We start from the raw sequence: 115,343 nt of genomic DNA, 5'->3' as shown, positions 1-115,343 counted from the left end.
TTGTTACACGACCATTAATGCAAGAAATGGTTTTTCCGGTATTAAGTTTTATTGGTGGCCCAGGCGAGATAGCTTATTGGGCTACATTAAAAGATGCCTTCCAATTATTTAATATGAAAATGCCGGTTATCACGCCGCGACTTAGTATATCTTTGGTCACTCCTAAGGTGCAATCGCTACTAGATAAGCTGGAATTCTCGATTCCTGATGTTTGGAGTGGAGAGGTTGAGCTTTCAAAAGCTAGGATGATTGAGCAAAATCAAAATAAGGATGTCTCCTTGTTCATCCAGTCAATTAAAGATGATTTAGCAAGTAAGTATGAAGAGCTTGATCAATTATTAAAACGAAACGATATTAAACTTACATCTTTAGTAGAAAAAAACTTGGATTTTCATGCGAAGCAGCTTACCTTCATGGAGAATGCAGTGGAGGATACTATTTTAACTAAGCTAGATTCTTCTATTTATCGATATGACCAATTAATGATTCAGCTTATGCCCAATGGTGGTCTGCAGGAAAGAACTTATTCTCCTATACAATTACTAAACGAAAAAGGACAGAACCTCCTTGAAGAATTACTTCAGGTTCCATATGAATTTAATGGTAAGCACCATGTAGTATCTATATAATGTATCTTGCTCCTCTCCCTTAATGGGAGAGGAGCTTTTCGTTTGTTTAGGAAATTATAAGTTTTGAACCTTTGGATCAATTGATGTCTAGCTCCACCGCCTTGCCCCTCGGGGTCAAATGGATAAAAGCTCCGGTGGCTGAAGAACTGCCTCCTCGCTTTTCTCCATTTGCCTGTCGGGGCAGGGATAGGCGGTTGTGCTTTTCTTGTTTTATTTATATTAGTTGAAATTGATGAAAGGGAAATAATTAAGTCGTTTTTTATAATCCATTGGATGTAAACTATGACTTGTATAATCATATTACAAATCGAAAAATAAGATATTTTAAGATGAATTTGTTTTTTTGTTAATTTTCTCTTCTTTAGAAATATTAAATGTTGTTTATCTATTACATAGTTTGTTAGTTAAATTTAATGTAAATTTAACGAATTATAGGTTTAAGCTTCTGAAAAATGGGTAGCTCTTTTTTCTCCTAAACCCTTGTCATATTTGCTCTAAATGTGTTTTAACAAGTACTAATTACGCATTTTCAAATTTTCTCCACTAATTTACGAAAAAATTGTGGAGGAAAGTGGGGGGATGTGGTATGTTATTGACATAAAGTGGGGTGAGTAGCATGTTCATGGGCGAATACCAGCATAACGTCGATCCTAAAGGGAGAATAATCATACCTTCTAAATTTAGAGAGCATTTGGAGGATTGTTTTGTTTTAACTCGTGGTCTTGATAGTTGCTTATTTGGTTATCCTATGAATGAATGGCGAAAGCTTGAAGAAAAATTAAAAGAACTACCTGTAACTAAAAAAGATGCACGAGCATTTACTCGTTTTTTCTTTTCTGGTGCTACAGAGGTAGAAATTGATAAGCAAGGCCGAATCAATATACCAAGTAATCTTAGAGCATATGCAAAAATGGACAAGGAGTGTATTGTTCTTGGGGTGTCCAACCGTCTGGAAATATGGGCGAAGGAAGCCTGGGAAACATACTTTGAAGACTCTGAGGATTCATTTAACGACATTGCGGAGAATATGATCGGCTTTGATATATAAGAAATGGAGGGAAGAGCTTGTTTCATCATACAACAGTACTACTCCACGAGACGGTAGATGGGCTAGCTATTCGTCCCGATGGAATTTATGTTGACTGCACACTAGGTGGTGCCGGTCACAGCGAATACTTAATCAAACAGCTTAATGAAAATGGTAGGTTAATCTGCTTCGATCAGGATATGACAGCTATCGAAAATGCAAAAGTTAAATTAGCTCCTTACTTGGATCAAGTGACTTTTGTTCACTCCAATTTTCGATATTTAAAAAAATCCTTAAATGATTTAGGTATTGAAAAGGTTGATGGGATTTTGTATGACTTAGGAGTTTCCTCACCTCAGCTAGATACCCCTGAGCGTGGTTTTAGCTATAACTACGATGCTCCTCTTGATATGCGGATGGATCAAACAAGTGAATTAACAGCTTTCCATGTCATCAATGAATGGCCTTATGAAAAATTAGTAAAAATCTTTTTCCGTTATGGAGAAGAGAAGTTTTCCAAGCAAATTGCAAGGAAAATAGAGCAGGCAAGGGAAACTGCACCTATCGAAACTACTTTCCAGTTAGTTGAGTTAATCAAAGCAGGAATTCCGGCTGCAGCAAGAAGGACGGGCGGGCACCCAGCCAAGCGTATTTTTCAAGCAGTCCGTATAGCAGTGAACGATGAGCTGGGAGCAGCTGAGGATTCACTCGAAGATGCAATACAGCTTATAAAGGTGGGAGGACGAGTTAGCGTTATTACTTTCCATTCTTTAGAAGATAGGCTGACAAAGACTATCTTTAAGGAGGCGTCCTCACTACCGGAGTTGCCACCAAACTTGCCAGTTATACCAGCTGGAATGGAACCTATGCTGAAGTTAATAACTAGAAAGCCAATATTACCTTCGAAAGAAGAGCTAGAAGTGAATAACCGTTCAAGATCTGCCAAGCTGCGCATTGTGGAAAAACTAATCGAAAAGGGAAGTGTTTAAATGGCTTTACGTAACTATCAGTCAGAAGAGACATACATAGCTAGGCCTTCTTTTCCAGAGCAACCACCACAGCCAAAGAAGCCGGCAAAAATAAAGAGTAAAATACTATCTAAAGGTGAAAAGTTTTTATTTGTAGGATTATTAATCGTTGTAACTGTGCTTTCGTTAATGATTGTTCAAACTCAAACAGACGTTAGAGCAACTACGAAAGAGATATCTTTACTTGAACAACAAATAGATACTACTTCAAAAGAAAATACTGACTTGTCCATACAAGTACGTGAATTATCTACCTATGATCGAATTTGGAAAAAGGCAGAGGAACTCGGCTTGAAACTAAATGAGCAAAACGTAAAGGTAGTACCAGGACAATGAATAAAAAATTTCGTTTTCAATGGGGAGCCTTTCTAATGTTTTTACTTTATGGAGGGCTCTTTTTTGTATTGCTAAGCCGCTTTGTATTTATTCAGGTTACAGGTACAGCAGAAGGGGAAGTTTTAGCTTCAAAAGCAGACGATAAGTATGGACGTGTTCAAGAAATACCAGCAAATCGAGGCAATATTGTAGATCGTAATGGCGAGATAATTGCAGAAGATACCTTAAGCTATAAGATGATTGCAATTACGAGAGCAGAGGTTTCAGGTAATAGTAAAGTCCCTCGACATGTTGTGGATCCAGAGGATACGGCTAGAATACTGGCAGAATATATTGATATGTCAGAGCAAGAAATTCTAGAGATATTAAATAAAGGTATTGAAAAGGACAAGTATCAAGTCGAGTTTGGCAAAGCTGGAAGAGATATTAGTCATAAAAAAATGTTAGAGATTAAGAGTTTAGAACTTCCTGGAATTCAGTTTAGCCAAGATTTAAAAAGGTTATATCCTAATGGGACATTTGCATCTCATTTAATTGGATTTGCTCTCAAGGAAGAGAACAAGGATGGGGAAGCCATTGCAGTGGGTAAAATGGGACTTGAGTATATTTATGATAAAAAGCTTACTGGTGTGCCAGGTAAAGTAGAATATCATAGTGATACAAAGGGCTTCTTACTTCCGAATGCAAGCAAGATGATCACAGAAGCACAAGATGGCTATGACATTCACCTGACGCTCGACAAAACAATAGAAAACTTTTTAGAAGATGCTATGAATAAAGCAGAAGAAAAGTATAATCCTGAAAAAATGACAGCCATTGTTGCGAATGCTAAAACTGGTGAGATATTAGCAATGTCTCAACGACCGACATTCGAACCGAATACGAGAGAAGGACTTTCGACCAATTGGTTGAATGAAGCCATTGAGCAAACGATAGAACCTGGTTCTACGATGAAAATCTTTACTTTAGCATCTGCTATTGAAGAGGGTGTTTGGAATCCAAATGATCAATTTAAATCAGGCTCCTACAAAGTTTATGATCGTACGATAAGAGATCATAATGTAGTTGGTTGGGGAACGATTTCTTACCTAGAAGGATTCCAAAGATCTTCTAACGTTTCCATGGCCTTTTTACTAAATAAAATAGGTGACGAAACCTTTATAGAATATATTCGTCGTTTTGGTTTTGGGCAGCCCACTGGTATAGACCTTCCAAATGAGGCAAGTGGTATCGTAAACGATAGATATCCTATTAACAGAGTTACTACGACTTATGGACAAGGGGTAACTGTCACACCTATTCAATTAGTTCAAGGAATGACAGCTATCGCAAATGAAGGAACTATGTACCAGCCTTATGTTATTGATAAAATCGTTAATCCTAATACAGGAGAGATTGTCGATGACAATGAACCAGTAGAAAAGAAATCTCCTATTTCAGCAAGCACTGCTAATCAGGTAAAGGAAATTCTGGCAAGCACTGTTACATCGGAGCATGGAACGGCCCAACGCTTTAAGTTGAATGGATATACTTCTGCAGGAAAGACTGGTACTGCTCAAATTCCAAAAGGGGATGGAAGCTACTTTTGGGGAAGACAGCTATTCCTATATTCCTTTTTAGGGATGGCTCCTGTAGAGGATCCTCAATTAATCGTGTATGTTGCTGTTCAGAAACCGAAGATTAAAGATACAGAAGTTGGTTCTCAACCAGTATCTGAAATATTTAATTCTGTTACTGAAAATAGCTTGAAATATTTAAATATAGAACCAGAAAACCTTGAATTATCTAAACCGATAAAAATGCCTGATTTAATTGGTAAAAATGTGTTAGACAGCCAAATGGCGTTAGAAACTCAAGGATTAAAAACTGTTATAATTGGACAGTTGGATCAGGTGTTAGAGCAATATCCTAAGGCTGGCACCTCTGTTATTTCTCAAGGAACTGCTTTTATAAAAGGGAGCGGGGAAATAGTACTTCCGAACTTTGCAGGATGGTCAAAAAGAAATCTTATGATTTATAAGTCACTTTCTGGGTTACCAATTGAAATAATAGGAGATGGCTTTGTGTCGAAGCAAAGTTTAACAGCTGGCTCAGTTGTGACTAGTGATTCACCGATTGTAGTTCAATTGTCCAGCCCAAAGGAAATTGCTGAAAACAGCGTAGAGGAAGAAGAATTGGAAGAACTACCGCAAGACTAGAAGAGTGCTAGAATAGTTAAGGACGTTTTCTCATAAGCTATCTAAAACGGACATAAAGGAGAAAACGTAATATCTAAACTTAAACAAGTAATTCGGCTACGGATGATATGGGTTATTACGCTGCTGTTGTTTCTGGCGGTAGCGGGAAAGCTTATTCAGCTTCAGTTTTTTCAGTTCAGTGAATTGACTACTAAAGCTAAGGAAAGCTGGGACCGAGAGCTGCCTTATGCTTCTGAAAGGGGCAATATTCTTGATCGAAATGGGGAGGTAATAGTTGGTAACAAACTATCTCCTACCCTTTTCTATATGCCTTCCCAAAATAAAGAACCAGAGAAGGTTGCAAAAGAAATTGCACCATTGTTAGAAGTGGAAGAGAGTAAGCTATACGAACAAATTAACAAGAGAGCTTATCTTGTTAAAATTGCTCCAGCAGGGAAGAACATTACGTCTGACTTAGCTATGCAGATTCAAGATAAAAATGTTAAGGGTCTGTATGCTGGTATTGACTATGTCAGAGATTACCCGCATGGTAAAATGCTTTCGAGATTGTTAGGCTTTACCGGATATGATGCCCAGGGGCTTGCTGGAATCGAATATCAATACGATTCTGTCTTGAAGGGCAAAGAATCAGCCATTCGAATGTTTACAGATGCTAAAGGAATTCCACTTCCACATGTTGATGACAGTTGGAAAAATGGACAAAATGGTAACCATGTCCAATTAACAATCGATATGAAAATTCAAACCGTAGTAGAGAGAGAATTGTCACAAGCAATGGATAAATATGAGGCAACGCAAGGCATTGCGATCGTAATGAATCCTAATAATGGAGAGATACTAGCATTAGCTTCGGCTCCAAATTTTGACCCTTCTTCTTATCAAGAAGTTGATTCTACTATTTACAATCGTAACTTACCAGTTTGGATGACATTCGAACCTGGATCCACGTTTAAAATTATTACGCTTAGCGCAGCACTCGAAGAAAATGTTGTTAACTTAGATAATGACCATTTTCATGATGCTGGGTACACAATTGTAGAAGGAGCAAGACTGCGATGCTGGAAACGACAAGGGCATGGTAGCCAAACGTTTCTGGAAGTTGTAGAAAATTCCTGTAACCCGGGATTTATAGAATTAGGCAGGAGAGTTGGACCTGACAAACTTTCAGAGTACATAAAGAAGTTTGGATTTGGTCAATCCACAGGTTCTGGAATGGCTGGAGAATCTTCGGGCATTCTATTTAGTAAAGATGCTTATGGACCAGTTGAACATGCAACCACTTCATTTGGCCAAGGTATTTCTGTCACACCGATTCAACAAGTTCAAGCAGTAGCAGCGGCTATTAACGGCGGCTATTTGTATAAGCCTTATATTGTAAAGAACATTGTGGACGGAGAAACAAATAAAATTCTATCTACAGCAGAACCAGAAATGAAAACGCAAGTAGTATCAGAAGAAACTTCTCAAAAAGTACGTGAGGCACTTGAACACGTGGTTGCTCATGGCTCCGGTAGAAACGCCTATAGAGACCAATTACGGATAGGTGGAAAAACTGGGACTGCACAAAAGGTTCAGAACGGCCGATATATGGATGGAGAGTACATTGTTTCTTTCATCGGCTTTGCTCCTGCGGATAAACCAGAACTTATAGTATATGTAGCAATTGATAATCCAAAGCATAGTACTCAGTTTGGTGGAGTAATTGCCGCACCGATAGTAGGTCAAATTATTGAAGATTCACTTGAGGTTACAGGTGGAGGTAAACAATTAGAGAAAGATTATAGATGGGGAGATGTTCAAACCGTCCGCGTCCCAAATCTTGTAGGAACTAAAAGAAAAGAAATTACATCGTACATGTATCCGTTTCAAATTGTTTGGCACGGCGATGGAGATGAAATCTTAACTCAATTACCGAAAGAAAACAGTCTTATTCCGTTAGATGGGACTATACATGTTTACACAAAATAAAAATAACTATAGTACATTCATGATTAGTTGTGCGTATTTAAGGAGATTTTTTTATGACATTGTCTACAACGTTAATTACACTTATTGCTAGTTTTTTAGTATCTGTTATACTTGCCCCGATTATTATCCCCTATTTAAGAAGGATGAAATTTGGGCAAAGTATAAGAGAAGAGGGGCCAGAATCCCATCAGAAAAAAGCTGGAACACCTACCATGGGTGGTTTAATATTTTTAACCTCAATCATTGTGACAACACTTGCTATTTCGTTTATATTTGACAAGCTTACGACACAGTCAATCGTATTGTTGTTAGTATTAGTGGGCTTTGGGTTAATTGGGTTCTTGGATGATTTTATAAAAGTAGTTTTAAAGAGAAATCTAGGCTTAACTTCTCTACAAAAACTAATCGGACAAATAATTATTGCGATTATTGCCTTTTTCTTGTTAAAGCTAGGTCCATTTGATACTTCAATCTCCATTCCATGGACTGAAATTACGCTTTCTCTAGGTCAGTTCTATGTTGCCTTTTTAGTGTTTTGGCTAGTTGGCTTCTCCAATGCAGTAAACCTATCAGATGGGTTAGATGGTCTTGTATCTGGTACAGCATCAGTATCCTTCGCTACTTTTGGAGTGCTTGCTTTAATATACGAACAAACGGATATTGCAATTTTTGCCTTTAGTGTTGCTGGAGCCTTGTTAGGTTTTCTATTGTTCAATAAAAATCCCGCTCAAGTTTTTATGGGAGACACTGGATCACTAGCTTTAGGTGGAGCACTAGCTATGGTTTCAATTCTTGTTCAACAAGAAGTGCTTCTATTGATCGTTGGGATTATCTTTGTAATAGAAACATTATCGGTTATATTACAGGTCATTAGCTTTAAAACTACTGGTAAGAGAATATTTAAAATGAGTCCGATTCACCATCATTTTGAACTTTCTGGCTGGAGTGAACGTAAAGTTGTCACCGTATTTTGGGCTATTAACTTTGCGGCTGCAATGTTTGTAGTGATTATGGAGGTTATGTAAATTGAAACAGCTACCTTTTGTATATCATAAAAAAATACTTGTTTTAGGCTTAGCCAAAAGCGGTACAGTTGCTGCTGAGCTCTTGCATGACTTAGGAGCATTTGTCACAGTTAATGATTCCAAGCCATTTGAGCAAAATGAAAATGCTCAATATCTTTTGACCAAAGGATTGACAGTCATTTGCGGTAGTCATCCAGAAGACTTGTTGGATGAAGGGTTTAATTTAATCGTAAAAAATCCTGGAATTCCTTATACGAATAGTGTAGTTGCAGAAGCTATTAAAAGAGGTATTCCTGTATGGACAGAAGTAGAGCTTGCGTATCGTATTAGTGATGCTCCCATGATTGGAATTACGGGGTCAAATGGTAAAACTACTACAACGACCCTTATATACGAAATGTTGAATCATGCTTCTAAGCAACCATTGATTGCGGGTAATATAGGAACTGTTGCCTCTGGGGTCGCAGAAAAGGCGACTGCAGACAATACAATTGTTATGGAGTTGTCCTCCTTTCAGTTGATGGGAACTGAACAATTAAAACCTAAAATTTCAGTTTTAATGAATTTATATGAGGCTCACTTGGACTATCATAAGGATTATCAAGAATATACAGACGCAAAATTTAATATTACCAAAATGCAGGATGAAAATGATTGGTTTGTCTATAATGCAGAGCAACAGTTAGTTCAAGATTATGCTGATAAAAGCCAAGCACAAAAGGTTCCTTTTTATGTCAGCAAAAAGACAGCCAACGGTATAAGTGCCGACGATCAATTTGTATATTGGAATGGTGAACAACTTTTTGAACGCTCCATTATTGCACTACGAGGTAAGCATAACTTGGAAAATGTATTAGCTGCAACTGCTGTAGCTATTTTGTCAGACTGCTCGCTAGAAAGTATTAAATTTGTATTACAAACCTTCCAAGGTGTAAGGCATCGCACACAGTTTGTGTTAGAGTCAGATGGACGTAAGTTCTACAATGATTCTAAAGCTACGAATACGCTGGCTACCAAAAGTGCGTTAGAAGGGTTTACTGAGCCTGTCGTGTGGATAGCGGGTGGAGTCGATCGAGGGCATTCGTTTGATCAGCTTATTCCTTATTTACCTAATGTGAGAGCACTTGTACACTATGGTGAAACAGCGGAAAGACTTCAGAAATTTGGAGAAGAGAACCATATACCCTTCGTGAAAAGAGTCTCTAATTTAGAGGAAGCCACCCGTTTAGCTGTGGAGGTATCAGAAAAAGGAGACATTATTCTTCTTTCTCCCGCTTGTGCAAGCTGGGATCAATATGAGAGCTTTGAAATTCGAGGGGATGAATTCATCAAGGTTGTTGAATCTTTAACGAATAATTGAAAGGATGAAATAATCGAAAGATAAACGTAAGTTACTATTCTTATCGTCTGTATTATTTTTATCAATTATTGGGATTTTGTTTGTGCATTCAGCCGGATCGTATTGGAGCGAGGTTCATTATCAAGGGCAAACGCCCTTCGCTTTGAAACAGAGCTTGTATTTAATAGTTGGGGTGGCAGGAGCATTTTTTATACAAAATAAATCATTTCTCCGCCTTCCCACATTTTGGCACGTTTTATATATCATATCGGTGGTATTGCTTATAGGGGTATTGATTCCTGGTATCGGTGTCGTACGGAATGGTTCACAGAGTTGGATATCTCTTGGTTTTACCAACTTTCAGCCTGCAGAGCTGTCTAAAATTGCTGTATTAGGCGTGTTGGCTTTAGCTTTGGCAAAGGAACCAAAAAACAAAGGTAAACTATATATGCGTAGCGCACTTCTACTCTTGCTGCCAATAGGGTTAATAATGGTTCAACCAGATTTTGGATCTGCTTTTGTATTAGTTGTAGCAGTATTTATGCTGTTATTTGCTGCAGGACTTCCTTTAAAGTTTTTTTTCGCCATTGGATTATCTGGGGTAATAGGTTTAGCAGCACTAATCATTTCTGCTCCGTATAGGTTAGTTAGGATCCAAGCTTTCTTGGACCCTTGGAAAGACCCTTTAGGTTCTGGATTCCAAGCAATTCAATCACTATTAGCCATTGGTCCAGCTGGTCTATTCGGTTTCGGCTATGGAAATAGTCGCCAAAAGTTTTTATATTTGCCAGAGCCACAGAATGATTTTATCTTCTCCATTTTATTGGAGGAAACGGGATTTATCGGTGGGATAGTTGTAATTTCTGCCTTTGTTGTTTTTTTCACTACTAGCTATATGATGGCTTCCCGTGCGAAGACAAGAGAGGCCCAATTAATGATAGTAGCCTTAACCTCCTTACTTGTTGTACAAACGTTTTTAAATATGGGAGTGGTAACTGGCTTGTTACCTGTCACAGGGGTAACCTTACCATTTATCAGCTATGGCGGGTCATCCTTAGTAATGACCTGGGGGATTATCGGAATCATTTTAAACTTGGCTAATACATCTAGTACAGAAGGGAGGCGGTAGAATGGAAAAAGTCATCGATATCGAAGATCGAATACCTACCTTAAAAGAAAAAAGAAGACGTAGAACAAACAAAAAATTTTCCATTCTACTTTTTCTCTTTGTCTTTACTCTATTGGTCTTGCTTTATTTTCAATCGTCTTATAGTCAGGTACAAAAAATAGAGCTAGATGGGGCTAAGCTTTTCTCCGTGAATCATTACATTGAACAAAGTGGTCTAAAAATTGGAGATTCCATGTGGAGCTTTAAGGAAAAAGACATAGAAAATTCATTGGAGAAAAGCGATTGGGTAGAATCAGTTCAAGTTAAAAGAAAATGGCTATCCAGTGTTCATATCGAAGTTAAAGAATTTAAACAGGTTGGATATGTAGAAAAGGAAAATGCACTTCAAATAATTTTGGAAAATGGTAAGACCATAATTCCAGAAGATGAGATTGTGCCTGTCGAAGGGCCAATCATCGCAGATTTTGAAGATGAAAAAATTCGATTGCGTCTTATAAAAGAACTTAAAAAGTTGAATAGTGAAGTGTTATTAACTATCTCTCAAATAAACTACGTCCCTACAGAGAATGATATATACTCCATTCAAGTTTTTATGAATGATGGTAATGAGGTACAAGCTCTAATCCCGTCATTTTCAAGTAAAATGAATTATTATCCGTCGATTATTTCACAAATAAACCCAGATCAAAAAGGGGTAATCGATATGGAGGTAGGGTCATATTTTGAACCCTATCAAAAGGTTTTAAATGAAACTGAGGGTGAGGAGGCCATTGAGGATGAAGAAGAGGAGTCGTCTTAATGTTCCTTTTCGTGGACGTATTCTTATCTCGCTGGTTAGTTTAGTATTAGGGTTCATTTTAGCTTATTCCTATAGCATGGCATCTGCAGATAAAGAAATAGAGGGTAGTAATAGCTATTCGTTGGAAATACAAAAGTACAGAGAGCAGCTAATAGAACAAAAGGAAATGAATAAGGAATTAACAGAAGAGATAAATAAAAAACAACAGGCTATTAGAGTTTTTGAAAAGTCATTTGTGGATAGCGAAGAAAGTGTTGAAGAGTTAGTAAAGGAAGCCGAAATGCTTCGGTTACTAATGGGAGACATTCCATCTGAGGGGAAGGGCATTTCAATAGCTTTGCAGGATGGTGAGTATAATCCTTCTCAGGAAAACCCGAATGATTACATTGTTCACGAAAGTCATGTATTTAAAGTGATAAATGAGCTAAAAATATCTGGAGCAGAAGCAATTACTATTAATGGACAAAGGCTTCATGCCCAATCTTACATATCGTGTACTGGCCCAGTGATAACAGTCGATGGACGAGCTTTTCCCGCGCCTTTCACAGTTGAAGCCGTAGGTGATCCAAAGGTATTACTAGCATCGGTTAACTTAGGTGGCGGTATTGTAGATCAGCTAACAAACGATAATATCGTAGTCACCGTTGAAGAAAAGAGTAACATTATGATGCCTGCCTTGCGTAGTGACCAAAATTAACAAAGGCAAAGGAGGGCCGAATACATGAAAAAAACCGTCTATATTCGGTTTACTATAATTTTGTTGATCGTTGGTTTCATGATTGCCATTCAATACAATACAGTAAAACAACCAGAAACTCGCGATACGCGTGATGTATGGGAGATTCGCCAAGAGCTTGCCACGGAAACACAGCTACATTCTGAATTGTTGTCGGAAGTACGCCTGTTAGAGGAGACAGTTGGCAAGTATGACAATATGGTCAATGAAAGTCCTGAAATAGCTTTAAATGAAACCGTTAAACAATTAAAACAGGATATTGGAATTGCGGATTTTAAAGGTCCAGGACTAACCATAACAATTGAACCCTCTATAGAGAGTATGATGGTGGGGGAGCAAATAGAAGAAATATCTCCTGATTTATTAATTCGATTAATCAATGAGATTAATCGCTTTAAAGCGGAGGCAGTAGAAGTGGATGGCAAACGGATTGTATATTCCTCTGCTATACGTGATGTAAACGGAAGGACTACGGTTAATAACCTGACAATAAAAAAGGCCCCCTTCACTATTAAAATTGGCACATTAACACTAGAAGACGCTAAGAAAATGTATAACCAGCTACAAGCATCTCCTATTGGAGATAATTTCTACATTGATAATCTAAGACTAACTATAGGTGAACCGGAAGATGAGGTTACAATACAGGCCTTTGATCAATCAGTAAATATGGAATTTTTACAAGAAGTGCCAGGGGGAGAATAGTTATGTGGTTGCCGTTTTTAGGATTAATACTTGGAATATCACTTGGCTTAATGACTGATATTCAAATTCCAGAGGTTTATGAAAGCTATTTATCCATTGCTGTTTTAGCTGCATTAGATACTTTGTTTGGAGGAATTAGGGCACAACTTCAACAAGTTTATGATGATAAAGTATTCGTTTCCGGTTTCTTCTTTAATATTGCTTTAGCTGCTGGTCTCGCCTTTCTGGGGGTCCATTTAGGGGTAGATTTATATCTAGCAGCCATCTTTGCTTTCGGTGTTCGACTTTTTCAAAATATAGCTGTGATTCGTCGAATAATATTAACAAAATGGCCTGAGAGAACAAAAAGATAATGTTTTGTGCTATAATTTACTATTTCTTTAGAAAATTTTAGACTTTATAGGTTTTTTACAATAGAATAATAAATAAAGAGTTATTAGGAGGTGCCACGGGTGAATCAATCAGAAATGTACGTATCATTAGATATTGGGTCGTCTTCCATTAAAGTATTAATAGGTGAAATGAGTGATGACTCGCTGCATGTAATAGGAGTAGGAAATGTTAAATCAAACGGTATTAGAAAAGGCACCATTGTTGATATAGATGCAACTGTTCAATCGATCAAAAAAGCCGTTGGTGAGGCTGAAAGAATGATAGGAATGTCTATACATGAAATAGTGTTAGGTATACCCGCTAATTTAGCGAATATACAAAACGTTAAAGGTGTTGTCGCTGTCAATCGAGAGGATAGAGAAATAACAGACGCAGATTTGGACCGTGTTTTAGAGTCTGCTCAAGTAATGTCTATTCCTCCTGAAAGAGAGCTAATTAACATTGCTCCCAAACAATTCATCGTGGATCATTTAGAAGAGATTAAAGATCCTCGAGGCATGATTGGAACTCGTCTAGAATTAGATGGTTTAATGATGACGACATCCAAAACGATTTTACATAACGTGTTACGATGTGTGGAAAGAGCAGGCCTTCAAATTAGAGAAATATATTTGCAACCATTGGCGGCAGGACATTTTGCCTTAACTGAGGATGAAAAAAATCATGGTACTGCCTATATAGACATTGGTGGAGGCTCTACAACCATTGCAATATTCAGAGAAGGTCATTTAGTCAATACTGCTGTTATTCCTGTAGGTGGAGATCATATAACTAAAGATTTATCTATCGTTTTAAAAACCCCTACAGAACAAGCGGAAATGATAAAATTAAAATATGGACATGCCTTTTACGATGACGCCTCAGATGATGAGTTATTCGAAGTACCAGTAATTGGTGCTGATATGAAAGAGCAATATTCTCAACGATATATAGCAGAGATTATTGGGGTACGTCTAGAAGAACTATTTGAGTTAATTCTAGAGGAATTTTACCGAATGGGATTACAAGATCTCCCAGGTGGAGTAGTAATTACAGGTGGAGTTGCTAAACTTGAGGGTATCGGACAATTGGCGAGACATATATTACAATCGCGTGTTCGACTGTACACACCAGATTATATCGGCGTTAGAGAACCACAATATACAACAGCTGTTGGCCTTATAAGATATGCCTATAAAGAAGATCTTTTCTATGGTAAAATTGGCAATAGCCATGCATTATCTCAAATGGCACACAATGAAGTAGTAGCAAGCACTAAAAAACAAAAACAACCACAAAAAAATTCAAACAATGAAAACAAAGAGAGTGCAATGAGTAAGGCGAAGAAACTTTTTGACAAGTTCTTTGAATGAGAAAACTTTATCATAGTTGAAAGAATATAGGAGGCAATAGCATGTTAGAATTTGAAACAAACGAAGATCAATTAGCAATTATTAAAGTTATTGGAGTCGGTGGCGGCGGAAATAACGCAGTAAATCGTATGATTGAACATGGTGTCCAAGGGGTAGACTTTATCGCTGTAAATACAGATGCACAAGCCCTTAACATGTCAAAAGCTGAAGTAAAACTTCAAATTGGTGGTAAACTAACTCGCGGTTTAGGAGCAGGAGCTAACCCAGAGGTAGGTAAAAAAGCAGCGGAAGAAAGTAAAGAGTTAATAGAAGAAGCACTAAGAGGTGCAGACATGGTTTTCGTAACAGCGGGAATGGGTGGCGGAACTGGTACAGGAGCAGCTCCTGTAATAGCTCAAATCGCTCGTGACTTAGGTGCTTTGACTGTCGGAGTAGTAACACGTCCATTTACATTTGAAGGCCGCAAGCGCTCTACACAGGCTGTAGGCGGGATTGGCATGATGAAGGAAGCCGTTGATACACTAATTGTCATTCCTAATGATCGCCTATTGGAGATTGTAGACAAAAATACTCCAATGCTAGAAGCATTTAGAGAAGCTGATAACGTTCTTCGTCAAGGTGTTCAAGGTATCTCAGATTTAATCGCAGTTCCTGGTCTTATTAACTTAGACTTTGCCGATGTTAAGACAATTATGTCTAACAAAGGAGCAGCACTAATGGGGATTGGTATTTCTGCAGGAGAAAATCGAGCAGCAGAAGCAGCTAAAAAGGCTATTTCTAGTCCGTTACTTGAAACTTCTATTGATGGAGCGACAGGTGTATTAATGAATATCACTGGCGGCTCAAATCTTTCCTTATTTGAAGTACAAGAAGCTGCAGACATCGTAGCATCTGCTTCAGATGAAGAAGTTAACATGATCTTTGGTTCGGTTATCAATGATAACTTGAAAGATGAGATTGTAGTAACAGTAATTGCAACCGGTTTTAATGAAGAAGTAATTATGCAAAAACAACCTAGAGGGACAGGCTTTGGAACTGCACGTGCACAGCAAGCAGCTACTACACAGCGTGAAACTAGAAAAGAAGAGCCACAGTCTCAACCGCAGCCTTCTTATCAGCAGGAACGTCCTGCTCCAACTCATAACCACCAAGATGATGCTTTAGATATACCAACATTCTTAAGAAATCGTAATCGCAGAAACTAATAGGTTAATAGATAAAAAGTAATCAGGTTAATAGCGATTGCTCAGGCTATAGACTTTCAAAGAAATTTGAAATGTCTATAGTCTTTTTTTATGGCTATGTTAATGGTTGGGGTGATTTCGAAAAAAACTCATACCATAAATCTTTCTATAATTTTGTCGTTTAAAAAATTTACTTTTGAACGTTCCTTTGACAAATTTCTTATAAATCGGATGTTAAGCTTTTATCAAAAGGAGGAGAGCTATGTACGCAGAAGTTATGATTGCAACAAACACCTTTTTCAACTATACCGTTTTAGCGTTTGCAAACAGAATTGGTTGGATTGAAAACAAAAAAAGATACCTGCTTCTGTCTGCATTTGTTGCGGGATTGATAACCGTCGTTTTTTCTAATCATTTCATTACGCTATTTTTGACTTTCTTTCTCATGATTGGAATAGCGTTTTGGAAAAAAAGGACACAAATCGTCAAAGCCATTTCATTAACATTGCTAGCAAGCATCTTTGCTGGCGGACTACTTACAGCAATTGCCCCAATGTACCATAATGCGAGTAATTCATTCATGATTATCAATTATGCATTAATTGCTACTGGTGGTTTATACCTCCTCACGAAACACGTACTAAGTCTGCATATATCACAATCGGAAAGAGAACTTATTTATCCTTCTAGCATTAAATTATTCAATCAAACAAAGGAACTTACACTATTTATTGATTCTGGGAACGTCTGTACAGAACCACTTTCTAATGATCCTGTACACTTTATAGCAGCAGAAGCTCTTCGCCCCATTCTTCCAGAACTTCTTTATGATGTTATAAATAGCTGGGATAGCTCACATTATAAAGGTTTGGATATGCTTCCAAAAGAGTATGCGAGTAAGGTTCGTCTAATACCAATTGCAACCATTCAAAAGGAAAAGTCATGGGTAATTGGCATTAAATTCGATGAATGGGTCGTAAATGATCAACCTTTACCAAAAGGTTACATCGTACTAACGAGAGGTAAGGACAAATTTCCACACGAGGCAGACGGTATCTTACATAGTTCCTCGTACTATCATTTGAAAAAAAGGAGTGCTAAATAATGATATTAAATATGCTACGTCGATTTTATTATTGGATTCTTTCATTTAGAAGAAAAGGAGTCCATTATATTGGTGGAAGTGAATCATTACCAAAACCATTGACGAGAGATGAGGAACGAGAAATGCTACTAGCTTTTATGGATGGAGATGAGTACGCAAGAGATGTGTTAATCGAAAGAAATTTAAGACTTGTAGTATACATTGCTAGAAGATTCGATCAAACGAATACAAACATAGAAGATTTGATTAGTATTGGATCCATCGGACTTATAAAAGCGGTAGAAACGTTCAATTTAGATAAAGGCATTAAGTTAGCAACCTATGCTTCAAGATGTATTGAAAACGAAATTCTTATGCATTTGAGAAAAACGAACCGCATGAAATCAGAAGTTTCATTTGATGAGCCTTTAAATTCTGATTCAGATGGTAATGAATTACTACTTTCCGATATTCTGGGTACAAGTGAAGACCTAATAATAGAGGATGTCGAAAAAAAGCTAGAACGTCAGCATGTTTTTGAAGCTATAAATTTATTGGGAAATAGAGAAAAATATATTATGCAATGTCGTTTTGGGCTCAACGGACAAGAGGAAATGACTCAAAAAGAGGTAGCTGATCATCTTGGAATTTCCCAATCTTATATCTCAAGATTAGAGAAAAAAATAATTTTAGATTTAAAAGAAGTACTGAATGAACCGATTGCCTAATGGGTGAAATTGGATAGCTATGCTCCGAATAATCTTTTAACCGGCGGATAAACTGACTAAGAACTATTAAAAAGTCCGGAGGAAGATCTATGACGAGAACAAAAGTTGAATTATGCGGCATTGACACATCAAAGCTTCCTTTACTAACCCACGAAGAAATGAAAGCATTATTTATTCGCTTACAAGCTGGCGAAGATTCGGTTAAAGATGAATTGGTAATGGGTAATTTAAGATTAGTTTTAAGTCTAGTACAGCGCTTCGCTTATAGAGGCGAGCAAGCAGATGACTTATTCCAGGTAGGTTGCATAGGGCTTATAAAGTCCATTGAAAATTTTGATTTAAAACATAATGTGCGTTTTTCCACATATGCAGTGCCTATGATCATTGGTGAGATAAAAAGACATTTGCGTGACCACCATTCTGTAAGGGTTTCTAGATCACTAAGAGATATTGCTTATAAGGCTATGAAAGCCAAGGAACAATATATTAACGAACATTTGGAAGAACCGACATTAGAGGATTTGTCTAAAATACTTGAGATACCAGTAGAAGATATATTACTATCGCTAGATGCAATTCAAGATCCTGTCTCTCTTCAAGAACCAATTTTCAGTGATGGAGGAGATGCTATTTATATGATGGATCAATTATGTGATAATGATGTATCAGAAGATCAATGGGTTACTTATTTTACGGTAAAAGAGAGCTTTCAAAACTTAGACTCGCGACAAAAGAAAATATTAACGAAAAGAATATACTTTGGTGCGACACAAACAGAAATAGCTACCGACCTGGGTCTCTCGCAGGCTCAAATCTCAAGACTAGAGAAAAGTGCTTTATCTACTATTCAAAATCAGTTAAATCCTAAATAACAATCCTAAACGCTTTTTCTCGTCAGAAAAAGCGTTTTTTTCTATTTTCATGAATATACTATAAAAAAGGAGGGGAACTGTTGAAGTTTTCAGATGCGCAACAAAAAGAAGTCATTGAGGCTAATTCTGGGCAATTATTGGGCTTTATAGTGGATGCAGAAATAGATAAAGAAACAGGTCATATCATTTCCTTTATTGTAGAAACTAATGGGGCATACCCCACATTTTTCAATAAAAAAAGGGAAACGAAAAAAATTAGCGTACAAAATATAGCTGTTATTGGAAAAGATGTAATAATTGTTGCCAAAAACAGAGAATAGGTACTGTTCTTTATTGATAAAACGCCATTTCATTGATACAATGAACAAAACACTAGATGAAGAGTTGGTTTAAAATGTCAAATGTTCATAATAATTTAATTAATATTCAAAAGCATATTGAAGAAGCCTGTGTACGCTCTAATCGAAATTTTGACGATGTAACACTTATTGCTGTTACAAAGGAAGTTTCAGTAGAACGTACGGAGGAAGTTATTCAAAATGAAATATTGCATCTTGGAGAAAACAGACCTGAAGGACTTAAAAGAAAATTAGAAGCTATTTCAGCTAACGTAAAATGGCACTACATAGGCTCATTGCAAACTAGGAAAGTAAAATCGGTAATCAATGAGATAGATTATCTGCACTCCTTAGATCGTAAAAGCTTGGCCGAGGAAATTGAAAAAAGAGCAGACAATGTTAAAAATTGCTTTGTTCAAGTGAATGTTTCTGAGGAACAATCCAAGCATGGTCTATCTATGGAAGAAGCTGAATTGTTTATTGACACTCTTAAAGATTATTCACATATACGTGTAGTCGGTCTAATGACAATGGCACCGAATACGGAAGATAAGGCTTTAATACGAAAAGTTTTCCGTAGCTTAAAAGAGCTTCAACTAAGAATTGCTGCAAAACAACTTCCACACGCCCCGTGTAAGGAGCTATCCATGGGTATGTCCGGAGATTACGAAATAGCTATTGAAGAGGGAGCTACATTTATACGAATAGGAACAGCATTAGTCGGCAAAGACAAGGAGGATGAATGAGTATGAAGAATTGGGTAAAAAACTTCTTCTATTTAGAAGAGGATGAAGATACTACAACACCTCAGCAACCTAGAACACAAAATCGTGCAGTAGAACCAGAACAAGTACGACAACAGCCAGTAAAATCATCATATCCTAAAGAACGCAAATTTAATGCTGCTCCTAAGGAAACTGCTGCTACGAATCTTGTTAGTATTCAAAATATGCAAAAGTCCTCAAAGGTAATTTTAATTGAACCAAGAGTCTATGCTGAGGCACAAGACATTTCAGAGCATTTAAAGAACAAAAAAGCAGTTATAGTTAATTTACAACGTATTGACAAGGAACAAGGAATTAGAATAATCGACTTTTTAAGTGGAACAGTATATGCTTTAGGTGGAGATATTCAAAGAATAGGAACAGATATATTCTTATGTGCCCCTGATTCGGTAGAAGTAGCGGGCTCAATATCGGATTACTACTACAACGATCTAGATTAATAGAGGAGTTATTATAATGGATTTGATTTTATATTTATTGGCACAATTAGTACAAATTTACTCATTTGCGTTGATTATTTATATCTTTATGTCATGGGTACCTAATGTGAAAGAATCTGCGGTAGGACAATTTTTAGGGAGAATATGTGAGCCCTACTTAGAGCCCTTTCGTAAGATTATCCCACCAATAGGTATGATTGATATTTCACCGATTGTTGCTATATTTGTTCTTAATATAGCTATGAGAGGGATTATATCTCTAGGTCATTACATTTAACCTCACATTTGTGAGGTTTTTTTAAAATATATTATTTATTCTTGCCCCCCTCGGGTTAAACAAAGACAAGCAATTTAACTAAACTAAAAGGCTATGTTAAAGGTTATGGTTGATTTATGATGCAAAGAAATCTTAGATCAGAGAGTAGAATTGATTTGTCGCCCCAGCCGGACGCTTTCCGCGGGGTGAGCGATAAGCCATCACCCAACGCTTGCGCGCGTGGTTGTGATGTCTTATTTGTCTCACTCATCCCACCGGAGTCGCCGTCTGGTGCTCCAATCAATAAATGGTAACAGCTTTAGCATCGATAAACCGCTAATCAATTTACTCGCATAAACAAAGCTGAAAAACTGTCACCAACCCCATTTACATCATCTATTTATGTTCTTAATAGCCATTTGAAAGTTCCTTTTTTAATGTTTATAGTCACTATAAAAAAGAATTGTTGGTCAAAATCAACCAATAACTTTAACAAAGCTAACTAAAAAAAGTTTTTCTGTGCTTTTTCCCATTTGCCTGTCGGGGCAGAGACAGGAGATTGTGCTTTTCTAATTATAAATTTCAGTGAGGTCTTGATTATATGGAACATTTATTACAGCATTTTAGGAAAGAAGAGCAACCTTTTATCGAGCAAACGGTTAGTATGATGAGAGAGGTTGAGGATCGTTATGCGCCAAAGCTAACGGATTTCTTAGACCCGAGACAACAATTTATCGTGGAGTCTATACGTGGGCAATATGAAATAATTGAGTCTAGCTCTGCTGGTGCTTTAGAGGACGCGGAGAGAAAAAGGATACTACTTTATCCCTCATATTTCGAACCGGCGGAATCTGATTATAATATGACCGTAGTGGAAGTAAAGTATCCGCAAAAATTTGTAACATTAAAGCATCAAGATGTACTCGGTTCGATGATGTCCTTAGGGATTGATCGAAGTAAGTTTGGTGATATTCGTGTGGAGGAAGGATCTATTCAGTTTGTAGTTGCTACAGAGGTTCTTGACTACGTTAGAGCAAATTTCGTCAGTATTGGTAAGGTTAAAGTTCATATGGAAGTAGTAGAAGATCCGGCTAACTATTTTAGACAGCAAGAAATATGGACTTCTGAAAATCATACGGTTAGCTCTTTAAGGCTGGATACAGTTATCTCATCTATTTTCAATATTTCTCGGCAAAAGTCTGCTTCTATCATTCAAGGTGGAAAAGTAAAGGTCAATTTCACTGTAAAAGAACAAACATCCCTAGAGTTACAGGAGTTAGATCTAATTTCTGTAAGAGGATTTGGTCGATTAAAGTTATTGATGATTGAAGGAAGAACAAAAAAAGACAAAATTAGACTGCAAATTGGTAGATTAGAGCCAAAAAAGTGATTTCCTTAAATTAAATTTGAAATTTAGATGTTTTCAACCTGCCGGAAATGTATAATAGAGGGAAGAAGATTAGTATGTAAAGGAGATGGATAGGATGCCACTAACACCACTTGATATACATAACAAAGAGTTCAGTAAAGGATTCAGAGGTTATAACGAAGATGAAGTAAACGAATTTCTGGATCAAATCATGAAAGACTTAGAGATACTCATCAAAGAAAAAAAAGAGTTAGAGCTTAAATTGAAGTCATCTAGTGAAAAGGTTGGCCATTTCACCACTATAGAAGAAACCTTACATAAATCCATAGTTGTTGCCCAAGAGGCTGCTGAGGAAGTAAGACGAAACTCTCAAAAAGAAGCAAAGCTTATTGTAAAAGAGGCAGAAAAAAATGCAGACCGTATTGTCAATGAAGCTCTATCTAAAGCTCGGAGAATTGCTTTAGAAATAGAGGAATTGAAGAAACAGTCTAAAGTGTTTAGAAATCGCTTTAAAATGCTAGTAGAGGCTCAATTAGATCTTATTAATACAGACGATTGGAATCATTTGATGGAGTATGATGTAGATTCTACTGCTGTCGACCGTATTTCTGCTACAGAGGATTAAGAGATTTCTTGACTGCTGGCCGTACATTTCCTATAATAATTTCATATCATATATACATGCATTGAAAAAGACGTCTAAAAATGATTTCAGTCAAGCGACTTGGGGATGGTGGAAGCTCAAGCAATGAAGCGTTTTAGAAAATCACTTTGGAGCAAGGACACTGAATTTTTAAGTGTCTTCGGATATGTCCCGTTATGACATACTAAGCGGCGATTACTTTTGGTAATCGCAAGTAGGGTGGTACCGCGAGCATAACTTCTCGTCCCTTTTTGGGATGAGGGGTTTTTTTATTTGTAAATATACCATTACCTGCGAAAAATGAAGGAGGAAGAACAAATGGAGTACAAAGACACATTATTAATGCCAAAAACAGATTTTCCTATGCGAGGAAACCTACCGGTCAAAGAAGTAGATATCCAAGCAAAATGGGAAGAACAGGACATCTACAAGAAGGTTTTAGAAAGAACGAAAGATCGTCCATTTTTCGTCCTGCATGATGGTCCTCCATATGCAAATGGTGATATTCATATTGGGCATGCTTTAAACAAAGTTCTAAAAGATATGATTGTTCGTCACAAATCAATGACTGGCTATCATGCTCCTTATGTGCCAGGCTGGGATACTCACGGGCTTCCAATTGAACAGGCTTTAACAAACAAAGGTGTTAAGCGTAAAGAATTATCATTGGCTGAATTTAGAAAGCTATGTGAGGATTATGCCTATCAACAAATTGACAACCAACGTACTCAGTTTAAACGTTTAGGTGTGCGTGGAGATTGGGAAAATCCTTATGTGACATTAAAGCCTGAATTTGAATCTCGCCAAATCGAGGTATTTGGGGCGATGGCTAAAAAAGGTTACATTTATAAAGGATTAAAGCCTGTTTACTGGTCACCTTCAAGTGAATCAGCGTTAGCAGAGGCTGAAATTGAATATCAAGATAAAAAATCTCCATCCATTTATGTAAGCTTTGCTGTTACAGATGGTAAAGGGGTATTAGAAGAAGGTACAAAGTTTATTATTTGGACGACAACACCATGGACAATTCCAGCCAACCTTGCTATTTCATTGCATCCACGAGTGGAGTATGTCGTTGTGCAAGCAAATGAAAATAAATATGTTGTAGCGAAAGACTTGGTAGAAGCAGTGGCAGCTGAGCTGGGCTGGGAAGAGTATTCTATTGAACGTACAATCCTTGGTCAAGAAATGGACCGTCTAGTTGCTAAACATCCATTGTATGACCGTGATTCTTTAATAATCCTAGGTGAACACGTAACTACTGAATCTGGTACTGGTTGTGTTCATACAGCACCAGGACACGGGGAAGATGACTTTTACGTAGGGAAAGCTTATGGTCTAGATGTGCTTTGTCCAGTAGATGAGCGTGGAGTAATGACAGCGGAAGCACCAGGCTTCGAAGGGTTATTCTATGACACAGCCAACAAAGCGATTACAGAAGCATTAGAAGAAGCAGGAGCATTAGAGAAGCTTACATTCTTTACTCACTCATATCCACATGACTGGCGTACGAAAAAGCCTGTAATCTATCGTGCAACACCACAATGGTTTGCTTCAATTGAGGCTTTTAGAGATGAGCTATTACAATCTATACGTAACACTAAATTTACACCAGCATGGGGCGAAACGCGTTTATATAATATGATTCGTGACCGTGGAGATTGGTGTATATCTCGTCAGCGTGTATGGGGTGTGCCAATTCCAGTGTTTTACGCAGAGGATGGAGAACCGATTTTAACAGAAGAAACAATTGCTCATGTATCAAATCTTTTCCGTGAGCATGGTTCGAATATTTGGTTTGAAAGAGAAGCAAAAGATTTACTTCCTGAAGGATTCACACATCCACATAGTCCAAATGGTATCTTTACAAAAGAGACAGATATTATGGACGTTTGGTTTGACTCAGGGTCTTCCTACCATGGTGTTTTAGAAGAACGTGATGATTTGGTATTCCCAGCAGACTTATATCTAGAAGGTTCTGACCAATATCGAGGATGGTTTAACTCTTCTTTAATCACAAGTACAGCTATGCATGGTCATGCACCATATAAAGGGCTACTAAGTCACGGATTTATTTTAGACGGAAATGGTCGTAAAATGAGTAAATCACTAGGAAATGTAATTGTTCCTGCAAAAGTAATGAACCAGTTAGGTGCTGACATTTTACGACTATGGGTTGCTTCAGTAGACTATACTGCTGACGTTCGAGTTTCAGATGCAATTATTAAGCAAGTGACAGAGGTATATCGTAAAATCCGTAATACACTTCGCTTCTTACATGGGAACATCAGTGATTTCAATCCAGCAAGCAATCGTGTAGCATTTGAAGATTTACGTGAAGTAGATCAATACATGTACATGAAATTACAAGAAGTTATTAAGACTGTTAGAGCAGCTTATGAGCGCTATGATTTTGCGACCGTTTATCACACAGTAAATAACTTCGTATCTGGAGAATTAAGCTCGTTCTATTTAGATATTGCAAAAGATGTTGTATATATTTATGGAGCAGATGACAAAGATCGTCGTGCAATGCAATCCGTAATGTATGATACACTTTCAGCTTTATTGAAACTGTTAACTCCAATTCTTCCACATACAACAGATGAGCTTTGGGCTTATTTGGAGCATGAGAAGGAAGAAAGTGTCCAATTAACTGACATGCCAGATGCTGTTGAATACCCAGCTTTCGAAGCTCTTGCTCCTAAGTGGGAAAAAATCATGGAGCTACGTGATGATGTTCTTAAAGCACTTGAGGAATCTCGTAATGCGAAGACAATTGGTAAATCATTAGAAGCAAAAGTTACGTTATATGTTAGTGATGAATATAAAGTATTGTTCGATACTGATGCAATTGACTTTGCACAACTATTTATCGTATCTAAGTTTGTTCTGGGAGGCTCCCAATCTGAAGCTCCAGAAAACAGTTTAGTGCTTGAGCATTCGTCCGTTGTAATAGAAAAAGCAGATGGTGAAAAATGTGAACGCTGCTGGACTATTGCTGAAACAGTAGGAGAAAGCGAAGCTCATCCGACTTTATGTACTCGTTGTGCAGAAGTTGTAGAAAAACATTACGTATAATAAATTTATAGATGCCCTATATGTAAATTCAAGGGCATTAAAACAACAGTCAAAAAGAATAAAAGCGAGTACGTGAACGATTACAGTTTACGTACTCGCTTTTTTATAATGAGAGTGATTATATAGCGAACCTGTTAATTAGGGCACTTTTTATAGGAGTTAGTATAGTATTTGCATAAACAGCAAAGTATTATATAACATAGAGTTTCCCAGGACGTTAAAGAGAAGCCTAACTTTTCTTTGTATAATCTATAGATGCTCTTTTACGTGAGATAGGTTTCTATGGTAAACTATTGTAGATTGTTTAATATTATTCAGCAAAAATCTTTTTAATAATTATTAGTTGGATGTAATATTCATTACTACAGACGAGAGAGGTCGTTAAGGCTTATTTGATTATCGGGGGAATTAATGTGTGGAAATTTTATGGACTAGCAGTATTTGTTATTGCCTTAGATCAATGGACAAAATGGCTTGTTGTTAAAAATATGACGCTTGGTGAGCAAATTATGATTTGGGACCCTTACTTTGCACTGCTTTCACATCGTAACCGTGGTGCCGCTTGGGGTATGCTCCAAGGACAAATAGGATTTTTTGCGGTAGTTACTATAATTGTAATCGCTGCAATTATTTATTACTTCCATAAGGAAGCAAAAGGGAAACCTGTTTTTCAAGTAGGATTAATGCTTTTACTAGGTGGAGCAATTGGTAACTTTATAGATCGACTTTGGAAAGGCGAAGTAGTTGATTTTGTAGATGTGCTCATTCCAATTGTTAACTATGATTTTCCGATTTTTAATATTGCAGATGCTGCCCTGACTATAGGAGTTGTAGTAGTAATTATCTTTATACTACAAGAAGAACGAGCTGAAAAGAAAAAGGTGAAATAATGGAAGAATTAACGTTTATTATTGAAAAGGAACAAGAAAAAGAGAGAATTGATAAAGCAATTGCTTCTTTTGATACAGACTGGTCTCGTACACAAATTCAAAATTTTATAAAAGATGGTAGTGTATTAGTTAATAACGAGCCTGCCAAAACAAGCTACAAGGTAAAAGAAGGCGATGTTATCATTGTCACACCTCCTGAAGTAGTTGAGCTAGACATAGTGGCAGAAAACTTAAACCTTGAAATCGTTTATGAGGACGAGGATGTATTAGTAGTGTATAAGCCAAGAGGTATGGTAGTTCATCCGGCTCCCGGACATCTTAGCGGTACGCTTGTTAATGGTCTTATGCATCAAATTAAGGACCTTTCTGGTATTAACGGAGTACTACGTCCGGGAATTGTCCACCGTATTGACAAGGATACGACAGGTCTTCTAATGGTAGCTAAAAACGACGTTGCCCATGTTTCTTTAGTAGACCAACTTGTAAAGAAAACTGTTACTCGTAAATATACAGCACTTGTTCATGGCCACATAGCTCATGACAAAGGAACAATTGATGCACCGATTGGCCGAGACAAAAAAGAACGTCAAAACATGGCAGTCGTTGATAATGGTAAGCATGCTGTAACTCATTTCCGTGTATTAGAACGCTTTAACAAATATACTTTAGTGGAATGTCAGTTAGAAACTGGTAGAACACACCAAATCCGTGTTCATATGAAGTATATTGGTTATCCTTTAGCTGGAGATCCAAAATATGGTCCAAAGAAAACACTAAACTTTAATGGACAGGTTTTACATGCGGGAGTTCTTGGTTTTATACAGCCTAGAACTGGGGAATACTTAGAATTCTCATACCCACTACCAGAGGATTTCACGGATTTATTGCAAGATTTAAGAAAAACAGCATTGCCAAAAGAAGAATAGTCAGATATACTGATTACAATAAATTGAATAGTTTCACCTTTAATAACAGTCCAGAGAGGCTGAGAAGGTACATGTGAAAGTGACTCACTATTATTCTGCGGATTAATAGGATCACTATATTTTAAACGCGCACATACAACCTCTTGGGCTCTTCTAGCTCAAGAGGTTTTTTACATTTCCGAATAGGAGGAGATAATTTATGGAAGAAAAAGCAAGTATTCTGGATGAACAAGCCATTAACAGGGCACTTACTCGAATTGCACATGAAATAATTGAACGGAACAAAGGAATTGAAGAATGTATATTAGTAGGCATAAAAACTAGAGGTACATATCTAGCACAAAGACTGGCTGAGAGAATCGAAAAAATTGAAGGCAAACCAATCAAAACGGGTGAATTGGATATTACATTATATCGAGACGATTTATCAATCAAAAGCGCTTCTAATGAGCCTTTAGTACAGCAAGTAGATATTTCTCATGATGTAACGAACAAAAAAGTAATTTTAGTAGATGATGTGCTATTTACAGGAAGAACAGTTCGAGCGGCAATGGACGCAGTAATGGATATAGGTCGACCCTCTCAAATACAGCTGGCTGTTTTGATCGATAGAGGACATAGAGAGCTACCAATTCGAGCGGATTACGTTGGCAAGAACATTCCTACCTCTAGCAGTGAAAAAATAGTAGTTAAAGTTACAGAGACAGACAAAATAGATGCTGTAACAATCTTTGAATAAACCAAAAAAGGTGGCGACTTAAATGTCAAAGGCAATATTAGATGTAAATGACAAGCCTACAGGTGGACAGCTGATTACTTTAAGCTTTCAGCACATGTTTGCAATGTTTGGCTCAACAATATTAGTACCTCAGCTTGTAGGGTTAAGTCCCGCTATCGCATTGCTAACCAGTGGTATAGCAACTATCATTTTTTTAATGATAACCAGATTTCAAGTACCAGCGTATCTTGGTTCCTCCTTTGCTTTTATAGCGCCTATACTAGTTGCTTCAAATGGATTAAATGAATCAACAGGTAAAGCTATAGACCCGGGAAATGCCATGATTGGAGCAGTATTCGTCGGTTTGGTATATGGTGTAGTGTCACTGATCATTTGGAAGAGTGGCTATAAGTGGATTATGAAGCTATTACCACCAATCGTTGTTGGTCCGGTAATTATGGTTATTGGTCTTGGATTAGCAGGAGTAGCAGTGGACATGGCCATGAATATTACAAATGTAGAAACTGGTTTAAAAGAATATAGCTTTTTACATTTTTCAGCTGCGCTAGTGACATTATTTACAGCAATCATTTGTACAATCTTTTTTAAAAATATTATTAGTACAATGCCAATTTTAATAGGCTTGGTAGTTGGATATCTCTACTCTATCCTCATTGGTATTGTAGATTTTACACCGGTTAAAGAGGCTAGCTTGCTAGCGTTACCTGATTTCTTAATACCAGGTGTTCATTATGACTTTGAAGTTACTTCTAGAATCTTGCTCATTATGGTACCAATTGTCATTGTTACTATTTCGGAACATATTGGCCACCAATTAGTATTAGGGAAGGTAGTTAATAGAGACTACATTAAAGAACCAGGTTTACATCGATCACTTCTAGGGGATGGTCTTGGAACATTTGCTAGTGCCTTAATCGGCGGACCTCCAAAGACAACCTATGGTGAAAATATTGGAGTATTGGCAATTACTCGCGTATATAGTGTTTATGTAATAATGGGAGCAGCTGTGATCGCCATATTACTTTCTTTCTTTGGTAAAGGCATGGCTCTAATTACAACGATACCTACTGCAGTACTCGGTGGAGTATCTATCCTTCTTTTCGGAATTATCGCTTCTAGCGGATTGCGAATGCTAGTAGAAGCAAATATTGATTTTGGGAATAGCCGAAATCTAGTCATTGCATCGGTAATCCTTGTAATTGGTATAGGTGGAGCTAAATTTATAGTTACAGAGGCTTTGAGTGTGGAAGGTATGGCACTAGCAGCAATCGTTGGTGTAGTTTTAAACTGGATACTACCAGGTAAAAAAGAAGCACAAGCATCAGGTAACGAGACAAAAGAATAATAACCTTTTAAAAAGTTGAACAGAGAGTCAACGAAGGGTTCAGATTGAAAAGAGAATTTTAGTAAAAAATCTCTTCTTTGATCATGCTTTAACGAACCCTCTTGAGCTTTTTCAAGAGGTTTTTTTTATAGAAAGGCGGATATTCATGAAAAATTTAGTCTCAATGAAGGAATTATCTGTAGAACAAATAATTGCAATATTAGAACAAGCCGAAGCATTCCGAACAGGCGCAGCCTCTACTTTAATAAGTAAATATACAATGGCAAACCTCTTTTTTGAGCCGAGCACTAGAACTAAGATGAGCTTTGAAATGGCAGAAAGAAGGCTCCCAATAGATGTGCTACCGTTTGAAGCTGGATTTTCAAGCACGTTAAAAGGTGAAACATTATATGACACAGTAAAGGTACTGGAAGCTATAGGACTTGATGCACTAGTTATAAGACATGAGCAAAACAACTATTTTGAAGAGCTGATAGGTAATGTAAAGCCTGCAATCATTAACGGCGGAGATGGCACTGGAAATCATCCCACTCAAAGTCTGTTAGATATTTTTACGATCTGGCAGGAGTTTGGTACTTTAGAGGATAAAATTGTCACGATAGTAGGGGACATAGTGCATAGCAGGGTGGCAAGGTCTAATGCTCAAGCTCTTACTAGACTAGGAGCTACCGTTCAATTTGTCTGTCCTCCTGAATGGCAAGGAGAATTTGAAACTATTAATAGTTTTGAGGAAGCGATAGAAACAAGTGATGTATTAATGATGCTTCGCGTACAACATGAACGTCACGATGGTTTGGCTTCTTTTTCAAAGGAAGCGTACAACAAGTCTTATGGCCTTACAGTAGATCGGGAACGAAGGATGAAAGATGGAGCAATCATTATGCACCCTGCCCCTTTTAACCGTGACGTGGAAATAGCTAGTGAATTAGTAGAGTGTGAACGTTCTAGAATTTTTAAGCAAATGGAAAATGGTGTTTATATCCGAATGGCTGTTATCGAGATGATCTTAAAAGGGAGAGAATAACATGACAAAAATTATTCAAAACGTCCAACTAGTAAACAAATCAGGTGAATTAGAAACTACCTCAGTTGTAGTAAAAGACGGGAAAATAGCTGAAATTACTCCTACTCCTACTTTAGATGATGCGCAAGTAATTGATGGTAAAGGAATGTTACTATCCGCTGGCTTTATCGATGTGCACGTTCATTTACGTGAGCCAGGTGGAGAGCATAAAGAAACAATAGAAACAGGAACTAAGGCTGCTGCAAAAGGGGGATATACTACGATTTGTGCGATGCCAAATACTCGTCCAGTTCCAGATACAGTGGAAAACTTCTCTCATGTATTAGATTTAGTAGATAAAAATGCACTAGTTCGAGTACTTCCTTATGCTTCTATCACCATACGTCAAGCAGGTAAAGAACGTACAGATATAGCTGCACTAAAAGGACTTGGTGCATTTGCTTTAACAGATGATGGAGTCGGTGTACAAACAGCTGGAACTATGCTGGAAGCAATGCAAGAGGCAGCAAAACATACTATTCCTGTTGTAGCTCACTGTGAGGAGAATTCCCTTTTGTACGGTGGGGTAATGCATAAAGGAAAGCGAAATGAAGAGCTTGGATTAAAAGGAATCCATTCCGTTTCAGAATCGGTACATATAGCGAGAGATATATTATTAGCTGAAGCAGCAGGAGCACATTATCATGTTTGCCATGTAAGTACAAAGGAATCTGTTCGAGTGATTCGAGACGCTAAGAAAGCCGGCATCCATGTTACTGCAGAAGTAAGTCCACATCATTTATTACTTTGCGAGGAGGATATTCCAGCAAATGATGCAATTTGGAAGATGAATCCTCCGCTAAGAGGTAGAGACGACATGATGGCTTTACGTGAGGGATTGTTAGATGGAACTTTAGATTTTATAGCAACAGACCATGCCCCTCATACAGATGAAGAAAAAGCACATGGTTTCGAAAAGGCTCCCTTTGGAATAGTTGGATTAGAGACAGCATTTCCATTACTGTATACTCATTTCGTAAAAACGGGGGAGTGGTCATTAAAGCAACTGCTAGATTATTTGACCATCAAGCCAGCGAACGTATTTGGGTTTGAATTTGGCAAGCTAGAAGTAGGAGCTCCAGCTGATTTAGTATTAGTAGATTTAAATAAAGAACAAAAAATAGATAAAGAAGCATTCCTTTCTAAAGGAACAAATACTCCGTTTGATGGATGGGTTTGTACAGGTTGGCCACAAGTAACAATCTATAACGGAGAAATCGTATGGCAGGAGGAACAAGCATGAAAACAAGATATTTAATATTAGAAGACGGTACTGTTTTTAAAGGAAATGCATTTGGTAGTGAATCAGGGACTATTGGAGAAGTTATTTTTACAACTGCTATGACCGGTTACCAGGAATCTATATCAGATCCATCCAATTGCAGTCAAATACTAACTTTTACGTATCCGATGGTAGGTAATTATGGTATTAATCCAGATGATTTTGAAGCAATAGAGATTGCCTTGTCAGGAGTTGTAGTTCGGGAGCTAGCAGAGAACCCATCTAACTTCCGTAACCAAAGTACATTGAATGAATTTTTAACTTTAAAAAATATTCCAGGAATTGAAGGAATAGATACTCGAAAGCTAACACGCATAATTCGTAAGCACGGATCTCTAAAAGGAACGCTAACAGCTGCTGGAGAAGAAGTGAATGTGGAAGAAACAGTGGCAACGTTAAAATCTACTGATATTCCTAAAAACGTAGTGGAGCAGGTTTCTATTACCAGACCTTATCCAAGTCCAGGGCGAGGTAAACGAGTTGTATTAGTAGATTTCGGTATGAAACATGGAATACTAAGAGAATTAAACAAACGTGACTGTGACGTTATCGTAGTACCTTTTAATACATCAGCTAAAGAAATTTTAGCAATGCGTCCTGATGGAGTAATGCTATCTAATGGTCCTGGGGATCCGACGGATATACCAGAGTCTATTGAAATGGTAAAAGGTCTAATAGGAAATGTTCCAATCTTCGGAGTTTGCCTAGGTCATCAGTTAATTTCACTAGCAAGTGGTGCAACGTCCTTTAAACTAAAATTTGGTCATCGTGGTGGAAATCATCCAGTAAAAGATTTAACTACTGGAAGAACAGAGCTAACTTCACAAAATCATGGCTATGCGATTGATGCAGATTCAATCTCTAACACGGATTTAGAAATTACTCATCTAGCATTAAATGATGGAACAATTGAAGGTGTAAGACATAAAAAATATCCCGTGTTTTGTGTACAGTTTCATCCAGAAGGGTCATGCGGTCCAGAGGACTCAACCCACTTATTTGATCAATTTATTGAACTAATGAATAAAGAAAGCAAAAAGGAGACTTCACATGCCTAAACGTAAAGATATAGAAACTATTTTAGTAATCGGATCTGGTCCAATTGTAATCGGTCAAGCTGCAGAGTTTGACTATGCGGGGACACAAGCATGTATTTCCCTTAAAGAAGAAGGCTACAAAGTAATATTAGTAAACTCAAATCCAGCAACTATTATGACAGATACAGAAATTGCAGACAAAGTATATATTGAACCTATTACTCTTCCATTTGTGAGTAAGATCATCCGCAAAGAGCGTCCAGATGCAATCCTTCCAACTTTAGGAGGACAGACAGGTTTGAACATGGCGATTCAATTAGATGAATCAGGCATATTGGATGAGTTAGGAATTGAAATTCTTGGTACAAAACTAGAGGCGATTCATAAAGCAGAGGATCGTGACTTATTCCGTACGTTAATGAATGAATTGAACGAACCAGTACCGGAAAGTGATATTATCCACAACCTCGAGGAAGCAAAGGCGTTTGTAGAGCGAATCGGATACCCAGTAATCGTAAGACCAGCCTTTACCTTAGGAGGAACTGGGGGAGGTATTTGTCACAATGATACAGATTTAGTGGAAATCGTAACTAGTGGTTTAAAGTATAGCCCTGTGACTCAATGTCTACTAGAAAAATCGATTGCTGGCTTCAAAGAGATTGAATATGAAGTAATGCGAGATTCAGCTGATAATGCAATCGTTGTTTGTAATATGGAAAATGTTGACCCAGTAGGCATTCATACGGGAGACTCGATTGTAGTAGCTCCGACACAAACATTGTCGGACCGTGAAAACCAAATGCTTCGAAATGTTTCCTTAAAGATTATCCGTGCGCTGAAAATCGAAGGTGGATGTAATGTGCAGCTTGCTTTAGATCCATATAGCTTCCAGTACTATATTATTGAAGTTAACCCACGTGTAAGTCGTTCATCAGCACTTGCATCAAAGGCAACTGGCTATCCAATCGCGAAGCTTGCAGCAAAAATTGCAGTAGGACTTACACTAGATGAAATGATGAATCCGGTAACTGGAAAGACATATGCTTGCTTCGAGCCAGCTTTAGACTATATTGTTGCAAAAATTCCTAGATGGCCTTTCGATAAATTTGAATCAGCAAAACGTAACCTTGGAACACAGATGAAAGCAACCGGAGAAGTAATGTCGTTAGGACGTACATTTGAAGAGGCAATCTTAAAATCTGTCCGTTCCTTAGAAACAGGTCACTTCCATTTGGAAATGAAGAACAGCGAATCCATTACAGACGAATGGATTGCCAAAAGAATTCGTCGCGCAGGAGATGAGCGCTTATTCTTTATAGGAGAGGCACTTCGCCGTGGTGTGAGCATCGAGCAAATACATGAATGGTCTCAAATAGATCTGTTTTTCTTAAACAAGTTACAGAACATCGTGCAATATGAAAAGGTAATACAGGAGAATCCTTTTAATCAAGAAATTCTATATAAAGCAAAAAGAATGGGCTTTGCTGATAAGACAATAGCAAAGTATTGGAACGTGAAAGAAATAGAAGTATATAACTTTAAAAAGGAACATGGAATTACACCAGTTTACAAAATGGTAGATACTTGTGCAGGAGAGTTTGAATCAGAAACTCCTTATTTCTACGGGACATATGAAGAGGAAAACGAATCCATTAAAACGGATAAAGAAAGTGTCATCGTACTTGGTTCTGGTCCAATTAGAATCGGGCAAGGAGTTGAATTTGATTATGCAACAGTTCACTCTGTATGGGCCATCAAAGAAGCAGGCTATGAAGCGATTATTATTAATAATAATCCAGAAACAGTTTCTACCGATTTCTCCATCTCAGATAAATTATACTTTGAGCCTTTAACGGTAGAAGACGTCATGCACATCGTGGACCTTGAAAAGCCAAAAGGAGTAGTTGTACAGTTTGGCGGTCAAACAGCGATCAACCTAGCGGAAGCGTTAGAAGAACGAGGCGTAAAAATATTAGGCACTACTCTAGAAGATATCGATCGAGCAGAAAATCGAAATAAATTTGAAGCTGCTCTTCACGAAATAGGAATTCCTCAGCCGCTAGGTAAGACAGCGGTATCTGTAGAGGAAGCTATTGAAATAGCTAATGAAATTAGTTATCCGGTATTAGTTAGACCTTCTTATGTTTTAGGTGGTCGAGCAATGCAAATCGTTTACAATGAAGATGAAATTAAACACTATATGGAAAACGCGGTTGAAGCTAGCCCGGAAAAGCCCGTTTTAATTGACCGTTACTTAACTGGTACAGAGGTCGAAGTCGATGCAATCTGTGATGGAGAGAATGTTCTAATACCAGGTATCATGGAGCATATTGAGCGAGCAGGAGTGCACTCAGGTGATTCAATCGCTGTATATCCACCACAAAAGCTATCACAAAAACATATAGACACATTGGTAGATTATACAACAAGACTGGCAAGAGGTTTAAAAATAGTAGGTCTAATGAATATTCAATATGTTATTTCCAAAGACGAGGTTTATGTAATTGAAGTAAACCCACGCTCAAGCCGTACGGTACCTTTCTTAAGTAAAATTACATCGATTCCAATGGCAAACATTGCAACAAAGGCAATTTTAGGAAAGTCCATTGTAGAACAAGGATTTAAAACAGGGCTTGCACCAAATAGTTCAGGAGTATATGTAAAGGTTCCTGTATTCAGCTTTGCTAAGCTGCGCCGTGTAGATATTACCCTAGGGCCAGAGATGAAATCCACTGGAGAGGTTATGGGTAAAGATATAACATTAGAAAAAGCCCTATATAAAGGCCTAGTAGCTGCAGGAATGGAAATTAAGGATCATGGCTCAGTGCTAATGACGATTTCTGATAAAGACAAAGAAGAAGCAACAGATATCGCTAAGCGTTTCCACGCAATTGGCTTCCGCATAATTGCAACAGAGGGTACCGCTAAAGCAATACAAGAGGCAGGTATTCCAGTAGATATTGTAGACAAAATTGGTTCTAAGGGAACTACTTTACTTGATGTTATTCAAAAAGGGGAAGCGCAATTTGTTATTAATACTTTAACAAAAGGCATGCAGCCCGAGCGTGACGGCTTCCGAATTCGTAGGGAGTCTGTTGAAAATGGAATTCCTTGCTTAACTTCTCTAGATACGGCAGAGGCAATGGTTCGTGTAATTGAATCGATGAGCTTCTCTACGGATACGATGAAGCTACAGGAGGTCCGTGCATGATTAAACAGGAGCAGATGATTGTTGTATCTCAACATAAAATTGCGACGAACATTTTTAGGCTTACGTTAAAGGGACAGCTCGTACAGGAGATGAAACAACCTGGCCAATTTGTTCATGTACGTGTGGCAAATCAAATGGAGCCACTACTACGAAGACCGATTAGTATTTGTTCTATAAATAGAGAGGCATCGGAATTTACGATGATCTACCGTGCTGAGGGCAGAGGAACTGTGCTACTTTCAGAGAAAAGACCAGGGGATTATATAGATATACTTGGTCCCCTAGGTCAAGGGTTTCCAATAGAAAAAGTCTCTTCAGGTGATAAGGCATTACTTGTGGGGGGAGGAATTGGAGTCCCTCCTCTCTATGAATTATCTAAAAGACTAGTTGAAAAAGGTGTGGAGCCAATCCATGTATTAGGCTTTCAATCCGAGAATGTTGTTTTCTACGAGGAGCTATTTAACCAGCTTGGCGAAACACATATAGTTACAGCAGATGGAAGCTATGGTCATAAGGGGTTTGTAACAAATGTATTAGAGACTATGAATGACGACTTTGCTGTGTACTATAGTTGTGGTCCAACGCCTATGCTTGCTGCTATGGAAAAAATGTATCCGCATAAAGAAGGTTACCTCTCTTTTGAACAACGAATGGGCTGTGGGATCGGTGCATGTTTTGCATGTGTATGTGAGTCAACGGAAAAAATGGAAGTTGACTATCTGAAAGTTTGTTCAGATGGTCCAGTCTTCCAGTCAGGAGTGATTCGAGTATGAATAGATTAGCTGTCGAATTACCAGGACTGTCATTAAAGAACCCAATTATGCCTGCTTCTGGGTGTTTTGGGTTTGGGAAGGAATATGCTCAACTCTATGATCTATCCAAATTAGGAGCTATCATGATTAAAGCAACTACCTTAGAAACACGACTAGGTAACCCAACTCCTCGAGTAGCTGAAACGCCTGCAGGGATGCTGAATGCGATTGGACTGCAAAATCCAGGACTAGCTAAGGTCATGACAAACGAGCTTCCTTGGCTAGAGCAATATGACGTGCCCATCATAGCAAACGTAGCTGGGACATTAACAGAGGACTATGTTGGTGTTGCTGAGGCTATTTCAAAGGCACCTAACGTATACGCTCTAGAGCTAAATATTTCGTGTCCAAACGTTAAACAAGGTGGAATTACGTTTGGAACAGATCCCCTAATAGCAGAAGAATTAACAAGAGCCGTCAAGGAAGTTTCAAGCGTTCCTGTCTATGTAAAGTTGTCGCCTAATGTTACGAATGTAGGGGAGATAGCTAAAGCAGTGGAAGCTGGCGGCGCCGATGGAATAACGATGATTAATACATTACTCGGTTTACGCTTGGATACTCGAACTGGCCGTCCTGTCATTGCAAATGTAACAGGTGGCTTATCGGGTCCAGCTATTAAGCCAGTTGCACTTCGTATGGTATATGATGTGGCTAAACAAGTCTCCCTACCTATTATAGGGATGGGCGGAGTTTCAAATATAGACGATGTCATTGATTTCTTATCAGCCGGGGCAAGTGCAGTTGCTGTTGGAACTGCTAACTTTGTCGATCCATTCATTTGTCCGACACTGATTGATCAGTTACCAGAAAAGTTAGATGAGCTTGGATATCAAACAGTAAACGATTTAGTTGGAAGGAGCCATCGATTATGAAAAACAGCCCCATTATCGCATTAGACTTTTCTTCAGCAGAAGAAGTTTACCGTTTTTTAACACCTTTTGAGGAACCTCTTTTTGTGAAGGTTGGAATGGAACTATTTATGCAGGAAGGTCCAGCCATCGTTTATAAGCTTAAGGAAAAAGGACATGATGTCTTTCTAGATTTGAAGCTACATGATATTCCAAATACAGTCGGACAGGCGATGAAAGGATTAGCACGTTTAGGAGTAGATCTGATCAATGTCCACGCTGCTGGAGGAGAGACTATGATGTCAAAAGCTCGTGAAGGCTTAGAGGCCGGAACTTCGGCCGGTAATGTAAGACCTGCTATTATAGGCGTTACTCAATTAACTTCCACTTCTGAGAAGCAAATGCAAGAGGAACAGCTGATTAAACAAACTCTAGAGGAATCTGTTCTTCATTATGCTAGGCTTTCCCAAAAAGCAGGATTAGATGGGGTAGTATGCTCCGTACTAGAGGCAAAGAAAATAGCAGAAGCGTGTGGGGAAGACTTTTTAAGAGTTACTCCAGGTATACGATTATCTACGGGAGAAGCACACGACCAAGTTCGAGTAGCGACTCCTTCTAATGCGAGGAAGCTAGGCTCTTCTCACATTGTTGTTGGACGTGCAATCACAGAAGCAGAAAATCCCGTAGAGGCTTATAAAACTATTCTAAAAATGTGGGAGGAACAAGCATGACACTTGAACATAGAATTGCAAAAGCACTTCTTGAAATAGGAGCAGTAGAACTAAAACCAAACGATCCTTTCACGTGGGCATCAGGAATTGAATCACCAATTTATTGTGATAATCGTATAACGATGTCTTCTCCGGTCATTCGCAAGGAGATTGCAAAAGGTCTTGCTGAAGCAATTAATGAGAGTTTCCCAGGAACAGAAGCAGTTGCAGGAACGGCAACTGCAGGTATTCCTCATGCGGCATGGGTAAGTGATGTATTAGAGCTTCCGATGATGTATGTACGCTCAAAAGCAAAAGAGCACGGTCGAGGAAACCAAATCGAAGGAAAAGTAGTGACAGGTCAGAAGGTAGTAGTGGTCGAAGATCTAATTTCCACTGGAGGAAGTAGCTTAACAGCTGTTGAAGCGCTTCAAAAAGCTGGGTTAGAAGTACTTGGAGTAGTAAGTATTTTTACATATGGACTTCCTAAAGCAGAGGAGTCTTTTAAAGAAGCAGAGATAAACTTTGTCAGCCTAACTAACTTTGAGACTTTGGTTAATGCAGCGCAGGAAGTAGGGACTATTACAGAAGCGGATATTCCGATGCTTACTAAGTGGCACAATGATTTGAAGCAAGGGTTATTAAAATAAGGAAGTGATCGCCTTCTCATTTTAATTGAGAGGCGATTTTTTTTATGGATGAATCAATTTCATAATCATTTGCCTCGGTTTGTGATATTTTGTTTGCCTCACTTATCCTAGTTGAGCTACCCTTGAATCAAAGCAACCCCTAAAGATGCTTACAGATTTTTGCATAGTAAAAGAGAAAGAAGTGAGTTTACTTCTTTCCCTGTTTATTCAAAGAAAGCTAGATTCATTAGTCTACTGTTACAGCAAGCTCTTTTACTAATATAGAGGGTGAACCATAGCCTCCAGGTTGAAAGGTAAGATCTGATGCAATGGCATCTATGTTTTTCATAAGGTGATAGAAGTTTCCAGCAATAGTCATTTGGTTTATAGGTGATGCGATATTCCCGTCTTTAATATGATATCCTGTTGCCTCCACAGAAAAGTCACCTGAAATAGTATTTGTTCCAGAGTGTAGCCCAGATAAATTAGTTATATAAATGCCATTTGGAAGATTACCTAATAACTGATCTCTGTTTTGCTCTCCAGGAGCAATATATAAATTTTGCGGTGCTATAGTTAAAGTACCTTTGTAAGAGGACTTAAATGCATTTCCAGTGGACTCGCAGCCATCAATCTTAGCAGTCTTCCGATTGTGTAGAATAGTTTCTAATGTTCCATTAGAAATAATTGTTCGTTTTTTGGTAGCAACTCCTTCGCCATCAAACGAAGATCCAGAAAAAGCATCAGGGTGGAAAGGGTCATCTACAAGAGTCAGTATATCTGATCCTATTTTCTCTCCAACTTTACCTTTTAAAAGTGATTGGTCCTTTTGAGTATTTTCAGCCGAGAAAATTTCAGAAAAGGTTGCTAGGAGAGAGGCAGCGGAATCATGTCTGAATAATACTGGGTATTTTCCGCTCGGGATGGTTTTACCCCCCAAGTAAGATAATGCTTCTTTTGCTAGCTCAGTAGCAATTTCATCAGCATTCAAAGTATGAAAATCACGTGTCATTTTAATAACGTGTCCAGTTTTCATTTCATTATCAGCTTTTACAACTGCAGATACAAAAATATAAAGTCCGTTTCTTTCATCCTGCAAAGAGAGTCCTTTATTATTAATCATTAATCGTTCGGAATTAAAATCTTCTAGCATGCAATAATTTAAAGTAGTTATTCTTGGGTCGTATGCCAATACTTTTTGTTCAATGGCTTTTATAAGCTCAATCTTCTCAGGAATTCCTATCTTCCTTAATTCGGGACTATAAAAGCTATGTTGGACATATTCTTTACTTCCCTCGAAAATAGAAGAGTTATCACTTTCATCCAAGATATCAGCATTATTCTTAGCGTTTTCTACCAAGAAGGCAATCGAGCTCTCATCTATTTTTTCTGTATAAGCATAGCCCATGTTTCCGTTATAAAGACCTCTAAATCCTATGCCAGCTTCTTCAGAGGTTTCATAACTATCTACTTCTCCATTAAAAATCATACATTTAAACGAATCTGATCTTTCGTAGTAAGCTTCTGCTTCAGAAAATCCAGTGGCTTTTGCTTGTGTAAGCAGCTCTTTTTGAAAGTCTGTTGTATTCATCATTATTCCCCCTTTGTTCCTCCAACAGTGATTTCACTTACACGAATCATGGGCTGTCCTACGTTAACTGGAAGGCTTCCACTAATGGAACCGCACATTCCAGCACCGTGAGCTAGATTATTTCCGACACGATCTACTAGTTGTAACGTCTTTGCACCATTTCCAATTAGCGTAGCACCACGGATTGGTTGAGCTATTTCTCCATTCTTAACTATATAACCTTCCATAACTGCGAAGTTGTAGTCTCCAGTGGCAGGGTTAACTTGCCCTCCACCCATATATTTAGCATAGATTCCGTATTCTGTAGAAGCTATTATTTCTTCCGGAGTAGAAGACCCAGGTGCAATAAATGTGTTAGTCATTCGTGACGTAGGGTTGTATCTATATGATTCTCGACGTGAAGAACCTGTTGGCTTTGCATTCATTCTTCTAGCATTAAATTTATCAATCAGATAGCCCTTTAAAATACCATTTTCAATTAATACGTTCTTTTGAGTTTTTTCACCTTCATCATCAATATTTAATGAACCCCATTCGTTAGGTAATGTCCCATCATCAATATAGGATACAATGTCAGGAGCAACTTTTTCACCTATTCGATTAGCAAAAACAGAATTGTTTTTGGCAACCGATGTAGCCTCTAGGCCATGACCGCATGCCTCATGAAAAATAACTCCTCCAAATTCGTTGTCAATAATAACTGGGAACTTTCCGCTAGGACATTCCTCAGCACCAAGCATATTTACTGCGATACGAGCAGCCTCTCCGGCATAATGTTCTAAGTTAAGATTTTCTATAAATTCGAAACCAGCATGAGCACCTGGCCCATAAAAGCCAGTCTGCATTTCAATACCATCAGAAGCAGTGGCTTGAATAGATAGTCGGCTATATACACGAGTATCTTCTACAAACTTTCCTTCTGAATTTGCGATTAAAACATTCTGTTCCTCGTCTATATAGCGTATTCCTACCTGTTTAATACGAGGATCAAAGCCTCTTGCAATATCATTTGCCTGTCTCATTACAGATACTTTTCTAAGATTTTCTACACTACGAGGCTTTAAAGCAATAGTATGTAGTGGCTGAATAATTTCTTTTTGAAGTGGATGAATGATTCCAGCAGAACCGCCTTGGATGGCATGGGCTGCTCGCTTGGCTGCTTGTATTAAACCTTCTTCTGAAAAATCAGTAGTATACGTATAAATACTCTGTAACCCTAAAAATATACGAATACCAATACCAAAATCTCTACCCGAATTACTTTTTTCTACTTTGTTGCTTTGTAGTACTAATTGATTGACGTATTTATCTTCTACAAAAATCTCTGAAAAATCTCCTCCGGTAGAAAGTGCTGCTTCCAATACGTTTTCTATAATGGACTGTTTCAACATATAATTCCCCCCTTAATAGAATTATATAGTAATAAACTATGACTTAATACTTTTTATTTTGATAATTTAGTAAATTTAAAAATGTTTTTAGGGGGTAATATTTACGCAATAATAAGTGTGTTAGAGTTGGGCATTATAGATGGGTGATGGATTATCGCTCACCCCGCGAAAAAGCGTCCGGTTGGCGCGGAAATCAATTCTACTTGCCGATTTAGAACACATCGTAAATCAACCCTAGCCTTTAACATAGCCAATACTAAATATCTGTATTGGATTAAATGGGTAATAAATCATAAGAAAGTTAAGACATCCCTCTCTGGTTATGTTATATTCATAATAATTATAAAAAAATGAAGATAGAGGATGTAGAGAATATGTCAAATTCAAAAATATTGAAATGGGTTACAGGAGGATTAGAGGCTGTACTAGGTATACCAGTTCTTGGAGGAATCATAATTCTTAGTTTGGCCTGGGTTCCTTTGCTAATTATGCTGGCACTGCATATAGTTACTCTAGTGATTACAAAAAAAGAAGGCGGAGGAACTACAACAGGGAGTATACTAGGAATAGTAACCTCTTGCATTGGTTTCATACCTCTTGTAGGAATGATTATGCATATCATTACTGCTGTTATTTTAATGATAGAAGCTTCTAAGCCAGAGATTCCAAAAGACGTCTTTAATGAAGAGTTTTAAATAGATTTAAAGAATCAAAAACTGCACTTAGCAGAGACATTAGCTAAGTACAGTTTTTTCTCAATTCGCTGTAACCGAAAATAACTTCAGATAATTGAAAGAAGCCTTGAAAATTTTACATCCGTAGAATTTTCAAGGCTTCTTATTTTGAGGAGAGTTATGTACCCGCCTCGTTTATTAATTTTTTCTTATTTTGTGTAGTTATCAAAGTATCCTTGAATATAAATCATTGGTGTACCTTTGTCTCCACTACCGGAAGTAAGATCTGACAGAGAACCAATAAGATCAGTTAATCTACGTGGAGTTGTACCTTGAGCTTCCATTGCTCCAACTAGATTGTCTTCTTTGTTATTAATATGCTCAGTAATTGCTTGCTTTAATTCTTCTCCTCTTAAGTGAGCGAAGTTATTATCTGCGAGATATTTTAATTTTACTTCATTTGGAGTTCCAGCTAATCCAGATGTGAAGGCTGGTGAAACGACGGGGTCAGCTAGCTCCCAAATATGTCCTACAGGATCTTTAAATGCTCCATCTCCATATACCATTACTTCCACATTTTTTCCTGTTTTTTCTTTTATAATTTCTTGAATGTTATCAACGATTGGTTGGCAATCGCGAGGGAAAAGCTTCACCGTGTCTTCTGTAGATTTGTTCGATCCAAGTAAACCATATTCCTCGTTAAAACCACTTCCATCAATGGACTCCGATAATATGTTGTCTAGACTGTAAATTTTTTCGCCACCATTTGCTTTTAAGATTTTCTTCGTTCTAAATCTTGAGTGAATATCACAAGCAAGTACGTTTTTTGTATAGTCTAGAATAGATTTTGGGTTGTTAGAGAAAATGACTTCACATTCCACTCCGTATTCTTCTATTAACGATTTATAGTATGCAATGTAGTCTACTCCAGTAAAAGGATGCAGTTTATATCCAAAGTAGTCGCGGAACTGTTTCTCTGTAAGGACATCTGTCCAAGGGTTTACGCCTTTATCATCTAATTCGTCAATTTCTACAAGATGATTGCCGACTTCATCAGAAGGATAGCTTAGCATTAAGACTATTTTCTTTGCACCTTTTGCTATTCCACGTAGTACTACTGCAAATCTATTACGACTTAGGATTGGAAAAATTACACCTAGTGTGTCATCTCCAAATTTCGAATGAACGTCAGTGGCAATCTGGTCTATACTGGCGTAGTTTCCTTGAGCGCGGGCAACGATAGATTCAGTTACTGTCACAATGTCCTGATCGTTGATAGAAAAGCCTTCCACTTCTGATGCTTTTAATACACTATTTACTACTATTTCTTCAATATTATCACCATTATTTATAATTGGGCCACGAAGACCTCTTACAACTGTTCCCACTACTCTTTCCAAATTGAACGCTCCTTCAACTATTATAAATATATTCTATTATTACCACTTGTAATTCTACGTAATACAGTGATATAAGTAAAATTAATATATATTATAATAGATATAAGAGGTGCTTATATGTCAGGGAAATTGGATTTATATAAAATATTTTGCATGGTAAGTAAAAATAATAGCTTTTCGAAGGCTGCAAAAGATCTCTTTATGAGTCAATCCGCAGTTAGTCAGGCCATAATGCAACTGGAGAAAGAACTAGATACCAGATTATTCTACAGAACGACAAAAGGAGTTACTTTAACAACAGAAGGCTCTGTGCTTTTTGAATATGCTAGCTCTGCTTTAAAGCTCATTGATACTGGTGAAGAGAAAATTTTAGAATTTAAAAACCTTACTGCAGGGGAACTTAAAATTGGAGTGGGAGATACAATTTCAAGATTTTTCTTGCTCCCTTATTTAGAGGAGTTCCATAATAAATATCCCAGTATTAAATTCACCATTGTAAATGGTACGACCATAGAGCTTTGCAATATTTTAAAGAGTGGAGGCGTAGACATTGCTCTTTGTAATTTTCCGATAGATGATGATAGCTTGGGACAACGGCCTTGTTTAGAGGTACAAGACATTTTTGTATATGGGGAAAAGTTTGATAAAGTCTTGTCAAAGCCAATTAGTTTGGACAAGCTTGTAAAATTTCCATTAATATTCCTTGAACAAAAATCAGTATCGAGAAGATATGTGGAAGAATATATGCTTTCAAAGGGTGTAAAAATATCACCTGAATTTGAGTTAGGTTCTCATGATTTACTATTGGAGTTCGCAAAAATTAACTTAGGTATTGCTTGTGTTACTAAGCAATTTGCGGGAGATTATTTAAGAAAAGGGATGCTCAAAGAGGTGAAGTTAAAAGAAAGTATACCGCCAAGAAATATAGGAGTGTGCTTTCTAAAAAGGGTTCCATTATCAACTGCCGCCACTAAATTTGTAGAATTAATCGAGTAAAGGTTTGATTATCCACAACTATTTCTAAGAAGTGCTGCGCTTTGTCATATTTGGGTAGCGCTTCTATTTTCTTTCAAAATACAGTATGTAGGGATACATAGTATGATTTTAAAAAATATTCCGAAATTTCATTGTAGACATGTTAGGTAACCTTACATTATAATAATGTATTATAAAAAAGGGGGAATTGAATGGTTAAATTTACAGCTGTGTTATCGATCATCCCAAAAGCCTTGCAAATGTTTTTAAACCTCTGCTTAGTCTTCTTGGCCTTTATACTGGCCTTTTTGTTAGTGAAGGAGCTGACGATTTTTATAAAGGTGTTGCTCACGGTAGGTCCGAGCGATTATAAAATGTTCCTTGCTAACATCCTCATATTCTTTTTGTATTTTGAATTCATCACTATGATCGTGAAGTACTTCAAAGAAGACTACCACTTTCCGCTTAGATATTTTTTATATGTAGGCATCACAGCAATGATCCGTCTAATCATCGTAGAGCATGACCATCCAATTGATACTCTTTTTTACTCACTCGTTATTCTAATTTTAATTGTTGGTTATTTTATTATGAATATTACACCACTTGAAAGACCTAGTAACCCATGGTTTATAAAAGGAAGGGAAAGAGAAAATCCATCAAACTTGGGAGAAACGAATGCATGAAAAATACCTATTTAAGTCGTAAAATTATTACTAAAAAAATAAATAAAACCTCTATAAATGTTGCAAAGAGGATGGTTGTGAATAAACCACAACCATCCTCTTTATTTATATATAGAAAAGCGCAAGCCCCTGTGTTTGCCCCGACAGGCAAATGGAAAAAGCGAGGAGGCAGCCTCACAGCCACCGGAGCTTTTATCCATTTGACCCCGAGGGGCAAGAGGCTGAAGCTAGCCAAATAGAAAAGCTCAAGCCCCTGTGCTTGCCCCGACAGGCAAATGGAAAAAGCGAGGAGGCAGCCTCACAGCCACCGGAGCTTTTATCCATTTGACCCCGAGGGGCAAGGGGCTGAAGCTAGCCAAATAGAAAAGCGCAAGCCCCTGTGCTTGCCCCGACATGCAAATGGAAAAAGCGACGTCACAGCCAACGGAGATTTTTTCCAGCCCTCCTACTCAATTTAATATACTAAACCAATGCGAGTATGCGTTTTTTGAAAATCTTCTTCCTCAGGGTCAAAATAATCTTCACTAAAACTAGCTATAAATTCCTTGTTGTCATTTAGGTAGCCTGCACCCCATGTAGGATCCATTGTGACCCAACGATTATCGACCTTCGCTTCTACCCATGCATGTCTATCTGTAGTGAAACCTTCTACAAAACGGGCTTCGATATTGCTTGCACGTAAGAGTGCAATAGTAAGGTAGGCGTAGTCCTGACATACCCCCGTTTGAGAATTTAAAGTTTTTAAGGCACTGTCATCCCATTTAAAGTCGTCATTTTGGAATTTAACTACGTCATAAGAGATGGTGTTAGCTACAAAGTCATAAATAGCTTTTGACTTTTCTAATTCGGAAGTTTTTCCTTTTGTAAGACTGTTTGCTAGGTCAATAATTTGTGGTGCATCAGATTCAATTCCTCTTGAAGGAAGAATATCTCGTTTATCCTGTTCAGCTGTAGAAATTATATCGAACTTAGCAACCTCATAATATCTAAAGAAGTCATTTTTAGTTTCAGTTATCTCAGGGACGCTAATAGATACTTCATATTCTCCAGGGCCAAATCTCAAATGAAAATAATCGTTAAATGTAAAGTCTTGGATGGGAATGACCTCTAGGGCTTGATCTTCACCTTTTTGAGTTTGCACATAGAGATGGGTAGTTTGTTTTGATAGTGTAGCTTCTGGATCAATAAAACCATTAATGTGAAACGTGTGTCCTGTTGTCTTTTCTCCACTGACAGGCTCAACCAGATTTATTCCGCGTTCAGCATATAGGGAAGAATAAGAGATTGGTTCCAATATCTCTAACGATGTATTTTCTATAAGCAAATCTGTTGCAGTCTTGTAAAAGTTATCTTTCTCTAAATCGGGAATCATAACTTCTAGCGTATGCAAGCCTTTTCCAAACAAAAGCGGAATATTGGAAGTAAATTGACCTTTTTGTATTGGAATTACATTACTCCACGTTTGACCGTCTTTTGATAGCCGAACCATAATATCCTCGTATAATTCACCATTCTGTAAGCTCCCCTTCAATGTATAAATACCGTCTTCTTCTACATAGCCGACCTCTGTATTAAGGATAAGACCGGCTTCTAAACCAATAGGTGTATAGGCAACATCTCTAATTCTATTTGGGTTTACATTTAGAACTTCAAAGTTTGCTGTATCATAGTAATGGTTTTCTCGTTCTGTGCTCGGTATTTGTACTTTAATCTTATACGTTCCTTCACCGTTAAAAAAATGAACGGTTTTCTTAAATTTACCATCACTAATTGGAACAAAATAATCCTGTTCCTGAATATAACTATTTTCTTTTTCTGTTTGGACATTAATCCATATGTAGTTGGATTTTAGTTCGTCAGTCTTTTTTATCTCACCTGCAATAGTAACTTCACCGTTAGCAGAAAACTTCTCATATTTTGGTTCATAAAAGGTGAGCCCTAGTTCACTTGCATAAGAGGAAGTGAAATCCAGTGGAGTAAGGTTTAAACTTTTATTTTTTTCCTGAACTAAAATTTCATAAGGATCAGCTTCAACTTTTTCTATCGGAACAGGAATGTTAAGTTCTGTTGGTATTGGATTATTCAATGTTTCGGAATCATTACCACATGCAGAGAGAAGACATAAAAAACAAAACATAGGGAGCCCACGTTTAAATAACTCCATTGAACATCCTCCTTTTTATATATATAACACTCTTCTATTTATTCTCTCATAAATTTGGAAAAATAGTGGATTATTTTTTACATGTATTGATATCAGTAGCAGGTGTCTCCAGTAGGATAAGTGAGCTATATAAGAGATGACAGCGCGAACGTTTACTATAAGGGATAGCTTAGAGATTAACCCGACCAACTGCCATCTGCTTAATAACTTTAAACAAAATTAAATTATATATAAATAATAAAAAAATGACAAAATTATGAACAATTGATTAATTATTTATGAACTAATAGTGAAAAAAAGAATAATAGTATAACAAAAAAATACAAAAGAGTTATACTTACGTTATTGTGAAATTATTCACAATTAATAATATTAAACCTATTCTTTTAAATGAAACAGCATCAAAAATCCTGCAATTCATGAAATTTTGCTTGGGAATATCAGGTATAAAAAGGTTTTTTTATTACAAGATAATTTAGAAACTTGTATGAAAAAATTATTAATGACTTAAAAGTGAAGTCCAAGTAAGAGAGTAATTAATAGAAAGAGGCGATTTCCAAAACTGAAAAGTTAAAATAACGTGCACGAGAATTGAAGAAGCTGGAATGATTAATAAGGATAAAATAGGACAAAATACAGCAGATAAGTCTTCAGAGTGCTTTATAAAAGTGAGTTTACCTATTGTTTTATCGACAAGTATGTTTAATCGCAAAGTATGAATTCATACTTAGTTAGTCTATTTGTAAATTTATAGAAGTAGAGGAGAAGAAAAGATGAAAAAAAATAAAATGTTATTTGTTCTTCTGGCTTTTGCAGTATTTCTTATCATTATTTTGTTACCAAATCCTGAAGGACTTCCTGTTGCTGGGCAGAGAGCTCTGGCAATACTTGCGTTAGCAGTAATTCTGTGGGTTACAGAGGCTGTATCGTTTCCTGTAAGTGCCTCCATAATAATTGTGCTCATTTCAGTATTTATAGGTCTTGCTCCAACTATTGATGATCCTACAGTAGATTACACGACATCAGGTGCATTAAAGCTTGCGTTAGGTGGGTTTAGTTCTTCTGCAGTCGGATTAGTAGCCGGTGCTACATTTATCGCAGCAGCGATGGAGCTTACGGGATTACACAAAAGGTTAGCCCTTTTCATCATGTCCAAAGTTGGTACAAAAACAAAGAGCTTAGTTTTTGGGACAATCGTTGTAAGTATTGTATTAGCTCTATTTGTTCCTAGTGCTACAGCCCGCGCGGGTACAATTCTTCCTATTCTTTTAGGAATAGTAGCTGCTTTTAATTTACCTAAAACAAGTAGGCTTTCCGCTTTATTAATAGTTACGGCAGTGCAGTCTATATCTATTTGGAATGTTGGTATTAAAACAGCTGCAGCCCAAAATATGGTTGCTCTTGGATTTATTGAAGAGACTTTTGGCATTAACATTACCTGGGGGCAATGGTTTATATATGCAGGTCCCTGGTCCATACTGATGTCTGTCTTACTATTTTTTCTAATGAATAAGCTTATCAAACCAGAGCTATCGGAATTAGAAAACGGTGACGTAGTTATTAAAGATCAATTAAGAGATTTGGGTCCTATAACAGGGAAAGAAAAAAGATTGATCATTATTTCCGTCGCATTGCTAATTCTTTGGGCAACAGAAGGTATACTTCACCCACTAGATTCAACGACAGTGACTTTTATAGCGGTCATGGTTATGCTCTTGCCTGGAATTGGAATTTTTTCATGGAAAGAAGTGCAAAATAAGATTCCATGGGGAACTCTTGTAGTATTTGCAGTTGGGATATCAATGGGTACAGTGCTTTTACAAACACAAGGAGCTGCTTGGTTATCGCAAAATAGTTTAGAAGCAGTCGGTTTGACAGAAATGCCTCTTATTTTTATTATCATGGTGCTTTCGTTATTTAATATTTTGATTCACTTAGGTTTTGCAAGTGCTACCAGCTTGGCTTCTGCTTTTATACCTATCGTTATCGCTTTAGTGGTCTCCATGCAGCCAACTTCATTTAACGGTCCTGGTCTTGTATTAATCCAACAGTTTGTTGTTTGCTTCGGTTTCTTGCTACCTGTAAGCGCACCGCAGAATATGCTTGCATATGGTACCGGTGCTTTTACAACCAAGGATCTTTTGAAATCTGGTCTTCCAATAACTATAGTAGGATACTTATTAATCATTGTCTTCAGCATGACATATTGGCAATGGGTTGGGCTTCTTTAGGACAAGTAGGATTAGATATAAAATTATAAGGATGTGTAATAATGAATAACAATTATCCATGGAATCAATTTCAAGGACCCAATTTAGCGTACCTGTTAGAGCAATACGATTTATATGTACAATCACCTGATGACGTAGAAGAAGAAATAGGAGCGTTGTTTCAACAATATGGTTCTCCAGTCGATTTTTTGGGTCAACGTGAGACTATATCGATCTCAGGTAATGCAGACAACAACTTAGATAAAATTCTTCGAGCTATTCGGCTCGCAGATGCTATTCGTACACATGGACACCAAAATGCTAATATCTACCCACTTAACAATGGGATACAGGATCCGTCAAAAATTAGTATGGAATTCTATGGCCTTTCTGAACAGGACTTAGTAGATGTACCGGCAGCTCTTATAATTACTAATCCTCCTAAAGAAATACGTAATGGTCTTGAGGCTATCAATTTTCTAAGGTCTGTTTACACAGAAAGTATTGCTTTTGAAATTACACATATCGCTGACTCCAAGGAGAGACAGTGGCTTCAAGATAAAATTGAAGGAAATGCTTTAAATCAAAGCCATTCATTAGAAGAAAAGAAAGAGTTACTAGAACGTTTAACTAAAATTGAAGGATTTGAAAAATTCATTCATCGTACGTTTGTAGGAGCCAAGCGTTTTTCTATAGAAGGGCTTGATGCATTAGTTGTTTTAATCGATGAATTAGTTAATCAGGCTGGGATAACAAAAACTAAACAGGTGAATATCGGAATGGCCCACCGTGGCCGATTAAACGTCTTAACGCATGTTTTGAAAAAACCGTATGAGATGATGTTTGCTGAGTTCGCTCATGTACCGTCTAAGGCATTCTTACCTAAGGATGGATCTTTAGAGATTGCAGAAGGCTGGTTTGGTGATGTGAAATATCATAAAGGGGCTACCTATCGTTCAAATAATGGCGTCACAGTACAGCTGGCCTATAATCCATCCCATCTTGAGGTAGTGAGCCCTGTAGTTACTGGTCAAACTAGAGCTGCACAAGAGGTAAAAGATATACCTGGTTATCCGAGGCAGGATAAGAATGCAGCATTTGCAATTTTAGTTCATGGAGATGCTGCTTTTCCAGGGCAAGGTGTAGTAACAGAGGTATTAAACTACAGCCGAGTACGTGGTTTCCAAACAGGAGGATCAATTCATATTATTGCTAACAATATGATTGGATTCACTACAGAGCAATTTGACTCTCGGTCTACGCATTATTCCTCTGATCCTGCAAAAGGGTTTGAGGTACCAGTTATCCACGTAAATGCTGACAAGCCGGAAGCTGTGTTAGAAGTAGCAAGGCTTGCTTTTGAATATCGTCGACAATTTAGTAAGGATATAGTTATTGATCTTATTGGTTACCGTCGATATGGTCATAATGAAATGGACGAACCATCCATTACTAATCCATTGATGTATCACATTGTCCATAAACACCCAACTGTAAGGCAAATTTATGGTGATCAACTTGTAGAAGAAAAGGTACTTAATCAGTCCCAAGTTGAGACGTTAGATGAGACAATATTAAAGGAAATGCAGGAGGCATATGACAGGGTCAAAGAACTTCCGCAGACAACTGCAAACGAGGTAGTGATTCCGCAGGTCGTATTAGACGGGTATCCAGATATACCGACTGGTGTTGAGGGAGAAAAGCTAAGCAAGGCTAACGCAGAACTTTTGACTTGGGCCAAGGAGTTCACTCCATTCAAAAAATTAGAGAAGATACTTAGACGTAGGGAAGAGCCTTTTACCGGAAGCGGAAAGATAGACTGGGGACACGCCGAAACACTTGCGTTTGCAACTATTTTGCAAGACGGACATTCGATACGCCTAAGTGGACAGGATGCCCAACGTGGGACGTTCTCTCACAGACATTTAGTATTACATGATGAGAAAACAGGAGAAGAACTTATACCAATGCATTTTATTAGCGATTCAGCTGCTTCTTTTGTTGTTCATAATAGCCCATTAACGGAAGCTGCTATTTTAGGCTATGAATTCGGATATACACTAGAGGATAAGAATACGTTAACGATTTGGGAAGCGCAGTATGGGGATTTTGCTAACATGGCACAGGTAATGTTTGATAACTTTATTAGTTCTGCTCGAGCGAAATGGGGATTGAAGTCAGGTCTAGTAATGCTGCTTCCACACGGGGCGGAGGGGCAGGGCCCAGAGCACACAAGTGCTAGATTAGAGAGGTACCTACAGCTTTCAGCAGAAAATAACTGGACTGTAGCTAATCTTTCAAGCGCAGCAAATTACTTCCATATTTTACGCAGACAAGCAAAATCTTTGAATGAAGAATTTGTGCGTCCGCTATTAATCGTCTCTCCTAAATCACTTTTACGCAATCCTTTGGTCGGTGCTGATGTTTCTGATTTGCTGGATGGTAAATTCCAAGCAGTGATTGAACAACCGAATCTTGGTGGCCAACCAGAGGAGGTAAAGAAAATTGTTTTTGCTAGTGGGAAAATGGCAATTGATTTAGCGGAAAAAGTAAAAAACGGAACTGATTTTAATTATTTGCATATCATTCGTGTGGAACAGCTTTATCCATTCCCTAAGGATGAAATTTTGGATATATTAGGACATTACCCAAACGTAGAGTTATTGATATGGGCTCAAGAAGAACCTCAAAATATGGGTTCTTGGAATTATGCTCTCCCGTATTTATTAGAGATGGCAGATGGAAGAAGCATTGCTTATACAGGACGAGTGCATCGCTCAAGTCCGGCTGAAGGCGACGCAGATACTTATAAAGTAGAACAAGCAAGAATTATTGAAGAAGCATTAAAAAGTTTGTGAGCATTAGAACTAAAAGGAGGAAGTTTAAGTGGCAGAAATTATAGTTCCGGAATTGGCAGAGTCTATTACAGAAGGCACGATCGCCCAGTGGTTAAAAAAACCAGGTGATACCATTGAAAAAGGCGAGTTTATAGTGGAGCTCGAAACAGATAAAGTAAACGTTGAAGTTATATCCGAGGAAGCGGGAGTAGTTAGTGAACTGTTATTTGGTGAAGGAGATACAGTTCAGGTAGGAGAGGTTATTGCAATCGTTGGTGCAGGATCTGGAACTCCTGCTGCCCAACCTCAGGCAGAAGAAGTAAAGGTTGAGGAAAAAGCTCCAGATATACCAAAGGCAGTAAATGCACCAATTACAAAGGTTGAAACTACCTCAGACGCAAGTAGACCTATTGCTAGCCCTGCTGCTCGTAAGCTTGCAAGGGAAAAAGGTATCGATTTAAATGAAGTGTCACCTGTTGATCCAATGGGAAGAGTTCGTGTTCAAGATGTATCAGCCCATGGCTCTAAACAAAAAGCAGAACCAGCTAAAATTGTCTCTGCTCCAACAGAAGATGGTCGCACGACTCGCGAAAAAATGTCTCGTAGACGACAAACAATCGCTTCACGCTTATTAGAGGTTAAACAAAGCACTGCAATGTTAACGACGTTTAATGAGATAGATATGACGAATGTGATGGCATTGCGTTCTCGTAAAAAAGATAAATTTTTCGAAGACAACCAGGTACGTCTAGGTTTTATGTCGTTCTTCACTAAGGCAGTCGTAGCTGCTTTGAAAAAATATCCTTATGTTAATTCACAGCTGGATGGAGAATATATTGTTAAAAATAACTTCTTTGATATCGGTATTGCTGTATCAACAGAAGGTGGTCTAGTAGTGCCGATTGTTCGTGATGCGGACCGCAAAAACTTTGCAGAAATTGAAGGGGATATTGGAGAACTTGCTAAAAAGGCGCGTGATAACAAGCTAGCTCTTTCGGATATGACTGGTGGTTCCTTCACTATTACAAACGGAGGTGTTTTTGGTTCCTTAATGTCTACCCCGATATTAAATGGGACACAAGTTGGTATCCTTGGAATGCATACCATTCAAAAAAGACCGATAGCGGTTGGAAGTGAAATTCAAATAAGACCTATGATGTATGTAGCTCTTTCTTATGATCACCGTGTAATAGACGGAAAAGATTCAGTAGGCTTTCTGAAAATGGTAAAAGAACTGCTCGAAAATCCAGAGGATCTTATGCTGGAATCTTAAGAGAGTTCAGGTGAAGTATTAATATTTACATTTTATGTTCTGTTAGAGGCTTATTGGATTAATCCAGTAAGTCTTTTTATATTCTTAATTATTTTCTGGGAAATACTATTAGCAGGAACTCTTATATGAAAGGCGAATTACTAGTTATTATATTAGAATGGGAGTGGCGCTATTATGGTAAAAAATATGACTTCTGAAGATTCTATTAAGAGGTGGGACAAATTTGCTGAAAAATATGCAGCCAATCATCTGGAGCATGGAGATCCACATAAAGAGGTATATTTAAATCCAACCTTGTTTAGTCTTATGGGAAATTTAAACAACAAAAAAGTACTAGATGCTGGTTGTGGAGAAGGGTATTTAAGTAGACTGATGGAGAAAGCAGGAGCAGCTGTAACAGCTATTGACTATTCATCAAAGATGATTGAAATAGCAAAAAGTAGAACGACATCAGAACTCAATATAGAATTTAAACAATCTAACTGTGAAAATTTACATTTTATAATGGAAGGAACTTATGACGTAGTTGTTTCTAATATGGTGATTCAGGATTTAGAAGGTTATCAGCAAGCATTTAAAGAAACTTACCGTGTTCTTCGAGAGGGTGGGGTTTTTATCTTTTCTATTTTACATCCTTGTTTTCAAACTCCAGAAAGTGGATGGGAGAAAGGGCATGACGGTAAAAAATTATATTGGAAAGTAGATAACTATTTTTATGAGGGAGCCTATGAGCAAAGAGGAATGGACCAGGTAATCTTCTATCACCGCACATTAACAAGTTATGTAAAAGCCATCTGTGAATCTGGATTTCTAATAGAAGAGATAGTAGAGCCTACCCCATCTGAGAAAATGTTGAAGAAGTACCCATCATTTCGTGAGGATTTTAGAAGTCCCGACTTCATTGTTTTTCGACTGAAAAAGTGATGTTAATTAAGTAGAATAGATTTTTCACAACTAAGCTAGAACAGTTTAACAAGTTGTATAGTGGGGAGACTGTCACTGGACATAGTGTTAAATAATAATCCCTCTAAATTATTTTTTCTTATATTAAGTTTTTTCTAAACTAATGATTAAACCTAATTTATATACTCTAAAAAAGGGCAATCTCTCATGAGATTACCCTTTTTTCGTGTTAATCACCTATAAAAACTAGATACACAATTTTCTTACGATACACCAATTTTACTAATTTTACTCAAACCTTTCTTTTGGCTATACATATGATAGCAATGTACGAAAATCTATTAAAGGTGTGAAAGTTATGACAAAAGAAAATGATGAAAAACATTTTAATAGACTTGGGGAACATGAACATCACTCAAATAAAAATAGGTATAAACTAACTTCGCAACAATTTCCTATTAGAAGCTCCAGAACAGAATCCGCAAATATAATGCCGAGTGCTTCTGTTAATCGGAACTCTCCTTCTGGATCCACTGGAAATAACAATGTTCGTTATCGAACTTTTAATGGTAAACAAATTAGTCAGTTTTGTAACTATAACCCCAGAAGAGATTTCGGACGTTGCCTTGAATATAACCGCGACGCGATTCCATCTGTTTGGACAAGGAGCCAAGCAGAACAAATTCGAATTAATTCTACTAACGTTGCACCTCTAATTGAAGCCCCATTCCCTCGTATATCAGCCGATTTATGGATATGGGATATGTGGCCGTTAATAGAAAAAGACGGTTCAATCGCAGTGTTACCTGGTGGTTGGCGAGTGTTATTTGCTTTATCTGTCCCTCGTAGTGTTCTACCAGGAAAAAGACACGATGTTGCAAGAATCAGTTACTTTTATTCGAGAAATGGACTTGATTGGATTCAGGGAGGCTATGTCTTTGAAGAAGGCACAGCTTTAGGGTCTAGACAGTGGGCAGGCTCAGCAATGCTTGATGATGATGGTAGTATTTATTACTTCTATACAGCTACTGGTAGAAGAGGTGAAGCTCAAATCACTTACGAGCAGCGAATTGCCTTATCGAGCAGTGATTATATTTCTAACTTAGATGGTGTGCAATTAGTAAACTTTGCACCTCATCAAGTAATCCTAGAACCAGACGGTATTCTCTACCAGACAGAAGAACAATCTAGTGGAGGAATAATTTATGCCTTCCGTGATCCCTTCTTCTTCAAAGACCCTGCGACGGGGTGTGAATATTTATTGTTTGAAGGAAATATAGCTGGTACATCAGCAGATGTAGACTGTGGACCTGGAGTTCCAGCAGACGCTGCAGAATATACAGGCAATATCGGAATAGCGTTACTTCGTAATAACAGCTTTTCCAGTTGGGAACTACTCCCTGCACTTTTAGAAGCAGGATGTACGAACCAACAAACTGAACGTCCTCACATAGTAGTGAGTGACGGACTGTACTATCTGTTCACTGATACTCATGCTTCAACATTTGCACCAGGTCTTGTTGGGCCAGACGGGTTGTACGGTTTTGTAGCAGGTTCCCTGCGTGGAAATTACGTACCGCTAAATGGAAGTGGTCTAGTAGTTTCTAATCCTCCTTCTGAACCATTCCAGGCCTATTCTTGGCTTGTTTTACCCGACTTTTCAGTCCTAAGCTTTATAGATAATTTTGATTTACAAGGTATACCAATAGAAGAGGTTGGATTTTTGCCAGAACAATTCCAATTTGAGCATTTTGGTGGGACATTAGCTCAAACATTGCAGCTAGCTGTAAGAGGCAGAAATACGGAGATTATAGATGTTTATGAGTATGGACTAATGATGGTATCAGAAACAGAAAGTCCTAAATGCAGAGAATGTAATGATGATTATTCTTCTGAGAATCATCACAGACGTTAAGTAAGAAAAATTATAAATAACATTTGATTATATGAGTGGTCAATTTTTCAAATTAGATTATATTAGATTTTCGTACAAACCATTCATTTGATTGAATTGAAAATAAGAAAAGGTGAAAATATATGTCAAAAAAAAGAGATATGGGTCAGAGAGTTCCAATCGCTGGGTCAGGTAATGAAATGCTATCTCCAATAAGTGGAGGTTCATCTAATAGAAATTTCCCAAGTGCTGCAACTCATTCTGGAACTACTCAGTACAGATCATTTAACAACAATGATATTAAAAGATTTTGTGATTACAACCCACAAAGAGATTTTAAAAGATGCTTAAACCAAAGTATTGACGCGGTTCCTTCGGCTTGGACGAGGGCGCAAGCAGAGCAAATTAGAATTACTGCTTCTAATAGCGCTCCTGTTATACAAGAACCATTCCCTCGAATCTCAGATGATTTGTGGATATGGGATATGTGGCCACTTCAAGAAAAAGATGGTTCTATAGCTGTACTTCCTGGTGGATGGAGAGTCCTGTTTGCCTTATCAGCACCTAGAAGTGTATTACCAGATAACAGACATGATGTAGCGAGAATCGCATACTTCTATTCTAGAGATGGCTTAAATTGGATACAAGGTGGACTAGTTTTTGAAGAGGGTACTGCTTTTGGATCAAGACAATGGGCAGGATCTGCAATCATCGACGGAGGAAGAATCTATTACTTCTATACAGCCTCCGGTAGACGTGGCGAAGCTCAAGTAACTTTTGAACAGCGCATTGCATTAACAAGCAGTAACTTTAGATCCAATTTAGATGGTGTCGAGCTAGTTAACTTCGCACCACATGAAATAATTTTAGAGCCAGACGGAGTACTTTATCAAACACAAGAACAATCTGAAGCGGGCGGAAGTAGTATTATCTACGCTTTCCGTGATCCTTGGTTCTTTAAAGATCCAGCAACAGGCTGCGAGTATTTATTGTTTGAAGGTAATATCGCAGGAAACAATTTAGACATTGATTGTGGACCTGGGGTGCCAGAGGAAGCAAGACTTTACACTGGAAATATTGGAATTGCCCTACTTCGAAACAATGATTACACTTCTTGGCAATTACTTCCGGCTCTCTTAGAGGCGGGTTGTACAAATCAGCAGACAGAACGTCCACACCTTATTGTAAGGAACGGTTTGTACTATTTATTTACAGATAGTCATAGATTTACGTTTGCTCCTGGTTTAACTAATGGACCTGGACCAGATGGTTTATATGGTTTTGTTGCAGGGTCATTAAGAGGGAATTATCAACCATTAAACTCTGGTGGTTTAGTTATAGCAAATCCAGTTACTGAACCGAACCAGGCCTATTCTTGGTTAGTGTTACCTGACTTCTCGGTACTAAGCTTCATCGATACATTCGATTTACAGGGAATAACGACAGAGGAGCTTGCTAATTTACCTGAATCTTTCCGAAGATCTCATTTTGGTGGAACTCTTGCGCCTACTCTTCAATTAAGAGTTTCAGGTAGAACAACAGAAATTGTAGCTGAATACGAGTACGGATTGGTTATGGTATCTGAAACTGAAAGTCCAAAATGCTGTAGAAATGGTGCAGAAAACGGTAATGGTGGAAGCAACCATGAACATGAATGCCATTGTAAAGACCGTGGTAGCCATAATTGTAGACATCATCGCAATAGAGATAAAGACCGTGATGATTGTGAATGTAACTATCATCACGATAGAGGCAGAGATCATGATGATTGCAGCTATGATAGAAATGATGATTGTGAATATGATAATTATGATTCTAATGGACAATGTTATAGATGTGGAAAAAATCATAGTAACCCGTCCTATCCAAGAAGTCATAAGTCTTGGAAGGAAGATAACTATTGGAAGGATTCCAAGCATAAACACAATGATGACTGCGACTCAGTAGATGATTGTGCATGCAAGGACAAGAATCATCAGCATGATGATTATGACTGCATCAGCTTCCCTAAGCCAGATAGAAAAAGATTTTACAATGATCCCAACTGTGGATGTAGAAATAGATAAATAAAATTTAGCAATACATCGGCTCCTTTGTGGAGTCGGTTTTTTTAGTTAAGATATATTTTTAAACAATAGGATGTAAAGATTCTGTGAGATACTTTGTTTTCCCAGACAGAAGTTCAGATTGGAAAAGAGATGGGATTACTAGGAAGACTTAAAGTTAGTACAAGCCTTTATAAAAACATGTAAGCTATCCATGATCTCAAAAAGTACCACGGATTAATAATTGTATCTGCTAAACCCGTTTTTAGCATTAAACACAATCATGTAATAAAAATTAACATAAAATAAAATAAATTCAGAAAAATGTATTGACATTCAATTCGAATTAAGTAAAATAAGGATATAAATAAATGATGTCATATTTCCTTACATTAAGAGTGAGAAAATGTGACATATCAAGAAAGAGGAGGGGTCAAAATGGAAGATGTAATGTATTTAATGAACAGCTTATGGACCATGGTTGCTGCAATTTTAGTTATTTTTATGATTGGTGGATTTATACTTTTAGAGGCTGGTTCAACCAGAATGAAGAATGCTGGACACGTTGCCGGTAAAACCATTTTTACTTTCGGGTTGGCATCATTAGTATTTTGGGCAATAGGATATGGTTTTATATTTGGAGGAAATGCTAACTTCTTCGTCGGAATGACAGATTTCTTCTATGCTGGTGGAGGAGAGGATGGAGCGAGTGTTTCTCCTACCGTATTTTTTGTTTTCCAATTAGCGTTTGCTGGTATTGCAATAACGATCGCTCTTGGCGGGTTTGCTGAACGTGCAAAATTGTCTGCTTACGTAATTTTCACTATTCTTTTCGGCATAATCGTTTATCCTGTAATCGCTCATTGGGTGTGGGGAGGCGGTTGGTTAGCTGAACATGGAAAACAAGATTTTGCAGGGTCTACAGTGGTACATTTAACTGGTGCAGCTGCAGCTCTTGCGGCAACGATGATACTAAAACCTAGAATTGGGAAATTTAACAAAGATGGTTCTTCTAATAACTTAGCGGGTCATAACCAAGTTTATACTGCATTAGGTGTACTAATTTTGTGGGTTGGTTGGTTTGGGTTTAACGCGGGTAGTACGGTTTCCGTAGATGCAGCATTCTTTGGGTATGTAGCATTAAATACAGCTTTAGCAGCAGGAGCAGGAGCGGTTGCGGCAACATTTATCTCCTGGGTAGCTTTAGGTAAATCAGATATTCCTACTATTTTAAATGGAGCGTTAGCTGGTTTAGTTGCTATCACGGCGTCGTGTGCATTTGTAGACGTATGGGCTTCAGTTGTGATTGGTTTAATAGCTGGGGTACTTGTATTTTATAGTGCACGATTCTTTGAAAAGAGAAAAATTGATGATCCAATTTATGCACTTTCTGTTCATGGAACTGCTGGTATTTGGGGTACTTTATCTACCGGCTTCTTTGCTACAACCGAGCTTGCGACGACAGGTAAACCAGGTTTGTTTTACGGCGGTGGCGTAGATCAGCTGTTAGTACAATTAATGGGAGTGGCAGCTTGCGGAGCATTCGCTTTCGCCGTATCATATGCTATTCTGTTTATAATGAAGAAAGTCATGGGTGGCATTCGAGTAACAGAAGAAGAGGAAATAATGGGTCTGGATATGAGCGAACACGGGAATTATGGTTATCCAGAACAAATGGTTTTAGAGGAAGCGAAAGGTACTAACTAAAACAAATAAATAAACGTCAAAAAGCCTCTGCTGCAGAGGCTTTTTGTATAAAAGGGAGTGTGGTCATGGAAACCTATGAATCCTTAAGAGAATGGAAGGACCAAAATATCATGTCCTATTTGAAAGATACCATCTCTCTCAACGATTTTCATGATCAAGTCATGCAACATGTGATGCATATTGCTAAAAGTAAACTAAAAGAGGAACCGCCATGTAACTTCACATGGTTTATAACGGGTAGTGGAGGTAGAAGAGAGCAAGGTTTAATCAGTGATCAGGACCATGGAATTGTATATGAAAAGTCGAACAAAGAATATGAGGGATATTTTAAGGCGCTGGGAGAGGAGCTAGCATTCGGGTTGCATGCTGTAGGGTATCCATATTGTCAAGGGAACGTGATGAGTTCTAACCCATTATGGTGCAAGTCTGCGGAGTGCTGGAAAAGTCAGCTGGAGGAATGGATGAGAGAGGAAAGCTGGGAAGCGATTAGACATCTTCAGATTTTTTTTGATGCTCGTAGCTTATGTGGAAATCAACGAGCTATTGATGAATTAAAACTATTTATCTATGAATTCCAATTGGATCATCCTTCTGTATTACAACGGTTTTCTGCCAATATTAAACACGTGAAAAATGTTATTGGTCCCCTAGGTCAAATTTTAGTAGAGCAGCACGGTTTTTATCAGGGGAGTGTCAACTTAAAATATGCAGCCTTTTTGCCTTATGTAAATGCAGTGCGTCTATTATCTATAAAAGAAGGCATCTATGAGACTTCTACATTAGAGAGGATGAATCAATTAATCTGTATAAAAAAATACGAAAAAATACTACAAAACTGCGAGAGAAATTTCTTGGATTTATTAAAGTACCGTACCTCATTAATTCAAATAGAGAATTATACGGACACGCATTACCTAAGGGTTCATAATTTGTCTAAGGAAGAGCGCAAAGAGATTAAGCGAATACTGAAGGATGGAAAAAGGCTTCATGAAGAAGTAATTGCTTTAACTAGTTAAAAAAAGGGTGTTGGCGATGGCATTTGAACCATTTATGCAAATATTAAGAGGACTACAAGGAAAACGTAACAATGTTGGAATTGGTGATATTCAAAATGCTCAGCAAATGGCCTATTTACGTAACTTGGAAAAGGAAATGAATCAACAGTATGTACTTGATATTCCACTTATGGATCTGAAAATAGTCGTTTTCGACATCGAAACGACGGGTTTTTCCCCTGAAAAAGGAGATACCATTATTTCTATAGGGGCAATTAAGGTGCGGGGAGAGCAAATAATCGAGGACGAAGTGTTTTATTCGCTCATCCATACAGAGCAAAAAATACCCGCTACGATTATTGACTTGACGGGAATTACAAATGAACAAGTAAGTAATGCCTCGCCACTTGCAGATGTTTTCATTAAATTTCTTGAGTTTAAACAGGATTATACGCTAGTAGCACATCACGCTACCCATGAACGAAATTTTATGGAGCATACAAGCTCAACCTTGTTTCGTAAGCCTTTCAAGCACCGGATTGTAGATACTTCTTTCCTTTTAAAGGTGATAGATCCTAATTTGAATCTAGTGACGCTAGAAGACCTATGTGTTCATAATGATATACCCATTGTCGGTCGGCACCATGCTCTAGGGGATGCCAAAATGACAGCTAAGCTATGGAGTATTTATGTAAAAAAAGCTAAAGAAAGCGGCTGCGAAACGTTAAGTGACGTCTATCACCGCTTAGCTACACTCTAAAAGTGGTATTTAGTAAGCCTGACAGTCCATTAACTGTCAGGCTTATTTTTATTATATGAGAAAAGGGTATTTACATAGGTAAATCGAATATATAGTAGTGGGTAGGGGGATTGTTTAGTGGAAAATATACTATTATCGGATGGTTGTAATACGATTAATTACTATGAAGTCGGTGATCGACGAAATCCCTTAATTGTTTGTTTACATGGTCTAGCTGGAAATGCACCATATACATTTGATCAACTTTCTACATTATTGGAGAAGGATTTTCATTTAATTATGGTCGACCAACCTGGGCATGGACTTACAAGTCCGCTAAGTAGGGAAAGTGACTATTTATTCTCATCATTGGCTCAGTGGCTTCAAAAATTAATTAGACAAGTAACTGATAAGCCTTTTTATATACTGGGACATTCCTGGGGAGCTGATATTGCACTGCACTACAGTAAGTTTTTCCCAGAGAGTATATTAGGTGTAATATTGTTGGATGGAGGATATACCTTTCCTGTCAATCAACCAGAGATGACATTTGAAGTTGCACTTTCCGGTTGGAATACATATATGGATCAATCTACTCTAGTAGAATGGGAAACAGTTTTAAAAGAATATAAGGAGTACACAAGCAAATGGGATGACCGAAAAGAAAAATATGTTCGGACGCTATTTTATGAGGAGAACAACCTTTACACTTTAATTCCCTCTAAGTTTACTATTCTTTCTATTATTAAAGCCTTTTTCTCTGAGCCTTTCACAAGTGCCTACCCATACATTCAAGTGCCACTTTTACTCTTGCATGCAACATTGCCGAGAACTCTTGATAAAGCCCGAGGTGTTGGATTTAAGCAGTTAGAAGAATCAATGAGTGAATTGGCAATAATAGCTATGGAAAACGCTGGACATATGATTCAATGGGATCAACCAGAACAAACAGCTTTAGAAATTAAAAAATGGGTTATGCAACAAAAAATGAAGAAAAATGAAGAGGAGTTATTAGGATGACAAAGACTACTTTTGCACTAATCGGAACGGGGATAGTTGGAGAACGTATCATTAACCAAATAAAAACTAATCCTAATTGTGAAATTTTATCTGTTTTTGATGAAAATAAAAAAAGGCTGAGAGAAGTTGCTGAAAAGTATACGCTACCGGAAGCCTCTACGCTAGAAGAACTACTAGAAACAAAGCCAGATTGGATTTATATAGGAACACCCCCAGTTAGCCACGCACCGATCACAGAAAAGGCAGCAGCCTATGGATTAAATATTCTTTCTGAAAAGCCACTAGCACACGATGCACAAGATGGAGAAAGAATGGTTAAAGCCGTGACCAAGGCAAGCGTACATACAGCTATGCATTTTCCTTTAATGTACAGTCCAGTTATACATAGTCTACAACAATCGATTTCAGATGGTTCGTTAGGGGATATCCTTAAAATTGAGCTACATACATACTTCCCTCATTGGCCTAGAAAGTGGCAACAAAATGCATGGATCGCATCTCGTGCACAAGGTGGTTTTATAAGAGAGGTATTTCCACATTATTTCCAACTATTATATCGTTTATTTGGGAACTTCGAGATAACTGCACATCATACGACATATCCTCAGGATATAGAGTTATGCGAGTATGGTGTCTCTGCTTTGGCAAAAACGGATAGTGACATTCCTATTGTTTTAAACGGCCTATCCGGGATAGGGCAGGAAGAACGATTAGAGTTTAAAGTATTTGGAACGAAAAAGGTTATCACGATTAGAAACTGGTCCGAGTTATGGGAAAGTGAATTGGATAAAGAGGCAGTACAAATCACTCCATCTACAGTGCCTGATGGATTAATTGAAGCATGTCATCAATGGAAGGTCGGTGAAAATTCTGCATTAGTTTCCTTTGAAGAGGGTTTGAAGGTACAGGGATGGATTGATGAATTATTAAAGTGAACGCCTAATTGTTATTCCTATTAAAATACACGTACATCATCTAGAAAATAACGAAGTTTGTATGCCTTTCCGTCTAGTCAGATGACGGTGCAATTTACAAACATTGTTTAAACTTATAGGTTCCTTTTCTAACTACTAACCTCCTCTACTAAGTTCTGTAGAGGAGGTTTAAGGTGCTCATCACAAATATAAAGCAGCAAGAAAAATGCCTAATGCATCTTCGTAAATTTCATCAAATTGGGTTAGTGGTAGGGGGTTTGTTCCAATGCCTAGCTCGATAGTAAAACCAGGTCTTCTCCAGTCTTGGATAAACCAGTCCTTATATCCTGCGTAGCTATTGGTGGTTTCTATTGGAATATAGCCGCTCGCTTCACCGAATTGTATAGCTAGAACTTCATTTTCGGGAGGCTGAAGATTTTCAAATCCCCAGTAAATGACTTGCCCCTGTGTATGAAAAGGGAGTACTCGAGCGAAATCTCTTCTTCTCGTTAAATCTGCCATTGCGATAGCTTCGGGTTGTGTTAATGGAGCTTCCCCGCCATAATCTCTTGGTCCTGGAGATTTAGGATTCCGATCTCTTTCTAGCTCCCATAACGCAGGAAATTGATCATTTAAATCTACGCCGTTTATATTGGCCTTCCAGCCTGAGAAGTTTGTACTTCCCTTATTCCATTCAATCACATTACTTCGATAAGGCTCGTCGGATGGTGGACCATTAATTACTAAATCCACTCCGTCTGGATTAACCATGGGCACTATGGAAAGAAAAGATTGCTCATACAAAGATGTAGTTTGAATTCCTCTAATGGTGTCCCCATTAGTCAGTGAAAGTAAATAGTCATCTAAGAAGGTCATGATGATAGGAGTTGTAATCCATTCGTTGGCATGAAAGGAACCATCAAAATGGACGCGCTTGTTTCCATTCCCAACTACTATTTCCTGGAGGTCTTTGCCCATAACAGAGCTGCCAATAGAAGAAATTTTTAAAAATGGATAGACGGTTTGAAGGCGTCGAATATCAATGACTAAGGAATTGTAATCATAATTTCTTTTACCGGTGACTACTCTCCAAGTAATTCGCAAAGGGATTTTAATCGTTTGTCCGACTTGTAAAGAGGTTGGGGTAATATTTGGGTTAGCTAAAAGAATGGCCTCTACTGAAATTTTTCTACTCTGTGCAATAGCCCAAAGTGATTCTCCTCTTCTAATTTGATAAGCTAATCCTACATACCCTGGTATTTGAATTTGTTGTCCAATGGAAAGGTCTTGGGGGGATATATTCTGGTTGGAATCGAGAATTAGATGTAGGGGAATATCAAACAACTGACTAAAGTAATAGAGGGAATCTCCTTGTCTTACAAAAACATCCATGCACTTCCTCCACTTCTTTCGATTCATCATAAAATTATATGTAATAGAAAAGGAAAGATATGACTTCAAAAGAAAAACGTGCGAATTTAATTTCGCACGCAAAATTTTAGTCTACCAATTTTCTTTTTGCAATTACTATTCCGTCTTCGTCTGCATATAAATAATTTCCTGGATGCCAATCGATGCCTAAGAAAAACAGTGGTATATCCACTTCACCTGTTCCTTCTTTTTTACTTTTTAAAGGATTACTTCCGAGGGCTAGAATGGCTATGTTAAGCTCAGTCAGTTCATTTGAATCTCTCACGCATCCATTAATCACAATCCCGGAAAGGTTTCTATTCTCGGCTATTCCAGCTAAACGGTCTCCCATTAAGGCGCACTTTTTAGAGCCTCCACCGTCCACGACTAGAACGCTTCCCACTGGAATGTCTTCTAATGCTTGATTTATTAATATATTATCTTCAAAAACTTTAACAGTACAAATGGGACCAGAAAAGCTAGTTTTTTTACCGTAGGATTTAAATTCAGAACCTAGGACTTGGATCTCGTCTGAATATTCATCACATAAATCTGCTGTGCTAAATGTCATTCATTTAACCTCCTGGTTTTAAAAAATATATTTCTACCAATTTACTACTTATTTAAAATATTTGCAAAAATTTAAAAGGAATAAGAAATAGTATTAAGTTTAAAAAAGTGATTGGTAGGATTATCCTACCAATCACTTCATGTTATTTTTTCATATGTCTAATTTTTTCTTCATCTGGTGTAACGAACAAAGTAGTTTGTTCGAAGTAAATGACAAAGCCAGGCTTCGATCCATTTGGCTTTTTCACTTGTTTGACTACTGTATAGTCAACTGGCACCGAAGAAGATTCACGGGCTTTACTAAAATAAGCTGCCAGGTTTGCTGCTTCTGATAGGGCTGTTTCAGATGGGTTATCTGAATGTATAACAACATGGGAACCAGGTATATCCTTCGTATGCAGCCAAGTATCCGTTTTCTTCGCTAGCTTAAATGTTACATAATCGTTTTGCTTGTTGTTCTTACCAACTGAAATTTCTGTGCCGTCAGAGGCAATATACTTTTCAGGTGTTGGTTTTACAGGCTTTTTCTTCTTTTTCGAAGCTCGCATTTTAAGCAAGCCTTGTTCCATTAACTCTTCTCGAATCTCCTCGATGTCAGTAGGAGATGCCTGCATGACTTGTTGTTGCAAAAGCTCAAAATAAGCGATGTCATCTTGGGTTATGGCTAGCTGCTGTTCAATCTTTAATAGAGCAGTCTTTGCTTTTGTATAACGGTTGTAGTAACTTTGAGCGTTTTGGGTAGCTGTCTTTCTATCATTTAATGGAATGACAACGGTTTTTTCATTTTCATCATAATAGTTAACTAATTCCACTTCAGACAGACCTTTATCAATTGCATATGCATTGGCCATTAACAATTCACCGAATAACTGGAATGTATCTAGCTTTTCAGCCTGTTCGAAATCCTTTTTTAATTTCTTCATTTTTAACTTTAGCTTATTTAGTTCATTTTGTAGCCATCGTTCTAAATCGCCAGCTTGTTGCTTCACTCGATCACGTTCAGCTTTGGCAAAATAAACACGGTCTAACAAGCTGCCTAAATTGTGTTCGTCAAACTTAGTGCCATCTAAATGATTTAAAGCATTAGGTGAATAATAAGTTTTACCATTTATCTCTACGATTTGCTTAGAAGTACCACCTTGCATAAATTCATTTATATAGGATTTATAAACATCAAGCTTTTCAGTATTAGTAATTTCGTTCATGCGATATATCAATTCCTTCGCATGAAGTGGAGAAAACCCTGAAATCTTTTCTACTATTTCTTTAGGGTCTGATGCATTGAAAATCACATTTGTTAAATCCTCGGAATATACTAGTGGGTTCAGCTTGTTCTGTGTAGGTGGTGCAATATAGGGCTGACCAGGCAAAATGGTTCGATAGCTATTCATCGAAGGAGATAAGTGTTTAATGCTTTCTAGGATCAAGTTTCTGCTAGGGTCTACTAATAACAGGTTACTATGACGGCCCATTATTTCCATATGAACCTCGCGGGTAATATCATCCCCGATTTCATTTTTGCTTAGTACTTCTAGTATAATAATTCGATCCGTTTCATGTTGGCGAACCGAAGTAATAATTCCGCCCTCTAGATGCTTGCGAAGCACCATACAAAACAGTGGTGGAGTAGCTGGGTTATCGATCGATTCATGAGTGAGTTGTATGCGAGAATAGGAAGGATGTACAGAAAACAATAGTTTAAAGTTTTTCCCTTGAGCTCGTATTTGCATAAGTATTTCTTGTGCATTTGGTTGGTGTATTTTAGAAATACGACCTGTTACAATTTGTTGTAATTCAGTTTTCATTGAAATGGTAAATAATCCATCAAAAGCCATAATAATTCCTCTTTCAAAACAGTTTTTTATATTCATTTAAAATTGATTAAACTATGTTAGTTTGGTAAAAATGCAGCGAATATGATTTTTTTACAATTGGAATAAGAGTGGACTAAAAAACTACCTGTATAGGCGAGTTTATCCTCTCACCGATAAGTTTCTCTATCATGTGAACTCAATTATAGCTTAAACTTGTATATCTTTAAGCAAAACAATCTCAAACGATAAAATCTAAAAATTGTTAATATAGCTAAAGTAATAAACAAGTCCTTGCTTTTCTTTTAATCTTATCATTTTATAGAGGACTTGTGTTATAATCAGTAAAGTATGTATTAAAGTTAGTATTCGGAGATAGCATGTAATTGAAGGAGAAGTTATGCGAAGAGAAAAAGGGATATTAATCGTTTTATCAGGTCCATCCGGAGTGGGTAAAGGAACTGTAAGAAAAGAGTTGTTCTCTGAACCGGGAACGAACTATGAGTACTCCATATCCATGACTACAAGACTCCCACGCGAGGGTGAAGTAGATGGTGTGGATTATTTCTTTAAAAAGAAGGAAGAGTTTGAAGCCTTGATCGAGCAAGGTAAATTGTTAGAGTATGCATCTTATGTAGGAAACTACTACGGAACTCCAATTGACTATGTGAATGAAACGTTAGACTCAGGTCGAGACGTTTTTTTAGAAATTGAAGTTCAAGGAGCTGCTTTAGTACGCGAAAAAGCACCAAATGCCTTATTTATTTTCCTTGCTCCTCCTAGTTTAAGCGAGCTCGAGCAACGATTGATAGGTAGAGGGACGGAGACAGAGGATGTCATCAACTCCCGTATACTAGCTGCTAGGCAGGAACTGGAAATGATGCATTTATATGATTATGTTGTAGAAAATGATGAAGTTACAAAAGCTTGCGCAAAGATTAATGCAATTGTAGCAGCGGAGCATTGCCGCCGTGAACGTGTAGAAAAAAGATATTTAGCCATGTTGGAAGGGGAATTTTAAAATGTTATATCCGTCAGTAGATTCATTAAAAAACCAAATCGATTCAAAGTATTCATTAGTAAGCGTTGCTTCTAAAAGAGCACGCCAGCTACAAGAAGAAGGCGGAGAGCGCCTAGGTATTTACGTTTCAGCGAAGCAAGTTGGTAAAGCACTTGAGGAAGTAGCTGCTGGAGAGCTTAAAATCGAATCCACTAACGAAAATGCTGTATACGAGGATGAAGTATAAGTAACTCTATTTAGCTTGCGTTAGACATCAGCTAAAGTAATAGTTAAATGCCTCGACGGATACCTTAGGAGTAAACGCCAAGGCGAATCGGATGAAAAGACACCTCCCAAAGAATGTATCTGTTCTTTGGGAGGTTGTTGTTTAGAGAGGGGATTAATAATGATAACTTCTAAGAAAATTCTTGTTTGTGTGACAGGCGGGATTGCAGTTTATAAAGCAGTTGCGCTAGTAAGTAAGCTAACGCAGGCTGGCGCAGAAGTGAAGGTAATGATGACACCATCCGCTATGGAATTTGTGACACCATTAAGTTTTCAGGCGATGTCAAGAAATGATGTATACTATGACACGTTTGATGAAAAAAATTCGCAGGTTATTGCACACATAGATTTAGCAGATTGGGCGGATTTGGTGCTCGTTGCTCCTGCAACAGCTAATACTATTGCCAAGCTTGCTAATGGGATAGCGGATAATATGGTTACCACTACTCTTTTAGCAACAAAGGCAGATGTTTGGATTGCGCCTGCTATGAATGTACATATGTACGACCATCCAGCAGTAAAACGGAATATTGAACAGCTTTCAAAAGACGGATATTCATTTATCGAGCCATCTGAAGGCTTTTTAGCATGTGGTTACGTTGGAAAGGGAAGATTGGAAGAACCAGAAAAAATTGTACAGTTAGTGGAAACACATTTTTCTCCGAAAGAATTACCTCTAAAAGGGAAAAAGGTAGTCGTAACTGCAGGTCCTACAAGAGAAAAGCTAGATCCTGTTCGATTTTTAACTAATTTTTCAAGCGGTAAAATGGGATATGCTATGGCAGAGGCTGCTTCTAAGTTAGGTGCAGAGACTATTCTCATTTCAGGTCCAGTTGCAATAAAAGCTCCTCAAAATGTAAAGCTAGTAAACGTCGAAAGCACAGAGGATATGTTTCTTGCAGTCCTTAATCATTTTGAAACAGCCTCTATAGTAGTGAAAACAGCAGCGGTAGCTGACTATAAGGCGAAAGAAATACACCCTCAAAAGATGAAGAAGAAAGAGGGGGAAGTTACAATCGCTTTGGAAAAAACTACGGACATATTATCAGAGTTGGGAAAACGTAAAACAAGTCAAATATTAGTTGGTTTTGCAGCTGAAACTAATGATGTTGTGCATTATGCAAAAGGTAAGCTAAAAAAGAAAAATGCAGATTATATAATAGCTAATGATGTAACAGAAGAGGGTTCTGGTTTTGGGACAGAAACGAATGCCGTGACTCTTGTTGGAAAGAATGATATCGATATTCACTTTCCACAAACCAGTAAGAAGGAGCTAGCCCTTCAGTTATTCCGCATGATAATCGAGCTAGAGAAAGATGAGACTCTATGATTGTAGAGGTTATTGTTGATGTAGCTGCATATCCGATTGACCGACCGTTTGATTATGTAGTACCTGAACATTTGGAAGACTTAGTAGAACGAGGTAGCCGGGTTCATGTTCCTTTTGGTAATCGAAAAGTGCAAGGGTTTATTACCAATATTAAAGGAGAAACAGATATAGATCGAACAAAGCTTAAGGAAGTTCTATCGATTATAGATGTTGAGCCGGTTATTACGGAAGAATTGCTAGAGCTGTCTAAATGGATGACAAAGAAAACTCTCTGCTATGAAATTGACGCTCTTCAAGTAATGCTTCCAGCTGCCTTACGAGCATCTTATAAAAAAAATATTAAGATAATGGATTCTTCCCAACTTGACGATGAGATTTTAGAGCTTTTTGGAAAAAAAGAAGTGCTCCCTTATGAGGAATTTGAAAAAGCAGGAATGCTACGTTTGATGAAAAGGCATTTAATAGAAGGTAGTCTATTGCTCGAAAATATTATTAAGCAGCAAACAAAAGTTAAAACAGTTACCAAATATACGCTGGTGGAAGATAAACAATTTATAATAGATCAACTAAATAAACTCACCAAACAAGCAGTAAAACAAAAAGAATTGATTGAGTGGCTTCTAGCACAAGAAAGAAACTCTTTCACGATGCAAGAAATGATTCAGACTGCGGCTGTTAGTAATGCTACTGTTCATGCACTTATTAATAAAAAGATATTATTGAAAGAGCTAGAAGAGGTGTATCGGGAGATTACTTCACTTGACTATCAAGATCGTGATAACCGAGTACAGCTAACTACTGAACAGAAGGCTGCATTATCTCACATTACAAATGCTCAAAATAATAGAGAAAACACTACTTTTTTATTGCACGGTATAACAGGCAGCGGTAAAACAGAAATCTATCTTCATGCAATAGAAAAATCTATAGCAGAAGGAAAACAAGCAATAATGCTAGTACCTGAGATTTCTTTAACACCCCAAATGACACGACGATTCAAGCTGCGCTTCGGTGATCAGGTGGCAGTTATGCATAGTGGCCTATCCACCGGCGAGAAGTTTGATGAATGGCGTAAAATTTGGCGTGGCGAAGTAATGGTTGTTGTTGGAGCTAGGTCAGCAGTATTTGCTCCATTTAAGGATTTAGGTGTCATTATTTTAGATGAGGAACATGAGTCCTCCTATAAGCAAGAGGATACACCGCGCTACCATGCCAGAGATGTTGCAATTTGGAGAAGTGAGTATCATAAATGCCCGGTTATTTTAGGCAGTGCCACCCCCTCTTTAGAATCCTATGCACGTGCATCAAAGGGGGTATACACTTTACTAACATTAACAATGAGGGCGAAAGAGCAAGCTTTGCCAACCGTCAATATAGTGGATATGCGTGCGGAGCTGAAAAATGGGAACCGTTCTATGTTTAGTGTTCCTTTAGCAGATTCCATTCGAGAAAAACTAGAAAAGAAAGAACAAATCGTACTCTTTTTAAATAAGAGAGGTTTCTCTTCCTTTGTTCTTTGTAGAGATTGTGGAACAGTTGTAGAATGCGATCAGTGTGATATTTCCTTAACGTATCACCGAGAAGGCGAACGATTAAAATGTCATTATTGTGGACATGAGGAGCCAGTGCCTCATCAGTGTCCGGAATGTCAGAGTGAACATATCCGTTTTTTTGGCACAGGTACGCAAAAGGTAGAAGAGGAAATTACGAAATTATTTCCTTATGCCAGAGTTTTACGAATGGATGTTGATACTACTAGAACGAAGGGATCGCATGAACGCATCCTGAAACAGTTTGGAGATGGCGATGCAGACATCCTATTAGGAACACAGATGATAGCAAAAGGACTGGACTTTCCTAATATCACTTTGGTAGGTGTTTTGAATGCCGATACAACTCTACATCTTGCAGATTTTAGAGCTGCTGAAAAAACATTTCAGCTAATGACACAGGTAAGTGGTCGAGCAGGACGACACGATAAGGAAGGTATTGTATTCATCCAAACGTATACTCCTGAGCACTATGCGATAGAGTACTCTAAGGACCAATTGTACGAGCCCTTCTACCATAATGAAATGATTATGCGTAAGCAATATGAATATCCACCATTCTATTACGTGACATTAGTGCAAGTTACGCATGAAAATGTTCTGCTTGCAGCAGAATATGCGAAGCTTGCTACCGATTGGTTACGAGGTAATCTATCGAGCACGAGTATGGTAATAGGGCCGACTGCAAGTGCAATTAGCAAGATACAAAATAGATATCGCTACCAATGTTTGATAAAATACAAACAAGAACCACTATTAATTGAAAAACTACAGCAACTGATTAAAATTTACCGTACGGAGTGGATAAAAAAAGGGGTCATACTTACAGTAGACTTAGATCCCTCCACTATTTTATAGGCTGTTTGAAAAGAGGAATTTAGAAATGGCAATTCGATCAATCGTTACACACCCCAACGAAGTATTAACCCAAAAATGTAAAGAAGTTCATGCATTTGATGAGAAACTTGGTAAGCTACTAGACGATATGTATGACACAATGATTGCTTCAGATGGTATCGGTCTTGCTGCGCCTCAGGTTGGAGAAGCCATCCAAGTGGCAATTGTAGACTTAGGAGAAGGTCAAGAAGTAATTGAAATGATCAATCCTGAAGTAGTTGAAATAGGCGGATCAGAAGTGGAAGTGGAAGGATGCCTAAGTTTTCCTGACATTTATGGAGAGGTAGAGCGTCCATTTTATGTGAAGGTAGAGGCTCAAGATCGTGATGGCTCTTTATATGAGTTAGAGGCAGAGGACTACGAAGCAAGAGCAATTTTACATGAAATTGATCATTTACACGGTATTTTATTTACTTCTAAAATAATTCGTTATGTTGATTTGGAAGAGTTGGAGAATGAACAGGAGGATGAGCTATGACTTCTATCGTATTCATGGGCACACCTGCTTTCTCAGCACCAATCTTACGCATGCTAGTTGAGGAAGGCTACGAGATTAGTGCTGTTGTGACACAGCCTGATCGACCAGTAGGTAGAAAAAAAGTACTAACTCCTCCTCCGGTAAAGGAAGAGGCTTTAGAGCTTGGATTACCAATCATTCAGCCAAACAAACTAAAGGGATCTGAGGAACTCAATCAAATCCTTAACCTGGCGCCAGATTTAATCGTCACTGCTGCCTTTGGTCAAATTTTACCGAAAGAATTACTAGAAGCACCTAAATACGGTTGTATCAATGTACATGCATCCTTACTTCCAGCCTATCGTGGAGGAGCCCCAATACACCAAGCAATCATAGATGGACAAGAAAAAACAGGTGTCACTATTATGTATATGGAGGAAAAACTCGATGCAGGGGATATAATTTCTCAGCGTGAAATTCCTATTACACATCTAGATGATACTGGAATTCTGTTTAACAAACTAAGTGAAGTAGGAACTCTCCTTTTAAAGGAAACATTGCCATTAATCATTACGGGCAGAAATGAACGAATTGTCCAAGATGAGTCTCTAGTTACCTATGCAAGAAATATTTCACGCGAACAGGAAAGAGTAGATTGGACTAAGTCTGCAATAGAAATTCACAATCAAATCCGCGGTCTTCATCCGTGGCCAGTAGCTTATACTACTTTGGATGGGCTAACGGTGAAAATTTGGAAGGCAGATACACTTGATATAAATACAAATGAATTACCAGGGACAGTCGTAAAAATTGAAACAGATTATTTTGTTGTTCAAACAGGTTTGGGAGAAGCAATCCGAATTGATGAGCTACAGCCAGCTGGGAAGAAAAAAATGTCTGCAAATGACTATTTGCGAGGCGTAGGTTCTAAATTGCGAATAGGAGACAAATTTGAATGACAAAAAAGAATGAAAAAATATGGACAGGTAATGTAAGAGATGCAGCATTAACTATACTAATGGCTGTTGAAAAACAACAAGCTTATAGCAATCTGTTGCTACATCAAACAATTGAAAAGTATGACATCGAACCAAAAGATCGAGCATTATTAACCGAGTTAACTTATGGAACGCTTCAACATAAAATGACATTAGATTACTACCTTCAGCCCTTTATAAAAGGTAAGCTGGATGACTGGGTTAGACAACTTCTTCGTCTGTCCTTATACCAAATACACTATTTATCCAGAATTCCAGATCATGCAGCAGTAAATGAAGCGGTGAATATTGCTAAGCGAAGAGGGCATAAAGGAATTTCTGGGGTAATCAATGGTATTTTACGTTCTATCCTTCGAGAAGGCGTACGGTCTACTGAAGAAATTCAAGATAAGGTAGAGAGACTTTCAATAGAGACAAGTCATCCAATGTGGATGGTGAAACGATTTATTTCTGAATATGGTTTTGAAACAACTGAGCAAATGCTTAAAGAAAATAACGAGCCTCCTGTGACTACTTTACGTGTCAATCTGTTCAAGCGAACAGTAGAGCAAGTAATGCATTTAATGACTCAGGAAGGATATGTCGTGGCAAAGAGCGAAGTTATTCCAGAGTGTATTTATTTGTTCAATGGCCAAGCAGCCAAAACGACAGCTTTTCAAAAAGGATTTGTTACCATTCAAGACGAAAGCTCTATGATCCCGGCTTATGCTCTTCAAGCAGAACCAGGAATGACCGTGTTAGACATGTGCTCTGCACCAGGTGGAAAAACGACACATATAGCCGAGAAAATGAAGAATACTGGAAAACTTGTAGCGATGGATATTCACCAGCATAAATTGAAATTAGTAAAAGAAAATGCTGAAAGACTAGGCTTTAGTTTTATTGAAACAGTAGAAAAAGATGCACGCCAAGCTTCAGAGTTATTTCCAGAGCAAACGTTTGACCGTATTTTAGTTGATGCTCCTTGTAGCGGTCTAGGGGTTATGAAAAGAAAGCCTGACATTAAATATACGAAAAGTGAAAAGGATTTCGATTCACTGAAGCCGATACAACTAAAATTATTAGACGAAGCATATACACTTTTAAAGCCAAATGGTTTAATAGTTTATAGTACGTGTACAGTGGACCGTGAGGAAAATGAAGGTACGGCCAAGTTATTTATGGAAAAACATCCAGATATGGAACTAAAAAGTTTTCCAGACGTTGTAAAGAATATAAAGCAACAAGAAGAGGATGGTATGTTACAGCTGTTTCCTCAAGACCTGAGAAGTGATGGATTTTTTGTGGCAGTTTTTCAAAAAAAGAGCTGATTGCAACGGGCTCTATCTATGAAGAGGTGAAGGGATAAATGAGGTTCGTTGTTAAAACTGATGTAGGCTTGAAAAGAACCATTAATGAGGATCGTGTAGGTGTATTTAAACGTGAGGATGGTCGTATTTTAGCTGTTGTAGCGGACGGAATGGGTGGTCATAATGCGGGAGATGTAGCTAGTGAGATGGCCATTACTGAGTTCGAAAAGTATTTTCATGCTTACAATCCTGCTGTTGTTCCAGCAAAAGATTGGTTAATGTACACGTTTCAAACCATTAACCAACTAATTGCCCAACATTCATCTTCCAACACAGGTTGTGAAGGAATGGGAACAACTTTAATTGCAGGGTTGTTTGAAAACAGCAAAGGGATTATAGCTCATATAGGGGACAGTCGCGTTTATCAAATTACACAAAACTTGGTTCGTCAAATTACAAGAGACCACTCTTTTGTAAATGTCTTACTCGACTCTGGGGAGATAAATGAAGAACAAGCAAAAACACACCCTATGAAAAATGCAATTATGAAAGCAGTCGGAACCGAACGAACTATTCACCCTGATTTTTTTGAAGTAGAATTTGCAGCGAATTCTTATTTTCTTTTTTGCACAGATGGTTTAAGTAACAAAATAAGTGAATCCTATTTACAGCACTTGCTATACTCAAAGAAGTCTCTTTACGAAATGGGAGATGAATTGGTAGAGGAAGCTAATAAGTCAGGCGGAGAAGATAATATATCCCTGATCTTGTTAACGAATAAGGATGAGGAGGTGTAAGGATGTTAATCGGCAAAAGAATTAGCGGCAGGTATAAGTTGCTAGAGATGATTGGTGGAGGCGGCATGTCCAACGTATATTTGGGACATGATATGATCTTAGACAGAGACGTCGCAATTAAGGTTTTGCGATATGATTTTTCTAATGAAGAAGAACTGCGTCGTCGCTTTCAGCGAGAAGCACTTTCTGCCACAAGCCTTACACACCCTAATATAGTTAATATCTACGACGTAGGAGAAGATGAAGATATTCACTATATTGTTATGGAACATGTTAAAGGTGAAACATTAAAAGAATACATACAGCATAATGCCCCGGTTTCGCCCGTTAAAACAATTACTATTATGAAGCAGCTAACTTCGGCTATTTCTAATGCACACAATAATCATATTATTCATCGAGATATAAAACCGCAGAATATTTTATTGGATGAGCAAGAAAATGTGAAAATAACTGATTTCGGCATAGCGATGGCTTTAAGTGCGACTTCCTATACACAAACTAATTCCGTCTTAGGAACCGTGCATTATTTGTCTCCAGAACAAGCCCGTGGCGGTACTGCTACTAGGGAATCGGATATTTATGCGCTAGGAATTGTGTTGTTTGAGTTATTAACTGGACAGCTTCCTTTTTCAGGAGAGTCAGCTGTATCCATTGCATTGAAGCATTTACAGGCGGAAACACCATCGGTTAGAGCTATCAATCCAGTCATACCACAAAGCCTAGAAAATGTTGTCCTAAAGGCAACTGCTAAAGATCCTAGAAACAGGTACCGTTCTGCAGAGGAAATGGAAAGAGACTTATCAACTGCTATGTCACCAGAAAGATCCAATGAACCAAAGTTTGTAGTTCCTGTAGACGATGGAGCTACGAAGGTTCTTCCAGTTATTAAAGAGCCTGTTTCTTTTGAAGATGTTGCAGAAACTAAAAAATTACAAACAGAGGATAAGCCTACTGAACAACCAAAACCAAAAAAGAAAAGAATTAAATGGAAAATAATGACAGGGATAATAGCTGGCCTGATCTTGCTAGCATTAATCATCATCATAGCTTTCCCTGGGTTGTTTAAACCGGACAAGATAGAAGTTCCTCCTGTAGCTGGCTTAGAGGTCGAGGATGCTATAAAGCTACTTGAGTCAGAAGGCTTTATCATTGGAGAACAAATTTTAGAATTTGATGATGAGATCGAAAAAGATCATGTCATTGGTACAACACCAGAAGAAGGAAAAATGCGTGACGTAGAAACTGAGGTAGATATAATTGTATCCCAAGGGAAGGAAACTTCTGTAATGGGTGACTATGAAAATCAGGATATCACCCAGGTTATAGCTTTGCTTGAAAAACAAGGCTTTAAAATTGAGGAAGATAAAATCTACTCTTCTGCAACGGCGGGTACCATTTTAAAGCAGGAGCCTGAAGCTGGACAAGAAATTATTCCAGAAGAAACCGTTGTCCGTTTTCAAGTAAGTATTGGACCAGAAATGATTACTTTGAGAGACTTAAGGGAATACAATGAAAAGAATTTAAACGAATATGCAACAAACGCTGGCTTAAAGGTCGTTAAAACTAAAGAAGTGAACCATGATACAATTCCTAAAGGAGCTGTTGTAGAACAATCTCCTGGGCCTAACTCGAAAATCGCAAAGGGAAGTACGGTTAAGGTAGTGGTTTCTTCTGGACCAAAGGCTAGGCCAACTAAGACGTTTGTAAGAATTGTACCTATTCCTTATTTAGAGCAAGAACCTGATGGTGAAGGGGAAGAAGGAGAAGATGAGGGAAATCCTGAACAGGAAGTTATTCCTCAAATAATTCAAATTTATATTCAAGACAAAATGCATAAATTTACTGACCCTCCAGTTGAAGAGTTTGAAATTACATCGTCAGTAGACAAAAAGATTTCACTTGAGATTGTAGAAGGCGAGGTTGGCGGGTATCTTATTAAAAGAAATCAAGAGGTACTTGAACAGAAAACAATAAAATATGAAGATATAGATTAGGGAGGCATAGGATGCCAAATGGTCAAATAAGAAAAGCACTTAGTGGTTTCTATTATGTATATGATAATGGTAAAGTGATTCAATGTAGAGGGAGAGGGGTCTTTAGAAATAGAGGCGAATCTCCTCTAGTGGGTGATTTTGTTGACTATACAGTCGAGGGAGAGAACGATGGTACTATAACTGTCATCCACGAAAGGAAAAATAACTTAGTGCGTCCACCGATATCGAATATTGATCAGGCCATTTTAGTTTTTTCTATTAAAGAACCAGACTTCAATACGATATTATTAGACCGTTTTCTAGTAGTTCTAGAATCCTTTTACATTGAGCCAATCATATGCTTGACGAAAAGTGATTTGATGGATACTAAGATGGAACAAACAATGAAGGATTATATCAATGATTATGAAAATATTGGTTATGAAATATTAATGACCTACAAAGATGATCCAAATTTTAACGATAAAATAACCCCTATTTTAAAAGGGAAAACTACTGTACTAGCAGGACAATCAGGGGTAGGGAAATCTACTTTATTAAATACAATTCTCCCATCCTTAGATTTAAAAACAGGGGTAATATCGGATGCTTTAGGACGTGGGAAGCATACAACCAGACATGTAGAATTAATCGAAGTTTGTGATGGACTTCTAGCTGATACCCCTGGTTTTAGTTCTTTTGAATTTGATTTAATGGAAAAAGAAGAGCTCTCTAGTTGCTTTCCTGACTTTGTAAAACGACAGGACGAATGTAAGTACCGAGGGTGCCTACATGTAAATGAGCCAAAATGCGCTGTAAAAAAAGCAGTAGAGCTTGGAGAAATTAAAGAATACCGATACAAACATTACTTACAATTTTATGAAGAAATAGTAGATAGAAAGCCGAGGTACTAACTTATGGTAAAGATTGCACCTTCTATTTTAGCAGCAAATTTTGCAAAACTTGGGGAAGAAGTATTAGAGGTAGAAAAAGCTGGAGCTGAACTTATTCATATAGATGTGATGGATGGACATTTTGTTCCAAACATAACGATGGGACCAATTGTGGTAGAGGCTTTGCGACCACTTACTAATCTTCCATTGGATGTACATCTTATGATAGAAAATGCTGATCAATACATTGAGGCATTTGCTAAAGCTGGAGCTGATTATATAACAGTTCACGTGGAGGCTTCACCACATCTTCACCGTACGATTCAGCTGATTCGTTCATTTGGAGTGAAGCCAGGAGTTGTGTTAAATCCACATACGCCTGTCGAATCAATTATGCATGTATTAGAGGATGTTGATATGGTTTTATTTATGACTGTCAACCCTGGATTTGGTGGTCAGAAATTTATACATTCGGTTATTCCTAAAGTAAAACAACTTTCTCAAATTATACAGGATAGAAATCTTTCTATTGAAATTGAGATTGATGGAGGAGTCAACGAGGATACAATTATTCCTTGTGTGGAAGCAGGAGCAACTATTTTAGTCGCTGGATCCGCTGTTTATAATGCACCTGACAAAGGAAAGGCACTTAAAAGAATAAAAGCTGCAGGATTGAGTGTGGCTTCAAAATGAAGCGTGTCTTCATCTGCGCAGGTGGTCCTGTAGAGGAAGTTGTTGATCTTAGACAGCTTCCTTTTTTACAAGAGGAAACAATCTTTATTGGGGCTGATAGAGGTGCCTATCATCTGTTGAATGCTGATATTATTCCAACTGAGATTATTGGAGATTTTGATTCTATTAGTTATAAAGAGTTGGATACACTACGTAAACACGTGACACATGTATCTATAATGCCCTCTGAGAAGGATGAGACAGATACACGTTTGGCTTTATTAGAAGCAATGAAATATAAACCAAACGAAGTTATTTTAACCGGTGTAAGTGGGTCTCGTTTGGATCACTATCAAGCAGCTCTTCATGATGTATACCACTTTCAACGATTGAATCCTGAAGTCTCCTTTTATATCCAGAACAATAAAAATAAGCTTCAATTTCTACTTCCTGGAACACATAAAATAGATCAACAAGAAGAATATAAATATATATCTTTTTATCCTTTTGGTGAAAGACTAAAAGACGTTACGCTAGACGGGTTTTTGTATAATGTGGAAGAAGAACCAATAAATTATGGCCATGCAAAGTTTACAAGTAATGAACAAGTAGAGCGAACAAGTACTATCTCCTTTAAGTCAGGCATATGTTTAATGATAAGAAGCAGTGACTAAAAGGGAGGAAATTCGTGTGAAGGTCTACACATTTAAATTACCTAAATCTGTTAGTAGTTTAATGAAGGTTTGTATTCGTCTTTTTAAAAAGGATGAGGAAAAAAAATAGTTTTAAAAAGAAATAATGCCAGGTCGACAATTTGTCGGCCTGGCATTAATTATGAGAGCGATTATACGCGCTCAATTTTTCCTGATTTTAAAGCTCTAGCAGAAACCCATACGCGTTTAGGTTTACCGTCTACAAGAATACGGACCTTTTGAAGGTTTGCCCCCCATGTACGCTTAGTAGCGTTCATTGCGTGAGAACGAGCATTACCAGAACGAGCTTTACGCCCAGTGATTGCACATACTTTTGGCATTATAATTTCCTCCTTTAAAAAAGAAGCTGAAAGATTTTCAGTTCGATATTTCACATACTTTAATAATTTACCACAGACTCTTTTGATAAGCAAGTATATCAAGAAAAAAACCTTTACACTATAAAATAACAGTTTAGGTTCAGTAGTTACTTGCAGTCTTGGGGTTTACATAGTTACTATAGTAACAGATGGTGTTTATACTGGTAAAATATTTTACTTAAAAATAACTTCATAAATGAATTTAAGAAACTAAAAGGTTTCAGGGGACTAGAAAACTAAGATAAAAAAGCAGGAGATGTTTTCACTTTCTGCTTGGAGAGCAATATGGATGCCTGTCACTAGCACTTGCGAAAGTAATTCTGAATTATTTTTATTCAAGTCATAGAGCACCTTATTGCTATAATTACAGGTTGTATAGAAAATAACGTATAATGTATAGATCAAACCATCTTTTTTTTGAAGAGGAAGCTCTAAATAAAAACCACTTTTGCAAAAAGTAGACGAATAGAAACGTGTCTTTTATAATTTTAAAGGGTGTAGTACAATAAGGGATAGTCAAAAAGGACTTGGGAGGTTTCAACATGTCAATAGAATTAACAAATGAATTTGGGCACATTGATATATCACAAGATACTATTGCTCAAATTGCAGGCGGAGCAGCGATTGAATGCTATGGAATTGTTGGTATGGCATCAAAGCATCAAATCAGAGATGGTTTAACAGATATATTAAGAAAAGAGAACTTTACAAAAGGTGTAATTGTTAGACAGGAAAAAGATGATTTACATATCGATATGTATATAGTTGTAAGTTACGGAACAAAAATTTCTGAAATCGCTTATCAAGTCCAGTCTAAAGTTAAATACACGCTAAATAAATCTCTTGGTATGTCGGTGAAATCCGTAAATGTTTACGTACAAGGAGTTCGCGTGGCAAACGTGTGATTAAGGAGAGAAAACAATGAAATCAATCAATGGTAATCAATTTGCGGATATGGTCAAGATGGGAGCACATCATCTTTTCCAAAACGCTGACTATGTCGACGCATTAAACGTATTCCCTGTACCCGATGGTGATACAGGCACAAACATGAATCTTTCAATGACTTCAGGGGCTAAAGAGACAGCTGCTCATACTAGTGAGCATATTGGCAAAACAGCTCAAGCATTGTCCAAAGGTTTGCTAATGGGTGCTCGAGGAAACTCTGGAGTTATTTTATCGCAACTTTTTAGAGGCTTTGGAAAGTCGATTGAGCAGCATGCTACCCTAGATGCAAAACAATTTGCCCAAGCTTTACAGTATGGAGTAGAAACAGCATACAAAGCTGTTATGAAGCCAGTTGAAGGCACTATTTTAACTGTAGCAAAAGATTCAGCTAAAAAAGCAGTGGAAGCTAGTGAAACGATTACAGATATATCAGAACTAATGGCAGTTGTTGTAGAAGAGTCTAAACTATCACTAAACAGAACTCCGGATTTACTACCTGTTTTAAAAGAAGTAGGCGTAGTTGATAGTGGCGGACAAGGCCTAGTATTTGTTTATGAAGGTTTCCTTGCAAGCTTAAAGGGAGAAGCTCTTCCTGAGAGAACAATTAGTTCCTCTATGGACGATTTGGTTAGTGCTGAGCATCATAAAAGTGTTCAAGGATATATGGATACTGCTGACATTGAATTTGGTTTCTGTACAGAGTTCATGGTCCGTTTTGAAGAGGGCAAGAAAGCCTTTATCGAAAATGACTTCCGTAATGATTTAAGCGAATATGGTGATTCACTTTTAGTTATCTCCGATGATGAGATTGCTAAAATTCATATCCATTCTGAAACACCAGGTGAAGTCTTAACTTATGGTCAACAATATGGGGACCTAATTAAAATTAAAATTGAAAATATGCGCCAACAGCATACAGATATCGTAGGCGAAGGTCATTCTTCTAATACTGCTAAGAAAGCAGAAGTTCATCCTTATGCAGTAGTAACAGTTGCAATGGGAACAGGTGTCGCTGAATTATTGAAGAGTCTAGGAGCTTCAGCTGTGATAGAAGGTGGTCAGACAATGAATCCTTCTACTGAAGACATTGTAAAGGCGATTGAGTCTGTAGGAGCTGAGCGTGTACTAATCCTTCCTAATAACAAAAACATCGTGATGGCTGCTGAACAAGCTGCAGAGGTTCTAGGAATTGAGGCAGCGGTGGTGCCTACAAAAACAATTCCTCAAGGAATGGCAGCAATTTTAGCGTTTAACGCTCAAGCGACTGTTCAAGAAAACCAAAAGAATATGACCGATGCTTTTGCTCACGTGAAAACTGGTCAAGTTACTTTTGCTGTACGTGATACGTCAATTGACGGTGTAGAGATCAAAAAAGATGATTTTATGTCTCTAGCTGAAGGGAAAATTATACTTTCACAGCCATCTAGAGTGGAAGCTGCCACTAAGTTGGCAAAAGAATTAATTGACGAGGATTCTGAAATAGTGACAGTTATTTACGGAGAAGATGTCACGGAAGAGGAAGCTGGGAAATTTGCTTCGTTTATTGAAGAGAACTTCGAAGATGTGGAAGTAGAGCTTTATAACGGTAAACAACCATTGTACCCATATATTTTATCAGTAGAATAAAACTAGAAATACTCCGCGTGGGAGAAATCCCACGCTTTTTTTTTAGCAAGAAATTTTAGAGTTCTATATAATCCTTTCGTACAATACTTTTGTTTAAAGTTCCCTAAAAGTGTAAAATAGAAATATCAACATGAAAGTGAGGTCTGTCAAATGAAATTTAAGTCTGTTTTTGACATTATTGGACCCGTTATGATTGGACCGTCCTCTTCCCATACTGCTGGAGCAGCACGAATAGGAAGGGTAGCAAGAGATTTATTTGGAAAGCAACCTACTTGGGCAAAAATCCATCTCTATGGCTCTTTTGCTGAAACATATAAAGGCCATGGTACAGATGTGGCAATCATCGGTGGCTTATTGGACTATGATACCTTTGATGAGCGTATTAAAACGTCGTTTAGTGAAGCAGAAAAGGTCGGTCTGTCCTATGAGTTTATACCTGAAACAGGACATACTGAGCATCCGAATACAGCTAGAATTGTATTAGGAGACGACGAACGTGAAATGTCGGTGGTTGGTATTTCTATTGGTGGCGGGAAAACGGAAATAACAGAGCTAAATGGTTTTCCGTTAAGATTGTCAGGGAACTTGGCTGCGATATTAGTTGTTCACAATGACCGTTCGGGATGTATTGCAAGCGTTGCCAATTGTTTAGCTAAGCACAATATTAATATCGGCCATATGGAAGTTTCTCGAAAAGAGAAAGGAAATATGGCTTTGATGGTAATTGAAGTGGATCAAAATGTGAGTAAAGATATTTTAGATGAAATTACAACTCTACCTAACATAACGAAGGTTACGAGAATTGTAGATTAAGGAGGGTTATGATGGAAGTCTTATTTCGTAATGTGCGAGAATTAGTAGAAAAAGCTGAAAAAGAAAATAAGCTTATATCTGAGATTATGATAGAACAAGAAATTCTTATTACAGAACGCACTCGTGAAGAAATCATGTCACAGATGGATCGTAATCTGACAGTTATGGAAGAAGCAGTGGAAAAGGGACTAAAGGGAGTTCGTTCCACTTCTGGATTAACTGGTGGCGACGCTGTTCTTTTGCAAGCTTATATGAAAAAGGGAAATTCTCTTACTGGAGAACTGATGCTTGATGCTGTAAGTAAAGCTGTAGCTACAAATGAAGTAAATGCGGCCATGGGAACTATTTGCGCTACACCGACAGCGGGCTCGGCAGGAGTAGTCCCAGGAACTTTATTTGCGGTGAAAAATAAGCTGAACCCAACTCGTGAGCAGATGATTAGATATTTATTTACATCTGGAGCATTTGGATTCGTTGTAGCTAATAATGCTTCTATTTCTGGAGCAGCAGGTGGTTGCCAAGCCGAGGTAGGATCAGCGGCAGGGATGGCTGCTGCAGCAATAGTAGAAATGGCTGGAGGAAGTCCTTCTCAAAGCGCTGAGGCGTTTGCTATTACTTTAAAAAACATGCTTGGATTAGTATGCGATCCAGTTGCAGGGCTAGTTGAAGTACCATGTGTGAAGAGAAATGCTATGGGAGCCTCTAATTCCTTAGTGGCAGCAGATATGGCACTTGCGGGAGTAACAAGTCGTATTCCTTGTGATGAAGTAATAGATGCTATGTATAAAATTGGCCAAACGATGCCAACAGCATTAAAAGAAACTGCTCAAGGAGGCTTAGCAGCTACACCTACAGGAAAATGGTTAGAAGCTAAAATCTTTGGTGGGGCTGTGGTCGGCAGTGGAAAATAAGGGGAGCGATTTAGTTATCTCTCTAAAGGGTGTAGGGGCAGGAACTGCTAAAGCCTTAGAGGAGTTAGGGATAGTTACACTTGATGATTTAGTAATGACCTTTCCTTATAGGCATGAGGATTTTCGGTTAAAAAACCTAGCAGAAAGCGCCCATAACGAGAGAGTAACTGTGGAAGGAAGGGTCGAAAGTGAACCTTCTCTTCTTTTTTTAGGGAAAAATAAATCGAGGTTGCAGGTTCGATTGTTGGCTGGCCAGCATCTGATCAAGGCCGTGTTTTTCAATCAAGCTTATTTGAAATCCAAAATAACTCCAGGTTCTGTAATTACCGTTACTGGTAAATGGGATAGAGGACGACAAGTTATTAATGTTTCGACGTTCTCAGAAGGACCAAAGACAGACCAACAGGATTTTGAACCTGTCTATTCGTTAAAAGGCTCCATTAGCCAGAAAGTTTTTAGGAGATTTATGAGACAGGCGTTAGATGAGTTAAAAGGGGATATCACGGATCCTTTGCCGGAGTCTATCCGCTCGATGTATAAATTGCCTGAAATGGTGGAGGCTCTCGAGGGAATTCACTTCCCGCAGGATGTTGAACATTCCAAAAATGCTAGAAGACGGTTTGTTTACGAGGAGTTACTTAACTTCCAGTTGAAGATGCAGGCCATTAAAAAGGTACGAAAAGAACAAAATGTTGGAAATGGCGTTTCTTTTGATAATGAGCGAGTAAAAAAACTAATTGAATCCTTACCTTATGAGTTGACTGATGCTCAAAAGAGAGTAGTTAATGAGATTTGTCGTGACTTGAAGGCACCTAATCGAATGAACAGACTTTTGCAGGGGGATGTAGGCTCAGGGAAAACTGTAGTTGCTGCAATCTGTTTGTATGCAGTTATAACGGCGGGTTACCAAGGTGCTTTGATGGCTCCGACGGAAATTTTGGCGGAGCAACATGCAGCTTCACTAGATGAGTGGCTCTCACCCATTGGTGTTAGAATCGCGCTATTAACTGGCTCTACTAGGCAAAAGGCAAGAAGAACGGTGCTAGAAAATTTAGCTGCCGGTAATATTGATTTACTCATAGGTACACATGCGTTGATTCAACCTGATGTTTCATTTAAAAATCTTGGTTTAGTTATTACTGACGAACAACATCGTTTTGGTGTGGCTCAAAGAAGAGTTTTAAAAGAAAAAGGAGAAAATCCAGATGTACTTTTTATGACAGCGACACCTATTCCGCGGACCTTAGCCATAACAGCGTTTGGGGAAATGGATGTCTCTGTTATTGATCAGATGCCGGCAGGAAGAAAATCCATTGATACTCATTGGATGAAGGAAGATCAGCTTCCTAAACTTTTAGGTCGCCTTAAGAAAGAGTTGGCTAATGGCAGACAAGCCTACATCATTTGCCCTCTAATTGAGGAGTCTGAGAAGCTAGACGTCCAAAATGCGGTGGATGTTTATAATATGATGTCTTATGAGCTCGGAAAAGATTATTCGGTTGGCTTAATGCACGGACGGTTGCATCCGGACGAAAAAGATGAAGTGATGAGGAATTTTACCGAGGGGCATACTCAAGTATTAGTCTCGACAACGGTAGTTGAGGTCGGAGTAAACGTTCCTAATGCATCCTTTATGATTATATTTGATGCAGAGCGCTTTGGACTAGCACAGCTACACCAACTACGTGGTAGGGTTGGGCGCGGAGAACACCAATCGTACTGTATCCTTCTTGCTGATCCTAAGACAGAAGAAGGGAAGGAACGAATGATGTCCATGACAGAGACGAATGATGGTTTTGTCTTGGCAGAAAAAGATTTAGAGCTACGAGGACCTGGTGACTTCTTTGGGAAAAAACAAAGTGGATTGCCTGAGTTTAAAATAGCAGATCTAGTTCATGATTATCGTGCATTAAATACAGCGAAAATAGATGCCGAGCGTTTATTGGAATCTGAGCACTTTTGGAATTCCGATGAAATGGAAGGTCTACGGAATGCCTTGGTTGACTCTAAAGCATTAGATGGGGAAAGAATTGATTAAAAAGAATGCAAGGATGAACTAAATCATTTCTTGCATTCTTTTTTTATTGTTTATATACTGATATTAGTACCAAGTGCTAAAATGGTGGTGAATAGCTTGAAATATACTAAAAAAGAAAGACAAAGGCTTTTACTAGAAACGCTAGATAAAAACCCTTTTATAACAGATGAAAACCTGGCGGCAACTTTTCATGTAAGCGTGCAAACCATACGATTAGATCGAATGGAGCTATCCATCCCAGAATTGCGTGAGAGGATTAAATCAGTTGCAGCTCATAATTTTGAAGAAGAGGTAAAGTCTCTCCCAATTGATGAGGTTATTGGAGAAATTATAGATATAGATTTAGACAAACAGGCAATATCACTATTAGATATTAAGCAGGACCATGTGTTTGCAAGGAATGGTATTGCACGAGGACATCATCTTTTTGCACAAGCAAACTCATTGGCTGTAGCTGTTATTAATGATGAACTGGCCTTAACTAGAAAATCTAATATTACATTTGTGAAGCCTGTAAAAGTCGGTGATCGTGTTATTGCAAAAGCAGTTGTCCTATCTAATGACACTGAAAAGAAAAATACAGTTATTCAAGTTACAAGTAAGGTAGAAAATGAGACTGTTTTTGTTGGAGAATTTAATATGTATAGAGAAACTATGAAGTAAAAAGGTGTGTAAAAATGAAAATATCGATAGATGCAATGGGCGGAGACAACGCCCCTCATGAAATAGTAAAGGGAGCCTATGAGGCTCTAGAAGCTTTTGACGATTTGAATATTATCTTATATGGTGATGAAAGTAAGTTAGAATCACTTGTAACTAAGCATGACCGCTTGACCGTAGTTCATACCGATGAAGTGATTGAAGGAACTGATGAGCCTGTTAGAGCTATTCGTAGAAAGAAAAATTCCTCGATGGTTAAAATGGCTGAATCGGTGAAAAATGGCGAAGCAGATGCATGCGTTTCTGCGGGTAACACGGGGGCTCTAATGGCAGCGGGACTTTTTGTAGTTGGTAGGATAGATCAAGTAGATCGTCCAGCGCTTGCTCCCACCCTCCCAACAATAGACGGGAAAGGGTTTGTAATGCTTGACCTTGGTGCAAATTCAGATGCCAAACCGGAACATCTACAGCAATTTGCTGTAATGGGAAGTGTGTATGCAGAAAAAGTTCGTGGTATTAAAAACCCTCGAGTTGGCCTACTGAATATAGGAACCGAAGACAAAAAAGGAAATGAGCTTACAAAAGCCGCGTTTTTACTGTTGAAAGAGACACCGGTGAATTTTATAGGAAATGTTGAATCTAGAGATCTTTTAAATGGCGTAGCAGATGTAGTAGTAACAGATGGGTTTACAGGCAATATGGTATTAAAAACGATTGAAGGTACGGCCGCGGCGATGTTTACCTTGTTGAAAGAAGCTTTTAATACATCGACAAAAACAAAAATATCAGCGTTGCTAGTAAAAGATCAGTTAAAAGGTATTAAAAATAAATTGGATTACTCTGAGTACGGTGGAGCTGGTCTATTTGGATTAAAGGCTCCAGTTATTAAAGCACATGGTTCCTCTAATAGCAGAGCGGTTTTTCATGCGATAAGACAAGCACGGACAATGGTAGAAAATAATGTTTCTGAGATTATTTACACTACATTAAGAAAGGAATCTTCCGATGACTAAAATTGCTTTTATATTTCCTGGACAGGGGTCTCAATCAGTAGGGATGGGACAACAGCTAATTGAAAACAACAGTGAAAGTAAAAAGATTTATGAATCAGCAGATCAAAAATTAGGTTTTTCTTTATCAGATATTATGTTGAATGGACCAGCTGAGGAGCTGACTAAAACCTACCATGCACAGCCTGCTTTACTTACAACCAGTACAATGATTGCAAAATTATTAATCGAGGCTGGAATTACTCCAGATTATACAGCTGGGCATAGCTTGGGAGAATATTCTGCTTTAGTTGCCTCTGGGGCAATTAGTTTTGAGGATGCTGTATTATTAGTTCATAGACGTGGTCTTTTCATGAATGAAGCTGTACCGGCAGGAGAAGGAACAATGGCAGCCATCTTAGGACTAGATGCTACTTCTTTAGCTGAGGTAACTCAGAAGGTTACGCAAGCTGGTGACATTGTGCAAATTGCTAATCTTAATTGTCCTGGTCAAATTGTTATTTCTGGTACAGCAGAAGGAGTCAAAAAAGCTTCTGAACAAGCGAAAGAAGCAGGGGCTAAAAGAGCAATTCCTTTAACTGTGAGTGGTCCCTTCCATTCTGAATTAATGAGACCTGCTGCACATAAATTAGATGAGGCAATCAATTCTATTAAACTTTCAACAGCAAAACCTCCTGTAATTTCTAATGTTACGGCGCTTCCTGTAGAGGATGCGGCGGACGTGAAGTCCCTATTGGTCGAACAGTTATATTCGCCCGTTCGTTGGGAAGAATCGATTCAACAAATGCTTGATCTTGGTGTCAATGTCTTTATTGAATGTGGTCCAGGTAAGGTGCTGAGTGGCTTAGTAAAAAAAATAGATCGATCTGTTACAACTTATTGTGTATATGACGAGGCTTCCTTCCAGCAAGCCATTACGGAAATAGGAGAGGTTATCAATGGGTAAATTAGAAGGCAAATCTGCAATTATAACAGGTGCTTCTCGTGGAATCGGTAAGGATATAGCTATTTACTTAGCAAACGAGGGAGCTAAGGTAGTAGTCAATTATAGTGGCAGCAAGGAGAAAGCAGAAGCTGTTGTGGAAGAAATAAAAGCGCGCGGAGGAAGTGCCTTTGCTGCTCAAGCTAATATTGACCAGGCGGAAGACGTTCAAAGTTTAGTCAAGCAAACCTTAGAAGCTTTCGGATCTATTGATATTTTAGTTAACAACGCTGGTATCACACGTGATAATCTAATTATGCGCATGAAGGAACAGGAATGGGACGATGTATTGAATACGAACCTAAAAGGGGTATTTCTCTGCACAAAAGCTGTTACGAGACAAATGATGAAACAACGAAATGGTCGTATTATTAATATAACTTCTATTGTTGGAGTTTCTGGAAATGCTGGACAGGCTAATTATGTTGCGGCTAAGGCTGGTGTCATTGGACTAACGAAATCTTCTGCTAAAGAATTAGCGAGTCGTAATATAACTGTTAACTCGGTTGCGCCTGGATTTATAACTACTGATATGACGGATGCTCTTCCTGAAGAAGTTAAAAGTCAAATGTTGAGCCAAATTCCTTTAGCGAAGTTTGGAAATCCTGAAGATATAGCAAAAGCAGTAGCATTTTTGGCATCAGAGGATGCTAATTATATTACTGGGCAAACGCTTCATGTTAATGGCGGTATGTATATGTAATGCCCATCTGTAACTTAATAAGCACGATCTGATATAAGTATTTAGGTTTCATGTGAAATAGCCTTTCATAGACTAAAAGTTTTTTGTATAATCATTGAGGGGAGGTGACAAATTTGTCAACAGTTTTAGAACGTGTAACTAAAGTAATCGTTGATCGTCTAGGTGTAGACGAGAGCGAAGTAAAATTAGAAGCATCTTTCCGTGATGATTTAGGTGCTGACTCACTAGATGTAGTGGAGTTAGTTATGGAGCTTGAAGATGAGTTCGATATGGAAATTTCGGATGAGGATGCGGAGAATATTTCTACTGTGGGTAACGCAGTTAGCTATATTGAAAGCAAGCAAGGCTAATATTAAATAGTCACCTTTATATATATACTCTTTATATAAAGGTGAATTAAGTTAAATAGCAACAGAGACGTTTTTACTATTCGTATGAATAATTAAAAGCGTCTCTATTTCTTTTTGCACATTGCTATAGAAACAGGTAAACTTAAACAGATAGATGTTAAGTAAGAAAGGCAGATCAGGATGAAAGTAAATAGAAAAAGCAACCACCCTAAAAAAACGGGGTTCCCAGAGAGTGTTAAACAACAGTTTCAAAAATTTCAAAGTCATTTTGAAATCGAGTTCAATAATCCAACATTATTGTATCAAGCCTTTACCCATTCATCTTATGTGAATGAGCATCGACGTAAATTTTTCACCGATAATGAGCGTTTAGAGTTTCTAGGAGATGCCGTATTAGAATTATCTGTTTCTCAATACTTATTCCAGCAATACGAGGTAATGAGTGAGGGGCAGCTTACAAAGCTTCGAGCAGCGATTGTTTGTGAGCCTTCTTTAGTTGTGTTTGCAAACGAATTAGGATTTGGTAAGTATGTGCTCCTTGGAAAAGGAGAAGAGTTAACTGGCGGACGTGAAAGACCGGCACTTTTAGCGGACGTATTCGAAGCATTTATCGGTGCATTATATTTGGATCAAGGATTAGAGGTAGTCGTTTCCTTTTTGGAAAAGATTGTCTTCCCTAAAATCGAAGTCGGTGCTTTTTCGCATGTGATGGATTATAAAAGCCAACTACAAGAAGTCATTCAACAAAAAAACAATGGTGCACTTAGCTATGAAATTGTAGAAGAAAAGGGTCCGGCACATAACCGTACCTTTGTTTCGCGTGTTATTTTAAATACAACGGAACTTGGCGTCGGAATAGGACGTTCTAAAAAAGAAGCAGAGCAACAAGCAGCTAGACTAGCGATACTCGCAATAAAGGATCAAGAACAGGGGGAATAATCGTTGTTCCTTAAGAGATTAGAAATTATAGGATTTAAATCATTTGCAGACCGAGTTGGGATAGATTTTGTCCCAGGAGTAACTGCAGTTGTAGGTCCGAACGGTAGTGGGAAGAGTAATGTTACAGATGCAATCAGATGGGTGCTAGGTGAGCAATCTGCCAAATCACTTCGTGGAACAAAGATGGAAGATGTTATCTTTGCAGGGAGCGATTCAAGAAAGGCATTAAACTTTGCAGAGGTTACCTTAATATTGGACAATTCTGATCGTCGTGTTCCATTAGATTTTACTGAAATAAGTGTTACGAGAAGGGTTTACCGATCAGGAGATAGTGAATATCTTCTAAACAAGCAAACGTGTAGATTGAAAGATATTATAGATTTATTTATGGATTCCGGTCTTGGAAAAGAAGCGTTCTCTATTATTTCACAGGGACGTGTTGATGAAATACTAAATAGCAGACCTGAAGACAGAAGAACGATATTTGAGGAGACCGCCGGCGTCCTTAAGTATAAACAACGTAAGAAAAAAGCAGAATTTAAGCTGATAGAAACGGATGATAACTTAAATCGAGTGCTTGATATTCTCCATGAACTAGATGGTCGAATGGAGCCACTCAAAATTCAATCATCTCTTGCTACAGATTATTTAGAGATGTCTACAGAACTAAAGGATATTGAAATAGCAGTTATTGCTCATGACTTGAATCTTTTTGTACAAGAAAGTACAGAGTTACATAATCAGCTTCAACAAATAGAAGAGCAAAAAACGGCGCTATTGACGAAGATAAGTAATGCAGAGTCAGATATTTTATCCATAAGAAGAACCATTAGTTCCACAGATGAAAAGCTAGACAAGGAACAGACAGAGTTACTTGAGGTAAGTTCTGAATTAGAACGTCTAGAGGGAAGAAAACTGTTGCTTGCTGAGAAAAAACAAAATGCTAGTCAGCAAATATCGCAACTAAGAAGAGCTTTGGAAGAAGAAAAGACGAGACTTCAAGTACTTGAAAAACAGCTAGAAGAAAATATTTCTTCTAGCTCTAAAAAGAAACTGTCATTAAAAGAACTTCGAGCAAAAAAATTACAAATCGATCATGTTCTTAGTAGGTCAGCTTCAGAGGTTGAAGAGGAAATCGAAACTTTGAAGGGCACTTACATTGATTTGTTAAATGAAGAAGCAACTATGAAGAATGAAATGAAGCATATGGAACAGCAGCTTCAATTTGAACTAGTGTCTTCTGAGAAAATTATTGAAGATTATCGGGAGATCAAAGACGAGTTAGAAAAGCTTACAAATCGAAAAAAAGAGATAGAAAAGCAGCTGGAAGCATGTCAGAAAGACTTAGCACAAAAGGTGCAGGACTTTAAAACAAAGCGAGAATCATCGGACCATTTAGAAGCCTCTTATGAAGAACAGCAAACGTTGCTTCAAAAAGCCTATCAAATGAAGCATCAAATGCAGGCTAGAAAGGATTCCTTACAAGAGCTTGAATCTGAGTTTTCAGGGTATTTCCAGGGAGTTAAGGAAGTATTAGTTGCTCGTGATAAAAAAGAGCTCAAAGGGATTCATGGTGCAGTTGCTGAACTAATTCAAATTCCATCTAACTATATGAATGCAATTGACACAGCTATCGGTCAGCAGTCTCAGCATATTATTACTGATACTAGTCAGGATGCACGTATGGCTATTGATTGGCTGAAAAAGAAAAGAGTTGGAAGAGCTACCTTCCTTCCACTTCAGGTTATGAAGTCGCGTAAATTGAACGAGCAGACGCTGTCTCCGATCAAGGAACATCCATCTTTTGTAAATACGGCAGACATGCTTGTGAATTACGATAGAGACTATAAAATAATCATTGAAAGTTTACTAGGTAATATTATTATTGCAACAGATTTAAAGGGCGCTAACGAAATGGCGGCACGTCTTCAATTTAGATACCGTTTCGTAACACTTGACGGTGATGTTGTAAATGCAGGAGGCTCCTTGACAGGGGGGTCTGTAAAACAACAGTCATCTGTCTTTACACGAAAAGCTGAGTTAGAGCAATTAAATGATAAGCTTGTAGAGCTAGAACAATCCGTACATCAAGCAGAAAAATCAGTTGCTCATAAAAAACAGCAAGTTCAACAGATTAAAATTGCATTAGAGGAAGCGCGTCTCTCTGGGGAAGCTTTGCGAGAAGAAGAGCATAAACTATTGTCAGAAGACAGAGAATGTGGAGCTATAATTTCTCGTTTAACCAATCGCTTGCTTGAATTTGATGAGGTTCAAACTGAAAAGAATAACCTGCATGAGAATCTAGTTCGCAAAAAAGAACAAACAGCTAAGCGTAGTTCGGAGATAAATGAATCGTTAGCTTCCATTCAAAAAACTATTGATCAACTGCAACTGTTAAAACAGCAGTCTATGCAAGAAAAAGATAAAGTACAAAATGAACTTGGCGAACTGTTGTCCTCTATTGCTGTAGTAAATGAGCAAGTGACGCAACAAGAGAAAGAAAAGAAACAGCTGGAACAGGATATTCAATATTGTGTTCAAAAAGTTGGTACTTTAGAAAAAGAAATCAGCTGGTTTGAGAATGATGACCAAACAGGTCCATCTCCAGAACAAATTGACCAAATGATTGCCACTAACAAACAGAAAAAAGATTATTTACAGGGGCAAATAACGACGGACAAAGAGAGAAGAATTGGACTTTCTCAAAGAGTTAACGAATCTGAAGGCCAATTAAAGATGCTACAGCAACATTTAAGTATCTTTTCTAACGACGAGCGTGCATTAGAACTAAGGTTGAGCAAGCTGGAGGTGGAAACTAATTCACTTCAAACACATCTAGAAGAGACGTATGAAATGTCCCTGGATGAAGCAAAGCGAGACTATCCTTTTGACATGGATGAGGAGCTTGCTCGCAAAAAAGTAAAACTATTAAAACGTTCTATAGAAGAGCTGGGACCTATTAACTTAGGGTCTATACAGGAATACGAGCAAGTCAGCGAACGTCACTCGTTCTTAACAGAACAAAGAGAGGATTTGCTTTCTGCTCAAGATACATTGCATGAGGTTATTAAAGAGATGGACGAAGAAATGACTATACGCTTTGAATCTACGTTTAATGACATTCAAAGAAACTTTAAGGTAGTGTTTAGACAGTTATTTGGTGGCGGACAGGCAGACTTAATTTTAACTGATCCTACCTCCATGTTGGATACGGGGATAGACATAGTGGCACAGCCTCCAGGCAAAAAGCTACAGAATCTTTCTTTATTGTCGGGTGGAGAACGAGCGTTAACCGCTATTGCCTTGTTGTTTTCAATTCTTCATACTCGTCCGGTACCTTTCTGTATCCTGGATGAAGTGGAAGCTGCTTTAGACGAGGCAAACGTAACGCGTTATAGCGACTATTTAAAGAAATTTAGTCATGATACGCAGTTTATCGTCATTACACACCGTAAGGGTACGATGGAGGGGGCAGATGTACTGTATGGTATCACTATGCAGGAATCTGGGATTTCCAAGCTTGTATCTGTAAAATTAGAAGAAGAATTAGTCACTTAAATAGGAGGTTCTACTGTGAGCTTTTTTAAAAAAATGAAAGAAAAAATGTTGGGCTCTACACCAGAGGCTGAAGAAACAGTTTCGATTACCAATAAATTTAAAGAAGGACTATCGAAAACTCGAAATCAATTTACTTCTAAAGTAAATGATTTAGTTGCAAAATATCGTAAGGTAGATGAGGATTTCTTTGAGGAGCTTGAAGAAATTTTGCTTCAAGCAGATGTTGGATTTGAAACCGTAGTGGAGTTAATGGACAAATTGCGTTTTGAGGTTCAGCGTAAAAATATTAAAGATACTGCCGGAATTCAATCTGTTATTTCTGAAAAACTTGTTGAGATCTATGAGGCTGGTGATGAGGATTTAACAGAGCTTCACATCGAAGAAGAAGGACTAACAGTTATCTTATTTGTCGGTGTTAATGGAGTTGGTAAAACAACTACTATCGGTAAACTTGCTCATCGTTTAAATGGAGAAGGAAAAAAAGTAATGCTTGCTGCTGGGGACACTTTCCGTGCAGGTGCTATTGATCAACTTCAAGTGTGGGGCGATCGTGTAGGTGCAGAGGTTATAAAACAGGCAGAGGGTTCGGATCCGGCTGCTGTTATGTATGATGCTATTCGTGCTGCCAAGAACAGAAAAGCTGATGTGCTTATTTGTGATACAGCGGGTCGTTTGCAAAATAAAGTAAACCTGATGAATGAGTTGGAAAAAATTCACCGAGTTATTACTAGAGAAGTGCCTAATGCTCCGCATGAAGTATTGTTAGCATTAGATGCCACTACAGGACAAAATGCGCTTGTTCAGGCACAGACTTTTAAAGAAGTGACCAATGTTACTGGAATTGTGTTAACAAAGCTTGACGGTACTGCAAAAGGCGGTATAGTACTTGCTATCCGAAATAAGCTGCATATACCAGTTAAATTTGTTGGTCTCGGAGAGCAAATGGATGACCTACAGCCATTTGATGCAGAAAAATATGTATATGGATTATTTGCTGAAGGGTTAGAACTAGAAGAAACATTAGAAGACAAGTAATTTTACTTGACAGTTAAAGCTAGTCTTTATAAACTATTAGATGAACCATTCATGGTAAGGAGAGATGGGAATGATTGAAAAAACGACTCGTATGAATTTTCTCTTCGATTTTTACCAAGCTTTATTGACAGATAAACAACGAAGCTATATGCAGCTTTATTATTTAGATGATTTATCACTCGGCGAAATTGCAGAGGAATATAATATATCCAGACAGGCTGTTTATGACAATATACGTCGCACTGAAATGATGCTGGAAGAGTATGAAGAAAAGTTAAATCTTTTTTCCAAATTCGAAAAAAGACAAGAAACGACTAAACAGCTTATGCAAATAGCAAATGAACAATCATCAGAAGAACTGACTCAACTCATTGAGCAATTAAAAGAATGGGATTAGGAGGCGAGCTTGCATGGCATTTGAAGGTTTAGCTGAGCGTCTCCAAGGGACGATTCAGAAAATCAAAGGTAAAGGCAAAATTTCTGAGGCTGATGTTAAAGAAATGATGCGTGAAGTTCGTTATGCACTACTGGAAGCGGACGTTAACTTAAAAGTGGTAAAAGAATTTGTTAAAAACGTCTCTGAACGGGCTGTAGGGCAAGAAGTGATGAAAAGCTTAACTCCAGGTCAACAGGTCATTAAAATCGTAAAAGATGAATTGACGCAGCTAATGGGAGGCGAGCAGAGCCAGATAGCTTTCTCTTCAAGACCACCTACTGTTATTATGATGGTCGGATTACAGGGTGCTGGTAAAACCACCACTACTGGTAAACTTGCAAATGTACTTCGAAAAAAGTATAACAAGAAGCCTTTGTTAATTGCTGCGGATATTTATCGTCCAGCAGCAGTGAAGCAGCTTGAAACGATTGGAAAACAACTCTCCTTACCAGTATTCCAAAAGGGTACGGACATTTCTCCTGTGGAAATAGTGAAGCAGGGTCTTGAGCATGCAAAGGAAGAACATTATGATGTAGTGATTGTCGATACAGCTGGTCGTTTACACATTGATGAAACTTTGATGCAAGAGCTTAAAGATATTCGTGCATTAAAAGAGCCGGACGAAGTGTTCTTGGTTGTAGATGCAATGACAGGGCAGGATGCGGTCAATGTAGCTAACAATTTTAATGACTCTATTGGTATAACAGGGGTCGTACTTACGAAATTAGATGGTGATACACGCGGTGGGGCAGCCCTTTCAATCCGTTCCATTACTCAAAAACCTATTAAATTTGTAGGTATGGGTGAAAAAATGGATGCTTTAGAGACTTTCCATCCAGAACGCATGGCATCCCGAATTTTAGGCATGGGAGACATGATGTCCTTAATCGAAAAGGCTCAAGCTAATGTTGACGAAGAAAAAGCGAAGGAACTGGAAGAAAAGTTCCGTACGCAATCTTTTACGTTCGATGATTTCCTGGAGCAGTTAAGCCAAGTGAAGCAAATGGGACCTCTTGACGAGATTTTAAAAATGCTTCCAGGAGCAAATAAAATTAAGGGATTAGAAAATGCGAAAGTTGATGAGAAGCAAATGGATCGTGTCGAAGCCATTATTTATTCAATGACTACGCAGGAGAAAACTAACCCTGAAATTATTAACGGAGCTCGAAAAAAGAGAATTGCTAAAGGGTCAGGAACATCTATTCAAGACATTAATAGACTTCTAAAGCAATTTGAAGAGATGAAAAAGATGATGAAGCAAATGACAAATATGCAACAAAAAGGAAAGAAAAAGATGAAAATGCCAGGATTTGATTCTCTTTTTAAGTAATTTTCCTTAAAAAAATAAGGTGTTAAGAAAAAACACTTTACAAACATTTAAAACCTTGATAATATACTATCTTGTGTGAAACTATTCGGAGGTGCAATAAAAATGGCAGTTAAAATTCGTTTAAAACGTATGGGAGCTAAAAAATCTCCTTTCTATCGTATTGTAGTAGCAGACTCTCGCTCACCACGTGACGGTCGTCAAATTGAAACAGTAGGTACTTACAACCCACTTACTAAACCAGCAGAAGTTAAAATTAACGAAGAATTAGCGTTAAAATGGCTTCAAGATGGTGCGAAACCATCTGACACAGTACGTAACTTGTTCTCTGAACAAGGAATCATGGAAAAATTCCATAACGCAAAACTCGGCAAATAATCGGAGGGGACATTGTGAAGCAGCTGATCGAAGCAATCGTTAAACCATTAGTTGATTATCCAGACAAAGTTCAGGTGGTAAAGGACGAAAGTGCAAACCGTATAGTTTACAAACTTTCTGTTCATCCTGAAGATATGGGAAAAGTAATTGGCAAACAAGGCCGAGTAGCTAAATCTATTCGTACAATTGTTTACTCAGCAGCAGGCAGTCACCAAAAGAAAACATATGTCGATATATTAGATTAACTTCACTTGTGAAGCTAATACCTCAGGGAAGAAATTCTAAAGAGGTAAATGTAATATGAGAAGAGGGAGAACACTTTGTTCTTCCTTTTTTGATAGGAGGAATTTATTCAATGGAATGGTACAATGTTGGAAAAATCGTCAATACCCACGGAATTTGGGGAGAGGTTCGTGTCATTTCTACTACGGACTTTCCAGATGAGCGTTATCAGGTAGGAAATGAGCTTGGTCTTTTTAAAAAAGATGGATCTAAACCAATCATCGTTAAAATTACAAGCTACCGTAAGCATAAAAATTTTGATTTGTTAACTTTTGACGGTTATACCTTACTGAAAGATGTAGAAGGCTTTCGTGATGCAACGTTAAAAGTATCTGAGAAGTATCTAACAGAGTTAGAAGAAAATGAATACTACTATCATGAAATTATTGGCTGTACAATTGTTTCTACCGAGGGTGAGACAATTGGAACCGTTACTGAAATACTTCAAACTGGAGCAAATGACGTATGGACTGTGCAGCCGGACAAAGGGAAGACACACTATATTCCATATATTGAGGATGTAGTGAAAAAAATAGATGTGGATAAAAAAGAAATCACGATTGAGGTACTGGAAGGTTTATTGTCATGATGAAAATTCATATTCTTTCGCTTTTTCCAGAGATGTTCACGGGAGTGTTCAACTCATCTATTTTGAAAAAAGCGCAGGATAAAAATGAGGTATCGATTGATGTAGTAAACTTCCGAGACTATTCTGGTAACAAGCATCATCAGGTTGATGATTATCCCTATGGTGGTGGGGCAGGGATGGTATTAAAGCCAGAACCTATTTTTAACGCCATTGAGGCTCTTCCTCCAAGCTCTAGTGGGAACAGACGGATTATATTGCTCTGCCCCCAAGGAGAACGCTTTAATCAGCAAAAAGCAGAGGAATTAGCGAAGGAAGAGGAGCTTGTTTTTATATGTGGTCATTACGAGGGCTACGATGAGCGAATTAGGGAGCATTTAGTTACAGACGAGATTTCAATTGGAGATTTTGTTTTAACCGGTGGAGAATTAGCTGCTATGACTGTAGTAGATAGTGTTGTGAGATTACTCCCCAATGTTCTTGGCAAGGCTGCTTCCCATGAGCAAGATTCTTTTTCTACGGGCTTGCTAGAGCATCCACATTATACTCGACCAGTAGAATATCGCGGCTACAAGGTTCCAGATGTATTGCTGTCTGGAAACCATGCAGCTATCGATCAATGGAGAAGAGAGCAGTCTTTAAAACGAACGTTAGAAAGAAGGAAAGACCTTCTAGAAAATGCAGAACTAACAGATGTTGAAAAAAGAATGCTTCAATTAAAAGAGTTATAATTTATAATTGCATATAGCCAGTCAATATGATATATTTTACTATGTACTTTTATGTGAAGTACTGATTTTGGGTGTTCCGCTGCAACAGCTATGTGTGTAAGAGCATTCTATATAAGGAGAGAAAATGATGCAAAACATTATTTCAGAAATCACAAAAGATCAATTACGTACAGATCTTCCTACATTCCGCCCAGGTGACACAGTTCGTGTACACGTTAAGGTTGTTGAGGGAACTCGCGAACGTATCCAAATGTACGAAGGTGTTGTAATTAAACGTCGTGGAGGCGGAATTAGCGAAACTTTTACAGTTCGTAAAATCTCTTCCGGTGTTGGTGTAGAACGTACTTTCCCAGTACACACACCAAAAATTGCTAACCTAGAAGTTATTCGTCGTGGTAAAGTTCGTCGTGCTAAATTGTACTACCTACGTGAACTACGCGGTAAAGCTGCTCGTATTAAAGAGCGTCGCTAATAGTGTAAGTAAGGCAAAATTGCCTGATGTGAATGTTGCAGGAAAAAGTGATCTCACTTTTGCTGCAACATTTTTTTCTTTGTGGATAATTATTGCATTTAAGAGAAGTATATAGATTATCTATTTTTTTAAGTGGTAATCGTCATTGTTAGCAAAGTGGGGGAAGACTAATCGTAGCCCTTACAGAACGCATCGGCCAAGAGTAGAAATTAAATACATATACTAATTGGGAAGCGTATAGAAAGTTATCTTTGAGATTGATTGTGATTTTTATAAAAGGGATTAAGAAAACATCTCCAACGATCATTTTATTTAGCTTTGTTAAAGTTATTGGTTGATTTTGACTAACAATTCTTTTTTATAGTGACTGTAAACATTAAAAAAGGAACTTTCAAAATGGCTATTAAGAACATAAATAGATTGTGAAATTGGGGTTGGTGACAGTTTTTAGCTTTGTTTATGCGAGTAAATTTTTTTAATGCTTTATAGATGCTAAAGCTGTTCCATTTATTGATTGGAGCGGCCAGACGGCGACTCCTACGGGATGAGTGAGACAGATAAGTCGTCACAACCACGCGCGTTAGCGATGGGTGATGGCTTATCGCTCACCCCGAGGAAAGCGTCCGGTTGGGGCGAAAAATCAATTTTACTCTCTGATCTAAGATTTCATTGCATCAAAAATCACCCCTACCCTTTAACATAGCCTTTTATTTTAGATATTTTCTCTATATATACTGAATTTAGACGATTTTATTTTGCCACTCTTACATTTTCCTTGTACAATATAAGAGTATATAAAGGGGGCAAGTGAATGGGACAAGCACAAAAAGAAAAGAATGAGTTATGGGAATGGTCGAAAGCTTTATTAATAGCTTTTGGACTTGCAGCATTAATTCGACTCTTTTTATTTACCCCTATAATTGTGGACGGAGAATCTATGATGCCGACCTTAGAAAATGGGGATAGTATGTTAGTGAATAAAATTGGTTACGTGGTCGGTGAACCAAAACGATTTGATATCGTAGTTTTTCATGCTCCTGAGCAGAAAAACTATATAAAACGTGTAATAGGGCTTCCTGGCGATCATGTCGAGTATAAAAACGACCAGCTCTACATTAACGGAAAAGAAGTTGCTGAGCCTTATTTAGAACAAAAAAAGAGCGAGTTAACAGAAGGAACATTAACTGGGGACTTTACGCTTGAAAGTATCACTGGAGACAAAAAAATCCCAGAAGGATATGTTTTCGTTATGGGAGACAACCGCTTATACAGTAAAGACAGCCGAATGATCGGTTTAATTGAAATCGATGAAATTATAGGGAAAACAAATTTAGTATTTTGGCCAATTGGTGAGGCTGGTTTTGTAAAATAACCAAAGTAGTGCGTAAGAAGGTGATTCTTCTTCCCGGCTATTAGAAAATAGCTAGTGCTTTAAGAAGGAGGTGCAATATGACAATACAATGGTTTCCGGGTCATATGGCCAAAGCAAGAAGAGAAGTTACCGAGAATCTAAAGCTTGTAGACATTATTTTTGAACTGATAGATGCACGTTTACCATTGTCTTCAAGAAATCCTATGTTAGATGAGGTAGTCCATCAAAAAACGAGGCTACTTATTCTAAACAAAGTGGATATGGCTGATGATATTCAAACCAAAAAATGGATAGCTTATTTCGAGTCAAAAGGGCACCCTACTGTTGCGATTAACTCTTTGGAAGGGAAAGGACTCCAAGCGGTTTTTAAAGCCTCTAAAGAGCTTTTAAAGCCTAAATGGGACCGTATGAAAGAACGCGGGATTAAACCTAGACCAATTAGAGCAATGATTGTAGGAATTCCGAATGTTGGAAAATCTACTTTAATTAATCGCTTTGCCAAAAAGAATATTGCTAAAACTGGAAACACGCCAGGGGTAACCAAAAGACAGCAATGGATTAAAGTAGAAAAAGAAATAGAGCTATTAGATACACCAGGTATTTTATGGCCAAAATTTGAAGACCAATTAATAGGCTATAAGCTTGCTTTAACTGGTGCTATTAAGGATACTGTTACTAATATGGAAGACTTAGCGGTATATGGTCTACGTTTTTTAGAAGAACATTATCCAAAGAGGATGGAAGAACGATACAATATTAAAGAAGTTAGTGAGGATTTAGTAGACACTTTTGATCATATTGGTAAACTTAGAAGATGTTTTGCATCTGGCGGTGAAATTGACTATGATCAAGTGGCTGAGCTAATTGTTCGTGATATTAGAAATCAGCAATTAGGTAAGCTGACCTTCGATTTTGTAGATGAATATGAGTGAAAAAATTCTACCCTTTTTACCTTCTGGTAAAGAGGGTTTTCTCGATTTATAATATTTTTAACCGATACATACATAAAGCAAAAGAAAGCTGAAGTGATTATATTGTTACGTTTACAAGAAATAAAAGAAAAATTAATAGTTGCAGATGGCACAGAAGACTGGTTTAAAGAACTTGAAGAAGATCAACGGGCTGGAGCAAAGAAATTATTGGAAAGCTGGAAGAGAAAACAACAAGTCCAAAAACTAGAAAAAGAAGCTCATATTGAGAAGGTAATGTTTGATAAAAGTTTTGATGTTAATCGAAGTGGACTAATAGCGGGCGTAGATGAGGCCGGAAGGGGACCGCTAGCAGGTCCAGTTGTGACTGCCGCGGTTATTTTAAGAGAAGATACAAGTAACTTAATAGGATTAAATGACTCTAAACAAATATCCAGAGCAAAAAGAAATGAATTAGCTTTGAAAATAAAAGAGAATGCTATTAGTTACTTCATACATTTTCAATCAGTTGAAAAAATTGATACGCTAAATATATATGAAGCAACAAAACAATCGATGTCAGAAGCTGTGCTTAGCTTAAAAATCCAACCGAGTGTTGTATTGGTAGATGCTATGAAACTACCAATACATATAGAAAATCACTCCCTTATTAAAGGAGACGCTAAAAGTTTAGCAATTGCAGCTGCTTCTATTTTGGCAAAAACAGCAAGAGATGAATATATGGATAAACTTCACGAGGAGTATCCTGTCTATCTTTTCAATAAACACGCAGGCTATGGTACAAAGGAACATATAGCAATGATTATGCAGCATGGTCCAAGTGAGCATCATCGAAAAACTTTTGAACCGATTAAATCTATATTAAAAAGCGAGGTGAAAGTATGAGTGGACCTTCTTTTTCGTCCATCCAATCCAACGCACCAAATGTTATTTCATCGAAGGTATCAGCACCTATGAAAGAAGGACAAGTCATACATGGAACAATTAAAAACCTATTCCCAAATCAAACGGCCGAAGTTCAAATAGGGAACCAAAAGATAATCGCAAAACTTGAAACCCCTTTAAAAACTGGGGATGCTCATTTCTTTCAAGTAACAAAGGCAGCACCAGAAATTCAGCTCAAAGTTGTGACTGGTCCCTTAAGTGGAGGAAATTCACTTGCACATCAGTCTCAGCAATTGCTCCAGGCGATGAATTTAAGTAAATCAAGTGAGATGCAGGCAATCATTCAATTTTTTATAAAAGAACAATTACCTATCTCTAAGGAAATACTTATACAGGCTGAACAGCTTATTAAGAATTTACCTCCTAATGCCACTTTAAAAGGAGGACTAGAAGCAATTCAAAAAATGATAGAGTTAAAAATTCCAATGACGTCTAAAATGTTTGATACTTTATTGAGTGGTAAAACTACTACTGGTTTTCCTTCACTAATAACTAATTTGAAAACTGCATTACAGCAGGAACGACAACTTTCTCCATCACAAAAAGAAGCAATTGTCCAAAACCTACAGAAGATAGGAGAACCTTTTCATCTTCCTGTAGCGGGTGCTCTATTAGGTAAACAACTACAAACTCTTCTAAATACACAGCTTCCATCTGCTATTCGTTTACCTATATTACAACAGCTTATAACCGCTTCTATCTTACCTACTGAGGCGACATTGAATAATCCGGTGCCAATTTCAAATAACCCAGCATTAAAACAAACGGCAGGAGAAATCATTAGCAAATTAATGCAGCCAAATATAGAAAATAAACTGGTTGTTGAGCAGTTGCGAAGCTGGATTCAAAACCAGCCTTTACTTTCATCATCTCAAAAGGAACAAGTTTTAATGAATATTAAAGATGGAGAAGCAAAACCTAATATAGTAGCTCATTCTTTAGTTAAAGCTTTTTCTGAGCAAAGCCAACAGGCAGTTTTTAAAGTAGATGCAAATGGTTTTACCCCAAAAGACCATTTAGTTTCATTACTGGGAAAAGGAATGACTATGAATTCTATTAATCAAGCTTTAGAGCAAGTAACCAATCTTAGTAAGGACTCATCCCTAATGCAATATAGAAACCAAGCAGAGCAAACAGTACTAAGTCAACTAGATGGTAAAGCCTTTGAAATGGCAATGAAAGAAACTCTAAAAATGCTTGGATTTAGTTATGAGGGAAGTTTAGCGAGTGGGAAAGACGAAGTGCGCCAACTGGCAAGCCAGCTAAAACCGCAACTTGTAGAGTTACTACAAATGCCTAATATATCGGCTATTGTCAGAGATGGAGCCGAATCGATTATTAGTCGGATGAATGGTTTGCAGCTCCTTTCGGGAGAAAATGGTCCCCAACATCAATTATTAATGCAAGTTCCTTTAGAATTTTTAGGTAAACGAATGGATGCAACCCTTGAATGGAATGGGAGAATGAAAGAAGATGGGAAAATAGATTCGGATTTTGCCCGAATAATTTTTTATCTTCAACTAGATTCCCTTAGGGAAACAGTAATAGACATGCAAGTTCAAAATAAAATTGTAACAATTAATCTCTTCAATGATGATCAGACAATTGAAACGATAGCGAATAAGTTTAAAGCTACATTAAAAGATGGACTGGCTACCGCTGGTTATCAATTATCTGGAATTTTTATAAAAACCTTTGCACAACAAAAAATGTCGAGCTTATGGCCAAATAACTCTTCTTCTTCCAAAGAGCAAGGAGTGGATATTAGGATATGACAGAGGGAAAATATAAAAGGAAAGAAGCTATCGCCTTAACATATAAACCAGGTCAATCGGATGCTCCTACTGTAGTAGCTAAGGGGAAAGGGAAAATAGCAGAAAATATATTAGAAAAGGCATTGGAACATTCTGTACCGATACAAGAGGATGCTAGCCTAGTAGAACTGCTAGGAAAGCTAGATATTAACCAATCCATACCCGAAGAACTTTATCAGGCGGTTGCAGAGGTTTTTGCGTTTGTGTATAGGGTAGATAAAGAAAGAGGAGAGAAGTAATATTTTGTCCTTTTTATCACAGAATAGATTATGCAAGAGAAAGTTCTATAAAAGATTTAGAAGCTACGGATAGAAAATCATCTTTTTTGTAAATCGGTGTTGTACAAGCTTATTTTGAACACATATTTTAGTTAAATAGGAAGTATATTGTCGATTTCTAAAGATTGAATATTCTATGTTTTTTGTAGTTATAATACTTTTATGGACAATTTGTGACAGCTTTATTACAATGATAGAGGTAGCAAATAGTGACATAAGTTTGAGGGAGGATGTATAAATGAATATCCATGAATATCAAGGTAAACAGCTCCTTAGACAATATGGCGTAGCAGTTTCTAACGGAATCGTTGCTTTTTCACCAGAAGAAGCAGTGAAGGCCGCTAAGGAATTAGGTTCTGACGTTATTGTTGTTAAAGCCCAAATTCACGCAGGTGGACGCGGTAAAGCTGGTGGGGTTAAAATTGCAAAGAATTTAGACGAAGTACGTGAATATGCAAAAGAGCTTTTAGGTAAGGTTTTAGTAACTCACCAAACAGGACCAGAAGGTAAAGAGATCAAGCGTCTACTTATCGAAGAAGGTAGTAAAATTAAAAAAGAATATTATGTAGGTTTAGTATTAGATCGCTCGACTTCTCGTGTAACATTAATGGGCTCTGAAGAGGGCGGAATGGATATCGAGGAAGTAGCGGCAAATTCTCCGGAAAAATTATTCTATGAAGAAATCGATCCTGTAGTAGGATTAACTGGATTCCAAGCTCGTAGAATGGCATTCAATATGAATATTCCAGCGAAACTTGTAAATAAAGCAGCTAAATTTATGCTTGGTCTTTACCAAGTTTACAATGAAAAAGATGCTTCTATCGTTGAAATCAATCCATTAGTTGTAACTGAAGATGACAATGTATTAGCATTAGACGCTAAGTTTAACTTTGATAGTAATGCTTTATACAAACACAAGGATATCTTAGAGTTACGTGACTATGATGAAGAAGATGCGAAGGAAATCGAAGCATCTAAATATGACTTAAGTTATATTTCATTAGATGGAAACATCGGATGTATGGTTAATGGAGCAGGTCTAGCTATGGCAACAATGGATACAATTAGCTACTACGGCGGCTCACCCGCTAACTTCCTGGACGTTGGGGGCGGTGCTACAGCTGAAAAGGTTACAGAAGCATTCAAAATTATCTTAGCTGACAAAAATGTAAAAGGTATTTTTGTTAATATCTTTGGCGGTATCATGAAATGTGACGTAATTGCAGAAGGTGTTATCATTGCTGCAAAAGAAGTTGGACTTCAAGTGCCATTAGTTGTTCGCTTAGAGGGTACAAACGTAGACTTAGGTAAAAAATTATTAAATGAATCAGGCATCAATATTGTTGCAGCAGATTCAATGGCAGACGGTGCTCAAAAAATCGTTAATCTTGTAGGATAAGAAAGGCAGGGACATAAAATGAGCGTATATATTAATAAAGATACTAAAGTAATTGTTCAAGGAATTACGGGCTCAACTGCTCTTTTCCATACAAAACAAATGCTAGAATACGGTACTAAAATCGTTGCTGGGGTTACTCCTGGTAAGGGTGGAACAGAAGTAGAAGGCGTACCTGTATTCAATACAGTAGCTGATGCTGTAAAAGCTACGGGAGCTAATGTTTCTGTAATCTACGTACCTGCTCCATTTGCTGCTGATGCAATTATGGAAGCTGTTGACGCTGAGCTAGATATGGCTATTTGTATTACTGAGCATATTCCTGTATTGGATATGGTAAAAGTTAAGCGCTATATGGAAGGCAAGAAAACACGTTTAGTGGGACCTAACTGCCCAGGTGTTATTACAGCTGATGAGTGTAAAATTGGAATCATGCCTGGATATATCCATACAAAAGGACATGTAGGCGTAGTTTCACGTTCTGGTACGTTAACATATGAGGCGGTTCATCAATTGACTCAAGCAGGCATCGGTCAAACGACTGCTGTAGGTATTGGTGGGGACCCTGTAAATGGTACAAACTTTATCGACGTCTTAAAAGAATTTAACGAAGATGAAGATACTTATGCTGTAGTAATGATCGGAGAAATCGGTGGTACTGCTGAAGAAGAAGCTGCTGAATGGATCAAAGCTAACATGAAGAAACCAGTAGTAGGATTTATCGGTGGTCAAACTGCACCTCCTGGAAAACGTATGGGTCATGCTGGAGCAATTATCTCTGGTGGCCAAGGTACGGCAGAAGGAAAAATTAAAGCAATGGAAGCTGCTGGTATGAAAGTAGCTGCTACTCCATCTGTAATTGGCGAAACGTTAATCGAAGCTATTAAAGAAGCAGGAATTTACGACGCTTGTAAAACACATTAATTAAAAAAGTGCGGCTCATCGAATGATGGGTCGTACTTTTTATAAACTAATCATTACCCACTTACCTGTTAGGGCATACACATGCACATACTTTTCGTATAAAAAATTTCATAAAAGGGGTTAATTGATGATAGAACAAACTTTCCAAAGAAGATTACTCGCTCTACATTATGTATTTCCTGTACCTCTCCCTAAAGTAATTCCACTTCTAAAAATAGATCCCTACCTATCCCAACTAGAAAACATCCAACCAACCCTTCTTGCTAAATTGTGTAATATTCCTATTGAAAGAGCTATTCACTTGAAAAATATGTATAAAGAGTTAGTTTATCACCCTCTACTTGAAACCTATGAGAAACATAATATTTTCCCAATCGCTTATAATGATAATTGTTACCCAGAAAGTCTTTTGAAATTATATGATCCTCCAGTGATTTTATATACTAAAGGAGATGTAAGCTTACTAGCTAACATTAAAAAGATTGCTATAATTGGTTCTAGAAAGGCAACTTCCTATTCAGAAAAAAGTATAGAAAAAATACTACCCCCTCTAATTCAACAAAATTATGTTATTGTCAGTGGGCTTGCGAGAGGTGCGGACACGCTGGCCCATAGAAAAACAATAGAAATGGGCGGAAAAACTATTGGAGTATTGGGCACAGGTTTTTCTAATATTTATCCTAAAGAAAATGAGGATTTAGCGAATTTTATGTCGAAGAGCCACCTACTAGTAACTGAATATCCTCCCTATATTACTCCAAAAAAGTGGAATTTCCCCATGAGAAACCGGATTATAAGTGGTTTGTCGTTAGGTGTCGTTATTACAGAGGCACATAAGAAGAGTGGTACAGTTTCTACAATGGAGCATGCCTTAGAAAATGGAAAAGAAATTTTTGCAGTTCCAGGATCTATTCATTCAGACCTATCTGAAGGTCCGCATCACTTGATTCTAGAAGGGGCTAAGCCTATTTGGGACGGCAATCAAATTATTGAAGAATTAATATAAAAACCCTAAATTTTAAAATTTAAAAATGAAAAGTCTTGCAATTATTAAGAAACTGTTATACATTTTGCAACAGGTATTTGTTTTGCAGATTGAAGCGAGTTACCTTCTATAAGGAGGCACATCTATGTCGGATTATTTAGTTATAGTAGAATCGCCAGCGAAGGCAAAAACGATTGAGCGATATTTAGGAAAGAAATATAAAGTAAAAGCATCGATAGGACATGTTATAGATTTACCAAAGAGTCAAATGGGTGTCGATGTAGAAAATAATTACGAGCCAAAATATATTACAATACGTGGTAAAGGGCCAGTCCTTCAGGATCTAAAAAATGCGGCCAAAAAAGCAAAGAAAGTTTATCTCGCGGCTGACCCCGACAGAGAAGGGGAAGCAATCGCCTGGCATTTAGCAAAATCTCTAAACGTAGATTTAGAGTCAGACTGTCGTGTTGTATTTAACGAAATAACAAAAGATGCTATACTAGAATCATTTAAGCATCCTAGACCGCTTGATAAGGATTTAGTAGATGCTCAACAGGCAAGACGAGTTCTAGATCGTCTAGTAGGATATAATATCAGTCCTATTCTATGGAAGAAAGTTAAAAAAGGTCTTTCAGCAGGTCGTGTACAATCCGTTGCTTTGCGACTAATAATTGATCGTGAACGAGAAATTGAAAAATTTATCCCAGAGGAATATTGGTCTATCGAGGGTAAATTTGAAAAAGGTAAAAAAGCATTCGAAGCTCTTTACTTTGGCAAAGAAAAAGAAAAAGCAAAGCTTACCAATGAAGATGAGGTTAAAGCTGTATTAAATCTCATGAAGGGCAAAAAGTTTGATGTAACTAATGTTACTAAAAAAGAAAGAAAGCGCAATCCTGCGCCTTCTTTCACTACCTCCTCACTACAGCAAGAGGCAGCTAGAAAATTAAACTTTAGAGCTAGAAAAACAATGATGCTTGCTCAACAGCTTTACGAAGGAATTGACCTTGGTAAAAAAGAAGGTACTGTTGGTCTTATAACTTATATGCGTACGGATTCTACTAGAATTTCGGATACAGCTAAAGCAGACGCTGCTGAATTTATAAAGAGTGAATATGGATCAGAGTTTCTTTCGACTAAGAAAGCGGAGAAACAAGATAAAAAAGCCCAAGATGCTCATGAAGCTGTTCGACCTACAAACATACTAAGAACACCTGATTCGTTAAAGGCAATATTATCTCGAGATCTTTTCCGTTTATATAAACTTATATGGGAAAGATTCGTTGCAAGTCAAATGGCTCCAGCAACTTTGGATACAGTTGCAGTAGATTTGAAAAATGGTGAAGTCATTTTTAGAGCTAATGGTTCTCAAGTGAAATTTGCTGGTTTTATGAAGGTCTACGTAGAAGGCTCAGACGACCAAACAGATGACAAAGATAAATTGTTGCCTGCAATGGAAGTAGGAGATAAAGTAAGCGCTACAGAGATAGAGCCTAAGCAACATTTCACACAGCCACCACCACGTTACTCAGAGGCGAGACTTGTTAAAACCTTAGAGGAACTAGGCATAGGTAGACCATCTACATATGCTCCAACTTTAGATACAATTCAAAAAAGAGGCTATGTTGCTCTAGAAACGAAGAGGTTTGTACCAACTGAGTTAGGAACAATTATCCATCAGCTTGTATCAGAATTCTTCCCTAAAATAGTAGATATTGAGTTTACTGCTCAAATGGAACGAGATTTGGATAGTGTAGAAGAAGGTCAAGTCGAGTGGAAGAAAATAATTGATGCTTTCTATGTAGAGTTTGAAAAACACTTGGAACATGCTGAAGCAGAGATGGAAAAAATCGTAATAAAAGATGAACCTACCGGTGAGGATTGTGAAGAATGCGGTTCTCCGATGGTGTACAAGCTTGGTCGCTACGGAAAATTCATGGCATGTAGTAATTTCCCAGACTGTAGAAATACAAAAGCGATTGTTAAAGAAATTGGCGTGAAATGTCCATCATGTGAGGAAGGGCAAATTGTTGAGCGTAAAAGTAAAACAAAACGCTTATTCTATGGCTGCAATCAGTATCCTACATGTGAGTTTCTTTCTTGGGATAAGCCAATTAGTAGACAGTGTCCAAAATGTAATGAAATGCTAGTAGAGAAGAAGTTGAAAAAAGGAATACAAATACAATGTGTTGCGTGTGATTATAAGGAAGATCCGCAAAGCTAGAAAGAAGGATACGACATGACTGAAATAGTAAACGTTATTGGAGCAGGTTTAGCTGGAAGTGAGGCTGCTTGGCAAATAGCTAGCAGAGGAGTTAAAGTACGTCTCTTTGAAATGCGACCTGTTAAACAGACTCCAGCTCACCATACAGATAAATTTGCTGAGCTTGTTTGCTCTAACTCTCTTAGAGCAAACAACTTAACTAATGCTGTTGGGGTTATTAAAGAGGAAATGCGTATGTTGGATTCTCTAATCATCTCCTCAGCGGACAATAGTAGTGTTCCTGCAGGCGGTGCGCTTGCCGTAGACAGACATGATTTTGCAGGTAGAGTTACTGATTCTATTAAAAACCACCCACTAATTGAGATTGTAAATGAAGAAGTTACAGAAATTCCAGAAGGTATTACAGTGATTGCAACAGGTCCTTTAACATCCCCAGCTCTAGCCGAGAAGGTAAAAGAGGTTACTGGTCAAGATTACCTTTACTTCTATGATGCAGCTGCACCTATCGTTGAAAAAGATAGTATCGATATGGACAAAGTATACTTGAAATCTAGGTATGACAAAGGGGAAGCGGCTTATTTAAACTGTCCAATGACTGAGGAAGAGTTTAATCGCTTCTATGATGCTCTTATTGAGGCAGAGGTTGTACCATTAAAGGAATTCGAAAAGGAAATTTATTTTGAAGGCTGTATGCCAGTAGAGGTCATGGCTGCAAGAGGCAGAAAGACGTTGCTATTTGGTCCTATGAAGCCGGTAGGCCTAGAAGATCCTAAGACAGGAAAAAGACCATATGCTGTAGTTCAACTAAGACAAGATGATGCTGCCGGTACTCTTTACAATATCGTAGGGTTTCAAACACATCTAAAATGGGGTCCGCAAAAAGAAGTACTAAAGCTAATTCCTGGATTAGAAAATGTGGAGATAGTAAGATATGGAGTAATGCATCGCAATACGTTCATTAATTCGCCATATGTTTTAAAGCCAACATATCAGCTAAAAGCTAACGAACAAATCTTTTTTGCTGGTCAAATGACAGGTGTTGAAGGCTATGTTGAATCAGCCGGAAGTGGGTTATTAGCTGGCATAAACGCTGCAAAATTGGCAAAAGGTGAAGAACTAGTTGTATTCCCAGCCGAGACGGCTCTAGGGAGCATGGCCCGTTATATAACAGAAGCCAACCCGAAAAATTTCCAGCCAATGAATATTAACTTTGGCTTGTTCCCAGAGCTACAACCTAAAGTAAGAGATAAGAAAGTACGCACAGAGCAGATGGCTAATCGAGCACTAACAACAATTCAAAATTTTATGAAAAGTACATCGATATAATTGCTAAAAGCCTCTAAAAAGTTGTATACTTTTAGAGGCTTTTACAATAGATGAATTGGAGTGGTTACTTGTGATTGGTAAAGAGGAACTTCATTCTTTTATTGCACATATACAATTAGAAAAAAATTATTCTAATCTAACAGTTCGAGAGTACGAAAAAGATATTATTCAATTTTTAAAGTTTATAGAGGCGGAGGGTGTCCAAGAATTAAATGACGTTGAATATATTCATGCTCGGTTGTATATTACTAAGTTGTATGATGAAAATTTAGCAAGAACGTCTATTTCTAGGAAAATCTCGTCAATCCGATCTTATTACAAATTTTTAAACAAGGAATATAGTATTCGAGACGATGCTTTTCAATCTTTGTATCATCCGAAAAAAGAAACGAGATTACCACAATTTTTCTATGAAGAGGAAATGGAAAAGTTATTCGAGAAAAATAAAGGGACAGATCTATTGTCTGTTCGAAATATTGCCATACTTGAATTATTATATGCAACTGGGATGCGTGTGAGCGAACTTATTTCCATTGAAAACAGTCATATAGATAGTAGTTATGGTGTAGTGCGGGTTATGGGTAAAGGAAGAAAAGAGAGATACATACCAGTGGGAGACTATGCACTTGCTGCAGTTGAAGAGTATATGCATACTAGCCGACCTAAGCTGATGAAAAAGACTTCTCATCCATACTTATTTGTGAACAATCGAGGTGAGCATCTTACTACTGATGGGGTGCGTTATATCTTGAATAGTATGATTAAAAAAGCTTCTATGCATACAACTATATATCCCCATATGCTTCGCCATACATTTGCTACTCACCTACTTAACAATGGTGCTGATTTAAGAAGTGTCCAAGAGCTGCTAGGGCACGCTCATCTCTCCTCGACTCAGGTTTATACTCACGTAACGAAAGAGCATTTAAGAAAAACTTATATGAATGCCCACCCAAGGGCGTAACTACAGGAGGTCATACAATGGGTTCAATTCATGCAACTACTATATTTGCAGTTAGTCATAATGGAAGCTATGCAATGGCAGGCGATGGTCAAGTTACTTTAGGAAATCAAGTGGTAATGAAGCATACAGCAAAAAAAGTTAGAAGATTATTTAATGGTCAGGTTATAGCTGGTTTTGCAGGTTCTGTTGCAGATGCTTTTACGCTTTTCGAGATGTTTGAAGGAAAATTGTTAGAGTACAATGGTAATCTTCAACGAGCTGCAGTCGAGTTAGCTAAACAATGGCGTGGGGATAAAATGCTACGCCAATTAGAAGCGATGCTTTTAGTAATGGATAAAAAGCACTTGTTGCTTGTCTCTGGTACCGGAGAGGTTATAGAACCCGATGACGGTGTTTTGGCAATAGGCTCAGGTGGTAACTATGCATTAGCAGCAGGTAGAGCATTAAAGCAATATGCTGGAGACAAGTTGAACGCAAAGGAAATTGCAGAGGCTGCTTTGAACACAGCTGCAGACATTTGTGTGTTTACAAACCATCAAATAATTGTGGAGGTATTAGGTGAACATGAAGGAAACTAACTTAACCCCTAAACAAATAACAGAGCACTTAAATAAATATATTGTAGGCCAAGAAACAGCAAAGAAGGCTGTAGCAGTTGCTTTACGCAATCGTTATAGAAGACAAATGTTAAACGAAGAAATGAAAGCAGAAGTGATCCCGAAAAATATTTTGATGATTGGACCTACAGGTGTAGGGAAAACTGAAATTGCGAGAAGGATTGCCAAGCTAACAAAAGCCCCTTTCGTAAAGGTAGAAGCGACTAAATTTACAGAAGTAGGGTATGTAGGTAGAGACGTAGAATCTATGGTTAGAGACTTAGTAGAGGCTGCTATTCGTATTGTAAGAGAAGAAAAAATGGAAGAAGGTAAGGATCAGGCTATACGTTTAGCTAATGATGCTATTGTAAAGCTTCTTGTACCTTCTCTTAAAAAGAAGAATGCGGGACAAAATCCCTTTGAAGCTTTATTTGGTGGGAAGCCTGA

At 37.8% G+C, this 115,343-nt stretch carries 105 protein-coding genes, 1 pseudogene and 1 other annotated feature (2 of these 107 only partly in view); of the genes and pseudogenes, 98 read left to right on the top strand and 8 right to left on the bottom strand.

The window, feature by feature from the left end; translation table 11 throughout:
* The 37 genes and pseudogenes from bshC to pyrE form a co-directional block, all read left to right on the top strand.
* A protein-coding gene (gene bshC / locus MKX96_RS13855) for a bacillithiol biosynthesis cysteine-adding enzyme BshC (RefSeq protein ID WP_340884287.1) crosses the window boundary here: on the top strand, positions 1-629 show its 3' end. Its footprint begins 988 nt before the window's first position; only the last 629 of its 1,617 coding nucleotides appear in the window; its start codon lies beyond the left edge, outside the window; its stop codon occupies positions 627-629.
* Positions 630-1,245: 616 nt separating this feature from the next.
* On the top strand, positions 1,246-1,677 hold the full coding sequence (gene mraZ, locus MKX96_RS13850; protein WP_340884285.1) for a division/cell wall cluster transcriptional repressor MraZ: 432 nt from the start codon (positions 1,246-1,248) through the stop codon (positions 1,675-1,677).
* Positions 1,678-1,694: 17 nt separating this feature from the next.
* A complete protein-coding gene (gene rsmH, locus MKX96_RS13845) occupies positions 1,695-2,645 on the top strand; it encodes a 16S rRNA (cytosine(1402)-N(4))-methyltransferase RsmH (RefSeq protein ID WP_298471949.1) in 951 nt (316 codons plus the stop codon).
* On the top strand, positions 2,646-3,020 hold the full coding sequence (gene ftsL, locus MKX96_RS13840) for a cell division protein FtsL (RefSeq protein WP_340884281.1): 375 nt from the start codon (positions 2,646-2,648) through the stop codon (positions 3,018-3,020).
* 35 nt (positions 3,021-3,055) lie between these two features.
* Entirely contained in the window at positions 3,056-5,218 is a 2,163-nt protein-coding gene (locus tag MKX96_RS13835) for a penicillin-binding transpeptidase domain-containing protein (RefSeq protein WP_340884280.1), read from the top strand.
* A 102-nt stretch (positions 5,219-5,320) separates the two neighbouring features.
* Positions 5,321-7,186, top strand: coding sequence for a penicillin-binding transpeptidase domain-containing protein (locus MKX96_RS13830; RefSeq protein ID WP_340884278.1), 1,866 nt, complete (start codon positions 5,321-5,323; stop codon positions 7,184-7,186).
* Positions 7,187-7,239: 53 nt separating this feature from the next.
* Positions 7,240-8,211 carry a phospho-N-acetylmuramoyl-pentapeptide-transferase gene (mraY, locus tag MKX96_RS13825; RefSeq protein WP_340884275.1) on the top strand — a complete coding sequence of 324 codons (972 nt, stop codon included), beginning with the start codon at positions 7,240-7,242 and terminating at the stop codon, positions 8,209-8,211.
* Position 8,212: 1 nt separating this feature from the next.
* Positions 8,213-9,571 carry a UDP-N-acetylmuramoyl-L-alanine--D-glutamate ligase gene (gene murD, locus MKX96_RS13820; protein WP_340884272.1) on the top strand — a complete coding sequence of 453 codons (1,359 nt, stop codon included), beginning with the start codon at positions 8,213-8,215 and terminating at the stop codon, positions 9,569-9,571.
* Positions 9,572-9,620: 49 nt separating this feature from the next.
* Positions 9,621-10,679 (top strand): annotated as a pseudogene (locus tag MKX96_RS13815) (FtsW/RodA/SpoVE family cell cycle protein); the annotation flags it as partial.
* Position 10,680: 1 nt separating this feature from the next.
* Entirely contained in the window at positions 10,681-11,478 is a 798-nt protein-coding gene (locus tag MKX96_RS13810; RefSeq protein ID WP_169358985.1) for a cell division protein FtsQ/DivIB, read from the top strand.
* Complete coding sequence (locus MKX96_RS13805) at positions 11,456-12,175, top strand: DUF881 domain-containing protein (protein WP_340884267.1); 720 nt, start codon at positions 11,456-11,458, stop codon at positions 12,173-12,175. Before MKX96_RS13810 ends, MKX96_RS13805 begins: the two co-directional genes overlap by 23 nt.
* Positions 12,176-12,199: 24 nt before the next feature.
* Positions 12,200-12,919 carry a DUF881 domain-containing protein gene (locus MKX96_RS13800; RefSeq protein WP_340884265.1) on the top strand — a complete coding sequence of 240 codons (720 nt, stop codon included), beginning with the start codon at positions 12,200-12,202 and terminating at the stop codon, positions 12,917-12,919.
* A gap of 2 nt (positions 12,920-12,921) precedes the next feature.
* Positions 12,922-13,272 (top strand): small basic family protein, encoded by a 351-nt coding sequence (locus MKX96_RS13795; RefSeq protein ID WP_169358988.1) that lies wholly within the window; start codon positions 12,922-12,924, stop codon positions 13,270-13,272.
* 99 nt (positions 13,273-13,371) lie between these two features.
* The gene (gene ftsA, locus MKX96_RS13790) at positions 13,372-14,664 is read left to right on the top strand and encodes a cell division protein FtsA (protein WP_169358989.1); all 1,293 of its coding nucleotides are present in this window, start codon (positions 13,372-13,374) and stop codon (positions 14,662-14,664) included.
* 41 nt (positions 14,665-14,705) lie between these two features.
* Positions 14,706-15,869, top strand: a complete 1,164-nt coding sequence (ftsZ, locus tag MKX96_RS13785; RefSeq protein ID WP_169358990.1) for a cell division protein FtsZ — start codon at positions 14,706-14,708, stop codon at positions 15,867-15,869.
* Positions 15,870-16,110: 241 nt separating this feature from the next.
* Entirely contained in the window at positions 16,111-16,953 is an 843-nt protein-coding gene (locus MKX96_RS13780; RefSeq protein ID WP_340884260.1) for a sigma-E processing peptidase SpoIIGA, read from the top strand.
* The gene (gene sigE, locus MKX96_RS13775) at positions 16,953-17,660 is read left to right on the top strand and encodes an RNA polymerase sporulation sigma factor SigE (protein ID WP_240949634.1); all 708 of its coding nucleotides are present in this window, start codon (positions 16,953-16,955) and stop codon (positions 17,658-17,660) included. Before MKX96_RS13780 ends, sigE begins: the two co-directional genes overlap by 1 nt.
* 89 nt (positions 17,661-17,749) lie before the next feature.
* The gene (gene sigG, locus MKX96_RS13770) at positions 17,750-18,532 is read left to right on the top strand and encodes an RNA polymerase sporulation sigma factor SigG (protein ID WP_169358992.1); all 783 of its coding nucleotides are present in this window, start codon (positions 17,750-17,752) and stop codon (positions 18,530-18,532) included.
* An 80-nt stretch (positions 18,533-18,612) separates the two neighbouring features.
* On the top strand, positions 18,613-18,852 hold the full coding sequence (locus tag MKX96_RS13765; protein ID WP_169358993.1) for a YlmC/YmxH family sporulation protein: 240 nt from the start codon (positions 18,613-18,615) through the stop codon (positions 18,850-18,852).
* Positions 18,853-18,926: 74 nt separating this feature from the next.
* Positions 18,927-19,616, top strand: a complete 690-nt coding sequence (locus MKX96_RS13760; RefSeq protein ID WP_340884255.1) for a YggS family pyridoxal phosphate-dependent enzyme — start codon at positions 18,927-18,929, stop codon at positions 19,614-19,616.
* On the top strand, positions 19,613-20,095 hold the full coding sequence (locus tag MKX96_RS13755) for a cell division protein SepF (protein WP_169358995.1): 483 nt from the start codon (positions 19,613-19,615) through the stop codon (positions 20,093-20,095). Before MKX96_RS13760 ends, MKX96_RS13755 begins: the two co-directional genes overlap by 4 nt.
* A 16-nt stretch (positions 20,096-20,111) precedes the next feature.
* Positions 20,112-20,372, top strand: a complete 261-nt coding sequence (locus MKX96_RS13750; protein ID WP_340884251.1) for a YggT family protein — start codon at positions 20,112-20,114, stop codon at positions 20,370-20,372.
* A gap of 580 nt (positions 20,373-20,952) precedes the next feature.
* Positions 20,953-21,741 (top strand): YlmH family RNA-binding protein, encoded by a 789-nt coding sequence (locus MKX96_RS13745; RefSeq protein ID WP_169361230.1) that lies wholly within the window; start codon positions 20,953-20,955, stop codon positions 21,739-21,741.
* A gap of 94 nt (positions 21,742-21,835) precedes the next feature.
* On the top strand, positions 21,836-22,345 hold the full coding sequence (locus MKX96_RS13740; protein WP_340884249.1) for a DivIVA domain-containing protein: 510 nt from the start codon (positions 21,836-21,838) through the stop codon (positions 22,343-22,345).
* A 52-nt stretch (positions 22,346-22,397) separates the two neighbouring features.
* Positions 22,398-22,615 (top strand) — a binding site (T-box leader).
* 66 nt (positions 22,616-22,681) lie between these two features.
* Complete coding sequence (gene ileS / locus MKX96_RS13735) at positions 22,682-25,444, top strand: isoleucine--tRNA ligase (protein ID WP_340884247.1); 2,763 nt, start codon at positions 22,682-22,684, stop codon at positions 25,442-25,444.
* Positions 25,445-25,857: 413 nt separating this feature from the next.
* Positions 25,858-26,334, top strand: coding sequence for a signal peptidase II (gene lspA / locus MKX96_RS13730; RefSeq protein WP_169361233.1), 477 nt, complete (start codon positions 25,858-25,860; stop codon positions 26,332-26,334).
* A complete protein-coding gene (locus tag MKX96_RS13725) occupies positions 26,334-27,260 on the top strand; it encodes an RluA family pseudouridine synthase (RefSeq protein WP_298470650.1) in 927 nt (308 codons plus the stop codon). The genes lspA and MKX96_RS13725 overlap by 1 nt, the downstream gene beginning before the upstream one ends.
* Positions 27,261-27,459: 199 nt before the next feature.
* Positions 27,460-27,999: a bifunctional pyr operon transcriptional regulator/uracil phosphoribosyltransferase PyrR gene (gene pyrR, locus MKX96_RS13720; protein WP_169361235.1), complete on the top strand. Its 540-nt coding sequence runs from the start codon at positions 27,460-27,462 to the stop codon at positions 27,997-27,999.
* Between the two features lie 22 nt (positions 28,000-28,021).
* Positions 28,022-29,344, top strand: coding sequence for a uracil-xanthine permease family protein (locus MKX96_RS13715; protein WP_340884242.1), 1,323 nt, complete (start codon positions 28,022-28,024; stop codon positions 29,342-29,344).
* A 145-nt stretch (positions 29,345-29,489) separates the two neighbouring features.
* Positions 29,490-30,368, top strand: a complete 879-nt coding sequence (locus MKX96_RS13710; protein WP_340884240.1) for an aspartate carbamoyltransferase catalytic subunit — start codon at positions 29,490-29,492, stop codon at positions 30,366-30,368.
* A 1-nt stretch (position 30,369) separates the two neighbouring features.
* Positions 30,370-31,650, top strand: coding sequence for a dihydroorotase (locus tag MKX96_RS13705; protein WP_340884237.1), 1,281 nt, complete (start codon positions 30,370-30,372; stop codon positions 31,648-31,650).
* Positions 31,647-32,747 carry a carbamoyl phosphate synthase small subunit gene (locus MKX96_RS13700; RefSeq protein WP_340884234.1) on the top strand — a complete coding sequence of 367 codons (1,101 nt, stop codon included), beginning with the start codon at positions 31,647-31,649 and terminating at the stop codon, positions 32,745-32,747. Before MKX96_RS13705 ends, MKX96_RS13700 begins: the two co-directional genes overlap by 4 nt.
* Positions 32,740-35,937: a carbamoyl-phosphate synthase large subunit gene (carB, locus tag MKX96_RS13695; RefSeq protein ID WP_340884231.1), complete on the top strand. Its 3,198-nt coding sequence runs from the start codon at positions 32,740-32,742 to the stop codon at positions 35,935-35,937. The genes MKX96_RS13700 and carB overlap by 8 nt, the downstream gene beginning before the upstream one ends.
* The gene (locus MKX96_RS13690; protein WP_340884229.1) at positions 35,934-36,710 is read left to right on the top strand and encodes a dihydroorotate dehydrogenase electron transfer subunit; all 777 of its coding nucleotides are present in this window, start codon (positions 35,934-35,936) and stop codon (positions 36,708-36,710) included. Before carB ends, MKX96_RS13690 begins: the two co-directional genes overlap by 4 nt.
* Positions 36,707-37,621: a dihydroorotate dehydrogenase gene (locus MKX96_RS13685; protein WP_340884226.1), complete on the top strand. Its 915-nt coding sequence runs from the start codon at positions 36,707-36,709 to the stop codon at positions 37,619-37,621. The genes MKX96_RS13690 and MKX96_RS13685 overlap by 4 nt, the downstream gene beginning before the upstream one ends.
* Positions 37,618-38,328, top strand: a complete 711-nt coding sequence (gene pyrF / locus MKX96_RS13680; RefSeq protein WP_340884223.1) for an orotidine-5'-phosphate decarboxylase — start codon at positions 37,618-37,620, stop codon at positions 38,326-38,328. The genes MKX96_RS13685 and pyrF overlap by 4 nt, the downstream gene beginning before the upstream one ends.
* Entirely contained in the window at positions 38,325-38,957 is a 633-nt protein-coding gene (gene pyrE, locus MKX96_RS13675) for an orotate phosphoribosyltransferase (protein ID WP_340884221.1), read from the top strand. The genes pyrF and pyrE overlap by 4 nt, the downstream gene beginning before the upstream one ends.
* Before the next feature lie 226 nt (positions 38,958-39,183).
* Here the strand turns inward: pyrE and MKX96_RS13670 are convergent, their stop codons facing one another.
* Together MKX96_RS13670 and MKX96_RS13665 are read right to left on the bottom strand one after the other, a co-directional pair.
* On the bottom strand, positions 39,184-40,527 hold the full coding sequence (locus tag MKX96_RS13670; protein WP_340884218.1) for a TldD/PmbA family protein: 1,344 nt from the start codon (positions 40,525-40,527) through the stop codon (positions 39,184-39,186).
* 2 nt (positions 40,528-40,529) lie between these two features.
* On the bottom strand, positions 40,530-41,918 hold the full coding sequence (locus MKX96_RS13665) for a TldD/PmbA family protein (protein ID WP_340884217.1): 1,389 nt from the start codon (positions 41,916-41,918) through the stop codon (positions 40,530-40,532).
* 374 nt (positions 41,919-42,292) lie between these two features.
* On the opposite strand from MKX96_RS13665, the gene MKX96_RS13660 reads away from it, so the two are divergent.
* Positions 42,293-42,613 carry a hypothetical protein gene (locus MKX96_RS13660; protein ID WP_340884213.1) on the top strand — a complete coding sequence of 107 codons (321 nt, stop codon included), beginning with the start codon at positions 42,293-42,295 and terminating at the stop codon, positions 42,611-42,613.
* 188 nt (positions 42,614-42,801) lie between these two features.
* On the opposite strand, the gene MKX96_RS13655 is transcribed toward MKX96_RS13660, so the two are convergent.
* A complete protein-coding gene (locus MKX96_RS13655) occupies positions 42,802-43,992 on the bottom strand; it encodes a coenzyme F420-0:L-glutamate ligase (RefSeq protein WP_340884211.1) in 1,191 nt (396 codons plus the stop codon).
* 117 nt (positions 43,993-44,109) lie between these two features.
* On the opposite strand from MKX96_RS13655, the gene MKX96_RS13650 reads away from it, so the two are divergent.
* From MKX96_RS13650 to MKX96_RS13640, 3 genes are all read left to right on the top strand, one after another.
* Positions 44,110-44,988 (top strand): LysR family transcriptional regulator, encoded by an 879-nt coding sequence (locus tag MKX96_RS13650; RefSeq protein WP_169361543.1) that lies wholly within the window; start codon positions 44,110-44,112, stop codon positions 44,986-44,988.
* 191 nt (positions 44,989-45,179) lie between these two features.
* Positions 45,180-45,653: a phosphate-starvation-inducible protein PsiE gene (locus tag MKX96_RS13645; RefSeq protein WP_169358529.1), complete on the top strand. Its 474-nt coding sequence runs from the start codon at positions 45,180-45,182 to the stop codon at positions 45,651-45,653.
* A complete protein-coding gene (locus tag MKX96_RS13640) occupies positions 45,650-45,892 on the top strand; it encodes a hypothetical protein (protein WP_340884205.1) in 243 nt (80 codons plus the stop codon). The genes MKX96_RS13645 and MKX96_RS13640 overlap by 4 nt, the downstream gene beginning before the upstream one ends.
* A 215-nt stretch (positions 45,893-46,107) precedes the next feature.
* Here MKX96_RS13640 and MKX96_RS13635 read toward each other — a convergent pair whose 3' ends face one another.
* On the bottom strand, positions 46,108-47,817 hold the full coding sequence (locus MKX96_RS13635; RefSeq protein WP_340884202.1) for a transglutaminase domain-containing protein: 1,710 nt from the start codon (positions 47,815-47,817) through the stop codon (positions 46,108-46,110).
* A 773-nt stretch (positions 47,818-48,590) separates the two neighbouring features.
* Between MKX96_RS13635 and MKX96_RS13630 the strand changes: the two genes are divergently transcribed.
* From MKX96_RS13630 to MKX96_RS13580, 11 genes are all read left to right on the top strand, one after another.
* Positions 48,591-50,048, top strand: coding sequence for a DASS family sodium-coupled anion symporter (locus MKX96_RS13630; protein WP_340884200.1), 1,458 nt, complete (start codon positions 48,591-48,593; stop codon positions 50,046-50,048).
* 41 nt (positions 50,049-50,089) lie between these two features.
* Positions 50,090-52,885 (top strand): 2-oxoglutarate dehydrogenase E1 component, encoded by a 2,796-nt coding sequence (locus MKX96_RS13625; protein ID WP_340884199.1) that lies wholly within the window; start codon positions 50,090-50,092, stop codon positions 52,883-52,885.
* Between the two features lie 28 nt (positions 52,886-52,913).
* The gene (odhB, locus tag MKX96_RS13620) at positions 52,914-54,137 is read left to right on the top strand and encodes a 2-oxoglutarate dehydrogenase complex dihydrolipoyllysine-residue succinyltransferase (protein WP_340884197.1); all 1,224 of its coding nucleotides are present in this window, start codon (positions 52,914-52,916) and stop codon (positions 54,135-54,137) included.
* A gap of 174 nt (positions 54,138-54,311) precedes the next feature.
* Complete coding sequence (locus MKX96_RS13615) at positions 54,312-55,061, top strand: class I SAM-dependent methyltransferase (RefSeq protein ID WP_340884193.1); 750 nt, start codon at positions 54,312-54,314, stop codon at positions 55,059-55,061.
* 337 nt (positions 55,062-55,398) lie between these two features.
* Entirely contained in the window at positions 55,399-56,955 is a 1,557-nt protein-coding gene (locus tag MKX96_RS13610; RefSeq protein WP_340884191.1) for a glycoside hydrolase family 68 protein, read from the top strand.
* Between the two features lie 122 nt (positions 56,956-57,077).
* Positions 57,078-59,000: a glycoside hydrolase family 68 protein gene (locus MKX96_RS13605; RefSeq protein ID WP_340884188.1), complete on the top strand. Its 1,923-nt coding sequence runs from the start codon at positions 57,078-57,080 to the stop codon at positions 58,998-59,000.
* A gap of 417 nt (positions 59,001-59,417) precedes the next feature.
* A complete protein-coding gene (locus MKX96_RS13600) occupies positions 59,418-60,686 on the top strand; it encodes an ammonium transporter (protein ID WP_340884186.1) in 1,269 nt (422 codons plus the stop codon).
* A 65-nt stretch (positions 60,687-60,751) separates the two neighbouring features.
* Positions 60,752-61,702 (top strand): DUF294 nucleotidyltransferase-like domain-containing protein, encoded by a 951-nt coding sequence (locus tag MKX96_RS13595; RefSeq protein WP_340884183.1) that lies wholly within the window; start codon positions 60,752-60,754, stop codon positions 61,700-61,702.
* A gap of 16 nt (positions 61,703-61,718) precedes the next feature.
* Positions 61,719-62,441 carry an exonuclease domain-containing protein gene (locus tag MKX96_RS13590; protein WP_340884180.1) on the top strand — a complete coding sequence of 241 codons (723 nt, stop codon included), beginning with the start codon at positions 61,719-61,721 and terminating at the stop codon, positions 62,439-62,441.
* Positions 62,442-62,558: 117 nt separating this feature from the next.
* Complete coding sequence (locus tag MKX96_RS13585) at positions 62,559-63,440, top strand: alpha/beta fold hydrolase (RefSeq protein WP_340884177.1); 882 nt, start codon at positions 62,559-62,561, stop codon at positions 63,438-63,440.
* Positions 63,437-64,375: a Gfo/Idh/MocA family protein gene (locus MKX96_RS13580; protein ID WP_340884175.1), complete on the top strand. Its 939-nt coding sequence runs from the start codon at positions 63,437-63,439 to the stop codon at positions 64,373-64,375. The genes MKX96_RS13585 and MKX96_RS13580 overlap by 4 nt, the downstream gene beginning before the upstream one ends.
* Positions 64,376-64,555: 180 nt before the next feature.
* Here MKX96_RS13580 and MKX96_RS13575 read toward each other — a convergent pair whose 3' ends face one another.
* From MKX96_RS13575 to MKX96_RS13565, 3 genes are all read right to left on the bottom strand, one after another.
* Positions 64,556-65,746 carry a M14 family metallopeptidase gene (locus MKX96_RS13575; protein WP_340884173.1) on the bottom strand — a complete coding sequence of 397 codons (1,191 nt, stop codon included), beginning with the start codon at positions 65,744-65,746 and terminating at the stop codon, positions 64,556-64,558.
* Positions 65,747-65,852: 106 nt separating this feature from the next.
* A complete protein-coding gene (gene rraA / locus MKX96_RS13570; RefSeq protein ID WP_340884171.1) occupies positions 65,853-66,335 on the bottom strand; it encodes a ribonuclease E activity regulator RraA in 483 nt (160 codons plus the stop codon).
* Positions 66,336-66,477: 142 nt separating this feature from the next.
* Positions 66,478-68,169 carry an Rqc2 family fibronectin-binding protein gene (locus tag MKX96_RS13565; RefSeq protein WP_340884168.1) on the bottom strand — a complete coding sequence of 564 codons (1,692 nt, stop codon included), beginning with the start codon at positions 68,167-68,169 and terminating at the stop codon, positions 66,478-66,480.
* 376 nt (positions 68,170-68,545) lie between these two features.
* Between MKX96_RS13565 and gmk the strand changes: the two genes are divergently transcribed.
* The 13 genes from gmk (at position 68,546) to spoVM (ending at position 81,072) form a co-directional block, all read left to right on the top strand.
* Entirely contained in the window at positions 68,546-69,166 is a 621-nt protein-coding gene (gmk, locus tag MKX96_RS13560) for a guanylate kinase (RefSeq protein WP_169358546.1), read from the top strand.
* Position 69,167: 1 nt separating this feature from the next.
* Positions 69,168-69,392 carry a DNA-directed RNA polymerase subunit omega gene (gene rpoZ / locus MKX96_RS13555; RefSeq protein ID WP_169358547.1) on the top strand — a complete coding sequence of 75 codons (225 nt, stop codon included), beginning with the start codon at positions 69,168-69,170 and terminating at the stop codon, positions 69,390-69,392.
* Between the two features lie 159 nt (positions 69,393-69,551).
* Positions 69,552-70,760 (top strand): bifunctional phosphopantothenoylcysteine decarboxylase/phosphopantothenate--cysteine ligase CoaBC, encoded by a 1,209-nt coding sequence (gene coaBC / locus MKX96_RS13550; protein WP_340884165.1) that lies wholly within the window; start codon positions 69,552-69,554, stop codon positions 70,758-70,760.
* Complete coding sequence (gene priA / locus MKX96_RS13545; RefSeq protein ID WP_340884163.1) at positions 70,757-73,168, top strand: primosomal protein N'; 2,412 nt, start codon at positions 70,757-70,759, stop codon at positions 73,166-73,168. Before coaBC ends, priA begins: the two co-directional genes overlap by 4 nt.
* Positions 73,169-73,193: 25 nt before the next feature.
* The gene (def, locus tag MKX96_RS13540; RefSeq protein ID WP_340884159.1) at positions 73,194-73,685 is read left to right on the top strand and encodes a peptide deformylase; all 492 of its coding nucleotides are present in this window, start codon (positions 73,194-73,196) and stop codon (positions 73,683-73,685) included.
* Positions 73,682-74,623 carry a methionyl-tRNA formyltransferase gene (fmt, locus tag MKX96_RS13535; RefSeq protein ID WP_340884156.1) on the top strand — a complete coding sequence of 314 codons (942 nt, stop codon included), beginning with the start codon at positions 73,682-73,684 and terminating at the stop codon, positions 74,621-74,623. Before def ends, fmt begins: the two co-directional genes overlap by 4 nt.
* Entirely contained in the window at positions 74,620-75,972 is a 1,353-nt protein-coding gene (rsmB, locus tag MKX96_RS13530; RefSeq protein WP_169358552.1) for a 16S rRNA (cytosine(967)-C(5))-methyltransferase RsmB, read from the top strand. The genes fmt and rsmB overlap by 4 nt, the downstream gene beginning before the upstream one ends.
* Positions 75,973-76,010: 38 nt before the next feature.
* Positions 76,011-76,748: a Stp1/IreP family PP2C-type Ser/Thr phosphatase gene (locus MKX96_RS13525; protein ID WP_340884153.1), complete on the top strand. Its 738-nt coding sequence runs from the start codon at positions 76,011-76,013 to the stop codon at positions 76,746-76,748.
* Between the two features lie 2 nt (positions 76,749-76,750).
* Positions 76,751-78,745, top strand: coding sequence for a Stk1 family PASTA domain-containing Ser/Thr kinase (pknB, locus tag MKX96_RS13520; RefSeq protein WP_340884151.1), 1,995 nt, complete (start codon positions 76,751-76,753; stop codon positions 78,743-78,745).
* 11 nt (positions 78,746-78,756) lie between these two features.
* The gene (gene rsgA, locus MKX96_RS13515) at positions 78,757-79,638 is read left to right on the top strand and encodes a ribosome small subunit-dependent GTPase A (RefSeq protein WP_340884149.1); all 882 of its coding nucleotides are present in this window, start codon (positions 78,757-78,759) and stop codon (positions 79,636-79,638) included.
* A gap of 3 nt (positions 79,639-79,641) precedes the next feature.
* Entirely contained in the window at positions 79,642-80,310 is a 669-nt protein-coding gene (gene rpe / locus MKX96_RS13510; RefSeq protein ID WP_340884145.1) for a ribulose-phosphate 3-epimerase, read from the top strand.
* A complete protein-coding gene (locus MKX96_RS13505) occupies positions 80,307-80,963 on the top strand; it encodes a thiamine diphosphokinase (RefSeq protein WP_340884142.1) in 657 nt (218 codons plus the stop codon). The genes rpe and MKX96_RS13505 overlap by 4 nt, the downstream gene beginning before the upstream one ends.
* Positions 80,956-81,072: a stage V sporulation protein SpoVM gene (gene spoVM / locus MKX96_RS19595; protein ID WP_353056450.1), complete on the top strand. Its 117-nt coding sequence runs from the start codon at positions 80,956-80,958 to the stop codon at positions 81,070-81,072. The genes MKX96_RS13505 and spoVM overlap by 8 nt, the downstream gene beginning before the upstream one ends.
* A gap of 61 nt (positions 81,073-81,133) precedes the next feature.
* Here spoVM and rpmB read toward each other — a convergent pair whose 3' ends face one another.
* Complete coding sequence (gene rpmB / locus MKX96_RS13500; RefSeq protein WP_142605779.1) at positions 81,134-81,322, bottom strand: 50S ribosomal protein L28; 189 nt, start codon at positions 81,320-81,322, stop codon at positions 81,134-81,136.
* A gap of 581 nt (positions 81,323-81,903) precedes the next feature.
* Between rpmB and MKX96_RS13495 the strand changes: the two genes are divergently transcribed.
* The 33 genes from MKX96_RS13495 to hslU form a co-directional block, all read left to right on the top strand.
* Positions 81,904-82,266 carry an Asp23/Gls24 family envelope stress response protein gene (locus tag MKX96_RS13495; RefSeq protein WP_169358559.1) on the top strand — a complete coding sequence of 121 codons (363 nt, stop codon included), beginning with the start codon at positions 81,904-81,906 and terminating at the stop codon, positions 82,264-82,266.
* Between the two features lie 16 nt (positions 82,267-82,282).
* Positions 82,283-83,935, top strand: coding sequence for a DAK2 domain-containing protein (locus tag MKX96_RS13490; protein ID WP_340884135.1), 1,653 nt, complete (start codon positions 82,283-82,285; stop codon positions 83,933-83,935).
* A gap of 150 nt (positions 83,936-84,085) precedes the next feature.
* A complete protein-coding gene (gene sdaAB, locus MKX96_RS13485) occupies positions 84,086-84,748 on the top strand; it encodes an L-serine ammonia-lyase, iron-sulfur-dependent subunit beta (protein ID WP_169358561.1) in 663 nt (220 codons plus the stop codon).
* Between the two features lie 11 nt (positions 84,749-84,759).
* A complete protein-coding gene (gene sdaAA, locus MKX96_RS13480) occupies positions 84,760-85,659 on the top strand; it encodes an L-serine ammonia-lyase, iron-sulfur-dependent, subunit alpha (RefSeq protein WP_340884130.1) in 900 nt (299 codons plus the stop codon).
* The gene (gene recG, locus MKX96_RS13475) at positions 85,649-87,697 is read left to right on the top strand and encodes an ATP-dependent DNA helicase RecG (protein WP_340884128.1); all 2,049 of its coding nucleotides are present in this window, start codon (positions 85,649-85,651) and stop codon (positions 87,695-87,697) included. The genes sdaAA and recG overlap by 11 nt, the downstream gene beginning before the upstream one ends.
* Before the next feature lie 96 nt (positions 87,698-87,793).
* Positions 87,794-88,360, top strand: a complete 567-nt coding sequence (fapR, locus tag MKX96_RS13470; RefSeq protein WP_298472327.1) for a transcription factor FapR — start codon at positions 87,794-87,796, stop codon at positions 88,358-88,360.
* 14 nt (positions 88,361-88,374) lie between these two features.
* The gene (gene plsX, locus MKX96_RS13465) at positions 88,375-89,370 is read left to right on the top strand and encodes a phosphate acyltransferase PlsX (RefSeq protein ID WP_340884125.1); all 996 of its coding nucleotides are present in this window, start codon (positions 88,375-88,377) and stop codon (positions 89,368-89,370) included.
* Positions 89,363-90,313: an ACP S-malonyltransferase gene (gene fabD, locus MKX96_RS13460; protein WP_169358566.1), complete on the top strand. Its 951-nt coding sequence runs from the start codon at positions 89,363-89,365 to the stop codon at positions 90,311-90,313. Before plsX ends, fabD begins: the two co-directional genes overlap by 8 nt.
* Positions 90,306-91,052 carry a 3-oxoacyl-[acyl-carrier-protein] reductase gene (fabG, locus tag MKX96_RS13455; protein ID WP_340884122.1) on the top strand — a complete coding sequence of 249 codons (747 nt, stop codon included), beginning with the start codon at positions 90,306-90,308 and terminating at the stop codon, positions 91,050-91,052. Before fabD ends, fabG begins: the two co-directional genes overlap by 8 nt.
* Positions 91,053-91,165: 113 nt before the next feature.
* Complete coding sequence (acpP, locus tag MKX96_RS13450; RefSeq protein WP_169358568.1) at positions 91,166-91,402, top strand: acyl carrier protein; 237 nt, start codon at positions 91,166-91,168, stop codon at positions 91,400-91,402.
* Positions 91,403-91,582: 180 nt separating this feature from the next.
* Positions 91,583-92,341, top strand: coding sequence for a ribonuclease III (gene rnc / locus MKX96_RS13445; RefSeq protein WP_169358569.1), 759 nt, complete (start codon positions 91,583-91,585; stop codon positions 92,339-92,341).
* Positions 92,342-92,344: 3 nt separating this feature from the next.
* Positions 92,345-95,899, top strand: coding sequence for a chromosome segregation protein SMC (smc, locus tag MKX96_RS13440; RefSeq protein WP_340884114.1), 3,555 nt, complete (start codon positions 92,345-92,347; stop codon positions 95,897-95,899).
* Positions 95,900-95,914: 15 nt separating this feature from the next.
* Positions 95,915-96,934 (top strand): signal recognition particle-docking protein FtsY, encoded by a 1,020-nt coding sequence (gene ftsY / locus MKX96_RS13435; RefSeq protein WP_340884112.1) that lies wholly within the window; start codon positions 95,915-95,917, stop codon positions 96,932-96,934.
* A gap of 70 nt (positions 96,935-97,004) precedes the next feature.
* Complete coding sequence (locus tag MKX96_RS13430) at positions 97,005-97,331, top strand: putative DNA-binding protein (protein WP_169358572.1); 327 nt, start codon at positions 97,005-97,007, stop codon at positions 97,329-97,331.
* Positions 97,332-97,344: 13 nt separating this feature from the next.
* On the top strand, positions 97,345-98,700 hold the full coding sequence (gene ffh, locus MKX96_RS13425; RefSeq protein ID WP_340884109.1) for a signal recognition particle protein: 1,356 nt from the start codon (positions 97,345-97,347) through the stop codon (positions 98,698-98,700).
* Positions 98,701-98,802: 102 nt separating this feature from the next.
* Complete coding sequence (rpsP, locus tag MKX96_RS13420) at positions 98,803-99,075, top strand: 30S ribosomal protein S16 (RefSeq protein ID WP_053590001.1); 273 nt, start codon at positions 98,803-98,805, stop codon at positions 99,073-99,075.
* A 14-nt stretch (positions 99,076-99,089) separates the two neighbouring features.
* Positions 99,090-99,320 carry a KH domain-containing protein gene (locus MKX96_RS13415; protein WP_169358574.1) on the top strand — a complete coding sequence of 77 codons (231 nt, stop codon included), beginning with the start codon at positions 99,090-99,092 and terminating at the stop codon, positions 99,318-99,320.
* 110 nt (positions 99,321-99,430) lie between these two features.
* A complete protein-coding gene (gene rimM / locus MKX96_RS13410; RefSeq protein WP_340884104.1) occupies positions 99,431-99,946 on the top strand; it encodes a ribosome maturation factor RimM in 516 nt (171 codons plus the stop codon).
* Complete coding sequence (trmD, locus tag MKX96_RS13405) at positions 99,946-100,674, top strand: tRNA (guanosine(37)-N1)-methyltransferase TrmD (protein ID WP_340886047.1); 729 nt, start codon at positions 99,946-99,948, stop codon at positions 100,672-100,674. The genes rimM and trmD overlap by 1 nt, the downstream gene beginning before the upstream one ends.
* A gap of 127 nt (positions 100,675-100,801) precedes the next feature.
* Positions 100,802-101,146 carry a 50S ribosomal protein L19 gene (gene rplS / locus MKX96_RS13400; protein WP_169358710.1) on the top strand — a complete coding sequence of 115 codons (345 nt, stop codon included), beginning with the start codon at positions 100,802-100,804 and terminating at the stop codon, positions 101,144-101,146.
* Positions 101,147-101,957: 811 nt separating this feature from the next.
* Positions 101,958-102,518, top strand: a complete 561-nt coding sequence (gene lepB, locus MKX96_RS13395) for a signal peptidase I (RefSeq protein ID WP_169358576.1) — start codon at positions 101,958-101,960, stop codon at positions 102,516-102,518.
* Positions 102,519-102,595: 77 nt separating this feature from the next.
* Positions 102,596-103,450, top strand: a complete 855-nt coding sequence (gene ylqF / locus MKX96_RS13390) for a ribosome biogenesis GTPase YlqF (protein ID WP_340884101.1) — start codon at positions 102,596-102,598, stop codon at positions 103,448-103,450.
* Between the two features lie 102 nt (positions 103,451-103,552).
* Positions 103,553-104,332, top strand: coding sequence for a ribonuclease HII (locus tag MKX96_RS13385; RefSeq protein ID WP_340884098.1), 780 nt, complete (start codon positions 103,553-103,555; stop codon positions 104,330-104,332).
* Positions 104,329-106,167: a hypothetical protein gene (locus tag MKX96_RS13380; protein WP_340884097.1), complete on the top strand. Its 1,839-nt coding sequence runs from the start codon at positions 104,329-104,331 to the stop codon at positions 106,165-106,167. The genes MKX96_RS13385 and MKX96_RS13380 overlap by 4 nt, the downstream gene beginning before the upstream one ends.
* Positions 106,164-106,445, top strand: coding sequence for an EscU/YscU/HrcU family type III secretion system export apparatus switch protein (locus MKX96_RS13375; RefSeq protein WP_340884093.1), 282 nt, complete (start codon positions 106,164-106,166; stop codon positions 106,443-106,445). The genes MKX96_RS13380 and MKX96_RS13375 overlap by 4 nt, the downstream gene beginning before the upstream one ends.
* Positions 106,446-106,722: 277 nt before the next feature.
* Positions 106,723-107,883, top strand: a complete 1,161-nt coding sequence (gene sucC, locus MKX96_RS13370; RefSeq protein ID WP_340884091.1) for an ADP-forming succinate--CoA ligase subunit beta — start codon at positions 106,723-106,725, stop codon at positions 107,881-107,883.
* An 18-nt stretch (positions 107,884-107,901) separates the two neighbouring features.
* Positions 107,902-108,804 (top strand): succinate--CoA ligase subunit alpha, encoded by a 903-nt coding sequence (gene sucD, locus MKX96_RS13365; protein ID WP_340884088.1) that lies wholly within the window; start codon positions 107,902-107,904, stop codon positions 108,802-108,804.
* A 127-nt stretch (positions 108,805-108,931) separates the two neighbouring features.
* Positions 108,932-109,810, top strand: a complete 879-nt coding sequence (gene dprA, locus MKX96_RS13360; RefSeq protein ID WP_340884086.1) for a DNA-processing protein DprA — start codon at positions 108,932-108,934, stop codon at positions 109,808-109,810.
* 124 nt (positions 109,811-109,934) lie between these two features.
* Positions 109,935-112,010: a type I DNA topoisomerase gene (gene topA, locus MKX96_RS13355; RefSeq protein ID WP_251552914.1), complete on the top strand. Its 2,076-nt coding sequence runs from the start codon at positions 109,935-109,937 to the stop codon at positions 112,008-112,010.
* Positions 112,011-112,025: 15 nt separating this feature from the next.
* On the top strand, positions 112,026-113,336 hold the full coding sequence (gene trmFO / locus MKX96_RS13350) for an FADH(2)-oxidizing methylenetetrahydrofolate--tRNA-(uracil(54)-C(5))-methyltransferase TrmFO (protein WP_340884080.1): 1,311 nt from the start codon (positions 112,026-112,028) through the stop codon (positions 113,334-113,336).
* Positions 113,337-113,406: 70 nt separating this feature from the next.
* Entirely contained in the window at positions 113,407-114,300 is an 894-nt protein-coding gene (gene xerC / locus MKX96_RS13345) for a tyrosine recombinase XerC (protein ID WP_445678195.1), read from the top strand.
* A 17-nt stretch (positions 114,301-114,317) separates the two neighbouring features.
* Positions 114,318-114,878: an ATP-dependent protease subunit HslV gene (gene hslV, locus MKX96_RS13340; RefSeq protein WP_340884077.1), complete on the top strand. Its 561-nt coding sequence runs from the start codon at positions 114,318-114,320 to the stop codon at positions 114,876-114,878.
* Positions 114,865-115,343: the beginning of an HslU--HslV peptidase ATPase subunit gene (gene hslU, locus MKX96_RS13335; RefSeq protein ID WP_340886045.1), read on the top strand. It continues 916 nt past the right edge of the window; only the first 479 of its 1,395 coding nucleotides appear in the window; its start codon is at positions 114,865-114,867; its stop codon lies beyond the right edge, outside the window. The genes hslV and hslU overlap by 14 nt, the downstream gene beginning before the upstream one ends.

It is taken from the genome of Psychrobacillus sp. FSL W7-1493 (assembly GCF_038004905.1).
Classification (GTDB): domain Bacteria; phylum Bacillota; class Bacilli; order Bacillales_A; family Planococcaceae; genus Psychrobacillus.
Note: the sequence above shows the minus strand (reverse complement) of the source record. Positions and strands in the feature narration are given on the sequence as shown.

Bases quoted from the DNA above. Each gene is read 5' to 3' on its own strand.
- mraZ (WP_340884285.1), top strand. From the start codon at position 1,246: ATGTTCATGGGCGAATACCAGCATAACGTCGATCCTAAAGGGAGAATA.
- ftsL (WP_340884281.1), top strand. From the start codon at position 2,646: ATGGCTTTACGTAACTATCAGTCAGAAGAGACATACATAGCTAGGCCT.
- MKX96_RS13835 (WP_340884280.1), top strand. From the start codon at position 3,056: ATGTTTTTACTTTATGGAGGGCTCTTTTTTGTATTGCTAAGCCGCTTT.
- MKX96_RS13830 (WP_340884278.1), top strand. From the start codon at position 5,321: ATGATATGGGTTATTACGCTGCTGTTGTTTCTGGCGGTAGCGGGAAAG.
- mraY (WP_340884275.1), top strand. From the start codon at position 7,240: ATGACATTGTCTACAACGTTAATTACACTTATTGCTAGTTTTTTAGTA.
- MKX96_RS13810 (WP_169358985.1), top strand. From the start codon at position 10,681: ATGGAAAAAGTCATCGATATCGAAGATCGAATACCTACCTTAAAAGAA.
- MKX96_RS13805 (WP_340884267.1), top strand. From the start codon at position 11,456: ATGAAGAAGAGGAGTCGTCTTAATGTTCCTTTTCGTGGACGTATTCTT.
- MKX96_RS13800 (WP_340884265.1), top strand. From the start codon at position 12,200: ATGAAAAAAACCGTCTATATTCGGTTTACTATAATTTTGTTGATCGTT.
- MKX96_RS13795 (WP_169358988.1), top strand. From the start codon at position 12,922: ATGTGGTTGCCGTTTTTAGGATTAATACTTGGAATATCACTTGGCTTA.
- ftsZ (WP_169358990.1), top strand. From the start codon at position 14,706: ATGTTAGAATTTGAAACAAACGAAGATCAATTAGCAATTATTAAAGTT.
- MKX96_RS13780 (WP_340884260.1), top strand. From the start codon at position 16,111: ATGTACGCAGAAGTTATGATTGCAACAAACACCTTTTTCAACTATACC.
- sigE (WP_240949634.1), top strand. From the start codon at position 16,953: ATGATATTAAATATGCTACGTCGATTTTATTATTGGATTCTTTCATTT.
- sigG (WP_169358992.1), top strand. From the start codon at position 17,750: ATGACGAGAACAAAAGTTGAATTATGCGGCATTGACACATCAAAGCTT.
- MKX96_RS13760 (WP_340884255.1), top strand. From the start codon at position 18,927: ATGTCAAATGTTCATAATAATTTAATTAATATTCAAAAGCATATTGAA.
- MKX96_RS13755 (WP_169358995.1), top strand. From the start codon at position 19,613: ATGAGTATGAAGAATTGGGTAAAAAACTTCTTCTATTTAGAAGAGGAT.
- MKX96_RS13750 (WP_340884251.1), top strand. From the start codon at position 20,112: ATGGATTTGATTTTATATTTATTGGCACAATTAGTACAAATTTACTCA.
- MKX96_RS13745 (WP_169361230.1), top strand. From the start codon at position 20,953: ATGGAACATTTATTACAGCATTTTAGGAAAGAAGAGCAACCTTTTATC.
- MKX96_RS13740 (WP_340884249.1), top strand. From the start codon at position 21,836: ATGCCACTAACACCACTTGATATACATAACAAAGAGTTCAGTAAAGGA.
- ileS (WP_340884247.1), top strand. From the start codon at position 22,682: ATGGAGTACAAAGACACATTATTAATGCCAAAAACAGATTTTCCTATG.
- MKX96_RS13725 (WP_298470650.1), top strand. From the start codon at position 26,334: ATGGAAGAATTAACGTTTATTATTGAAAAGGAACAAGAAAAAGAGAGA.
- pyrR (WP_169361235.1), top strand. From the start codon at position 27,460: ATGGAAGAAAAAGCAAGTATTCTGGATGAACAAGCCATTAACAGGGCA.
- MKX96_RS13715 (WP_340884242.1), top strand. From the start codon at position 28,022: ATGTCAAAGGCAATATTAGATGTAAATGACAAGCCTACAGGTGGACAG.
- MKX96_RS13710 (WP_340884240.1), top strand. From the start codon at position 29,490: ATGAAAAATTTAGTCTCAATGAAGGAATTATCTGTAGAACAAATAATT.
- MKX96_RS13705 (WP_340884237.1), top strand. From the start codon at position 30,370: ATGACAAAAATTATTCAAAACGTCCAACTAGTAAACAAATCAGGTGAA.
- MKX96_RS13700 (WP_340884234.1), top strand. From the start codon at position 31,647: ATGAAAACAAGATATTTAATATTAGAAGACGGTACTGTTTTTAAAGGA.
- carB (WP_340884231.1), top strand. From the start codon at position 32,740: ATGCCTAAACGTAAAGATATAGAAACTATTTTAGTAATCGGATCTGGT.
- MKX96_RS13690 (WP_340884229.1), top strand. From the start codon at position 35,934: ATGATTAAACAGGAGCAGATGATTGTTGTATCTCAACATAAAATTGCG.
- MKX96_RS13685 (WP_340884226.1), top strand. From the start codon at position 36,707: ATGAATAGATTAGCTGTCGAATTACCAGGACTGTCATTAAAGAACCCA.
- pyrF (WP_340884223.1), top strand. From the start codon at position 37,618: ATGAAAAACAGCCCCATTATCGCATTAGACTTTTCTTCAGCAGAAGAA.
- pyrE (WP_340884221.1), top strand. From the start codon at position 38,325: ATGACACTTGAACATAGAATTGCAAAAGCACTTCTTGAAATAGGAGCA.
- MKX96_RS13670 (WP_340884218.1), bottom strand. From the start codon at position 40,527: ATGAATACAACAGACTTTCAAAAAGAGCTGCTTACACAAGCAAAAGCC.
- MKX96_RS13665 (WP_340884217.1), bottom strand. From the start codon at position 41,918: ATGTTGAAACAGTCCATTATAGAAAACGTATTGGAAGCAGCACTTTCT.
- MKX96_RS13660 (WP_340884213.1), top strand. From the start codon at position 42,293: ATGTCAAATTCAAAAATATTGAAATGGGTTACAGGAGGATTAGAGGCT.
- MKX96_RS13650 (WP_169361543.1), top strand. From the start codon at position 44,110: ATGTCAGGGAAATTGGATTTATATAAAATATTTTGCATGGTAAGTAAA.
- MKX96_RS13645 (WP_169358529.1), top strand. From the start codon at position 45,180: ATGGTTAAATTTACAGCTGTGTTATCGATCATCCCAAAAGCCTTGCAA.
- MKX96_RS13640 (WP_340884205.1), top strand. From the start codon at position 45,650: ATGAAAAATACCTATTTAAGTCGTAAAATTATTACTAAAAAAATAAAT.
- MKX96_RS13635 (WP_340884202.1), bottom strand. From the start codon at position 47,817: ATGGAGTTATTTAAACGTGGGCTCCCTATGTTTTGTTTTTTATGTCTT.
- MKX96_RS13630 (WP_340884200.1), top strand. From the start codon at position 48,591: ATGAAAAAAAATAAAATGTTATTTGTTCTTCTGGCTTTTGCAGTATTT.
- MKX96_RS13625 (WP_340884199.1), top strand. From the start codon at position 50,090: ATGAATAACAATTATCCATGGAATCAATTTCAAGGACCCAATTTAGCG.
- MKX96_RS13615 (WP_340884193.1), top strand. From the start codon at position 54,312: ATGGTAAAAAATATGACTTCTGAAGATTCTATTAAGAGGTGGGACAAA.
- MKX96_RS13610 (WP_340884191.1), top strand. From the start codon at position 55,399: ATGACAAAAGAAAATGATGAAAAACATTTTAATAGACTTGGGGAACAT.
- MKX96_RS13605 (WP_340884188.1), top strand. From the start codon at position 57,078: ATGTCAAAAAAAAGAGATATGGGTCAGAGAGTTCCAATCGCTGGGTCA.
- MKX96_RS13600 (WP_340884186.1), top strand. From the start codon at position 59,418: ATGGAAGATGTAATGTATTTAATGAACAGCTTATGGACCATGGTTGCT.
- MKX96_RS13595 (WP_340884183.1), top strand. From the start codon at position 60,752: ATGGAAACCTATGAATCCTTAAGAGAATGGAAGGACCAAAATATCATG.
- MKX96_RS13590 (WP_340884180.1), top strand. From the start codon at position 61,719: ATGGCATTTGAACCATTTATGCAAATATTAAGAGGACTACAAGGAAAA.
- MKX96_RS13580 (WP_340884175.1), top strand. From the start codon at position 63,437: ATGACAAAGACTACTTTTGCACTAATCGGAACGGGGATAGTTGGAGAA.
- MKX96_RS13575 (WP_340884173.1), bottom strand. From the start codon at position 65,746: ATGGATGTTTTTGTAAGACAAGGAGATTCCCTCTATTACTTTAGTCAG.
- rraA (WP_340884171.1), bottom strand. From the start codon at position 66,335: ATGACATTTAGCACAGCAGATTTATGTGATGAATATTCAGACGAGATC.
- MKX96_RS13565 (WP_340884168.1), bottom strand. From the start codon at position 68,169: ATGGCTTTTGATGGATTATTTACCATTTCAATGAAAACTGAATTACAA.
- gmk (WP_169358546.1), top strand. From the start codon at position 68,546: ATGCGAAGAGAAAAAGGGATATTAATCGTTTTATCAGGTCCATCCGGA.
- rpoZ (WP_169358547.1), top strand. From the start codon at position 69,168: ATGTTATATCCGTCAGTAGATTCATTAAAAAACCAAATCGATTCAAAG.
- coaBC (WP_340884165.1), top strand. From the start codon at position 69,552: ATGATAACTTCTAAGAAAATTCTTGTTTGTGTGACAGGCGGGATTGCA.
- priA (WP_340884163.1), top strand. From the start codon at position 70,757: ATGATTGTAGAGGTTATTGTTGATGTAGCTGCATATCCGATTGACCGA.
- def (WP_340884159.1), top strand. From the start codon at position 73,194: ATGGCAATTCGATCAATCGTTACACACCCCAACGAAGTATTAACCCAA.
- fmt (WP_340884156.1), top strand. From the start codon at position 73,682: ATGACTTCTATCGTATTCATGGGCACACCTGCTTTCTCAGCACCAATC.
- rsmB (WP_169358552.1), top strand. From the start codon at position 74,620: ATGACAAAAAAGAATGAAAAAATATGGACAGGTAATGTAAGAGATGCA.
- MKX96_RS13525 (WP_340884153.1), top strand. From the start codon at position 76,011: ATGAGGTTCGTTGTTAAAACTGATGTAGGCTTGAAAAGAACCATTAAT.
- pknB (WP_340884151.1), top strand. From the start codon at position 76,751: ATGTTAATCGGCAAAAGAATTAGCGGCAGGTATAAGTTGCTAGAGATG.
- rsgA (WP_340884149.1), top strand. From the start codon at position 78,757: ATGCCAAATGGTCAAATAAGAAAAGCACTTAGTGGTTTCTATTATGTA.
- rpe (WP_340884145.1), top strand. From the start codon at position 79,642: ATGGTAAAGATTGCACCTTCTATTTTAGCAGCAAATTTTGCAAAACTT.
- MKX96_RS13505 (WP_340884142.1), top strand. From the start codon at position 80,307: ATGAAGCGTGTCTTCATCTGCGCAGGTGGTCCTGTAGAGGAAGTTGTT.
- rpmB (WP_142605779.1), bottom strand. From the start codon at position 81,322: ATGCCAAAAGTATGTGCAATCACTGGGCGTAAAGCTCGTTCTGGTAAT.
- MKX96_RS13495 (WP_169358559.1), top strand. From the start codon at position 81,904: ATGTCAATAGAATTAACAAATGAATTTGGGCACATTGATATATCACAA.
- MKX96_RS13490 (WP_340884135.1), top strand. From the start codon at position 82,283: ATGAAATCAATCAATGGTAATCAATTTGCGGATATGGTCAAGATGGGA.
- sdaAB (WP_169358561.1), top strand. From the start codon at position 84,086: ATGAAATTTAAGTCTGTTTTTGACATTATTGGACCCGTTATGATTGGA.
- sdaAA (WP_340884130.1), top strand. From the start codon at position 84,760: ATGGAAGTCTTATTTCGTAATGTGCGAGAATTAGTAGAAAAAGCTGAA.
- plsX (WP_340884125.1), top strand. From the start codon at position 88,375: ATGAAAATATCGATAGATGCAATGGGCGGAGACAACGCCCCTCATGAA.
- fabD (WP_169358566.1), top strand. From the start codon at position 89,363: ATGACTAAAATTGCTTTTATATTTCCTGGACAGGGGTCTCAATCAGTA.
- fabG (WP_340884122.1), top strand. From the start codon at position 90,306: ATGGGTAAATTAGAAGGCAAATCTGCAATTATAACAGGTGCTTCTCGT.
- rnc (WP_169358569.1), top strand. From the start codon at position 91,583: ATGAAAGTAAATAGAAAAAGCAACCACCCTAAAAAAACGGGGTTCCCA.
- MKX96_RS13430 (WP_169358572.1), top strand. From the start codon at position 97,005: ATGATTGAAAAAACGACTCGTATGAATTTTCTCTTCGATTTTTACCAA.
- ffh (WP_340884109.1), top strand. From the start codon at position 97,345: ATGGCATTTGAAGGTTTAGCTGAGCGTCTCCAAGGGACGATTCAGAAA.
- rpsP (WP_053590001.1), top strand. From the start codon at position 98,803: ATGGCAGTTAAAATTCGTTTAAAACGTATGGGAGCTAAAAAATCTCCT.
- rimM (WP_340884104.1), top strand. From the start codon at position 99,431: ATGGAATGGTACAATGTTGGAAAAATCGTCAATACCCACGGAATTTGG.
- trmD (WP_340886047.1), top strand. From the start codon at position 99,946: ATGAAAATTCATATTCTTTCGCTTTTTCCAGAGATGTTCACGGGAGTG.
- rplS (WP_169358710.1), top strand. From the start codon at position 100,802: ATGCAAAACATTATTTCAGAAATCACAAAAGATCAATTACGTACAGAT.
- lepB (WP_169358576.1), top strand. From the start codon at position 101,958: ATGGGACAAGCACAAAAAGAAAAGAATGAGTTATGGGAATGGTCGAAA.
- ylqF (WP_340884101.1), top strand. From the start codon at position 102,596: ATGACAATACAATGGTTTCCGGGTCATATGGCCAAAGCAAGAAGAGAA.
- MKX96_RS13380 (WP_340884097.1), top strand. From the start codon at position 104,329: ATGAGTGGACCTTCTTTTTCGTCCATCCAATCCAACGCACCAAATGTT.
- MKX96_RS13375 (WP_340884093.1), top strand. From the start codon at position 106,164: ATGACAGAGGGAAAATATAAAAGGAAAGAAGCTATCGCCTTAACATAT.
- sucC (WP_340884091.1), top strand. From the start codon at position 106,723: ATGAATATCCATGAATATCAAGGTAAACAGCTCCTTAGACAATATGGC.
- sucD (WP_340884088.1), top strand. From the start codon at position 107,902: ATGAGCGTATATATTAATAAAGATACTAAAGTAATTGTTCAAGGAATT.
- dprA (WP_340884086.1), top strand. From the start codon at position 108,932: ATGATAGAACAAACTTTCCAAAGAAGATTACTCGCTCTACATTATGTA.
- topA (WP_251552914.1), top strand. From the start codon at position 109,935: ATGTCGGATTATTTAGTTATAGTAGAATCGCCAGCGAAGGCAAAAACG.
- trmFO (WP_340884080.1), top strand. From the start codon at position 112,026: ATGACTGAAATAGTAAACGTTATTGGAGCAGGTTTAGCTGGAAGTGAG.
- hslV (WP_340884077.1), top strand. From the start codon at position 114,318: ATGGGTTCAATTCATGCAACTACTATATTTGCAGTTAGTCATAATGGA.